Below are 111,808 nucleotides of genomic sequence, written 5' to 3' on the forward strand. Positions count from 1 at the left end.
GGGCGGGCGAACCCGCCGACAGCACGGCCGCCATGGACGCCGCAGAACGGGCGCGCAAGCACATCGACGAGCGCTTCTACGAGTGCAGCCACGAGTTCCACACCTGCCTCGGCGAGATGTACGTGAGCGACCCGCGGTTCACCGCGTCGTACGAGGAGATCGAGCCCGGACTGGCCCGGTACGTACGGGATGCGATCGTCGCGAACGCCGACCGGCACCGCTGATCGGCTCGGGTAGAATCCCGGCCATGGCAGCTAAGACGACCGACGACATCGCCGATGACGAACTGGAGCCGGTGACCGACGAGACCGCACACAAGGCCCGCCGCGTGGTGGCCGCTTACGCCACCGACGCCGACGAATGCCGCATGCTGCTGTCGATGCTCGGAATCGCTCCCGGCGAGTCCGCCTGACGCGGATGACGGCCCCCGGGCACCCTGCGACGGGTGCGGATTTCGTCGTCGTCGCAAATCGTCTTCCGGTCGACAAGAAGGTTCGGCCCGACGGCTCCGTGGTCTGGAAGCGTTCGCCGGGCGGACTCGTGACGGCACTGACCCCCACCCTGGAGACCCGGTCGGGCGCCTGGGTGGGGTGGTCGGGCAGCGCGTCGCAGGACGGGTCCCCCGAGGAGAAGCCCGACGTCGAGGGCATCGACATCCACCCGGTGCCGCTGAGCGCCGCAGAGGTCGAGGACTACTACGAGGGGTTCTCGAACGCCACTCTGTGGCCGCTGTTCCACGATCTACTCGTCAAGCCCGAGTATCGGCATGACTGGTGGGAGGCGTACGTCCGGGTGAACCGCCGGTTCGCGGAGACCGCCGCGAGTGCTGCGGCCCCGAATGCGATGGTCTGGGTTCAGGACTATCAGCTGCTCCTGGTCCCCGCGATGCTGCGCGAGACGCGTCCCGACCTGCGGATCGGGTTCTTCCTGCACATCCCCTTCCCGCCGACCGAGCTGTTCAGCCAGCTCCCCTGGCGCACCGATCTTCTCGAGGGCCTGCTGGGCGCCGATCTGCTCGGCTTCCACCTGCCCGGAGGCGCCGAGAACTTCCTGACACTCGCGCGCCGGCTCCTCGGCACTCGCACCTCGAACGGCCCGATCACCGCGCGGGAGGATTTCGGAGCGGTGGAGTACGACGGCCGCACCGTCAAGGTCGGCTCGTTCCCCATCTCCATCGATTCGGCCGATGTGGCGGCGCAGGCCACGGCCGCCGCCGACCGCGCGGTCGCGATCCGCGCCGAACTCGGTGACCCCGAGGTGCTGCTGCTCGGCGTCGACCGGCTCGATTACACCAAGGGAATCGACGTCCGGCTGGCCTCGCTGGAGCGGCTGTTCGCTTCCGGCCGGCTCGATCCCGCGAAGACGGTGATGGTGCAGCTCGCCAGCCCCAGCCGCGAGCGCGTCGACAGTTACATCGACATGCGCAATCGCATCGAGCAGATGGTCGGTCACCTCAACGGCAAATACGGGACCGTCGCGCGCCCGCCGATCCGCTACCTGCTGCAGCCGGTGGCCCGCGACGAGTTGCTCGCCTATTTCCGCGCGGCCGACGTCATGCTCGTGACCCCGATGCGCGATGGGATGAACCTTGTCGCCAAGGAGTACCTCGCCGCGCGCGCGGATCTCGGCGGCGCCCTCGTCCTGAGCGAGTTCACCGGCGCCGCAGCCGAACTCGGCGAGGCCTACCTGCTGAATCCGTACGACGACCGCGACGTCGACGACGCGATCGAGGCCGCCGTCACCGATGCCGCCGAGGCCCGCCGTGAGCGGATGCGCATCCTCCACGATCAGGTGATGACCAACGACGTGGATCTGTGGGCCACCAGCTTCCTCGACACCCTCGCCGCCGACGCATGACCGAGACGATGCTCGACGACGCCCTTCGGGCCGCGCTCGAAGCGTTCGCCGCCCGTCCGCGGGTGCTCGTCGCCTCCGACTACGACGGGTGCGTCTCACCCATCGTGGCGCGGCCCGAGGACGCCGTCCCCGAACCGCGCTCGATGGCCGCGCTGGAGCAGTGCGCCGCGGCGCCGCGGACCGCGGCGGCACTGGTGTCCGGCCGGGCCCGCGCCGACCTGCGCGCGCTCTCCGGTGCGAGTGAGAACATCACGCTGGTCGGCAGCCACGGCGCCGAGTTCGCCGAAGGCTTCGACGATCCGGTCACCGACGGGCAACGCGAACTGCTGCGGCGGATCGTCGCCGAGTTCCGCGGTCTGAGTGCCCGGTTCCCCGGCACCTCGGTGGAGGTGAAGCCGGTCAGCACCACCCTTCATGTGCGCAACGCCTCCCCCGCCGACGCCGACGCCGCGCTCGCTCTCGCCGAGTCCGGTCCGGCGTCGTGGGACGGGGTGCAGGTGACCCACGGCAAAGCGGTCATCGAACTCGCGGTGATCGAGACCAGTAAAGGACACGCCCTCGACCGCCTGCGCGCAGCGCTCGAGGTGGACGCCGTGCTCTACCTCGGCGACGACGTGACCGACGAGAAGGCCTTCGCGCGCCTCGGTCCGGACGATGTGGGAGTCAAGGTCGGAGACGGCCCGACGGCGGCGCACTTCCGCGTTGCGGATCCGAACGGGGTCGCGACAGTCCTGGAGACCGTGGCCGCTCTGCGCCGCTGACGGTCGTGCGAAGGCTCACTGAGCGACCCTCCAGGCTTGTTGAGCGAGCGCAGCGAGTCGAAACCCCAAACAGGCAGTCTCGATACAGCATGCTCGCTACGCTCACACGCCTACTCGACAACCCTCAAACAGACCACCGAGCGACCCCTCAGGCCCGTTGAGCAAGCGCAGCGAGTCGAAACCCCAAACAGGCAGTCTCGATACGGCAACCCTGAAACAGCTACCGAGCGACCCCCAGGCTCGTTGAGCGAGCGCAGCGAGTCGAAACCCCGCACAGGCGGTCTCGATACGGCATGCTCGCTACGCTCACAGGCCTACTCGACAACCCTGAAACAGACCACCGAGCGACCCATCAGGCCCGTTGAGCGAGCACAGCGAGTCGAAACCCCAGACAGGCAGTCTCGATACGGCCTACTCGACGAGCCGGATGAATTCAGCCGCCGACGACACCCAGTGGATCGGCGTACACCGCGGAGAGCGCCACGGCCACGGCCGCCGCCTCGGGTACGTGCACCCCGAAGCAGGTCGGGACGATCTCCAGCGGTCTCGGCAACAGGCTGGCCGCGTCGAACGCCGCCTGCACCGGAGCCAGCCCGTGCGGATGGGCCGAGAAGGCGTCGCCGGCCACCGTGATCGCATCGGGATTCAACACATCACGCATCATCGCCACCGCCTCGCCGAGCACACGCGCGCGATCGTCGGCGACCACGCCGGCCGACTCGTCCACGTCCAGCCGGGCGGCCGCGGCCTTGACCGCCGCCGTGCCGATCACCGACTGCAACGGCGCCACCGGCTCGACGGCCAGCACCCCCGGTTCCACCCGGAGCCCGGCGATGGTCCCCGCGCCGTGCGCGGGCTGGTGTACTTCGCCGTCGATGATCAGGGCCATGCCGACCGTCTCACGGGCGTAGAAGAACAGGCTCGATCCGCTGCGCTGAACGGTCGACGCCAACAGTAATTCCGCGGCCGCCATCGCCTGAACGTGTTCGGCCACCGACACCGGCACGCCGAGGGCCGCGTGCAGACGCTCCCCCAGCGGCTGCCGATGCCAGCGCAGGATCGTGTGGTCGACGAGGCCGGTGGCGTCGTCGACCACCCCACCGAGCGCTGCGCCCGCCCAGAGGACCCGCCGACCGGAGAAGCGCCCCGCGAGTTCGGCGAGCAGTTCGCACAATCTATCGACGGCCGACGCGGCGTCGGCGTTCGCGAGTTCCTTCGTACGGATCGCGTGACTGTACAGCGTGCGGCCTCCGACGTCGGCGATGACGAGCGCCGTCCGGCGGGCACCGATGTGCATGCCCGCGACGCAGAACCGGTCGGGGTCCAGGGTCAGTGGCAGCTTGGGCCGTCCGACTCCGCTGTGCCCGAGCAGATCGGGTCGCTCGATCACCAGGCCCGCCTCCAGGAGTGCGTTCACCTGCCGGTTGACGGTGGCGGCCGAGAGCCCGGTGTCGGCGACAAGTCGGTCCCGGGTCGCCGGAGCACTGATACGGACAGCGTTGAGAACGGCGGCGGCAGGGCCGGATCCGAAACGAAGTGGCGCGGCCACCACGCCGGCGATGGTCATGCGTCGAACCTATCAGCAGACGAGTTCGGGGCCCGCGGACTCCGGGCATCGCCGGCACCCGCCGCCACTAGACTCGATGCCATGACTAGCTCCGAGAGTTCCAGCAGCAAGGGCAAGATCGCGGTCGTCACGGGGGCGAGTTCGGGTATCGGTGCGGCGACGGCGCGCAGCCTGGCCCGCGATGGCTACACCGTGGTGCTGGGCGCGCGGCGCGTCGACCGCATCGACGCGCTCGCCCAGGAGATCGGCGGCCGCGCCAGGTACCTCGACGTCACCGACGCCGCCTCGGTGGAACGCTTCGCCGCGACGCTCGACCGCGTGGACGTCCTGGTCAACAATGCGGGCGGTGCCAAGGGCCTGGCCCCGGTGGCGGAGGCGGACCTCGAGGACTGGCGCTGGATGTGGGAGACCAACGTGGTCGGCACACTGCGCGTCACCAAGGCCCTGCTTCCGAAGATCGAGGCATCGGGCGACGGTCTCATCATCACGATCACCTCCACCGCGGCACTCGAAGCGTACGACAACGGCGCGGGTTACACCTCTGCGAAGCACGCGCAGGGCGTCCTGCACCGGACACTGCGCCTGGAACTGCTCGGCAAGCCCATCCGGCTGACCGAGATCTGCCCCGGGATGGTCGAGACCGAGTTCTCCCTCGTCCGCTTCGGCGGCGACGCCGCGAAGGCCGAGTCGGTGTACGAGGGGCTGACGCCGATGGTCGCCGAGGACATCGCCGAAATCGTGTCCTTCACCGCGTCCCGGCCGTCGCACGTCGACCTCGACCAGATCGTCGTCCGCCCCCGCGATCAGGCCACCTCGCGCCGCAACATCAAGACCGGGTAGGCACCGGGAGTCGCGGACTACTGGAAGACGACCGTCTTGCGGTCGTGCACCAGAACGCGGTGCTCCAGGTGCCAGCGTACGCCGCGGGCGAGCACGAGCGTCTCGATGTCTCGGCCCTGACGCACCATGTCGGCCGCAGAGTACTCGTGGTTGATCCGGCTGACGTCCTGCTCGATGATCGGGCCGGCGTCGAGATCGGCGGTGACGTAGTGGCAGGTGGCGCCGATCAGCTTCACCCCGCGGTCGAACGCCTGATGATACGGCCGGGCCCCCACGAAGCTCGGCAGGAAACTGTGGTGGATGTTGATGGCCTTGCCGGCCCAGGCTTCGCACAGGTCGGCGGGCAGGATCTGCATGAAGCGCGCGAGCACGATCGCGTCGGGGTCGTAACCGTCGACGATCGCCCGCACGTCCGCGAACGCTTCTTCCTTGCCACCGGCGGGAAAGGGCACGTGGTGGAACGGAACACCGAATCGCGTGGTCATGGTCTCCAGGTCCCGATGATTTCCGACCACCGCACTGACCCGAGCCGGGAACTCGCCGCGCTCGGCACGGGACAGGAGATCGGTGAGACAGTGACTATCCTTGCTGACCAGCAGCACCACTGATTTCTCGGCACCGGTGTCGGACACCTGCCATTCGGCCTCGGGCCCGAACATCGCGGCCACCTCGGCGAAACGGCTGCGGAACTCCTCCACCGGCATCCCGATCGAATCGGCACGGACGGCCTGCCGGGTGAAGAACCAGCCGGTGGTCTGATCCGAGTGGTACGCCGCCTCGGTGATCCACCCGCCAACGCCGGCGAGGAAGCCGGAGAGGGCCGCGACGATGCCGGTGCGGTCGGGGCAGCCGAGGGTCAGGACGAAGCGACGGTCGTCGCCGGAGGAGATCTGCGAGTTGCTCACAGTTCTCAGTGTGCCAAGCTCGATTCCGTGACGAACACCAACCTGACCCGAGCGGATGTCGCAGCGATGGTCGACCACACGCTGCTGAAGCCCGAAGCGACCCGGGCCGATGCGCAGGCCACCATCATCGACGGTCTGGAGCTCAGCGTGTACTCGATCTGCCTGTCACCGTCGATGCTGCCCATCGACACCGGGTCCGCGCGCACCTGCGTCGTGGCGGGATTCCCGTCGGGCAAGCATCACTCGCTGGTGAAGGCATCCGAGGCACGCCTCGCTGTGGATTCCGGTGCGGATGAGATCGACATGGTGATCGACGTCGGCGCCGCGGTCGACGGCCGGTACGACGAGGTCTTCGCGGACGTCCTGACCGTCCGCGAGGCGATCGGCCGCGACCGGGTGCTCAAGGTGATCGTCGAGTCCGCGGTCCTGCTCGACGCGGTCGGCGACGACTGTCTCGTGCAGGTCTGCCGGCGCGCCGTCGAAGCGGGCGCCGACTTCGTCAAGACCTCGACCGGTTTCCATCCGGCGGGCGGTGCGAGCGTCCGCGCGGTCGAGTTGATGCGAGCGACAGTCGGCGACGGCGTCGGTGTCAAAGCCAGCGGCGGCATCCGCACGGCGGCAGCAGCCGCCGATCTCATCGCCGCGGGCGCGAATCGCCTCGGGCTGTCGGGCACCCGCGCGGTGCTGGACGGCTTCGCCGAGTAGGCCGCGGCAGTACGGCTGCCGAGCGGCACGGCTAGATGTACTGACCCGGAACGTTAGGTACAGAGTTCGGCGAGTCGACGTGACATAGGGAAGACCTCCGAGTGAGGTGTGGAGCTGTCTAAGAACCGCTCCTCAACCCGGAGGTCTTCATGTCCCACCGTAATTCACCGCTGTCCCCGACTGGCCGGTTGCGTCTGGCTCGGTGTGTTGTGGACGACCGGTGGCCACTGCGCCGCGCAGCTGACCGGTTCAACGTGTCAGTCACCACGGCCAAGCGATGGGCGGATCGCTACCGCGACCACGGGCCGGCCGGAATGGGTGATCGGTCCAGCCGGCCCCGATCGTGTCCGCATCGCACCAGCCGGCGCCGGGAACGCCGGGTCGTCGGGTTACGCGTCTCCCGCCGCTGGGGGCCAGCCCGGATCGGATACCACCTGGGGTTGAACGTCTCCACGGTGCACCGCATCCTCACCCGCTACGGCTGCCTACGACTGTCGTGGATCGACCCGGCAACCGGGGCGCCGGTACGTGCCCGCAGACGCGAGATTCGCCGGTACGAACACCAAGCGCCCGGAGACTTGATCCACGTCGACATCAAAAAGCTCGGCAGAATCCCCGACGGCGGTGGACATCGCGTACACGGCCGCGCCCAGGGCACCCGCAACTCCAGTGCCCACCGCGAGCCTGGACGAACCCGCAAAGTTGCTGGCCGCCCCAACCTGGGGTACGCGTATCTGCATCACGCCGTCGACGACCACTCCCGCTACGCCTACTCCGAGATCCTCGCTGATGAGAAGAAGGAAACCGCGACCGCGTTCATGACTCGGGCGTTGGCGCACTTCGCCTCGATCGGTGTCACCACCGCGCGAGTGATGACCGACAACGGGTCGTGTTACCGGTCCCGCATATTTCGGGACTTGTTGCACGACAACAAGATCAAGCACAAGTGGACCAGACCGTACCGGCCGCAAACCAACGGCAAGGTCGAACGATTCAACCGGACCCTGCAGGAGGAATGGGCCTACGCCCGTCCCTACCTCAGTGAAACCGAACGCGTCGCGGCCTTCCCCGAGTTCCTTCGCATCTACAATCACGAACGCGGCCACACCGCACTCCGAGGCAACTCACCCGCCGACCGCGTACCCAACCTGTCGGGTCAGTACAGCTAGACCGCGCAGCCTCCGGAACCGCTGGACGCGTTGGTCGACTCCGCGGCCGACTTCAGGTTCACATCGTCGCCGGCGAAGGCGAAGTCGATGCCTGACTTGCCGACGTCGAGCTTGGTGACGTGGATCTGCTTGAACAGCGGACCGAACATCGCCGCGGTGACCTGATCGACGATCGGCTGAGCGAAGTCGGACGGGAGACCGAACATCAGCGCCGTCGCGTCCTTCACCTCGAACGAGACCGCACCGTCCTTCACCACCGGCTTGAGCGTCACGGTGGCGGGGATCGGGATGATCGTGATGTTGACCGTCGTGGAGATCTTGATGGTCCCCGCAGACGGATCGGCGCTGATGGACTCGATGGTCGGGCTGCCGTTCTGGCCCTCCTGGCTCATCGTCTGAATGCGCTCGTAGGGAAGGAACCCGTTGCCCTGCAGCGACTGCACGGTGCCGCCGTCGGTGCTGATCCCCTCGGCCCGGGCGTGCAGTTGCATGGTGGAGTCGCCGCCACCGGTGGTGTCTACCTGGACCCACGGGACGTCGCCGTCGACCACCGACATGAGCATCGGTCGCCGAGACACCGAGACGTCGGTTCCGGTTCCGGTCAGGTTCTCGAAGGAGGTCTGCAGACAGCTGGTGACCTTGTGCCGGACGTAGAGTTCGGATCCGACGCCGGCGATCACCACGAGCAGTACCACGGCGGCCACGATGAGGCCGATCGTCCGGCCGCGTCCGCGCTTGGCCGACGGCGACGACATCACCGGCGCACCGGACGACGGCGGTGGCGGCGGCGGAGCTGCCGCGACCGGCGTGAACGCCCCCGAGTCGAGTGCGTCCATCTGCTTGGTCGGCGGCTTGCCGGACTCCGAGTAGGCGTGCGTGGCCGGGTCCGAGGTGTAGCGGATCGGCCCGGTGATGACTTCCCCGGTCGGGGTGTCGTCGGGAAGAGCGCCGTCGGTGTCCGGGACGCTGTGCTTGCCCGTCGCCGCGGGCTCCTCGGACCCTGTGGACTCGTCGGACCCCGCGGCCTGGGCGGGCTCCCCCGCCGCATCCGACTCCGGAGCGACGTGCTCCCGGGTCTCGGATTCGCCGACGGCGGCCTCGTCGGAGGCTTCGTCGTCGGAGGAATGCGACGAGCGCGGAGAGTCAGTCATGCGGGTTCGTCCGATCCAGGCGGGGAATGTCACGGGCATTGGCCAGCACGGCCAACGCGCTGCGCGCCTTGTCTGTCAGGGCGAGATCGATGTCATGGACACCCATCTGCACCGCGGAGTCATAGTCGGCGATCACGCTACCGAATGGATCTGAGAGTCGGCTATGACCTATCCCGGTGGGAGCCAAGGAGTCTCTGATGGCGGGGTCGGAGGGTTCGGCCTGACCGACGCCCGCGACGTAGGCGGTGGAGTCCAGCGCCCGAGCGCGAGTCAGGATCTCCCACTGCTCGAGTTTGCCGGGTCCCGAACCCCACGACGTGGGGACCACGATCATCTGTGCTCCGCGTCGGGCGAGTTCGGTGAACAGCGCGGGAAACCGGATGTCGTAGCAGGTGGCGACGCCGACCGTGCAGTCACCGACGTCGAAGACGAGCGGCCGGTGTCCCGGCGCCACGGTCCGCGACTCGGCGAAGCCGAAGGCGTCGTACAGGTGGATCTTGTCGTAAGCGAGGGGTGCGCGTCCGGGTCGTGCCACCAGGACCGTGTTGCGGATCCGGCCGTCGGGCGCGGGCGTGAACATCCCCGCCGCCACCGCGACTCCGTGAGCGTCCGCGGCGGCCGCGACCGCCGATGCCCACGGGCCGTCGAGTGACTGCGCCACATCGCGGAGGGAGACTCCGAACCGGCACATGGCCGCTTCTGGAAACACCACCAGGTCGGCTCCGGCCGCGGAGGCGTCCCGCACGCCGTCGAGCACGATCTCCAGATTGGCGTCCGGGCTGTCGGTGGAACTCATCTGGGCCATCGCCAGTCGCATGCAGTCTCCCTCGGGCACGAGAACATCACTTCTGATAAAGCGTAGATCCCTCCGGCCCGCGGCTGCTGCTGATGAGCTTGGCGAAGCAGTGGTCCTTGTCGAGCCCGTTTCCGCGGCACCAGGCCAGTGCGTCGTCCGCGCTCGCGAAGCCCTGGGCCGACACCGTCACCCACCAGCCGCTTTCGGAGAACACCGGCCACTCACTCGAGTCGAGCAGCCGCACCTGCGGGTACCGGGACCGAGACGACTCGAACTCCGCCAGGATGGTCTGGTTGTCCCAAGTACGGCCGTCGGCGTACAGGCCCGGGCGCTTCGCACTGATCTGCGCAGCCCAGCGATCGGCGAGGGCACCGCGGAAATCGGCGGCGTCGGCCGTCGCCTGATCGCGCAGGCGCCCGGCGGCATCGGTCTCCGGATCGGCCACCACCGATGTCACGGTGTGCGTGGGAGGCGCCTGCGTGACGACCGTCGGGGCCGGGTCCGCGGTCTTCTCGTCGGGGGCGTTCACGACCTTCATCCAGACGACGACGGCGGCCACCGCCAGACCTATCACGCAGGCGATCGCCAGACCGAGAAGGACCGCACGGCCCGCCCCGCCGGCCGGTGCCGGTCCGTAGCCGGGCGGCGGATACGGGCCGCTCGGATACTGCGTCGGAGCGTAGAGCGGTCCCGAGGATGCGGGGCCGGCGTAGTGCGGACCCGAGCGGTACGGGTCCTCGAGACCGGGGGTGTCGTAGGTTCTGGTCGGCTCCCGCAGCGGCGGCACCGACGGAGGGTCGGGCACCGGCCGCGACATCGTCTCGGCGTAGTGATCGACGTCGGGCGCAGTCTGTGCGGTGTCATTCCGTGCGGGGTCATTCCGTGCGGGGTCATCCGGCCGGCCATCTGTGGACATGCCGGAAGCGTATCGGCGAACTCCGACATCTTCGGGAAACCCGACCGAACGGACGACAGTCGCAGCGCGTGGCCTCGGGGCTTCCGCCGCGTGCGGAACTCGTCAGGTCAAGCGGGAGCGACGGCGCCCCACGGCACGGTCAGCAGGTTGTCCACGCGACGGCCGCGAGGCACGCGGACGTCAACCCCCGAGTCCCGGAGCATGTCACGCGCGTACCGCAAGCGGTCGCGCGGGCCGAAGACCTCGCGCCCGGCCGCCCGGTCCCAGCACTGATCGGCGGTCTCCAGGAGCCGATGGATCGCCTCACCGTCCACGTTGCGGTGGATCAGTGCCTTCGGCAGCCGTTCGGCCAGCTCCGACGGGCGGCGGGTGTGTGCGGGCGACCACGCGAGAGTCAGTTCGATCGGTCCGTCGCGGTCGAGGAGGATCCAGCAGCATCGGCGGCCGATCTCGTCGCAGGTGCCCTCCACGATCAGGCCGCCCGGGGCCAGCGCGCTCCGCATCTGCGCCCACGCCGCATGCACCTCGTCCTCGCCGTACTGCCTGAGCACGTTGAACGCCCGAACCAGATGCGGCCGCATACCCGCGAGTTCGAAGCCGCCGAGCGCGAAGCGCACCCCGTGACGCGGTTCCACGATCCGGGCGGGGTCGATCTCCAGGCCGACGAGGTCCAGGTCGGGTATCACCCGGCGCAGCCGGATCGCCATCTCCACCGCGGTGTCGGGGCGGCCGCCGTATCCGAGGTCGACGGCCAGCGGCCGCGGAACGTCGCAGGCGGCACGGACACGGGGGTCGGCGGCCATCGCGCGGTCGACGCGACGGAGCCGATTGATGTTCGTGGTACCGCGGGTGATGCGCCCGCTGGGTCGTCCGGCCGCGAGGCCGGCGCCTCTCACGCGAGGTTGTCCTCGACCCAGGTCGACGTGAACTCGGCTTCGCCGCGGAACAGGTCCACCAGATTCACCAGCATCAGCTGTTCGAGCTTGGCGTTGACGAACGGGATGTACACCTTCACCTCGGTCGTCTTGCGGATGGTGCACCCGGTGTCGGTCGGGAACAGTTCCTGACGCCCGGTGAGCGAACCCGGACCGGCCGGGATGGACGCGCTGTAGCTGCCGTCGGTGTTCACCGGATCGAACACGCCGTAGTTCTCCGTGCGCGTGATCATCATGTCCTTGAGCATGACGGTCTGGGCGATGGGCGGCAGCATGTCCCGCGTGATGGTCTGCTGCAGGACCACGCGGATCCCGTCGTCACCGGTCTCGAACTCCTCGACGTTCGAGATCGGGGTCAGCTCGCGGAACTCGACCATGAGATCTTCCCAGTACTTCTTCTGCGACAGTGCCTGGTAGATCTTCTCGGCCGAGTGCGGGTACCGAGCTGAGTAGCTGAGCCGTCGTGCCATGTGGGACAGCGTAACGTCAGATTCAACCCTGCCGAAATTCGACGGATGCGTCACGTTCGGCGTCGAGCAGCAGTCCGACCTGCTCGATGATCGCCTTCTCGATCTTGCCGCCGACGAACGGGATCGAGACATCGGCCTGTCCGGAATACCGCGCGACCGCCGGGTCCCCGCTGATGACGATGTCACCGTGGATCTTCGCCGGAGCACCGGAGACCGCCGCCTCCATCGAGCCGGTGATCTGCTCGCCGGCCAGCCGGAACACGCTGGTCCGCGGGATCTCCAGGTCGCCGGGCCGGACCGCGGTCACGACGGACGGCAGGTTCTCCGCACCGACGCCCTGCTTGCTCACCACTGTCACCTGATCGCCGTCGAGTGCGAACGACTCGATCGAGCCGTGCCCGGCGTTGGTCGCCTGCACCAGGTCCCGCCAGTACTGTTCGGTGCTGATCAGCGACCACAGTGCGGACACGGAGAACGGATAGCTGACCGAATGCTCGAACTTGCTCGACATGGCAGCCAGGTTACCGTTACTGACGTGACCGACCCACAGCAGACCACCCGTGTGCGCGACGCCTCGAGCGTCCTCTTGGCCGACTTCACCACCCTGCGGCTGGGTGGACCCGCACGCGCCGTCGTCCGGTGCGAGACGACCGACTCACTGGTCGCGACGGTCGCCGGTCTCGACGCCCGGCGCGAGCCGGTGTTGCTGATCGGTGGCGGCTCCAACCTCGTGATCGGCGACGACGGTTTCGAGGGCACCGCGGTCGTCATCGCGAGCGCCGGAATCGAGTACGGAGACGAGGACGGACGGCCGTACGTGACGGCTGAGGCCGGAACCGATTGGGACTCCCTGGTCGCCGACACCGTCGCCGCGGGCTTCGGCGGGTTGGAGTGCCTCTCGGGCATCCCCGGCGCCGCAGGCACCACACCGGTTCAGAACGTCGGCGCTTACGGCGTCGAGGTCGCCGACGTTCTGCGGAGCGTGCGATTGCTCGACCGCGCCACCGGAGGCATCCGCTGGGCCGCGCCCGACACACTGGGCCTGGCCTACCGGACGAGCGACTTGAAGGGCCGCCACGATCAGGTGGTGCTGGCCGTCTCGTTCTGGCTCAATCCGGGCGGCGTGTCGGCGCCGATCCGGTACCGCGAACTGGCCCGCACGCTCGGCGTGGACGAGGGCGGCACCGCCGGCGCCCGCGACGTGCGCGACCGGGTGCTCGGGCTCCGCGCCGCGAAGGGCATGGTGCTCGACCCCGCCGATCACGACACCTGGAGCGCGGGATCGTTCTTCACCAACCCGATCGTTCCCGAAGAGCGTGTGGAGGCGATTCTCGAGCGCATCGCGGCGCACGTCGGCGCCGACGTCGCGGTCCCCCGCTATCCGGCGGACGCCGGTGTGAAGCTGTCGGCGGGGTGGCTGATCGAACGCGCCGGTTTCACCAAGGGCTTCCCGGGCGACGGAGCGCCCGTCCGGCTGTCGACCAAGCACACGCTGGCGCTGACCAACCGCGGCGGCGCCGACACGGCGGATCTACTCGAACTCGCCGGGCGGGTGCGGGACGGGGTGCGGGACGTCTTCGGCGTCGAACTGCACCCCGAACCCGTCTTCGTCAACTGCCGGTTGCCGCGCTGACCCCGGAGAGCAGATCGTCGAGCAGTGCGTCGAACTCAGCGGACCGCTCGTAGGGAACCATGTGTCCCGCACCCTCGTACACGTTGTACGAGTACAGGAAACCGCGTCGGCTCAGCACCTTGGCCATCTCCTGGGCGTGTTCCACCGGCGTCAGGAGGTCGGCGCTGCCGACGACCACCGCCGTCGGGACCGTCACCTTGTCGAGTCCGGACAGCACGTCGAGCGAGTACATCGCCGAGCCCCACGCACCGCGCGCCTTCGGCGAGCAGGAAGCGATCATCTCGTCGGTGAAGTCGACGTGGGCCTGGCGGGCGACGGGACCGGTCGTCACATAGTGGGAGAACTTCTCGGTCAACGAGTTGCTCGGCAGGGGCAGCCTAGAGGAGGTGAAGGTCCGCTCCAGCACTCGCTTGCCCGGACCGGCCACGGCCGGCATGTCCTCGGGGATCAGATGCTGTCGCTGCACCACTCCGCGTGCAGCCGTGGAACACAGGACGATGGCCGAGACCCGGTCCTCCATGCCCGCACCGAACTGCTTGGCCCACGACATGATCGTCATGCCGCCCATGCTGTGTCCCACCAGCACCGCGCGCTTGCCCTCGGGGATCATCGCTTCGAGGACCGCCTGCAGGTCCTGACCCAGCATCTCGATGGTCGCCGCGGCCGTTCCCATCTCCGAGAGGCCGTGGCCGCGCTGGTCGTAGGCCACCATCGGGCGGCCGCTGCCGAAGTGGTTGAACTGTGCGTTCCAGAATCCGGTGTTGCAGGTCCAGCCGTGAATCAGCACGACGATCTCGTCGGCGTCCTCGACGTCACCGGAGGCCACCACGTGCAGCAGCGTGCCGTCCGGGGTGCCGACCACCGACGACCGCATGGGGTGCGTCGGCGGAGCGAGCATCGGGTCGGGGCCGTCCTGAACGGGATCGGGGTACTTGAACACCTCGCGGACCATGAATCCGCCGGCGACCGCCAGTTCGGCAGCCGCCACTCCAGCGGCGCCCACCGCGCCGATCGTCGCCCAACGGCGCGCTCGCGTCCATGTGTTCTTCGTCGTCATTCGTCGACCTCCGTCTGGCCGCCGGTCGCCCGGCTGCTCTGCGCAGACTGCTGCTGCGTCGCATCGAAATAGGTACTGGCCTCGCCGATCGCCCGCGAGATCTCCTTGTCGAGAGCCCGGCTGAAGGTGGTCTCGACGATCTCGTGGGCCATCGGCCGAACGGTCTGGATCAGCTCGGCCATCTTCGCCAGCTTCTCCTCGCCGAGGTTCGGCAGATTCTCGTCGAAGTACTTGTCGGTGATGATGGATACGAAGCTCCGAGCGACATCGGTCAGATCCGACTCGACTCGCATCCATCGATCGAGCAGGTCATCGATGTCGATGCCGCCCTTCACCAGCACTTCGGCGCCTTCGAGCAGCTCCGGATTGCGGATTGCGTAGTGGGCGCCGTCCTTCGTGAGCAGTCCCAGCTTCTGACTGAGATTGATCGACCGCTCGTCGGCGCCCAGCGTCTTCTTCAATTCGGTGAAGGTGATGGTGGCGGCCCGCTTGATGTTGCGGAACCTTCCGCCCTTCGGAGCCGCGCGCAGCACGTGCTCCACCTTCATTCCGTAATGCGCGGCGTGCAGGAGTTCGCTGATCGTCGCGAACGTGTAGCCGCGTTCCAGCATGCGTGAGATCAGGTTGAGCCGGACGAGGTGCTCGTCGGAGTACCAGCCGGTGCGCCCACGGATCGTCGGCGGCGGGAGCAGTCCCCGGTCCTGATAGACGCGGATGTTCCGGACGCTGACTCCGGAGACCTGCGCGAGGTCGTTGATGCGGTATTCGCTCACCGGTGGGGTCCCCGCGTCCCTACGCGTTCTTCCGGAACCACGAGCGGCCCAGGATCTCGTCGGTCCGAACCCGGACGTCGACGACGTAGACGAGGACCGCGGTGATCGCGGCGAGGAAGAACATCAGTCCGAAGCCGAGCGATGCCTGCACCAGCCAGATCAGCAGCGTCGACACCGCGAGGACGGCCACCCAGAAGGTCTTCGTCTGCGCGTCGACGGCGGTGAAGGCGTCGGGTCGCGTGATCGCGGCGTGCACCAGGGCCACGGCCGCGGTGACGCCCGCGATGACGGTGATGGCCAGCAGGATGTACTGCTGGGCGTAGATGACGAAACTCGCTGCGCTCACGACTCCACCTTAATCACGCGCCGGCTCGGCCGAATCGGCCCGGAGGACGTCGACCGTGCCGGCCGCGGACGCTCCGTCCGACTGCTCGCTCGCTCCGTTCTCTCGGCGGAACGAATCGTAGATCTCCAGCAGCATCTGCTTCTGCCGCTCGCTGATGGAACTGTCGGCGAGCAGTGCGTCGCGCACCGGGCTCGCCGGCCGCGCCTCCAGGATTCCGGCGCGCACGTAGAGCACTTCCGCGGAGACGCGGAGTCCCTTGGCGATCTGCGAGAGCACGTCGGCCGACGGCTTGCGCAGCCCGCGCTCGATCTGAGAGAGGTACGGGTTGCTGACGCCCGCTCGCTCGGCCAGCTGCCGGAGTGAGACCTTGGCGGACAGCCGCTGACTGCGGATGAACTCGCCGATGTCCTGCGCAGCGGTGGCCATGGCCTCGACGGTTCCCGTCTCGGACTGGCCGTCCTGGTGATCATGCTCGGATGTCATACGAAACTCGTGCCTCCCGGATTCCATTATCCGCACCGGGCGCTAACAAGTGCAAGCGCGTCAGGGGAAAAGCAGAACCGAGACCGTGTAAATGGCCAGGCCGGCCAGCGATCCGACCACCGTGCCGTTGATGCGGATGAATTGCAGATCACGCCCGACCTGCAGTTCGATCTTGCGACTGGTCTCCGCGGCATCCCATCCCCGGACCGTCTCGGTGATCACCGAGATGATCTCCGCCGAGTAGTTGTCGGCCACATGACGGGCCGCCCGCACCGCCCAGCCGTTGAGCTTGGCCTGCAGCGGTTCGTCGTCGCGGATCCGTTCCGCCAACTGCACCACCGCGTCGGAGAGCGAGGTACGCAGCGTCGACTCCGGGTCGTCGAGCATCTGCTCGATGACCGCCTTGCCCGCCTGCCACGCGGTCGACGCCGCTCCGGTCACCTCGTCTCGTCCGAGGAGTTCCTCTTTGAGGTTCTCGAACTTGGCGATCGTCGCCTCGTCCTCCTGCAGTTCCCGGGCGAAGTCCTCGACGAAATCGTGCATGGCGATCCGCAGCTCATGCTGCGGATCGGCGCGGACCTTGTAGGTGAACTCGGTCAGTTCGCGGTAGATCCGGTCGCCGACGAGATGGGTCACGAAGCGCGGTGCCCACGCCGGACCGTCGCGGTCCACCACGCGGTCGATGAGCGGCTGACTGCCCAGCGCCCACTCGTGCGCGCGGTCGCAGGCGAGTTGGATCACCGGTTCGAGACGGCTCTCGGCGACGAGCTGCTCGAGGATGCGCCCGGCGGGCGGTGCCCACAGCGGTTCCGCCGCCCATTTGAGGGCGGCCTGTATGAGGCGTTCGACGTCCTCGTCGCGCAGCATCTCCGAGCAGAGCTTGAAGATCCTCGAGACCTCGTCGTTCACCCGCGGCTTGTTCGCCGGGTCGGCGAACCACGTGGAGACTCTGCGCGGCAGGTCGAGCGAGGCGACACGATCCTCGATCACCTCGCGGGTCATGAAGTTCTCCTGGACGAAGCCGCCGAGCTGGTCGCCGATCTGGTCCTTCTTCCGCGGGATGAGCGCGGTGTGCGGAATCGGCAGTCCGAGCGGCTGACGGAACAGCGCGGTGACCGCGAACCAGTCGGCCAACGCACCGACCATTCCGGCCTCGGATGCGGCGCGGACGAATCCGACCCACGCGGCCACGTCCGCTCCGTCCCGGTGTTCGAGCCAGCGCATGCAGAAGTAGATCACCGCGGCGCCGACCAGCAGGCCGGTCGCCACGATCTTCATCCGCCGCAGGTCGTGGGCTCGTTTCGCGTCCGCCTGCGTCAGTCCCGCGGGCACCGCCGGAGACTTCGGGGTGCGCTGTCGATGGTCCAAGGTTGACGACACTCGTCCAGTGTTCCGTACGAGCTACTAGGGTTTCCAGGTGATGCCGAACCCTCCGATACCCACGAGTGCCGCGCGCGCCGCCGTCAACGCGGCGGCGACGCTGACGCGCGAGCTCGAACAACGCATCCTGACGCCTGCGGTGGAAGCCGTCGCCTCCGACGGCCGTAAGCAGCGCTGGGAGAAGCACAAGCAGGAGCGACGCGCCGAGCTGACCGCGGGCACGGTGGAAGCGATCCGGGCTCTCGGCCCGGAGGTCGGAATGGACGACATCGCCCGCCACATCGGGGTGTCGAAGACCGTGCTCTACCGGTACTTCGCCGACAAGAACGACCTCGCCGCCGCCGTCACGCTCTGGTATGTGGAGACGACCGTGATGCCGCGACTCATCGACGCGCTGTCGGGCGACATCGGCGACTACCGCCTGGTTCAGGCCGTCATCAGCGTGTACGTGGAGACGGTGTCGTCGGATCCCAATGTCTACCGGTTCACGATGGCGCGGCCGTCGGGCAGCCGTCCGGTCGCCGCCGAGGCCGAGAAGATCTTCGCGGGGGCCCTCGAATCGACGCTCGAGGCGCGATTCGCGGCCCGCGGCGCCCAGACTCGCGGCGCCCGCACTTGGGCACGCGCGATGGTCGGGGCCACCACCGTCGCCGTTGAGGAGTGGATCGCCGTCCCGGACCGGACCTCGCAGGATCTGGCCGAGGAACTGACGATGCTCGTCTGGGGCGGCATCGTCGGCGTGGTGGGCGCGGGTGGCGATCCGGCCTGCTTCGCAGCCGATCCCCCACAGCTCCCTCCGGACGAAGGGCATCCGCCCGCCGGGTGACCGGGCGCAGACCGGGAGGCTCTCCGCGACCACGGCTCAGGCCGCCGCGTGTCCCGGCCGGGACTCGCGATCGGGTTGGGCCGCGGCCTCCGGCGGCGGATGCTCGCGGCGATGCGGAACGGGAACTTGTTGATCCTCCCGTGGGTGCAGGTGCCGTGCCTGCCCGGCGTGGTGGACGGGGTTCAGGCGCCAGGGGTGATCGGTGGTGGCCGGTCGCCAGCCCATGCGTCCGGCATCGGGTCCGTCGGGGAGGATGGTGGTCTCCCATTGGCCGCGGTTGGTGCCGACGGCGCGGTTGTGGCGCCCGCACGCGGCGCCGAGAGCATCGATGTCGGTGCGCCCTCCCGGGGTGATCCAGTCCGGTGCATGATGGGCCTGAGTTTGCGCGAAGGGGCGGTCGCAGCCGGGGGCGGTGCAACCGCGGTCGCGGGCGAACAACGCCAACCGCTGCGCTCTACTCGCACACCGCGCACCACGACCCTGGTAGAGGACCTCGCTGGTGTGATTCCGGAAGACCGCCAGATGCGGCACAGCCTCGGCAGCGAGCCGCACGAGTTCACCGATCGGAACACGGCTACCTGTCGCGGTCAACGCGATTCCGGCATGCGCGGCGAGTTCCTGATCGGTGACGGTGATGACCAACTCCGCCGGTATCCGACTCGGTGCACCCAGCCCGCCGCGGGCGAGAACGTAATCACACAACGCCAGCAACGCATCGTGCGTGCGCTGAGCGGCACTGCGCAGATCCCGACCCCGCGCCGCCGCCAAAGCCTCGGCGTCGATGCCGTCGGCGTCAATGGTTCCAGTCGGCGAATCCGGGTCGGCGGGATTGTTCATCCCGGGTGCGGCCCAGGCGGTCAAGATCACCTCGAACTTCGCCCGCAACTCCGGAGTCATCGCGCCGCGGACTCTGCTCATCAACTGCCGATCCTGCGGGAGGATCGTGATTCCGCGTTGGCGTTGCCGGTCGACGTGATCGCTCTCCTGACCATCGGGGTCCAGGTGAGCGAGCAGCCGGTCACCGACCTTGCCCAGATCATCCGGATTCAACCCAGCCGCAGCCTCGGCCAACTCCGCCTCGGCACGGGCTTTGACCTCCGGCGAGATACAGCCGGGCACTTTCGCCAAAACGCCCGAGATCACCAACGCGTGTTCGGCGCCGACAGTCCCGCCCGCCACCGCGGCAGCGGTCGCCGGCTTGCGCGGAGGCAGGGTCTGCCCCTGGAAGTTCGAGAACTCACCGATCGCCTCAGCCATCCGCAACCGCCGACCCGCCTCCCGGGTCCCCAGCCGCAAGCCCTGTGAGAGGTATTGGTACGGATTCAGATAGCCGGCGGTGCGGTGCGCGTTGCGGTCGGAGACCTCCACCAGCAGCGCCGCGGAGATGCCGTCCCAGCGTCGCCGAATCCGTTCGGCAGTCTGTGTGTGGGCCAGCAGTTCCGGTTCGGTCTCCGGCGACAGGGAGGTCTCGGCGAGTTTGACCGCCGCGGCATCGATCAGGGCGAGTAGTTCGGCGGGCCGCCCCGGCAGCGCACCGGTGGCAACGACAGTCGCGATCGAATCGGTGATCGGACCGCTCATCACTGCCACCTCCCCCGAGTGTTTCAGCTGGTCAAACCATGTTTTCTTGACCTACCAGAACTCTACCAACGGGGTATGACAGAACACATTAGGGAATCGATCATATGTGCCAATCTGCCTCAGCCAGTCCCCACCCTCACCGGTCCTCAGCGGCGCCCGACAGCGTCTCCGGCAGGCCCGCCAGCGAGAACAGTTCGGGCTCGAAGAAGGCACCGACGTGCGCCACCCGACCGTCGACGATCGTCAGGACATCGAGTTGGAAACGACGCCAGACGTCGCCGTCGCGCATGAACATCCCGGCCGCCGGCAACCCGTTGCAGGACGTCTTGATCATCCTGATGTCGCCGGCTTCCTTGGCCGGGCACTGGCTGAGGGTGAGCACTCCGATGTTCTCGGCGCCGAGATACCAGCCCGGGAACGGCGGCATCTCCCACACCGCATCGGCGGCGAGCACGTCCACCACGCCGGGGATGTCGTGCCGCTCGAAAGCAGCGCAGAACTCGTCCCACACCTGCCGCTCGTGGTCGGACAGTTCCGCGACGCGCCGACCCTCTAGCCGGGTGCCCTCGCCGACCGCCCTGCGTGCGCGCGACAACGCGCTGTTGGCCGCCGCGACTGTCATGTCGAGTGCTTCGGCGGTCTCGGCCGCACTGAACGCGAGCACGTCGCGCAGAATCAACGCCGCGCGCTGACGCGCCGGAAGCTCCTGCATGGCGGCGACCATCGCCAGCCCCACCGACTCCCGCGCCGTCACCGTCGACGCGGGATCGCCCAGCGCGCCGTCCGGCAGCGGCTGCAGCCACGGGATCTCATGGTTCGGGATCACCGGTTCACGGGGATCGGAGGCCTCGGTGCCCAACCCGCTCGGCAGAGGCCTCCGCGCCCGGCTCTCCAGGGCGTTGAGACAGGTGTTGGTCGCGATCCGATACATCCACGTGCGGACCGACGACCGTCCTTCGAAGCTGTGAAAGGCCTGCCACGCACGCAGATACACGTCCTGCAGCACATCTTCGGCGTCGGTGGCCGATCCCAGCATGTGATAGCAGTGCACGAGAAGCTCGGCGCGCAGGGCACTGGTGGCCGCTTCGAAGTCACGGTCGTCGGTCATCGCCTCGTCAACTCCTCCGCCGCTCCTGAGCGGTCACTGGTGTCCCGGTCGTCACTGCGCCTGCTGCTGCGCGGCGTACGCCTCAGGTCCGGTCTCCACCGCGGCCGGATCCATCCACATGATCTCCCAGCCGTGGCCGTCGAGATCGTAGAACGAGCTTCCGTACATGAACCCGTGGTCTTCCACGTCCCCGGCCGTCGCACCGGCTTCCAGGGCCTTGCTCACGATGCCGTCCACCTCCTCACGGCTCTCCGCGCTCAGGCACAGGATCGCTCCGCTGGTGGTCGTGGCGTCGATGATCTGCTTGGTGGGCACGAAACTCTGGTAGAAGTCGCGGCGCAGCAGCATCGCGACGATGGTCTCGCCCAGCACCATCGCGGCGGCGTTCTCATCGGTGAAGCGGTCGTCGAACGTGTATCCCATCTTCCCGAAGAACTCCCGGGACGCGTCCAGGTCGGCGACGGGCAGGTTCACGAAGATCATCTTGTGCATCGGGGTCTCCTTGCAGTCTGCGGCGTCCCTCTCGGAGGCCGTCATAGAGATAGACAGCCCGGCCCGGCAGAACTGATCGGTCGACGCGAGATCTATTTCCGCGAAGAGCTCACAGATCCCGGATCGCGGGGGCGTCCGGGACGGTCAGCACCTCGATCGGATCGCCCGCGGTGATCGTTCCTCGCTCGACGACGCGCAGGTAGGGCCCCACGCGGCGGGCCTGAGCGAATCGTTTCACCCACCCGCGGCCGTCTTCGCCCATCCATCGTGCGAACGTCTGACAGGGGATCCGCGGCGACGTGACCTCGACGATCACCTTCTCGCCGATACGCCATCGCTCACCGATCCGCGCACCGTTCACATCGATTCCGACCGTCCGCAGGTTCTCCCCGAAGAAGCCGGGCGGAATCTCCCGGCCGAGCTCGGCCGCCCAGTAGTCGGCGTCCTCCTGCGCATAGACGTACAGCGCCTTGTCCGGGCCGCCGTGATGCTTGCGATCGGCCTGCACATCGGCGAACGCCCCGTATTCGCCGATCCGGACCGGCCCGCTGACCGGCCGCTTGTCGATGGCCGTGGTCCCCACACTGCCTGGATCCGGATGCAGGGCTGCTACGACGCAGATCGCGGTGACTTCGGCCATGCGGTCAGCCTACGGCGAGGATCTCCCGGGGATCGAAGGTGACGTTCACACGAGTGATGAGGCCGGCCTCGACATGCGTCCAGTTCACGACCGCGGTCGGAGGCGCCCCGGCCATGCCGAGATCGAACCAGGTGATGACGTCGGTGTCGTCGGCGAGCCGTTTGCGGATCTCGAGGCTGTCGGTCCCGGCCGCCATGCCGTTCAGCCCCTGCAGGAACTCATCGGGTCCGGATGCCGTGCCGAGAACTCCGACGAACTCGCAGTCATCCGCCAGATGAGGCCGCAGGTCGGAGAAGTCCTTGCGCCGCCAGCAGTCGACGTAGAGTTCCGCGATCTGGAGCGGAGTGCGTGCGGGGACGGCAGATGATGTATCAGTCATGTCTTCACTGTCCGCCCGCATACGGGTATACGTCCAACAGCTGGTACTTCTGCGAACTAGAATCACTGATTATGGAGTTGCACCAGCTGCGATATCTCGTCGCGGTCGCCGACCACGGCTCGTTCACCGCCGCCGCCGAGGAGTTGCTGGTCAGCCAATCGGGAGTCAGCGCCCAGGTCGCCAAGCTGGAGAAGGAACTCGGGCATCGCCTTCTCGACCGCTCCGGCCGGACCGTCGTCCCGACCGCGGAAGGCGATGAGATCCTGGTCCACGCGCGCGCAGTCGCGCGGGCGGTCCAGGCGGTCCGGACCACCGCTGACGAGCTCACCGGTCTCGTCCGCGGGCACGTTCGGCTGGGCACCGTGATCGGCTGCACCATCCCCGGCTACCTGCGTGGGTTCGCCGACTTCCGGAGTGCCCACCCCGACGTCTCGGTCACCGTCACCGAGGACAGCTCCGACCGGCTGATCGCCGATCTGGAACTCGGCCGGCTCGACGTCGCGGTGGTGGCGCACGCCGCACCGCTGCCGGCCGCCCTCGGACCTCGCACCCTGATTCGCGAGCCGTTGGCGGCCGTGGTTCCGAACCGTCATCCGTGGGCCGACTACGACCGTGTCCCGCTGTCGGAACTCGCCGACGTCACCGTGCTCTCGCTCCCCGAGGGCACCGGTGTCCGGGCGGCCCTCGCCGAGACCGCCGCAGCCGAGCAGGTGCCCATCGTTCCGGCCGTGGCAGCGCATTCGCCCTCCGCGGTGCTGGCGCTCGCCGAACTCGGCAGCGGCGTCGGACTGCTCACCGCGTCGATGGCCGCCGGCCATCCGGGGGTGGTAGCGATCCCGGTGGCGCGCTCGCGGCAGACGTCGCTCTCGCTGGCCCGCCGACCGGACCCCTCCGCGGCAGCCCGGGCCATGACCGCAGCGCTCGCCCGCCGGCTCACCCCCGCGCAGTGATCTGCGACCCGGCGGTCAGCGGATCGTAGTCGCGAACGACCCTGCGGCCAGAACGGTGCAGCCGAACACGACGATCGCCATCGGCGTCGCGCTGGCCTCCCCACCGATACCGACCAGAGGCGAGACGATCGCACCGACCGTGAACTGAAGGGACCCGAGGACCGCGGAGCCGGTGCCCGCGCGCTCCCGGACCTCGCCGAGTGCCAACGCGGTCGCGTTGCCCGCAGTGAAACCGAAACTCGAGGTGAGGCAGAACATCAGCACGAGCAGCAGCCAGTGGACGCCGGGCACGGCCAGTGCGACGACCAGCATCGCGACGCCCACAGCCGAGAGCACGGCCACTCCCGCGGCGAGCAGGGCGTGCGGGCGGAACCGCCCGAGAAGCCGGTTGTTGGTCCACCCCGCGATACCGATGCCCACCGCGTTCACGGCGAACAGCACCGAGTACATCCCGGGCGAGAATCCCATCACCTCTTGGATCACGAACGGCGAGGCCGAGATGTACGCGAACATCGCACCGAACCCGATGCCGAAGGTCAACGTGTAGCCGAGGTAACGGCGGTTGCCGAGAACCGCCCCGATGCCGCATCCGATCGCCCGCGGCTCGATCGGATGCCTGCGCGGCGCGGGCAGCGTCTCGGGGACGAAGGCGACGACGGCCATGAGCATCACCGCCGCCAGGCCGGCGAGGACGAAGAACACACCGCGCCACCCGATCGGCCCCACCAGCGCTCCGCCGAGCAGCGGCGCGACCACCGGCGCCGCGCTGGTGATGATCATCATCACGCTGAACAGTTTCGCCGAGCGGTCCCCCGAGGTCCGGTCCGCGATCACTGCACGAGCGACCACGACACCGATCCCGCCGGTGACTCCTTGCAGGAAGCGGCAGGCGATGAGGACGATGATCGACGGTGCGAGTGCGCACCCGAGCCCCGCGACGGCCAGCAGAACGGTACCGACGATCAGCGGCCTGCGGCGTCCGAGTCCGTCCGAGAGCGGTCCCACCAGCAATTGCCCCGCCGCCAGCCCGAGCATGAAGGCGGTGAGCGTGAGCTGAACCGACGACGGCGACGCCTGAAGATCGTCCGCCACCCGCGGGAGTCCGGGCAGATACATGTCCGTCGCGAGCGGAGCGATGGCCGACAGCAGGGCGAGGCTGAGCAGCATCGCCAGACCGATGCCGCTGCCGGGAGCGCTCGCACCGTCGAGGCGGGACGTCCGGTCAGACGTATCCGATGCCATGAGTCGAAGTTACCGGCCACGGCCGGCGATGCCGGATCCGCCGCCGCGGGCCGGTAACCTGCGGGCGTGGACTTCTCCCTGCTGCGACGTGCCCCCGACGTCGAAGGCCCCGGTCTCGTCGCAGCCGATGCCGCCGACCGGTTGATCCTGGACGAGGCGGCCGATCTGCTCGCGGCCGCACCGGACGGCACGGTGGCGGTGATCGACGACGCCTACGGCGCCCTCGCACTCGGCGCGGTCGACGCGGGGGCGACCGACGTCCGCAGTCATCAGGACCTGATCACCGGCGAACGCGCTCTGCAGCGCAACGCCGAGGCGATGGGTGCGGGTGCGGACATCCGCAGTCTGCCCTCTGTCGCCGACGCCGTCGCCGACGCCCGGGTGGTGCTGGTACGACTGCCCCGCGGCCTCGACCGGCTCGCCGAGGTGGCTGCGCTGATCGCCGCCCACGCCGACGCGGACGTGACCTTGGTGGCCGGCGGCCGGATCAAGCACATGTCGGTCGCGATGAACGACGTGCTCGGCGAGTTCTTCGATCGCGTCGACGTCAGCCACGCCCGGCAGAAGTCGCGAGTTCTGTTCGCCCGCCGACCGCGCGCCCGGCTCGCCGACGAACGAGCCCGTTCGTGGCCGCAGACCCGGCGGGACGGCGACCTCGGTCTCACCGTCGCGGCCCACGGCGGCGTGTTCGCCGGAGCCCGCGTGGACGTCGGCACTCGATTCCTGCTCTCGGTACTCGACGGCGCACGACCCGATGCGGCCACCGCGGTGGACCTCGCCTGCGGCAACGGCGTGGTCGGCGCCGCGCTCGCGCGGTCGCGGCCCGGACTCACCGTTCTCGCGACCGATCGGTCGGCCGCCGCGGTGGCGAGCGCACGAACGACGGCCGAAGCGAACGGCCTCGCCGACCGCGTCCTCGCGGTTCAGGCCGACGGTCTGGAGACGACCCCGGACGGGACCGAGGAATTCGTGGTGCTGAATCCGCCGTTCCACAGCGACGCCGCTCTCTCGACGGGTATCGCCCACCACCTCTTCGCGGAGGCCGCCCGCGCCCTGCGGTCCGGTGGCGAACTGTGGTGCGTGTGGAACTCGCACCTGCGCTACCGCCGGTCACTCGAACGGATCGTCGGCCCCACCAGGCAGATCGCGCGGAATCCGAAGTTCACCGTCACCGCGTCGGTAGCGCGCTGACCCGCCCGATTCAGCGCGGGAGGATTCCGTCGAGCACGATCGACAGGTACTGGTCGGCGATCTGCTCGACGGTCTTGGCACCCCCCGGCCGGTACCAGCGCACCGCCACCCAGACCGTGTCGCGGATGAACCGATAGACGAGTTCGACGTCGAGGTCTTCGCGGAAGTCACCTTCCTCGACGCCGCGCCGCAGGACCGCCGCCCACAGGGCGCGGAACTCCACATTCCGTTCGGCGATGTAGTCGAACCGCTCCTGCCCGATCAGTTGCCGGGATTCGTTCTGGTAGATCGCCACGGCGGTGTGCTGGGAGTCGATGGCCTCGAAGGACACGATCACGAGCCGACGGATAGTATCTGTCGCGGACAGCCCGGCTTCGGTGATCTCCCGATAGCGTGCGAACAACGCGTCGAGGAAGCTCCGGAGCAACTCGTCGACGATCGACTCCTTGGAGTCGAAATGGTGGTACAAGCTGCCGGACAGGATGCCTGCGGCGTCGGCGATGTCACGGACCGTCGTCGAGCGGAGCCCGCGTTCAGCGAAGAGCTGACCGGCGATCCCGAGCAGTTCATCGCGGCGGGTGGGTCCGGTCGCGGTTGTCTTCGACGCCAACGTGCCTCCTCGTACGACTTCTCCCACCCTAGCAAGTGCTTGCTTGGCTGGGGAACGTCGCCGGGATACGGCCGCGCGCGAACACGCTGCGCGCGCGGCCGCCGGCTCAGCGCTTCTTGTTCGACTTCTTGATCGCGCGACGGTTGAGGAACCGCCACACCTTCATCTGCATCGCGGTCATCCGCGCGTCCCGCTTGGTGAACGGCGGCGTCATGACCTCGGCGAAGGAGATCGGCAGCGACGACACGGTGACGGCGCGGGCATGACTGAACGTGTTGAACCCGAACTCACCGTGGTAGTTGCCCATGCCCGACCGTCCGACGCCGCCGAACGGCAGCCCCTGGGAGAGCATGTGCAGTCCGAAGTCGTTGCCGGAGATGGAACCGCTGCGGGTGTTGTCGGCGACCGTCCGCAGATTCGCGTTGTCGTCCCCGGCCCAGTAGAGGGTCAGCGGGTGACCCGCCGAGTTGATCTTGTCGATCGCCTCCGACAGTTCGCGGTACGGGTAGACGGTCAAGACCGGGCCGAAGACCTCGTCGTCCTCGATCTTCATTCCGGGCTTCACTCCGGTCAGCAGAGTCGGCGGAATCTTGCGCTCCTGTGCGTTCGGCAGTTCCTCGCCGACGGGCAGCACCTGCCGCTTGGTGGCGCCGAGGCTGACCGCGTCGTCGATGAGGCCGACGATCCGCTGGTAGTTCTTCTCGTTGATGGTGGAGGTGTAGTCGCCGTTCCCGACGATCGTCGGGAAGTTCGCCGTCCACCGCGCGATCACCTTGTCGGTGAACTCGCCCACCTTGTCCTCGGGTACGAAGACGTAATCGGGACACAGGCACACCTGGCCGCCGTTGATCATGCGGGCGTCGGCCAGGAAGTGCGCCGCCTTGGTGATGTCGGTGCCGCGGTCGACGATCGCCGGATTCTTGCCGCCGAGCTCAAGAGTGACCGGAACGAGGTTCTTCGCGGCCTCCTGCGCCACCGACGAACCGACCTCCGGCGAACCGGTGAAGAACATGTGGTCGACCTTCAGCTTCGCGAAGTCCGAACCGCCGCCGTGCTTGCTGGTGATGACCGCGAGCTCCTCGATCGAGAAGTAGTCGGGGGCCACCCGGGCGATGACGTCGGTGGTCTTCGCGGTGATCGACGACGGCCTCATGAGGACGCGGTTGCCCGCGGCGAACGCGGACGCGGCGGGCACGATCGTCAGCTGCAGCGGGAAGTTCCACGGCCCCATGATCGCGACGACACCCAGCGGGTCGCGGCGCAGCCGCTGGGTGAATCCGACCATCCCGGCCACCCTCGCCACGTTGGTCTCGCGCATCCACTTCTCGGCACTGCGGCGCTGGTGCGCGAGGTCGATCATGCAGCCGGCCACGTCGGCCGCGATCGAGAGATCTGCGGGCCGGGACCCGAAGTCCTCGGTCAGGGCGGCGGTGATCTCGTCGGCGTGGTCGAGCAGCAATTGGCCCAGGCGATTGATCCGGTCGATGCGCGTCTTCGCATCCGGAATGCCGTCGCGCAGGAATGCGGCCTTCTGGATGTCGACCAGTTCTTCCATGGTGTGCGCCTCGGACGACACCTTGTCTCCCGCACGCACTGCCACATCTGCCGGCTTGGTCATTCCACTCTCCACTCGTGAGTCACTGACGTTCTGTGAGACAAATTCTCGTAGTCATCCCAAGTGTAGCCACCGGGTGGCGAGAATCACAGGGCGGGCGGTCCGGCGCCGGTCAGCGGTACATCCTGGCGAACTCGCCGTCCGCGGCGAGGAGTTCGTCAACTGTCCCGGCCTCTGCGACACGGCCGTCCACGAGCACAGCGACGACGTCGGCGATCGCGAGAGTCGACATGCGGTGGGTCACGACGATGGTCGTGGTGTGTTCACGCAGCGCTGAGACGCCCTCCTGGATCAGGACCTCCGACCGCGGGTCGGCCGAACTCGTCGCCTCGTCGAGGATCAGAATGCGCGGGCGTGCGGCGAGCGCCCGGGCCACCGTCACGAACTGCTTCTCCCCGGAGCTGAGACTCTCGTGGTCTCCCGACACCTCGGTGTCCAGGCCGTTCGGCAGAGCACCGACGAGCCGTTCCATCACCGACGACGTCGGCGTGCCTCCGTCGGCGGAACCAAACGCGATGTTCTCGCGGACCGTCCCGGTGAAGAGCCAGGGCTCCTGTGCCACGACAGCCATCTGCGACCTCACCTGAGACCTGCTCATCGTGGTGATGTCGACGCCATCGATCGTGATCTCCCCGCCGGAGGGCTCGTAGAAGCGCTGCAGCAACGACGTCAGTGTGGTCTTCCCCGACCCGGTGGCACCGACCAGCGCCAGCGTCCGTCCCGGCGGGAGTTCGAGGTCCACCCCGCGCAGAACCGGGCGGCCGGGTTCGTATTCGAACGACACGTTCCGGAAGCGGATGTGCGGCGGCGGTGCGTCGTCGGTGACAGGCGACGGTGCGACGTCGTCGACGGCCGGACCGACCTCATCGACAGCGCCGAGGAACTCGCGGACTCTGGTGAACGACACGATCCCGGACTGGATCCGCGGAAGGTTCGACGCCAGTTCGGAGACCTGATTCGACAATTGCTGGGTGTACATCACGATCGCTTGCAGCGCACCGAGGGTGAGCGCACCGTCGAGCATCTTCAGTGCGCCGAGTACCGCGATGGTGACGAAGACGAGGGCATTGCAGAGCGACATCGCAGGAGACAACGTGCCGCTCCACGTCTGCCCCGACCGAGTGGCGTGTGCGAGTCGGCCGTTCAGTCGGTCGAACTCGCGCACTGGTCGCTCGTACGCGTCGTACACCGTGAGCATCTCCCGCGCGCTGTAGACGTCCTCGATGTGCGAGGTGAGCGACGATGTGGTGGCCCACTGCGTCTGCATGTGCGGACGGGCGCGCCGGATCACGAACACCGACAGTGCGACCATCACCGGAATCACCGCGAGAGCCACGCCCAGGAAGAACAGCGACACCAGTCCGAGCGCCACGATCACCGCGAGGCACGTCAGCACGATCACCGGTACTGCGACGAACGCAGGACCGATCATCGTCGCCAGATTGTCGACGTCGACCGTGGTGGTGTTGACGACGTGACCCCGACACCCGCCGTCGACCGCGCTGAGCGGCAGCCGATGGATCTTCTGCTCCAATTCCGTACGCAGACCCCGGACCGTGTCCTGAACGAACGAGTTGAGGAGCAGTCCGCCGGCCGAACGAGCGACGAGGATGACGATGATCAGGACGATCGACCAGCCCACCCAGTGATCGATGACGTCCCAGTCCATCCGGTGGCCGGGGACGGCTCCGCTGCGCTCGATCAGATTCGCCGTCGCCGTGTCGCCCTCGGCACGGTACTCGGCGACGACCTGCTCGGTAGTGCGGTCGGCAGGCAGTGCGGCTCCGAGAGCGCCGGCGAAGACCGCATTGGTGAGCTTGGCCAGCGCCGCGGGCAGCAGCACGCCGCACAGCGTCCCGATCACGGAGCACAGCAGCGCGAGCAGTAGCTGCCTGCGGCCCCGCCCGCAGACGCGACCGAGTTCCCGCATGAGCATCCCGTAGACGCGGATCGGCCCGGTCATCGTGCCGCCTCCGGCACCCGAGCGTCGGCGTCCGGTACTCGACGCCCCTGGGCCGCGGCGAGTTCGCGATACACCTCGCAGCTGTCGAGGAGTTCTCCGTGAGTGCCGACGCCCACCGTGCGGCCCCGGTCGAGCACCACGATCCGGTCGGCGTCTGCGACCGTCGCGACCTGCTGCGCCGCGATCAGCAGCGTCGTGTCAGGCAGGGCCTCACGCAGGCCACGCAGCACCGCGGCCGCCGTCGGCCGGTCCATCGCGGACAGCGCGTCGTCGAGCAACAGGACACGGGGTGCTCGGACGATCGCGCGGGCGAGAGCCAACCGCTGCCGCTGTCCGCCGGAGAAGTTACGTCCGCCCTGCGCGACAGCGGTGTCGAGTCCGTCGCGGTCGCGTAGCGCGCCCCCGATCCGAGCCGCGTCAAGGGCCCGCCACAATCGGTCATCGGCCGCGTCGCCGTCGGCGAGACGCAGGTTCGACCGCACAGTTCCGGCGACGAGCTGATGATCGCCGCGGATCAGCACCACGTCTCGCCGCAGTGCGGCCAGGGGCAGATCGGTCACCCGGACACCGCCGAGATCGACGTGTCCCAACGTGGCGTCGACGAGCCGCACCACGATCGCCATCAGGGTCGACTTGCCGCTGGAGGTGCCGCCCACCACGCCGGTGATACCGCCCGCCGGACAGTCGACGGTGATCTCGGCCAACGACGACTGGTGCGCCCCGGCGTATCGGACCCCGACCCCGGCGAAGTCGACGGGCACCGCTTCACCGAAGGCCGGCGACTGGGCCGTGCCTCCGGCGTCCGCCTCCGCGGAATCGAGGACTTCGCGGATGCGCCCGCCGCTGGCCTGGGCTCGCGGCCACAGCATGATCACGGGCAGAAACAAGACCAGCCCCGAGACCACCTGCGACAGGTAGCCGGTGAACGCGGTGAGATCACCGATCGTCATCTTCCCGGCACCGATCAGGTCCGCCGACCACATCGTGGTCATGGCGACCGCGATGTTGGTGATCGCGAGCGCCACCGGGAACAGCAGCGCCTGCGCTGCTCCCACCCGGCGCGCCAACCCGGTGAGGTCGTCGTTCGCCTCCCGGAATCGGACGCCGACAGTCCGTTCCCTCCGGAACAGTCGAATCACCCGGACGCCGACGAGCTGTTCGCGGAGCGTGAGATTGACCCGGTCGATCGCGCGCTGCAGTCGCGCCGCCAGCGGTGCGACCACCAGGACGAAGCCTCCGATGACCAGGGCCAGGAAGACCGCGGTGAGCGCGACGACGGGCATCAGCCGCCACGACTGGCGGAACGATCCGACCACCGCGCCCACCGTGATCAGCGGGGCGGTGACCGCCGTCGCCGCGAACGCGAACACCGCCTGCCCCACCGCGTTGGCATCCACCGTGGACCGAGTCAGCAGCGAGTGGGTTCCGAATCCGCGGTACTCCTCGGCGTCCATGCGCGCCGACTTCCGGAACATCCGCGACCGCAGTTCGGCCGAGGCGTCCGCCGCCAGCCGCGAACTCAGCGCCACCGCCACCACCGAGGAGAGGGCTCCGCAGGCCACGATCGCGACCATCAGCAGACCGGTTCGCTCGATGTAGCCGACGTTTCCGGCGATGACGCCCGAATCGACGATCCGTGCGTTGAGCGCCGGCTGGCTGAGCACGGCGATCATCGAGACCAACTGCATGGCGATGATCCCCGCGCACAGCCGTTTATGGTCGGAGATCGCCGACCGGACGAGCGCGACGGCGGCGTGCCCGGAGGTCACGCGCCGATGGCGCGGCCGAGCTGTGGCCAGGACTTGTGGAGCTGGTCCTGCCAGTACGGCCAGGAGTGGGTTCCGCCCAGCGGACGGTCGACGGTGGCCGGGATGTGCAGTTGCTGCAACCGGGCCGCCAGCTCCTCGGTGCAGAACTTGGTCGCGGCCTCGATCCCACCGCCCACCAGCAACCGATCACCGAGCACCTGCGGATCTGGAACCTCAGTGAGGTTGTCGTGGGAGCCGGGCAGGCCGGTCGCCGTGCTCAAGTACAGCGACAGTCCGCGCAGACCGGCCGCGTGGATCAGCGGATCGTTCTTCTTCCACAGGGGACCGTTGTACGGTCCCCACATGTTGCGGGCATCGGCTTCACCGCGCACCTCGGTGACGATCCGGATGAACAGCTGGCCGTGCTGCGAGGAGGTGCTGGCACAGCCGCTGTACGAGCCGACCGCCTTGTACAGCCCCTTGTTCTGGATGGCGAGGTTCAGCACCGAGGTGGCGGACGACGAGATGCCGGCGATCGCGTTCTTTCCCGTGGTCCGGTACCGGCCATCGATGGCGCCGGGCAGTTCCTTCGCCAGAAAGGTCGACCACTTGTTGACGCCGAGTTTCTCGTCGGGCTTGATCCAGTCCGTGTAGTAGGAGAAGGCGCCCTGCATCGGAATGACCACGTAGACGTGCTTGTTCTGGAAGAACTTGACCACGTCGGTGTTCCGCTGCCAGGTGGCGGTGTCCTCGCCGCCCCCTGCTCCGTTGAGCAGATACAGCACCGGTGCGGGCCGCGAGGTGTCCTTCGGAGAGAGCACGGTCAGGGGGATGTCGCGGCCCATCGCCGCCGAGTGAACGCTGATGTTCGACTCCCGCGGACTCGTGACCGCAGACGAGGCACCGGGCGCGGCGTGGGCTACGCCTCCGCTCACAATCGAGCCCGCAAGTGCGACTGCGGCTGCCAGCGCGACCGACATCCGTCGGCGTTCGGTCAACTTCACTGTTTCTCTCCTCCTCGCGACGTGTCGCGTGACTTCCTTCTCACGGCCCCGCGCGGCAGCGACGCCGCGCAGACCTGTCGATCTCATCGGTCCGCCGCGCGCCGGAAGCCTGTCGGTCCCGGTTCGCAGATCAGGCCGTACAGCGTGGTCCCGCCGGGATGCGCGCCGCTCGGTCCGGCGGGAGGGAACTCCGCTGTGGCGAACTGCCTCAGCCGCCATCCCCGGAAGAACGCATCCCGCAGTCGTTCGACACCGGTCCAGACGTAGAACGAGCAACCGTGCAGTGAGCAGTACTCCTCGACGGGCCGCACCAGAGCAGGCAACAGGTCCGCTCCGCGGGAATCCGGTGTCAGTGCGGCGATCGGAATGCTCACCGAGCCCTCCTCGGGCGCGGGCATGAGGTCCATACGCGACAGCTCGACGAGGCGGCGCGCCACGGCGGGATGAGCGGCCAGCCGCTCGGCGTCGGCGCGCAGTTCGACCGGATCCGCCGGATCCCTGCCGTCCGCGGGGTACCAGCCGAGGACTCCGCGGAGTCGTCCGGCGCACTCGTCATCGCGCTCGTCACCGCGGACGCCGACCGCGCATCCCGACCGGACCATCGGCCGGAGCAGGACCGTCGCCAGCAACCTCCGGACTGTCGGGTCGTCGACCGTATCGCCGAGCACCCAGTTGAAGATCGGCACCTCACCGAGCGCGTCCCCGACCAGTGCAGCGGCCTCCGGCAGTGCGTCCGGGGTCAGTACTGTCGCCGCCGGCCGCGCGACTGCGCACGCGGCCGGGCCGTGACTCCGCGTGGGAGTCACGGCCCGGCTGTCCGTGGACATCATGGCGTTACCGCGACTGAGGCCTCAGGCCTTGCCGTTGTCGTTGCTGATGCCGTAGCTGCCACCCTCGTTGGTGGAGCCGGCGTCGGCCAGCACCGCGTTGATGGTCTTCGCGAGGTCGAGCAGCGGGTCGATGTTGCCCATCGTGGTTTCCTTTCAAATGGAGACTTCGTACGTGATGCACGCGATACACGGCGCAGTGGTGCGCTGTGACTCACTTCTAAAGCATCTGTTCGGACGATACTCACGAGTAGGGCTCGGCCGGTAAATCGGACGTGATTAAGACACGATGAATTGTCACAAATCTTGGCTAACACCGGCGTTTCGCCGCCGTGCGCTCGAGACACGCCCGAGAGCGCGGAACATCAAATCCGTGCGCCGTCTCAGCTCAGCCGAGGCGCTCGATGATGGTGACATTGGCGGTACCGCCGCCCTCGCACATGGTCTGCAGTCCGAATCGGCCGCCGGTGCGCTCCAACTCGTTCAGCATGGTGGCGAACAGTTTGGCTCCGGTCGCGCCGAGCGGATGCCCCAGCGCGATCCCGCCGCCGTTCGGATTCACCCGAGCCGGATCGGCTCCGGTCTCCTTGAGCCACGAGAGCACGACGGGCGCGAAGGCCTCGTTGATCTCGACGACGTCGATGTCGTCGATGCTCATTCCGGTCTTCTTCAGCGCGTACTCGGTGGCCGGAATCGGCGCCGAGAGCATCATCACCGGATCGTCGCCGCGCACCGACATGTGGTGGATGCGCGCGCGGGCGGTGAGACCGTACTGCTTCAACGCCTGCTCGGACACCACGAGAGTGGCCGACGCGCCGTCGCAGATCTGCGACGCGACGGCCGCGGTGAGCTGCGACCCCTCGGCCAGGACGTCGAGCGAGGCCATCTTCTCCAGGGAGGTCTCGCGCGGGCACTCGTCGACCACGCAGTCGCCCAGCGGCACGTACTCGTTGTCGAAGCGACCCTCGGCGATGGCCGTCTTGGCGCGCTGATGGCTCGCGAGCGCGAACTCCTCCATCTCCCGCCTGCTGATGTCCCACTTCTTGGCGATCATGTCGGCTCCGACGAACTGACTGATCTCCTGATCGCCGAAGCGCTGCGTCCAGCCCTTCGACTCGGCCGTGGGAGTGGTGAAGCCGAACGGCTGACCGGCGATCATCGCCTGGCTGATCGGGATCGCGCTCATGTTCTGCACACCGCCGGCGATGACGACGTCCTGCGTCCCGCTCATCACGCCCTGTGCGGCGAAGTGGATGGCCTGCTGGCTCGAGCCGCACTGGCGGTCGACGGTGGTGCCGGGGACTCCCAGCGGCAGTCCGGCCGCGAGCCATGCGGTACGTGCGATGTTGCCGGCCTGCGGACCGATGGTGTCGACACAGCCGAAGACCACGTCATCGACCACCTCGGGGTCGATGCCGGTGCGGTCGACGATCGCCTTGATGACATGTGCGCCCATGTCGGCGGGGTGGACGGCGGCGAGTGAGCCGTTGCGCTTGCCGACGGGAGTGCGGACCGCGTCGACGATGTAAGCGGAAGTGGTCATGGGAGAGCTCCTAGAGAATCACGGGGTCGGGTCAGGCACGCTGGCTGGAGACGGACACGATCTCACCGGTCATGTACGTGGTGTAGTCGCTCGCGAGCATCGCGATCACCGACGCGATCTCCCAGACCTCGGCGGCGCGGCCGTAGGCCTCCCGCGCGGCGAGTTCATCGAGGAGATCGTCGCTGGTGACCTTCGCCAGGAAGGGATGCTTGGCGATCGAGGGCGAGACCGCATTGACGCGGACTCCGTAGTCGGCGGCCTCGACGGCCGAACAGCGGGTCAGCGCCATCACGCCGGCCTTGGCCGCGGCGTAGTGGGCCTGACCGCGCTGCGCCCGCCAGCCGAGGACCGAGGCGTTGTTCACGATCACCCCGCCCCGAGGCGACCGGGACTGCGCCGCGTCGTTCTGCGCCGCGTCGCGGAAGTAGCGCAGTGCGGCGCGCGTGGCGCGGAACGTGCTGTTCAGCGTGATGTCGAGGACGCGGTCCCACTGCTCGTCGGTCATATCCGCGACGGGTGTCTCGCCGCCGAGGCCGGCGTTGTTGACCAGGACGTCGATGCGGCCGAGTTGCTCGGCGGCATCGGCGATCAGCGCATCCACCTGTCCGGTGCTCGAGACGTCGCAGACGAAGGAGGCCACCTGCTGCTCGGGGAACTCGGCCGACAGCTTCTCCACCGTCTCGCCGAGGCGGCGCTCATGGAAGTCGGAGACGAGGACGTCGGCGCCTTCGAGCAGGACCCGACGTGCGGTCGAGAACCCGATACCGGTGCCGGCGGCCGCGGTGACGATCACCTTTCTGCCCGTCAGCAGCCCGTGGCCGCCGACTTCCTCGGGCGCGGTCGCCAGCGGCGAGACGGGTCGGGTGTCACTCATGCGCGTGCCTCTCGGGGAAGGCCGAGCACTCGCTCGGCGATGATGTTGCGCTGCACTTCGTTCGAGCCGCCGTAGATGGTGTCGGCGCGGGTGAAGAGCAGAAGTCGTTGCCACTCGTCGAGTTCGACGTTCTCGGGGTCGGTGATGTCGTTCGCGCGACCCTCGGTAGTGGCGGGCGGACCGATCAACGAGGGCGCACCGACCACCGCGACCGCGAGCTCGCCGAGGTCGCGATGCCAGTTGCCCCAGAGCAGCTTGGTCACCGACGCAGCGCCGGCCTCCGACACGATGTCGCCGGCGAGCGTGCGCCGCGCATTGGCCTCCATCACGGTGAGGCCGACCTTGGCCCGGCGCAGCCGCTCGGCGACGGCCGGATCGTCGATCGACCCGTTGGCCCGGGCGACGGCGACGATGTCGTCGAGTTCCCTCCGGAAGCCGACCTGCTGACCCAGTGTGGAGACGCCGCGCTCGAACTGCAGCAGTCCCATCGCGACCTTCCATCCGTCGCCGGGTTCGCCGACGATCAGGTCGGCGCTGGTGCGCGCGTCGTCGAAGAACACCTCGTTGAACTCGGAGGTGCCGGTGATCTGCTGGATCGGCCGGATGGTGACGCCCGGTTGGTCGAGCGGGACGAGCAGAAAGCTCAGTCCCCGGTGTCGCGTCGAGCCCTTCTCCGTGCGGGCGATCACGAACGCCCACTGCGACAGATGCGCCAGCGAGGTCCAGATCTTCTGGCCGTTGACCACCCACTCGCCGGACGCGTCGTCGAGAACCGCGGTGGTCGCGACCCCGGCGAGGTCGCTGCCCGCGCCCGGTTCCGAGTAGCCCTGCGCCCACAGTTCGGTCACGTCGACGATGCCGGGCAGGAAGCGCGCCTGCTGGGCCGGTGTGCCGTACTCGATGAGCGTCGGGCCGAGGAGTTCCTCGCCGAGATGGTTCACCCGCGCCGGAGCGTTGGCTCGCGCATACTCCTGATGGAAGATGATGCGCTGCTCGATGGTCGCGCCGCGGCCACCGTGGCGCACCGGCCAGCCGAGGCACGTCCAGCCCGCCGCTGCGAGATGGCGATCCCACTCCAGCCGCTCGGCGAAGAACTCGTGCTCGCTGCCGGGTCCGCCGCGACCGCGGAGCTCGGCGAAGTCGCCGACGAGATTGGCTTCGAGCCAGTCCCGGACCGCTGCCGCGAAGACTTCCGCGGCGTTCGGCGTCGCCGCTGCCCATTCGCCCAGATCGACGCTGCGATCGGCGAGATTGATCGTCGTCATGACCGCTAGCTTAACCTACCAAGCATTTGCTAGGTTTTGGATATGCTCCCGAATCCGCTCACCACTCCCGCCGCCCTGCATCGCGCCGAGAGGCAGTGGCCCGACGGCGTCGCGATCGTCGACGACCAGTGGGGCGAGCGCGTCTCGCTGACCTGGCCGCAGTTCGCCGACCGCGTCCGGCGGTTCGCGGCGGGCCTCATCGGACTCGGCGTCGAACACGGCGACCGGGTCGCGGTATGGGCGCCCAACAGTCACCACTGGCCGATCGCCGCGCTCGGAATTCAGTACGCCGGCGCCGTTCTGGTCCCGCTGAACACTCGCTACACCACAAGCGAGGCCGGTGACATCATCGACCGTTCCGGCGCGAGCGTCGTCGTCGTCTCCGGTGAGTTCGCCGGCATCGACCGCCTCGGCGAAGTGCTGTCGTCGTCGATCCCCGAAGGTCGCACCGTTATCTCGATCCCGCTCGGCGACGCTGCCGAGAGTCCGGGCGCGGTGCCGTGGGAGTCGCTGCTGGAGTCCGCGACCGACGACCTCGTCCGGCAGGCCCGGGCAAGGGCCGAGGCGGTGCGGGAGGACGACCTCTCCGACATCCTGTTCACCTCCGGAACCACCGGGGCCCCGAAGGGCGTGATGGCCGAGCACCGCCAGACGCTGCACGGATCACATGCCTGGGGCGACAACGGCGGCCTCCGCGACACCGACCGCTACCTGATGGTGAACCCGTACTTCCACACCTTCGGCTACAAGGCGGGGATTCTGCCGTCGATCCTGTTCGGCGCCACGATGTTCCCCCTGGCCGTCTACTCGCCGAGCGCCTCCATGGAGTCAGTCGCACGCGAGCGGATCACGGTGTTCCCCGGCGCCCCGACCATCTTCCAGACGATTCTCGACGACCCGGCCCGTGCGGACTTCGACCTCTCGAGCCTGCGGCTCATCGTGACCGGTGCGACCATCGTTCCCGTGGTCCTGGTGGAGCGACTGCAGTCCGAACTCGGCGTCGACACCGTCATCACCGCGTACGGCCAGACCGAGACGAGCGGATTCATCACCACCTGCCGCCCGGACGACGACGCGCAGACCGTCGCCGAGACCTGCGGCCGCGCCTTCTCGGGCATGGAGGTGACACTGTCGGAGCAGGGCGAGGTGCTCACCCGCGGACTCATGGTGATGCGCGGCTACCTCGACAACCCCGAGGCCACGGCGGAGACCATCGACGCCGACGGCTGGCTGCACACCGGCGACATCGGCACCCTCGACGACCGCGGCAATCTCACCATCACCGACCGCCTCAAGGACATGTACATCTGCGGCGGTTTCAACGTGTACCCCGCGGAGGTTGAACAACTGCTCTCACGGTTCCCCGACGTCACCGAGGCCGCCGTCATCGGTGTCCCCGACGAGCGCCTCGGCGAGGTCGGCAAGGCCTTCCTGACCGTCCGCCCCGGAGCGTCGGTCGAGCCCGAGGCGGTGATCGCCTTCGCTCGCGAGCACCTCGCGAACTTCAAGGTCCCGCGCGTCATCGAGATCGTCGACGCATTCCCCCGCAACGCCGCGGGCAAGATCCTCAAGCGCGAGATGCACTGACCGCTCGCAGCGCGGCCGGTCAGCCGCGCTGCGAGCGCGAGAACTCCGTCTCGCACATCGAGACGCCGAAGTCGTGCATCCCGAGGACGGCGACGCCCATCGCGATCAGTGTCACCACACCGACGATCACCCACGTCCGCGTGCGCTGCGACAGCGAGACCGCAGCCAGGGACCCCACCACGACGACGGCGAGATAGGCCGTCCACGCGATCCACGCCCCGCGCGCCGCGGCATCGGTATGCGAATCCTGCAGAGCCGGCAGACAGCGATCGACCCCGTCGTCCATCAGGATCAGGCCGCCCACCGACGCGATGGCTCCGACCACTGATCCGAACAACGCGGCGATACCGGTCCGAATCCAGACATTCTGCACATGACAACTGTGCCACATCCAAAACCGGTCAACCGGTACGTTTCCATCTTCGGCGAGTGATCACCCCTCACGGCGCAGGACGAAGCGCTGGATCTTTCCGCTCGGCGTCTTGGGGAGCGCGTCGACGAAGTGCACCGTCCGCGGATACGCATGCTTGGAGTACTCGTCGCGGACCAGGTTCTTGAGCTCGGTCGCGAGAGCGTCGCCCGCGGCGTAGCCCTCCGAGAGCACGACGAAGGCCTCGACCACTTCACCGCGGATCCCCTCCGGATCCGGCCGGCCCACCACCGCGACCTCGTTCACCGCGGGATGGCCCGCGAGGACGCTCTCGACGTCGAAGGGGCCGATCCGGTAGCCGGCGGCCAGGATCACGTCGTCGTCGCGCGACGTGAAAGAGAAGTAGCCCTCGTCGTCGACCTTGCCGGTGTCGGCGGTCAGGTACCACTTGCCGTCGGCGGTGAATCGTTCGGCGGTCTTCTCGGGAGCCGCGTCGTAGCCGGAGAACCACAGCAGCGGGCTGGCCTGCACGTCGAGCGCGATCTGCCCTTCGGCGATGCCGCCGGTGAAGCCCGGCATCGCCTGCCCCATCGAGCCCGGCTTGAGCGGCTCGGCCAGTTCCGGATGCCAGTGGTTGCCGATCACCATGCCGAGCTCGGTCTGCCCGTAGTGGTCGCGCACCTCGCAGCCGAGGTTCTCGACTCCCCACGACACGATGTCGGGCGTCAGCGGCTCCCCCGCCGACGACGCCCGTCGCAGGACGATCCCGTCGAGGTCGGCACTCGCACGCATCGCGCGATAGATGGTCGGCGCCGCCGCGAAGTCGGTGACGCCGAACTCGCGGATGACGGCGACGGTCGACTCAGGGGTGAAGCCCTGGTTCAGCAGCAGGCTCGTCCGGCCCGCCACCATGGGCGCCAGCAGCGCGTAGTAGAGGCCGTACGCCCACCCCGGATCGGCGGCGTTCCAGAACACATCGTCGGCGTTCACGTCGAGCGAGTAGTGCAGATACGTCTGGAACGCCGCGAGGCTGAAGAGCGGAACCGGGACACCCTTGGGCTTGCCCGTGGTGCCGGAGGTGTACAACTGCGCCAGCGTGGCGTCGCCGCCGATGGCGACCGACTCGGCCAACGGCTCGGCCGAGACCGATTCGGCGACCAGCTCGTCGACGTCGAGGACCGTCACCGCATCGATCGGATCCACCTTGTCGCGCTGCGAGGCGTCCGTGATCACGAACTGGGCGCCCGAGCCCTCGGTCCGCAGTTCGATGGCCCCGGTCGCGAAGGCGGTGAACAGCGGCACGTGCACTGCGCCGAGCCGCCACAGCCCGAGCAGCGTCACCACCAGCGCACGACGTTTGCCGAGTAGCACCGGCACCCGATCTCCGCGCCGCACGCCCCGCCCGGCCAGCACGGTCGCCATCGCGCGAGACTCGTGGGCGAGCTGGGCCCAGGTCATCGACTCGAAGGTCAGGTCCGGCTCGACGAGCGTGAACGCGACACCCTCCGGATCGTGCCTGTCGCAGAGCAAGTGGGCCGCACTCGCGTCCGGCGCCCGGTACTCCTCGAGCCAGGCCCGGGTCTGCTGCTCTGCATTCATACGACTCTCCACTCGTGTCGACGGCATGATTTGGGACAATCATTCTTGTGACCCGTGACACCGACAACCCTCCGAAGAGGGGTGCGCCCCACGACGAGCTGGCTCGGCAGCTCCGGCGCCCGCTCGAGCGGCTCCGCCGGCACACCGGCGCCAGTCTCGCCTTCGCCGGCCGCGTGGTGCCCGACGCCGCCTCGGGCGACGGGCACGCCGTCGAGCTCAGCTACTTCGACGGCGACGTGGTCGGTCCGCTCCGGGGAGTCCAGCTCGACTACGGTCACGGTCTCGGCGGACGGGTCCTGACGAGGCGCCGGGCCACCGCGGTGCACGACTACGTCCAGTCGCCGCTGATCACGCACACCTATGACGCGATCATCCGCGCCGAACAGCTGTATTCGATGGTCGCCGCACCGATCATCGTGGGCCGCAAGCACATCGGAGTCCTGTATGCGGCGCGTCGGAGCCGGCACGATCAGCTCGACGCCACACTCGACGTCGTCACCGACGAGGCCCGCGCCGTCGAGCAACAACTCACCGTGGCCGAGGTGCTCGGGGCGATCCGCACGGACGACGAGGAGCGTGAGCTGACCGCGTGGCGGAGCCGCGTGCAGGCCTCGTACACCGAACTGCGGACCCTCGCGGCCGACATCGACGACGCCTCGGTGCGCGCGCGGATGCTGGAGATCGCCGCGCAGTTGGCGGGCGAGGCGCCCGCAGAGGAACTGCCCGTCCGTCTCACCGCCCGCGAACAGGACGTGCTCAGTCTCCTCGGCGCGGGGCTCACCAATCCGGCGATCGCCGCGCGGCTCGGCATCGGACTGCACACAGTCAAGGGTCACGTTAAGTCGCTGCTGGTGAAGCTCGACGCGAACTCCCGCTTCGAAGCGGTCGTCAACGCCCGTCGAATCCGTCTCCTCCCCTGACTGCGCCGTGTGAGTGAAATCGCAGTTCACCGCGACTGAAGCGTCATTCGTTCGACCGACCGACGGGCTAACGGTTCGCCGATCCCTCGTGACATTCCGGGTAGCGGTCGACATACACCGACACACGCAGGACGACACCGCGGCCCGGCCGCTGCCGCTGCACCTGCGAGAGGAGTGGTCATGATGCGAAATCCCATTCGCAGCACGACACGGATCGCCGCGGCGGTCGCCATCGCCGCATCCGTAGCGGTCGGAGCCGGAGCGGTCAGCGCCGGTGAGGCCGCGGCCGACGGCTTCCCGAACGGACCGTACTGCAACGGCCCGGCGAAGGTGCTCGCGGAATCGGCATGGTCGCAGGTCGCGATCTGCCCGGTTCAGGGACCCACCGGCTGGGAGTACAGCGGGAAGGGCAAGGTCACCGGGAACACCATCGACCTGTGGGGAGCCACCCAGAACGGCTACGGCTTCCACGCCTGCAACAACGGCTACACCTACCACGTGCACCGCGACCGGTTGCTGATCACCGGCCCGAACGGAGGTGTGGTCTCCAACGAACCGTGGATCAGCTACATGGAGCGCTGACCGCGTGCGTCGGTCGCCGGCCGGTCGGGACGCGATCCCGGCGGCCGGTGACTGCCGCTACTGAATCGGCTTGACGAGCGGGAACAGCACCGTCTCGCGGATTCCGAGGCCGGTCAGCGCCATCAGCAGCCGGTCGATGCCCATGCCGGTGCCCGCAGTGGGCGGCATGCCGTGCTCCATCGCGGCCAGGAACTCCTCGTCGAGGACCATGGCCTCATCGTCGCCGGCCGCGGCCAGCCGCGCCTGGTCGACGAAGCGTTCACGCTGAATCACCGGGTCGACGAGTTCGGAGTAGCCGGTCGCCAGCTCGAAGCCGCGCACGTACAGGTCCCACTTCTCGACCACGCCGGGGACCGTGCGGTGCGAGCGCACCAGCGGCGAGGTCTCCACCGGGAAGTCGCGGACGAAGACCGGCTCGTCGAGCTGAGAGCCCACCAGGTGCTCCCAGAGCTCCTCCACCAGCTTGCCGTGTCCGTAGCCCTTGTCCTTCGGCACCTCGAGCCCGACCCGGTCGGCGATAGCCAGCAGTTCCTCGACGGAGGTCTGGGCGGGGACGATCTCCTCGCCGAGGGCCTCCGACAGCGACGGGTACATCGACAGCGAGGTCCACTCGCCGGAGAGGTCGTACGTGCTGCCGTCGGGCATGGTCGGCGTCAGGGTGCCGAGCGCGCCCATCGCCACCGACTGGACGAGTTCGCGGGTCATCACGGCGGCGTCGTCGTAGGTGCCGTAGGCCTGGTAGGTCTCCAGCATCGCGAACTCCGGCGAGTGCGTGGAATCGGCGCCCTCGTTGCGGAAGTTGCGGTTCACCTCGAAGACGCGTTCGATGCCGCCGACCACGCAGCGCTTGAGGAACAGTTCCGGCGCGATACGCAGGTACAGATCCATGTCGAAGGCGTTGGAGTGGGTCACGAAGGGGCGTGCCGCCGCTCCGCCGTGCAGCGTCTGCAGCATCGGCGTCTCGACCTCGAGGAAGCCGCGGTCGGTCAGGAACTTGCGGAGCTGCGCCATCACCTCGATCCGGGTGCGCGCGATGGCCCGCGCCTCGGGACGGACGATGAGGTCGACGTACCGCTGGCGGACGCGCGACTCCTCGTTCATCTCCTTGTGCGCCACCGGCAGCGGTCGGAGCGCCTTCGATGCCATCTCCCACGAGTCGGCCATGATCGACAGCTCGCCGGTGCGGGAACTGATCACCTCGCCGTGGACGAAGACGATGTCGCCGAGGTCGGTGTCGGCTTTCCACCGCGCGAGCGACTCCTCGCCGACGCCGTTGAAGCTCACCATCGCCTGCAACTGCGTGCCGTCGCCCTCCTGCAGGGTCGCGAAACAGAGCTTGCCCTTGTTGCGGAGGAAGATGATGCGGCCGGCGACGCCCACCTCGACCCCTGTCTCGGTGCCGGCTTCCAAATCCGGGTACTCCGCACGGATCTCGGCGAGGCTGTGCGTGCGCGCGACGGCGACCGGATACGCCTGCCGCCCCTCGTCGAGGATGCGCTCACGCTTCTCCTGACGGACCCGCACCTGCTCGGGGGTCTGGTCGGCGGCTGCGGTCTTGGTGGTCGGCGCGCTGGAAACCTGGTCACTCACGCACCCAAGGTTAAGCGGCCCACCAGGGGCAAGACCAATCAGCGGGTCATTACGGCGTATCGAACAGTCCGAGCACGTCAGCGCCGACGGAACCGTTGATCCCGCGCTCGCGCAGCGCGGCGTGCCCGCCGACCACGAACCGTGCGCCGAGGACGCCGCGCGCCTGCAGATGCCATGCCAGCATCTCGGCGTCGTATCCGTCGTCGCTCACCAGCACCCACCGCGCGTCGACGGTGGCCGTGCGCAGGCGATCGGGCGAGTCCGGGGAGAGCAGATCGAGGGCGTCGTCCACGTCGAGCGCCATCGCGCCCACGAGTGCGCCGGCGGCCGATCGTGCGACGGCGCTGCGAAGGTCGACGGCCACGGCGCCGTCGGCGAGCGTCGCGAGGTACTCCTCGGCCTGCAGGGACAGCGGAGCGTCGGTGTACGAGGTGGTGACGGGTGCAGAGAATGCGAGAGTCATGGAGAGGTGATCCTGTGATCGAACGAGCGGGGGTTGGCGAAATCGGCCGACCGCGTAAGCGCGGTGTCAGCCTCGACAACACTCCTGACAGCTCTTGATCACGACGACGAGTTTGCCACAGCTTCGCGCCGTTGACCAGACTCGGCGCAGTCGTGAGTTAAATTCGCTGCCTGCGCTTATGCCGTATTGCGTTACCTGAATCGGGTAACGCAATACGGCACAGGCTCACTCGAGCCGACAGTCGGCGGAACAGCGGACCACGGTTCCCGGCCAGCCGCGCGCGGCGAGAATCGCGCCGATGCCGGCCGCGGTGCGGCAGGGGCGGTCGACCGTCTGCCCCCATCCGAGCCGGATGGTCCGCTTGCGGCCATAGGCGATCGCGTCCAGGTCGCGCTCGAGGTCGCGGAACCCGCGTCGTCCGACGCCGGTCGGCGTCTGCCGCACCGACGCCGGCAGTCCGTGGGCCCGTTCCACATCGCGTAGATAGCAGTGTTCGAGCACCGAGCACGTGCCGTCGCGGACGTCGAAGAGCACACGCTCGAGGAAATCCCGCCGCTCGTCCGCTGCCTGCTCGCCAGCGCCGCGAGGAGTCGGTTCGCGCCCGGCCGGCCACATCGAGTACCGCGTGCTCGGGCCGCACACGCGGCGGGTGCGTGTGCATCAGCGCCCGCTCCGCCAGGTGACGGCTGTAGTGGACCACCACGCCCGGCCGGCTCGACAGCCGTTGTCGGGCATCCACGACGACATGGATCGGACCCGAGGCGGTCGACGACGAGGCGGCGAGAATCGCCGACTCGCGACTCAGTGCCGCAGGCATCGCCCACAGCACCGCGATCCATTGGCGTTGCCGCTCAGTCGGCGGTCCGGTGTGCGTCACGTAGACACCGGGGCATGCGGCGACCCAGTCCCGGCTCCGCAAGCGTTGCCTGACGAACGCGGACGTGAGTCCGCACTCGAGGACCTGCCGTCGCGCGACCACACCCTCCTGATTCGCCAGCAGATGTGTGAGCGCCACCCGTGGTCGATCCCCCGATTCCCCCATCCGTCGAGTGTGAGCCGGGCCCGGTCGCCACGGACGACGTTCGGGTCGCCTGTGGACAACGGGCGACCCGAAAGCCATGTGCCGTACGCCGTTACCCGATTCGGGTCAGGAAGTACGGCGTAAGGCGAACGCCCGGTCAACTACTTCTGACACGAATTCGTCGCAGACGCATAATCCGAGTGTGCTCCGCATTACAGTGTCTGCCATGCCGTCGAACCGCTTGTCCCGCCGCCAGTTCCTGCGTGCGAGCGCAGCGACCGCCGGAGCCGTCGCCGCGGGCAGTGTCCTGGCCGGACACGTCCACGCCGACCCCGCCTCCGCCGCGAACACCGCGGGTACCACCCTCGCGCAGGTCGCGGCTCCGGGGCGGGCTCGCAAGGGCGGCTACCGGCAGCTGGTCGCGGGCAGAGGCTGGCCGCTGTTCATCCGGCAGGAGCTGGCGGCTGCCAAGCCCGGACGCGAGACGGCCCGGAGCGCCCTCGCCTCGTTCGTCCAGCTCACCGACATCCACATCGCCGACGTGCAGAGCCCCGCGCGGTTCGAGTACGTCCATCCCGTGCAGGCCCCGGCCTTCCGCCCGCACGAGGCGCTCGGCACACAGGGCGCCGTCGCGCTGGTGAAGCGCATCAACGCTCTGGCGCGCGGGCCGTTCACCGGAAGGTCGTTCGACTGCGTCGTCTCCACCGGCGACAACACCGACAACCACGAGATCGTGGAGCTCGGTTGGTTCCAGCACATCCTGTCGGGCGGTTCCATCACCCCGAACACGGGGGCGAAGAACCGATTCGAAGGACTGCAGGCGCTGGGGTCGTCGCTCTACTACCGTCCCGAACTCGACTCGTGGGACATCTACAAGGACCGCGGCTTCATCCAGATCCCCGGCCTGCTTCACGCCGCGATCAAGACGCACTCCAGCCCAGGCCTCGACATGCCGTGGTACGCGGTGTTCGGCAACCACGACGATCAGCTGCTCGGCACCGTGCCGAACAACATCGTCGACTGGCTGTACCACTCGAACGTCAAGTACGACCTCCCCGACACCGATCCCACGGCGGCCGCCATCGGCAGGGCGCTGAGCACCGACCCGGCGGCGCTCGGTCCGCTGCTCGCGAAACTGCGCACCACCGGCCCCGTGATCCCGGTGACGGCCGACGCCGGCCGACGGCCGTTCTCGCCGCGGGAATTCATCCGCAGGCACTTCGACCCCGCGATCAAGGGCGCGGGTCCGCTCGGGCACGGTTTCGCCGATCCCGACGGGCCGTCCTGGTACCGATTCGACATCTCCGAGAACGTCCTCGGACTCGCACTCAACACGACGAACAGTCTCGGCATCGCCGACGGGTCGATCAGCCAGAAGCAGCTCGACTGGATGAACCGCACCATCGCCGCCAACCGCGACAAGCTCGTGATGGTGTTCAGCCATCACACATCCAAGACGATGACCGCGAAGCTGCCCAACCCGGAGACTCCCGGCGAACAGCAGTACGGCGGCGACCACCTCGTCGCGCAGCTCCACCGGCACACCAACGTGATCGCGTGGGTGAACGGCCATACGCACCGGAACGAGATGATCGCCCACCGCGGCGCCACGCCGAAGAACAGCTTCTGGGAGATCAACACCGCCAGCCACATCGACTACCCGCAGCTGGCCCGGATCATCGAGGTCGCCGACAATCGCGACGGCACACTCAGCATCTTCACACCGCTGATCGAAGCCGACAGCCGCTACACCGCCGACCCGTCCGACCTGTCACCTGCGGGGCTGGCCAGCCTCTACCGCGAACTGTCGTACAACGACATCCACCGCGACGACGCGCTGCTCGGCGCCCCGAACGACCGCAACTGCGAGCTCTTGCTGCCGAACCCGCTGCACTGAGCCGGAGGCCGATCAACGTTCCGCAGTTCACAGCGACCGGCCGATCAACTCCTTCATGATCTCGCTGGTTCCGCCGTAGATGGTCTGGACACGGGCGTCGGTATACATGCGGGCGATCGGATACTCCGTCATGTAGCCGTAGCCGCCGAAGAGCTGAAGGCAGCGATCGACGATCTCCTTCTGTTTCTCGGTACCCCACAGCTTGGCGATGGACGCGGTCGCCGGATCGAGGCGACCGGCGATCTGTTCGCCGATGCAGTGGTCCACGAGTGTCTTGCCCGCCAGCACGTCGGCCTTGCATTCGGATAGCACGAAGGTCGTGTTCTGGAAGTCGAGGATCGGCTTGCCGAACGCCGTGCGCTGCTTGGCGTAGGCGACGGTCTCCGCCACAGCGGCCTCTGCGGCCGCGACGGCACCGACACCGATGATCAACCTCTCCCGCTGCAGTTGGCTCATCAGTTGGTAGAACCCCTGCCCTTCGACACCTCCGAGCAGATTGGCCGCCGGCACCCGCATGTCGGTGAACGACAGCTCCCGAGTGTCCTGGCCGTGCTGGCCGATCTTCTTCAACACCCGGCCACGCTCGAATCCTGGGAGATTCGCGGTCTCGGCCACCAGGAGCGAGATCCCCTTCGCGCCCTGCGATGGATCGGTTTTGGCCACGATCACCAGCAGGTCGCAGTGGGTGGCGTTGGAGATGAACGTCTTCGACCCATTGACGACGTAGTGATCGCCGTCCCGGACCGCAATGGTGCGCACGGCCTGCAGATCAGAGCCGGTGCCGGGCTCGGTCATCGCGATGGCGAGGACCGATTCGCCGTCGGCGCACTTCGGCAGCCAACGCTTGCGCTGTTCTTCGGTGGCGTACGAGTCGATGTAGTGGGCGACGATCGTCGAATGGACCGCGAAGGCGAGTGCGGAGTCACCGGCCGCGCACAACTCCTGCTGAACCACCGCCTCGTGGCCGAAGTCACCGCCGGCACCGCCGAAACTTTCGGGGACGTCGAGGCACAGCAGGCCTGCGGCACCGGCCTTGGTCCACAGGTCCCGGTCCACCTGATGCTGTTCGGCGAACCGTTCCTCGTGCGGAGTCACCTCCTTCGCGATGAAGGCGCGCGCGTGCGCGCGGAGCGCAGCGTGGTCATCGCTCTCCCATGCGGCTCGATAGCCGGGAAACAGCTTGGACATGTATGTCACCTTCCGTTGAAGAGAGGGGTGCGCTTGTCGAGGAACGCGTGCTGTCCCTCGTGGCTGTCATCGGATCTCAGCGCGACGTGGAAGTTCCGCCGCTCGTATTCGAGACCCAGTGAGAGGGACGGTCGCAATGCCGCCGACGCCGAGTCCTTGGCGAGCGCAACGGCGAGCGGCGAGTTCCGCGCTATCCGTCGAGCCATCCGGAGTGCGGCGTCGAGCGCTTCCCCTGCGGGCGCGACCGACGCGACGAGACCGGCCGACTCGGCGTCTCGCGCATTCATCGAATCGCCGGTCAGCAGCATTGCCATCGCTTTCGCCTTACCGATCGCCGCGACGAGCCGCTGGGTACCACCGCCACCGGGAATGACGCCCAGCTGCACTTCCGGGACCGCGAAGCGGGCCGACTCGCCCGCCACCACGGTGTCGCACGCCAACGCGAGTTCGCATCCCCCGCCGAATGCCACCCCCTCGACGGCGGCGATCAACGGCTTCTGAAACGAACCCAGCCCGGCCCACAACGCATCGCCCGAAGCTCGTCGCGGCCCGAAGAGGGTCTCCTCGCGAAGCGCGTCGAACGCCCCGATGTCCGCACCTGCGCAGAACACACGGTCGGAGCCGGTCAGAATCACCGAGCGGACCGATTCGTCGAACCGGCACGCTTCGATGTGCGCGGCGAGTTGCTCCATCACCTCTCGGTTGAGTGCGTTGTGGGCCTCCGGACGGTTGATGCTCAGGACCACGATCCCGTCTCTGTCCTCGCGGACCACCCGCTCGCCGGTCATTGCACGTCCCGGTAGACGTCGGCGTACTGGGATCGCATCACCTTCTTGTCGAGCTTGCCGACGCTGGTGCGGGGCAGCGCGTCGACTCGGATCACTGTGTCGGGCAGTTGCCACTTCGCAAACTTTCCCGCGAGCTGCTCATGCACCTCCGCCGGCGAGATATCCTCCCCGTCCGCCGAGACCAGAACAACCACCGGGCGCTCCTGCCACTTCGGGTGTGCCACGCCGATGACAGCTGCCTCCGCCACGCGAGGATGCGCGACTAGGGCGTTCTCCATATCGATCGACGAAATCCATTCGCCGCCGCTCTTCACGACGTCTTTAAGACGATCGACGACCTTCAAGTACCCGTTCGGGTGAATGGTCGCGACGTCGCCGCTGCGCCAGAAGCCGTCGACGAATCGCTCGCCGGGCGCATCGTCGAGATCGTGGTAACGCTCGGTGATCCACGGACCCCGAATCAGCAGTTCGCCCTCCGCGACTCCGTCGTGGGGCAGCTCCGCACCGTCGGGGTCGACGATCCGCAGATCGATGCCGTTGACCGGCAGGCCCTGGCACCGCTTGAGATCCCATCGCTCTTCATGGGTGAGCCCGGTCAGAGTCGGCTTCATCCCCGCGTTCACCGCGACGAAGGGTGTGGTCTCGGTGGCGCCGTAGGCGTGGATGATATCCGCGCCTGTCAGGTCGTAGAACTCGCGCATCATCGTCAGCGGAGGCTCGGTGGCGCCGCACAGCAGACGCGCCCGATGCAGGTCGGGTGCCTCGTCGAGCATCTTGATGTAGTCGAGCATCGGTCCGAAGATCGCCGGAGCACCGTTGGCTACCGTCACCTGCTCGGCGATCATGGCGTCCACCAGATCAGAGGTGTCTTCGGCAACGTACCGGCCCGGCAGGACCACCTTGGCCTGGGCGTAGACGGCGGACTGCGGCAGACCCCAACTCTGTCCGTGGAACATCGGGGTGATGAGCATGACGGTGTCGTCCGACCCCATGCGGAGTGCTGCCGCCTGCGCCATGGTGTGCAGGTAGATGCCGCGGTGCGAATAGTAGACGCCTTTCGGCCTACCCGTCGTTCCCGTGGTGTAGCAGGCACTGTAAGCGGAGGTCTCGTCGATGACGGGCCAGTCGAAACTCACCTCCGCCTGTGCCATCAAGTCCTCGAAGAACACCGCGTTCGGCAGTCCGGGATCGATGTCTGACGACGGTTCGTCGGACATCACCACCCACTTCAGAACCCCGGAAGCGTGGGGCGCCAGTTCGCGTGCCACAGGCAGCAGCGACTCTGCCACCAATACCACCGATGCCCCGCTGTGAGTGGTGACGTACCCGAGATCCTCGGGAGCGAGGCGGAGATTCATCTGCAGCATCACGGCGGCGATACCGGGAATCGCCCAGTACAGCTCGAAGTGCCGCTTACTGTTCCAGTCGAGAATCCCGACCACGTCGGCAGGACCGACTCCGAGTCCGGTCAGGACATGCGCCGCCTGCTGGATCCGGGTGTAGGCATCGGCATAGGTGTAGCGATCCCACCCGCCGTCGGGCGCACGGTAGACGATCTCCTGCTCCGGGAAGGTCCGTACCGCGTGACGCAGCAGGGTGGTCGTGTTGAGCTGGTAGCTGTCGCCGTGCGTAGACGGCAGCCCGCGAATGATGTCGGTCATGTCAGATCCGTTCGATGATGGTGGTGTTGGCGGTGCCGGTGGCTTCGCAAACGGTCTGGAGTCCTATCCGTTTGCCGGTTCTCTCGAGCTCACAGAGCAGATCCGTCAGCATCCGTGCACCGGTGGACCCGAGCGGATGACCGATCGCGATGGATCCACCGTTCACGTTCAGCTTGTCGTCGGGCACACCGAACTCACGCTGGAACATCAGCGGTACGCCGGCGAACGCTTCGTTGACCTCGAAGAGATCGATGTCGTCGACTGCCAGCCCTGAGCGCTCCAGTGCCTTGCGTGAGGACCGGAGAATCGCTGTGAACTGCACGACCGGATCGTCGGCCGCCACGCTGAGCGCTCGAAACCGCGCGCGCGGCGTGAGTCCGTGCTGTTCGGCGAACTCCCGGCTCGCGATCATCAGCGCTGCGGCACCGTCACTGATCTGCGATGAATTCGCCGCCGTAGTCATGCCTTCGTCGGCGAACACCGCGCGCAACGACGCCATCTTCGCCTCATCGGGTTGCTCTCGGATCCCTTCGTCGTGATCGATGACGGTGGATGCCGGATCGGCGGGGTCGGCCTTCAATGCGACCAGCTGCGCCCGGAAGCGCCCGTCGGCCGCTGCCGCGGCGGCACGCCGGTGGCTACGTGCGGAGAACCGGTCCAGGTCGGAACGAGACAGACCCCACCTGGTGTTCAGCAGCTCAGACGAGGGGCCCTGCGCCATCAGCCGACCGTCGTATCGGTCCAGCTCCCTCGGGCTGTACTGCGGTCCGAGGGGTGCACCCGGAATCATCGACGGCGGCAGCGTGACCTGCGACATCGACTCCACACCGCAAGCGATGACCAAATCCTGAACACCGGCTGCCACGGCTTGCGCGGCGAAGCTCACCGCTTGCTGGCCGGATCCGCATTGGCGGTCGACTGTCACGGCCGGAACCGTTTCGGGCAGTCCGGCCGCCAGCACCGCATGCCTGCCGATGTTGCCGGTCTGCTGGTCGAACTGCAGGACACAACCAGCGATCACGTCGTCGATGAGCTCGGGGACCACACCGGTCCGGTCGATCAACTCGGCGATGGCCGCGCCGAGCAGGTCGACCGGATGCCATGCGCTCAGGGCACCGCCGCGTCGGCCGACTGGTGTTCGGACTGCACCCACGATGACGGCTTCGGGATTCGTACTCACTGCTGACTCCTGTCGCTGGGATCGCTCCGCGTCTGCGGAGACTGAAAGACGTCGCGGCAACGGAACCAGGAGTTGAGACACCGTTCACTTCAGCCGCTATACAGTCGTATCGTAACCATCACATTTGTATTGGTCAATGGTGTGCGCGTAGCCGTCAGCGAACGGAAAGAAGGCACTGCAAGACGCCCCCGAATCAACGAAGCAACGCCCGGCCATCGGGCCCGCATCACCCCGAACACGGCGGAGACTTCAGTGCCGCCGGCCGTGTGCCGAGTGACAAGCGGTTCGGACAGTCGTGGGTGCAGACGGCCGCGCCCCGAACACCTTCCCCGAGATCGCTAAGCCCAGAGGTCTTGAGCCCGCGACACCGCGGGCTCGCCGCCGACCTCGGAGAATGCCGTGAGTGCGCGGACCAGTTCATGCCGCTGCTCCGCGGTGAGGCGGCTGATGACCTGCTCGATCTCGGCACGTCGGCGATCAGTGACCTCCCGCACCGTCGCCGCCCCGTGAGAGGTCAGCGTGACGATGAGTTCGCGCCGGGTCTGTTCGCTCGGAGTCCGTTCGACCAGCCCGGCGTGCGAGAGCCGATCGATCATCCGCGAGGCGGTCGACGGCTGGACCGCAAGTCTGTGCGCCAGCGATGAGAGGTTCATCGGGCCACTGTTCGACAGCAGCACCAAGACGCGGAACTGGGCGATGGTGATCGAATCATCCACTTGAGCAATAGATTTCGCCGATAGCGAGACCAGAAGACGCGAGGCGGTCAATACGGCGTCGGCCACGTCGTCGACGCTGATCGAATGTCCGTCCGCGGGGCGTCCTGCTGCTGCCGTCACAAGAGAAAACTACCCTACCCATCGATTAGCCGATGCAACTGTTGCATACTGCAATCGTGCTTGCGTTCACTTCTGGAAGTCCGAACGGCGCGATCATGCCGCGCCGGACGCCGTTCCCGACATGGCTGCGCGAGTCGTCCACCGGCATCGTCCCGGTGGCGGTCTCGGTGGGAGTGGCCGTCGGTGTGGCCGCCGTCGGATTCCGGTGGCTCATCGTCGGCGCCACGATGTTGTTCACCGGTTACACCGACTTCTCGGCGCAGGGCCGGGTCGGGCACAACGGTGTACCGGCGTTGGGCTTCTGGTTCGTCGTGTTGACTCCGGTGATCGCCGGGCTCGTCTACGGGCCGTTGGTGTCGTGGCTGGCGCCGGAGGCGCGCGGCCACGGGGTGCCGGAAGTGATGTTCGCGGTAGCCGAGCGCGGCGGCCACATACCGGCACGGATCCCGATGGTGAAGTCACTGGCGTCGGCCCTGTGCATCGGCGGCGGAGGGTCGGTGGGCCGTGAGGGACCGATCGTCCAGATCGGCGCCGCACTGGGCTCGACGGCGGCGCAACTGCTGAAACTGAACACTCCTCGCATGCGGTTGCTGGTCGCATGCGGCGCATCGGCGGGGATCTCGGCGACGTTCAACGCCCCGCTGGCCGGGCCGTTCTTCGCGATGGAACTGATCCTCCGCGACTTCGCCGCAGAATCATTCGCCGCGGTGGTCCTGGCCAGTGTGACCGCGAGTGTCGTCGGCCGGTCGCTTCTGGGCGACAGTCCGTTTCTGACACTGCCTTCGTTCACTCCGCACGGCGGCGTGGAATATCTTCTGTTCATCGTTGCGGGCGCGGTTCTCGGGCTCGTCGGTGTCGCCTTCTCGAAAGTCCTCTACCTCATCGAAGACGTCTGCGACTGGGCGTGGAGAGGCCCCCAATGGCTCCGCCCCGCCGTCGGCGGGCTCCTGCTCGGCGGCGTGCTGTGGGTGCTTCCGCAGCTCTACGGCGTCGGATACCCCGTGCTGGAGAACGCCATCGCCGGCCGATACACGGTGGCATTGCTGATTGCGCTGATGGTGGGGAAGATGCTGGCGACCAGCCTGACCATCGGTATCGGCGGGTCCGGTGGAGTGTTCGCCCCCACCCTGTTCATCGGGGCCGTCGGCGGCACCGCCGTGGGCGCGGCCGTTCACGGACTGCTGCCATCGATGACCGGCTCGCCGGGGGCCTACGGCTTGATAGGCATGGCCGGCGCATTGGCCGGAGCCACCCGGGCTCCGATCACGGCGGTCGTCATCATCTTCGAGCTCACCGGCGAGTACTCGATCATCCTCCCGCTCATGGCCGCCGTCGCCGTGTCCACAGGTGTCGGCAAGCTCCTCTCGAAAGACACGATCTACACGCGCAAACTGACCCGTCGCGGGGTCGACATCGTCTCAGGGCAGCGTCACCGCCCTCCGACCGTACGGGTCGCGGACGTCGTGAGCTCGCCACCGGCGACGCTGCATGAGACGGCCACGTTGGCAACGGCAGCCGAGGCCCTCCAACGGACAGAGGTCGGCGCGGTACCGGTCGTGGACGACTCCGGCGTCTACCGCGGCATCCTCAGCGCGCAGGCCATAGCGGACGCACTCACTCGCGGATACGGTCCGACCACCGTCCGCGAGATGGTGACGACGTGCCCGACCGTGACGGCCGACGCGCCCCTCGGCCAGGCCATGCCCGTACTGGACGCCGCCCCCGCCATCGGCGTACCGGTGATCTCGGCCGACGGAGCCCGGCTGGCCGGGTGGCTCACGCATAAGGACGTGCTCCATGCCTCATCACCCCCGGCACAACCACCCCCGGCGCAGACATGAGAACGGCGGCGCCTCCCCCGGCCTGGCCCCAGGTGCTGACGGTCTGGACCGCGACCCCCGTGGCCACAGCGCTGATCGCGGTGCTGACCGCGGCATATGTTCTGTGCGTCCTGGTCCGACTGCGCGACGGACGGCCATGGCCGCGATCCTGCCTGCTGTGGTGGTTCGCCGCGGTCGCCACAACGATCGTCGCGCTGAACAGCCCGCTGGCCACGTACTCGGGCAACCTGTTCTGGGCGCACATGATCGTGCATCTGCTGTTGATCACCGTCATTCCGGCGCTGCTGGTCGCCGCGGCACCGATCCGGCTGATCCGCTCGAGTTCGGCGAGAACACGGACGGCCGTCACGTCAGCGGTGTCCAGTACGCCGTTCCAGTTGCTCACTAGGCCGGCTGTGACCGTCCCGCTGTACGCGGCCGTGCTCGTGACCACCCACCTGACCGGATTTCAGCAGGCCATGGCCCAGCACATGTGGATCCATCACGCCGAGACAGTCCTCTACCTCGTCACCGGCTATCTGCTTCTGCTTCCTCTGCTCGGCAACGAGTACGTCGGCCGCCACCTGGTCTTCCCGCTGCGCGCCGCCACGATCATCGCGTGCATGGTCCCCGACGCGATCGTCGGAGTGACATTGATGATGTCGCCGCACATCATCGCCCCCGCGTACAGCCGATCGCGCCCCGACTGGGGACCCACCGCGCTGGCCGACCAGACCGCGGCCGGAGCGATCATGTGGGTCGCGGGAGACGGACTGATGATGATCCTCATCCTGGTCATCGCCCGCGAATGGGTGGCGACGAGGGAGTCGAGCTTCGGCGGCTGGCTCGACGGAGTCCGCGCCCGCGCGACCATCGGCGCGAACACCGCCGCGCTCGACGACGACGCCGCCGCTCTGGACGCCTACAACGCCAGGCTCGCCGCACTGCACCACATGCCACGGCCACACCACCAATCAGAGGAGTCCGTCCATGACGATCGACCACATCGCCGCTGACCGCCCGGCCCGCGGAAACCGGCTGCGGTACGCATGCCTCACGCTGTGCGCATTGCCGCTGCTCGCGGGCTGCTCCAGCGGCGGCACCGAGCAACACGACGCCGCCCCGCCGCCACCGCCCAACGAGGCCGCGATCCTGAACGACGCGTCGCCCCAATCCATCATCGACACCTACCGTCGCGGAGGTCTGCACGTCTCGAACGACCACGACACGACCGCGACCGCCTGCGGCGAGGCCCATTGTCAGGCTGCCGCCACAACGGACCAGGTCACGGTGATGCAGTTCAGCACCACGCGCGAGGCCACCACCTATCACCAGACCCACCCCGACACGTTCCTCGTGGAGAACATCGTCGTCACTCTGCCGTCCGCCACGCCGGCCGACGCCCGCGCTCAGTACGAGCACCTGACCACCATGGCCGTCGAGTAGGCCGATCAGCGCTGCCTCCCCCGCCCTCTGCTATACGTTCGTACCGTACGCATTGCAGATGTAACGACGGCGCGTCGGCATCGTAGAATCTGCGGCGGACGAGGAGGAGACGATGAGCGATCCCAGGGCGGGCGAAGCGGACCTGACTGCGAAGGCCAAGATCCGCAACGCGGCACTCGATCTGTACGCCGAGCACGGCGAGGAGCGGGTGTCGATGCGAGCCGTGGCCGCTGCCGCCGGAGTCACCGTCGGACTGGTCCAACACCATTTCAAGACCAAAGACGGTCTGCGGCGGGCCGTCGAAGAACTGATCGTCGAATACCACCGCGCGGCGATCGCAAGCGTGCCGAACGACGGCACGCCGGCGGAAGTGGCTGCGGCACGAGACGCCGCCGTACGCGCGATGCTCAACGACAATCCGGTCGTCGTCGGCTACATGCGCCGCGTTCTCCTCGACCCGAACAGCCCTACGACGCTGCTGCGCCAACTGACCGAACTCGCACGCGACGAGGTGAGCAAGATGCGCGACGCCGGACTGGCCTCGACGCGGCGCAGCGTCGCGGAACAGACCGTGGCCATGATGGTCCGCAACGTCGGACAACTGTTCCTGCAGCCGATGGTCGACGCGATGTGGGGCCAGCTGGTCGACGGTCCGGCCGACGACGCGAAGCCCGCGCTCACGGTCGACGCCCGAAACTGAGGCGCGTACGCCGGGCGGCGGAGGGTTCAGTCGGCGGGTGCCGGCGGACGCGCGTGCAGATAGGACGCCGAGTGCGTGCGCAGGACCGGCTTCCCCTCCACCGTCAGCTCGGTGTCGACCTCGACCAATGCCCGGTCGCGGTCGTCGAAGGTGACGCCGGTGACGGTGAGTGTCCCGGTCAGCACGTCGCCGGGACGCACGGGCCGGAGAAAGGCGACGTCGCGGATCTCCTTGCCCGCGATCACCGCCCAGTGGTCGTAGACGGCCAGGACACTCAGGCGCTGCATGATCGCGAAACTCTGCACACCGCTGGCGATCAGGCCGCCGTAGGGGCTCGAGGCGGCGATGTCCTCGTCCACATGAAATCCCTGGGGATCCCAGCGCTGCGCGAAGTCGACCAGGTCGTCGGCGGTGAGGGTGTACTCCCCGAGCCGATAGACCCGCCCGACCTCGATGTCGCGACCGTACGCGACGGTCCGGCTGCCGGTCTCAGCGGTCATGCCCGCCCCCTTCCGATGCGGCGGCTGCGCTCGTGGACGCGCCGCAGTCCGTCGAGCGCGAGGTACGGGTGATGTTCGGCGATGGTGCGACACTCGCCCACCATCAGCGGCGCCATGAATCCGGTCGCCACAACGGTCACGTCGGGGCCGTCGAAACCCGGCACGTCGCGCCGGATGCGTTCCACCAGACCGTCGACCTGACCCGCGAAGCCGTAGATGATGCCCGACTGCAACGCCTCGACGGTGTTCTTCCCGATGACGCTGCGCGGCGGCATCAGCTCTACTTTGCGGACGGTGACGGTGTGCTCGCTGAGCGCTTCGACGGAGAGGTCGACGCCCGGGGCGATGACCCCGCCGAGGAACTCGCCCTTGGCCGAGACCGCGTCCACCACGGTCGCGGTGCCGAAGGCGACCACGATGCACGGTCCGCCCGGATAGTTCTCGTGCGCGGCCAGACTGTGGGCCACGCGGTCGGTCCCGACCTCCTTCGGGTTGTCGACCAGCAGCGGCACACCGGTGCGGACCCCCGGTTCGAGCAGCACATGCGGACCGCGCCCGAAGTATCGCGGCAGCATCTCCCGCATCTCACGCAGCAGCGACGGCACGGTCGACAGACCGGCCACGCCCGTCACCTGCTCGATGTCGGGCCCGAGGAGCCCGCGCAGCTGCAAGGCGAACTCGTCGGCAGTCATGTGCGGCTGCGTGTGGATCCGCCAGTCGCGGATCAGTTCCGCGTGGTCGCCGGAACCCGCGAACACCCCGAGATGGATGTTCGTGTTCCCGACGGTGACGGTGAGGAGCACGGGGTCCGCCGGCCTCAGACCGCGGCAGTCGCGAGCCGGCGCGGGTCCTTCAGCCCGGAGCCCTCCGGAACGTCGGCGGGATCGTCGCCCAAGGTGACCGGGCGGTTGTCGGCGTCAACGAAGACCACGTGCGGCGCGTACTCGGCGAGCTCGGCTTCGTTCATGATGCCGTAGGCGATGATGATCACCAGGTCACCGGGATGGACCAGGTGCGCTGCGGCACCATTGATCCCGATGACGCCGCTGCCGCGCTCGCCGGCGATCACATAGGTCTCGAGCCGGTTGCCGTTGTCGATGTCGACGATGCACACCTGCTCGCCCTCCATCAGGTCCGCAGCGTCGAGCAGATCGGCGTCGATGGTCACCGAGCCGACGTAGTGCAGGTCGGCCTGGGTGACGGTCGCGCGATGGATCTTCGACTTCATCATGGTGCGGAACATAGCTGTCCTTACCCTTCTTCTCGCTGCGTGAAGCCGGTGCCGATGGCGACGCCGACGTTGTCGATGAGTCGTGCCGGTCCGACGCGGGCGGCGACCAGAAGTCGGCCGTCACCCTCCTCCGGCGGTTCTTCCAGACCCCGCCCACGCAGTTCGAGGTAGTCGACCTCGATCTGCGGGGCGGTGGCCAAGACTGCGTGTGCCGCGGCGAGGATCGCTTCGCGGCCGCCCTCGGCCGCGTGCGTTCCCGCCAGCAGTGCCGCCGACAGCACGGTCGCGAGTTCGCGCTCCTCTGCCGACAGGTAGCGATTGCGCGACGAGAGAGCGAGGCCGTCGGCCTCGCGCACGGTGGGCACCCCGATGATCTCCACGTCCATGTTCAGGTCGTTGACCATCTGGTTGATCAGCACCAACTGCTGGTAGTCCTTCTCTCCGAAGTACGCGGCGTGCGGTGCGACGATGTTGAGCAGTTTGTTGACGACGGTGAGCATGCCGGCGAAATGCGTGGGTCGCGACGCACCCTCGAGGATCGCCCCCGTCTCGCCGGGCTGCACCGTGGTGCGCGGGCCGGTCGGGTACATCGACGACGCCGTGGGCGCGAAGACGAGTTCCACTCCGAGCGGTTCCAGCAGGGCGCAGTCGGCGTCGAAGGTGCGCGGATACGCGTCGAGGTCCTCGCCGGCACCGAACTGCAGCGGATTGACGAAGATCGAGACGACAACGACGTCGCACCGCAGCTTCGCGGTCTTCACCAGCTGGAGGTGCCCCTCGTGCAGCGCCCCCATCGTCGGCACCAGCGCGACACGCTTGCCCGCGGCGCGCAGCGCCTTCGTGACGCGGTGCAACTCGGCCGGGTCGCGATGCACCGTCGTCCGGCCGGGAGCGTAGAGAGCGGATGCGGTCACGCGTGTTCCTCCAGGAGCTCGTGCAGTTCGCGGCTCGCGCCGCTCTGAACGGCGGCCCGCGCCGAGAGCGCACGGTAGCCGTCCACCAGATGACGGTCGGGCAGTGCCGCCAGCGCGGCGAGATGGCGACGGACCGCCTCGGTGTCGTCACGCGCCACGGGACCGGTGAGCGCGTCGCCGCCCATCTCGAGCACGTTCTCGAGCGAGGCGCGGACCAGCGGCCCGAGCACTCGCTGCGCGATCCCGGAGTCGGGCCCGTCGACGGTGGCGGTGGCGCTCCGCTCCCCCGCCGGCCCGGTGATGGCCGCGGTGAGTGCGGTCAACGCATCGGTGACCAACGCGATCAGATTGTTCGCTCCGTGCGCGAGAGCGGCGTGGTACAGGGTTCGGTCGGCCTCGGCGATGCGGACGGGAGTGCCGCCCATCTCGAGCACCAGCGATGCGGCGATGGCGTCGCCGATCTCGTCGGCAGAGGTGATTCCGAAACACGCCGACGCCAGCCGGGCGGTGTCGTCGGACGTGCCGACGAAGGTCATGGCGGGGTGCAGCGCGACGGTGACCAGACCGAGGCGGGCGAGCGGTTCGAGGATCGCCACTCCGTGCGCCCCCGCGGTGTGCGCGACGATGGTGCCCGGCCGCGGACCGGCGGCGGCGACGGCGTCGACGACGCCGGGCAGTTCCGTGTCCGGAACCGCCAGAATCAGAAGCTGTGAACCGGCGACGACGCCGGGGAGATCGAGCACGCGGGCTCGCGGCAGGCGGAGCACAGCGCGATCGCGCGACTGGGGAGACCGTGCGGTCAGCGAGGCGACATCGTGGCCCGCGGAGGCGAGGGCTTCGCCGAGTGCGGTGCCGACACGACCGGCCGAAATGATTCCGACGCGCAGGCGCGCCGGGGCCATCGGTGAACTCACCGCCGTTCCTCCATTCGTTCCAGTCCCGGCTCGTGATCTCGGAGCCTCGGGTACCAGACGTTCGCCACAACGATAGGCGCGCCACGACGGTCGAGGCTACGCGGTGTGACAACTTTCACCGGATCGGCGCCGGCTGTGAAGTTCAGTCGCGGCGGCGTCGGCCCCCGCGACCGCGGTTCTCCGCCGAACTCGCGCGGAGCTGGCTCAGGAGTTCACTGGCCGGACGTCCCGCCGAGTGCGCACCGTCGTCGCTCGACGGTGCCGCACGGCGGCCCTGCGGCTGCGGTTCCGGCTCGGGTGCGGCGGGCTGCTGCGGCGCCGTCGGCGGGACTGCCGGCGGCTCGTAGGCCTGGGCGCCGTAGGCGACCCGCTCGATGGGTCCGGTCTCGGTCTGCGGCTCGGGTGAGGCCGCGTCGGCCGGATCGTCGGTGACCACCGGGATGATCTCGGTGAGCTCGCCGGGATCGACCTCTTCGACGTCCTGCGGCTCCTCCGGCACATGCCTGCCCGGGTCCGACGGCGGCGCGGTGGTCGCGAAGTCGCGCTCAGCGGCCACGCGATCGTCGGCCGAAGCCGCCGCGTAGCCCGCTCCGGCGAGTCCCGATCCCAGTTCACGCGGGCGCTCCAGGCCGATCGCCGCACGCATGTCGGGCAGCGGGGTGCCGAGCAGTTGTTCGAGGCTCGCGCGCAGTGCGAGCACCTGCGCCTTGAGTTCTTCCAGTTCGACGTTCGACTCGGCCGCGATCTCCTGGCGGATCGCGGTCTCCACATCCGACTCGTACTGGCGGCGCGCCGCGATCTCGCGCTCCAGCTGAAGCTCGTAGACCAGGCGCAGGTCCCGGCTGCGCGACTCGGCGACGTCGGCCTGCCGCCGGTACTTCGTCACCAGCACGGCGCCGATCACCGCGGCCCACAGCGCCGCGATCACGGCCAACGTGGCGGGAACGGAGAAATTATCACCGATCACCATCAGCAGGCTGGCGACCAGCGCCAGCACGACGAACAAACCGATGAGCCATTGTCCGGCCGACGACGGTCGTCTCTTGGCGGCCTCTTCGGATCGTTCCTTAGTGGTCATGAAGGCAAACTTACCGCCCTTGACACGCCGACAGCCGTCACCGGGTGGCCCGTGTCGGAGAATCAGGCCGGTGCGGGCGGACTGTCGGGTGCGGTCTCGGCATTGTCGGCGGACGGGTCGTCCGGCGCTCGGCAGCAGTGTTCCAGCCACAGTGCCGCGGCTACCAGAACCACGCCCCCGACCAGCCCGACGATGGCTCCGACCCGATCGGCGCGCGCCGCTTCCAGGATCCCGTTCTGCAGGAGGAATACCAGGATTCCGGTCCAACCGCCGGTGGCGACGGCGCCGAGGATCGCCGACGCCTTCGCCAGCGCCACGAGACGCGCGGCGTTGATCGGATGCAACTGCCCCTTGGCCGGGCCGACCTCCTTCTCCGCCACCCGTTTGCGGACGACGAAACCGATCACACCTTCGAGCGCCGCGAGCACGTACAACGAGATGCCCGACGGCCACGGCAGGCTCGGGAAGGCCCCGTAGTTGTAGTGGATGAGGATCCAGAGGGCCACTCCGGCGACCACGGCGACCAGCACCAGATCACGGATTCGGGTGAAGCCGAGCTTGTGACGCTCACCGTCGTCGTCACTGTGGGACGGATCGGGTCCGAGGGGGGTCGGCAGCGTCATCCGAGTTCTCCCGCTCGCCGAACCCCCGCGACCTCGGCAGGATCGAGCGCGGAGACCAGATCGGCCACCGCCCGCACACCGTCGGAGGTCCACAGCCGCGCCTGCGGCTCCACCTCCAGCCACGGCACGAGCACGAACGCGCGGTCGGCCGCCCGCGGATGCGGCAGCGTCAACTCCGGGTCGTCGGAGACGACCGTTTCTCCGTCCACGTCCACCGAGACGACGTCCACGTCGAGCGTGCGCGGCCCCCAGCGCACCTCGCGCACCCGCTGCGCGGACTCTTCGAGCCGCCGGCACAGCTCCAGCCACTCCCGCGGGGTGCGGGCGCCCTCCGCCACCACGGTGATGTTCGCGAAATCGTCCTGCTCCACGCCGCCCCACGGCGGAGTCAGGTACAGCCCCGACACGCGGCGCAGGTCGGCACCGAGCGCCTCGACCACACTCCGCAGGTGCGCGTGGCGATCACCGATGTTGGATCCGGCCGACAGAACCGCGCGCGAGGTCACGACGTCCCCTGTCTAGCGGCGGCCACCGATCGAGTCTTCACCGACCGGCGCGTCACGACGGCGACATCGTCGAAGGCCAGGGGAATCGGCGCGCACGGCTTGTGCACCGTCACCTCGCACGCCGATATGCGCCCATCCTTCATGACGGCGTCGGCGATCTCCGCGCCGACGGTCTCGATGAGATCCCGAGGCGGGCCGGCGACGATGTCGTGCGCCAACTGCGCCAGCGCACCGTAGTCGACGGTGTCGGCGAGGTCGTCGCTGGCCGCGGCCGCCTGCAGATCGAGCCAGAGCGTCACGTCGATGACGAACTCCTGACCGTCGCGGCGCTCATGGTCGAAGACCCCGTGGTTGCCGCGCACACGCAGTCCGCGCAATTCGATGCGATCAGCCATGGTCCCTGCCTCTCCGGCCGCCGCCCCGCCAGGCGAGGGCCACTTCGATGGCGTCGCGGCTGGAGGCGACGTCGTGCACCCGGACTCCCCACGCCCCGCCCGCGGCGGACAGCGCCGAGATCGCCGCGGTGGCCACCTCGCGGCCGCTCGGCGGACGGTCGACGCCGTCGCGCCGGAGAAGGGAACCGAGGAAACGTTTGCGGGAGGCGCCGATCAGGACGGGGAAGCCGAGTCCCACCAGCGTCGGCAGCGCGTGCAGCAGCGCCCAGTTGTGATCGGCGGTCTTGGCGAAACCGAGTCCGGGGTCGAGGACGATCTGATCGGGATCGACGCCCGCCGCGACCGCCGCGTCCACCTGGCCCAACAATTCGCCGGAGACCTCCGCGACCACATCGCGGTATCCGCCGGCCTCGTCCACCCGATGCGTGAAGTGGCGATCGTCGCCGGGTGCGTCGTCGGCCGGGCGCCAGTGCATGAGAATCCAGGGCACGCCCGCCTCGGCCAGCACCGCGCCCATGTCCGGGTCGGCGCGACCGCCGGAGACGTCATTGATGATCGCCGCACCGGCTTCGAGCGCATCGGCGGCGACTGCCGCGCGCATCGTGTCGACCGACACCCGCGCACCGGCCGCGACCAGCTCGCGGATGACGGGTACGACGCGGCCCGACTCGGTGGCCGGATCGACGCGAACCGCTCCCGGCCTGGTCGATTCGCCACCGACGTCGATGATGTCCGCGCCCGCCTCGAGCAGAGCCACACCGTGCGCCACGGCCCGGTCTCGCTGCAGATAGCGGCCGCCGTCGGAGAACGAATCGGCGGTCACGTTCAGCACCCCCATGACGAGGGTGCGATCGAGCTCGTCGGTCTCCGAACTCACCGGACGCTGCGGGCTCACCGCGTTATGAGGTCGAGTGCTTCGCCGCGGGAGACCGCACTGGTCTTGAACAGGCCGCGCACGGCCGACGTGGTGGTCCGGGCGCCCGGCTTGCGGATGCCGCGCATCGCCATGCACAGATGCTCCGCTTCGATCACCACGATGACGCCGCGCGGGTTCAGCTTGCGGACCAGGGCGTCGGCGATCTGACTGGTGAGCCGTTCCTGCACCTGAGGGCGCTTGGCATACAGGTCGACAACGCGTGCCAGCTTCGACAACCCCGTCACCTGACCGGTATCGCCCGGGATGTAGCCGACGTGCGCCACACCGTGGAAGGAGACCAGGTGATGCTCGCACGTCGAGTACATCGGGATGTCCTTGACCAGCACCAGCTCCTCGTGGTCTTCGTCGAAGACCGTCGCGAGCACCTCGTCGGGATCGGTGTAGAGGCCCGCGAACATCTCGCGGTAGGCGTTCGCCACACGCGTCGGCGTCCGCTTGAGCCCCTCGCGGTCCGGGTCCTCGCCGACGGCGAGCAGCAGTTCCCGAACCGCGGCCTCGGCGCGGGCCTGATCGAAGACCCGCTCGCCGGCCGCCGCCGGTACGCCCAGCGCGTCGACGGCGTGCTCGTTCAGATCACCGTCGTGATCGATGCTGCTGGTGGTCATCTCCCCCTGCTCTCCGTTCACTGGACTCCGGCGTTCAACTCGCGTCTCCTTCACTGACCGTCGCGCGAATCATCTGCCGGCGGCCAACCGGGTGCCGACCAGTCGCGGGGGGCGCCGTAATCCGGCCGAGTCCCGTGGCCGTGCCCCTGCCCGGGCTGCTGATCGGCGCCGGGCGTCCCGTACTGGCGCGGTCCGTCGTGCGGTGCCCCGTACTGCGGCGCCCCGTAGTGGGGTCCGCCGTTCTGGGTTCCGCCGTTCTGGGGCGTCCCGTTCTGGTGCGGCACGTGCGGTTCCGGCACCCCGGACGGCTGCTGACCGTAGGGCGTGCCGTACTGCGGTGCCTGCGCGTGAGGCGGAGCACCGTACTGCACGGGCTGCCCGAAAGCGGGCGCCGCCGGATCGGCCTGGCGGGCCGGAACCGGTACCGGCTCCTCCACCCTCGGCCACGGCTCGCCGCGCTCAGCCGCCAACTCGCCGGGAGTCTTGATCGGCGGCTTGGTGCTCGGGATCCGCTCACCGAAGATGTCGAACTTGGTGATGCGCGGGCGCTTGCCCACCTCCCCGAGGATCGCCTCGAGATCCTTGCGGACCAGGGTCTCCTTCTCCAGCAGAGCGCCGGCCAGCACGTCCAGGACGTCGCGGTACTGGTTCAGGATCGACCACGCCTCGGTGTGCGCGGCCTCGATCAGATTCCGTACCTCGTCGTCGATCTCCGCGGCGACGCCCACCGAGTAGTCCGGTGTCGACCCCATGCCGCGGCCGAGGAACGGATCGCCCTGCTCCTGGCCGTAGCGGACGGCGCCGAGCTTGGCGCTCATGCCGTACTCGGTGACCATCGCCCGCGCGATCTTGGTGGCCTGGTCGATGTCGGAGCTGGCTCCAGTGGTGGGCTCGTGGAAGACGAGCTCCTCGGCGGCACGACCGCCCATGGCCATCACCAGCCGGGCGATCATCTCCGATCGGGTCATCAGGTCCTTGTCCTGCTCCGGAACTGCCAGGGCGTGTCCGCCGGTGCGTCCGCGGGCCAGGATGGTGACCTTGTAGATCGGATCGAGGTCGGGCATCGCCCACGCGGCGAGCGTGTGACCGCTCTCGTGATAGGCGACGACCTTCTTCTCATGCTCGCTGATGATCCGGCTCTTGCGGCGCGGGCCGCCGATCACGCGGTCGACGGCCTCCTCCAGCGCCTCGCCGGTGATGACCGTCTTGTTCTCGCGCGCCGTCAACAGTGCCGACTCGTTGATGACGTTCGCGAGATCGGCACCGGACATGCCCGGGGTGCGCTTGGCGAGCCCGTCGAGGTCGGCGTCCGGCGCGATCGGCTTGCCCTTCGCGTGCACGGCGAGGATCGCCTTGCGCCCGGCGATGTCCGGGTTGCCGACCGGGATCTGGCGGTCGAAGCGGCCGGGACGCAGCAGCGCCGGGTCGAGGATGTCGGGTCGGTTGGTCGCGGCCATGACGATGACGCCGGAACGGTCACCGAAACCGTCCATCTCGACGAGCAGCTGGTTCAGCGTCTGCTCGCGCTCGTCGTGCCCGCCGCCGAGTCCGGCGCCGCGCTGGCGGCCCACCGCGTCGATCTCGTCGACGAAGATGATGCACGGGCTGTTCTGCTTGGCCTGTTCGAACAGGTCGCGCACACGCGAGGCGCCGACACCGACGAACATCTCCACGAAGTCCGAGCCGGAGATCGTGAAGAAGGGCACGCCGGCCTCGCCGGCGACGGCGCGCGCGAGCAGCGTCTTACCGGTGCCGGGCGGACCGTACAGCAGCACACCCTTCGGGATCTTGGCGCCGAGTGCCTGGTACCGAGCCGGGTTCTGCAGGAAGTCGCGGATCTCGTCGAGTTCCTCGACGGCCTCGTCAGCACCCGCCACATCGGCGAAGGTGGTCTTCGGCATGTCCTTGCTGAGCTGTTTGGCCTTCGACTTCCCGAAGCCCATCACCCCGCCGCGTCCACCCTGCATCCGGCTCATCACGAAGAAGAAGAGCCCGAAGAGGATCACCATCGGCAGGACGAAGATCAGGATCGACTGCCAGATCCCGGAGTCCTTGGTGACATTCGTCTGGTACTCGGACCCGGTGTCGACCACGGCGTTGAAGATCTGGCCGGTGACGCCGGCCGGGTACTGGGTCGAGATCTTGCTGGCCTCGGAGTCTCCGACCTTGATCGGATCCTTCAGTTCGATGCGGAGCCGCTGCTCCCGGTCATCGATCTGGATCGACTTGGTGTTCTTCTTGTCCAGCTGGGCCATTGCGACCGACGTGTCGACATCGGTGTACTCGCGATCGGAATTCCGCATCATGCTGAAGCCCCAGATGGCGAACAGAATGACGGCCACGATGGCCAGATTCCGGAACAGTGTCTTGCGATTCATGCGTGTACGCGTGGGCGCGGGTCGTTGTGTTCGGTGTTCACCACGCCGCCGTGCCCATTTGTCCTTCCCGTCGGCTCGAAATACGAGGCTACCTGTAGAGGGCCGGATCGTCGCCGCCGTACGGCCTGCTCCGTCGAGCCCCGGCCCGGGTTGCCGGCTGAAGACTCAACGTCGCAGGTGGTCCGGTTGTTCCGCCGACCGTGCCGCGGCCACCCGATCAGGACGAGTAGACCGACGGATGGAGCCTGCCGACGTACGGCAGGTCGCGGTAGCGCTCGGCGTAGTCGAGTCCGTATCCGACGACGAACTCGTTGGGGATGTCGAAGCCGACGTCGGCCACGTCGAGCGTGGCCCGCACCGCGTCGGGCTTGCGGAGCAGCGTCACCACCTCGAGCGAACGCGGCGAACGCGTCGCGAGGTTCTTGATGAGCCACGAGAGCGTGAGGCCCGAGTCGATGATGTCTTCGACGATCAGCACGTCACGGTCGGTGATGTCGCGGTCCAGGTCCTTGAGGATGCGCACCACCCCCGACGACGAGGTCGACGAGCCGTAACTCGAGACGGCCATGAACTCGAGCTGCGACGGGATCGGCAGGGCGCGGGCGAAGTCGGTCATGAACATCACGGCGCCCTTGAGGACTCCGATCAGGACCAGATCGTCCGGAGCGTTCCGATACCGGTCGCCCACCGCACGCGCCATCTCCACCGTTCGAGCACGGATCTGTTCCTGGGTGATCAGGACTTCTTCGATGTCGTCGCCATAGCTGTCGTCGCGCTCCACCCCTATAGCTTCGCACGGCCCGCGGCCCCCGCGAGACCGGGTTCTCGATGAGCGAACTGCGGAAGTGAGTGCGGAAGGAGGTCCGGAGCGCGTCCGCAGCGCCGATTCCGTGACACAAGTGACGCGTTTCTCGCGCATTCTGCGCATATCTGGTCCGGATCGCCCTGTTCACGCCCTTCGTAGCGGAACGTTGTCGGCGACCGAGCCTCGTGGCGGCGAGGTCATCGAACCACCTCGAAAGAAGTACGAGCATGTCTGTCCGAAACGCACCGCGGGCGATCATCGCGGTCATCGCTGCCGTCGCCGCAATACTCCCCTTCCTGGCCGCGCCCGCGCACGCGGACCCGAACGACCCGCGGCCGCACGCCCGGGTGCAGTCGAACCGCGACCACGCCATCGTCACAGTCGCCAATGCCTCGGTCAGCCGCGAGGACGACACCCTGGTGCTTCGCGACCGGTCCGGACGGGTGCTCGAACGGTTTCCCCTCACGTTCATCGCACCCGACGACCGGACGTACCCCATCGACGCCGATGTCTCCGGACGCACCGTGCGACTGACCCCGTCCAGGGACCTCGCGCGGTCGTCCCGGACCGACGCGGCGCTTCTGGAGAAGGTCCGCGTCGCCGACGCCAACGGCTACAAGAGCAAGGACGAACGCGACGACGCCGCGTTGTCGCGCCTGAGCCGCGAAGTGACCACCGGCGCCACCGTCTCGACCGTGATCGGCGCCGCCTTGGGCGCAGTTCTCGGCGGTGCGGCCGGCTGCCTGTTCGGTCTCGCGGCGGGGCCGCTCGGGTGCTTCTTCGCCGGAGTGCCGCTCGGCGCGACCGCCGGCGCCGGTCTCGGTGTGATCATCTCGGGCGGTGTCGCCGGGGCGGCCGTGCTCCACTACTTCGACACCGTCAACCGGCCCTTCAAGGACCTCACACCGCCGACGTCCACGTCGCCCTCCAAACACTGATCCGTCAGCACTGACTCGGCGACCGCCGAGCCGACCGCGGCCCGCCCGGCTATCCGGGCGGGCCGCTCGGCGTCGTCCGAAGGAACCCTTTTGGCGCATCCCCCGTCACATGAGTCACAGTGTGTGCCGTTCTGGCACATATTTGTCGGGGAAGTCTTAGTTTTCTCTCAGCTCAGTTGCGATCCGGCGTCGAGACCGTCACTTCCGGTGCCGGGTCACGATCGGGGGTTCCGGGCTCACAGCCAGTCACATGAGAGGGAGTCATGTCTCTTCGCACATCACTACGCAGCGTCTTCATCGCCTTACTCGCGCTCGCCACGGCCCTGCCGTTCCTGGCGTCGCCCGCGCATGCCGCACCGCAGCAGCCACGCGCACAGGTCCAGCGCAACGCCGACGACGTCACCGTCAAAGTCTTCGGGGCAACGGTCGCCGTGGAGGGCGGCAACCTGGTGTTCCGTAACGCGTCCGGCAAAGCGCTCGACGTGGTTCCGCTGACCTACGTCGGCAAGGACGCCCGCACGTACCCGATCGACGCCACGGTCAAGGGCGACGTCGCCACGCTGGTGCCGTCGAAGGACGCGGCGCGGTCGACGACCACGCCGGCGAGCGTCCTGGAAGCGGGTAAGAAGCCGGCTCAGCGGGTCATCTGCGGACCGCAGACCCGCAAGCAGCGCGATAAGGAAGCGCTGGACCAGATGAACTCCGAGCTGTCGACTGCTGTCACCATCGGCGGTATCGCCGGTGCCATCATCGGCGCGGTCCTCGGCCTCATCCTCGGAGCTGGCACTCCGACAATTGCCTTCATCGCGGGCCCCATCGGCGCACTGCTCGGTGCCGGCGGTGCGGTCGCGGGTGCCGCCATCAACGGTACGTTCGCCCGCTACTTCAAGACCATCAACAGCCCGTTCAAGCCGAAGATCTGCAACATCTGACTCACCTCGGTACTCGCTTCACCGTGAGCTCTTGAGCCCGCCTCGTCACGACGAGGCGGGCTCGCTCGTCGCCGCCCACCGCGACCGGCCCCTGTCCGTGCCAGTCCGTGATGAGCGCGTCCACGGCGCGGACCACCCGGTACACGGGGTCGTTCGCCCCCACCGATCGGAGCCACCCGCGGAGCACGCGGGTCCGCAGCGCGGCCGGGGCCGAGCGCAGCGGTTGAACGTCCAGCGCCCGGCCGTAGGCACACTCTTCGAGCAGTTCGGTGGCCGGTGGGTCGAGTGCGTCGGCGTCGTCCTGCAGCTGCGACGCGGTGCGCGCGAGTGACTCGGCGGCACCGCCTCCGATGACCTCGTCGAGCAGAGGCAGCACCTCCTTGCGGATCCGCACCCTGGTGAACCGGGGATCATCGTTGTGCGGATCGTCCCAGATCGGGAGTCGCCACCCGGCGCAGGCCTCGCGGGTGTCCGCACGCCGCACTCCGAGCAGCGGCCGTCCCCAGGGCGCGGACCACTCCCGCATCCCGGCGATCGACCGGGCCCCGGAACCTCGAGCCAGCCCGAGCAGGACGGTCTCGGCCTGGTCGTCGAGCGTGTGGCCCAGCAGTACGGGCCGGGAGTCGCGGGCCTCGCCGAGCGCCGCGTACCGCGCGCGACGCGCGGCCGCCTCGAGTCCCCCCGCACCCTCCACGGTCACCTCGCGCACCTCGGCCGAGGCACCCAGTTCGCGGGCCGTCTCGGCGGCTCGCGCGGCCACGGCGGCCGAGCCGGTCTGCAGCCGATGGTCGATCACCACCGCGTGCACGGTGAGGCCGGCCCGGATCGCGGCGGCCGTCAGAGCGAGTGAGTCCGCACCGCCGGACAGCGCGACGCACACCGCGTCGTCGTCCAGGTGCCGATCGGCGAAACCGCGGACCGCGCCGATCAGCGTCTGCTGCGCTCGCCTGGTCATCGCCGCTAGCCGAGCACCCGCTCGATCCAGTCGTCCGGCGCGTCGATCTCCGACATGAGCGGCATCGTCTCGGGCGACGACCAGACGGTGTTGAACCGGTCCATTCCGACGCGGTCGACCACATGGTCCACGAAAGCCTTGCCCCGCACGTACTGCGCCATCTTCGCGTCCATCCCGATCAGCGCGCGGATGAGCCGCTGCAACGGATTCCGGGGCGCCTTGCGACGCTGGTCGAAGGCCGCGCGGATGGTCGCCACCGTCGGCACCTGCGCGGGACCGACAGCGTCCATGACGTGATCGGCGTGCCCTTCGAGCAGCGTCCCGAGCACCAGCACTCGCTCGAACGCCGCGTACTGTTCGGGCGATTGCAGCAGTTGCATGAGGCCGATCACGCCCTTCTCGCGCGGCTTGCCACTGCGGACCGACTCGGTGATGCGGGTGACGAGTTCGGCTACCGACTCGTCTCCTTCGCCGGTGAGCGCGCCGACGTTGGAGCGCATGTAGTCGGCGAGCCACGGGTTCGCCGAGAATTGCACCCGGTGGGTCACTTCGTGCAGGCACACCCACAACCGGAAGTCGGACGGGTCCACGCGGAGCTGACGTTCCACCGCGATGATGTTCGGAGCCACCAGCATCAGCACGCCCGGTTCCCCGGTCTGCGGATCGAGGCTGAATGGGTCGTACTGACCCAGAATCGCGCTCGAGAGGAAGGCCAGCAGACCTCCGGCCTGCACTCCCGCGATCCGTCCGGTGAAACCGGGCCGGTGCGGGCGGACCTCCGGTTGCCGCGTGGCCGCATCGTCCGGACCGAGCATCGCCGGCATCGAGCGCGCGGCGGCGTCGATCCACCCCGATCGGTCCAGGATCTGCGCGGCGGGGACGGCGAGTCCGTCGGCCAGCCCCGTGACCTCCCGTACCGGGCCCTCCGCACGCACCGCCGCGTCCGACAGTTCGGCGTACGCCTGGTCGGAGGTGTAGCGCGTGATCCGCGGGCCGGGCCGGGCGACTCGCTTGCCCACCGTGGCGGCCAGGCCCCAGTCGATGTTCTCGACCGGCGTGGCGGAGGACTCGTCGGAAGCCGAGTGCTCGGGAACGTTCATTGATCTTCCTTCCGGTCGGTCAGCCGCGGCAGCCGCAGTCGCGGAGCGCCCCGACCACCGCGTCCACGGCCGGACGCGCGTCGGCCGGTGAGGTCCCGCCGGAGATCATCGCGAACGCCAGGACTCTGCCGTCGACCGTCTGCACTGTTCCGGTCAACGAACTGACGCCGGTCAGTGTTCCGGTCTTGCCGCGAACCCATCCCGCCCCGTCGGTCGACGCCGGGAAGAACCGGTCGGCCAGGGTTCCGGTGCCGTGAGCGACGGGCAGCGAGTCGAGCAGCGAGCGCAGCTTCGGCCGACCGTTCCCGGCGGCCGCCGACATCAGTTCGTCGAGCAGCGACGCGGGCACGCGATCGGAGTACGAGAGGCCCGAGGAATCCACCAGCGTCGCATCCCCCACGTCGAAACCGTTGGTGCGGAGGGTCTTCAAGACCGCCTGCGCTCCGCCCGAGATGCTCGGCTCACCGCCGGTCGCCTCCGCCAGCTCGATGCCGAGCGACTCGGCGAGGACGTTGTCGCTGTACCGCATCATGTCGCCGACCCGGACCGTCAACGGTGCCGACTTCACCGAGGCGATCACCGGCGCACCCGACGGGGCCGTGGTCTCGGCGACCGGGCTGTTGAGTCCGAGCGCCTCGGCGAGTGCGCGGCCGGCGGCGAGCGCCGGCTGATCGGTGCGCGGCGAGTACTCGTCGTTCGGCTTTAGTCGGCCGCCGTCGACCATCAGCGACTCGATCGGCGTGATGTCGCCGCCCTCGATGTCCCGACGGTCCCAGGTCTTCTGCATCGTCGGGCCGGTGAACAGCGAGGTGTCGACGGCGATGGACGTGACGTGCCTGCCGCTCCGCTTGATCTGCTCGGCCAGATCGGAGATCCGGCCGGGCGAGGAGTAGAACGACGGCTCGCCCGCGGGCGTCGACGTCAGAGTCGGATCGCCCGCTCCCACCAGGATCGCTTCACCGTTCGCGCCGAAGACCACCTCGGTGCTGACGCGCGAATCGTGCGGCAGGGCCAGCAGCACGGCCGATGCGGTGAGGATCTTGGCGTTGGAGGCGGGCACACGTGGTTCGTCGGCGCCCTGCGACCACAGCACTTTTCCGGTCAGCGGGTCGGACACCTGCCCGGTCAGTTTGCCCAGTGCCGGATCCTTCAAGGGCTTCGCCAGTTGCTTCGCGACCCCCGCGGCCGTCGGGACCGGCGCGTTCGGCGACACCGGAACGATGGCCGGGTCCAGCGATGCCGCAGCCGGACGAGCCGGGGTTCCGGGAGGAACCGGATCGGCCCGGTTCTGGTAGAGCCACCAACCGACGCCCGCGCCTGCCACCAGCACCATCACCAGCACGACGATCAGGATCCAGCGCAGCACTCTGCGCGGCCGCCGGGCGGCGGGACTTGTCGGCTGGGCCACGTATCCTCCGGTCTGCGGTCTGCGTTCGACGGTGTTAACAGTATCCTTGACAGCCGTTGAAGCAATTTCCGGACAGTCCGTCAGCAACGCCAGGAGGCAGCATGGAGTTCGAAGTCACCGTCGAGATCCCCAAGGGTGGCCGCAACAAGTACGAGGTCGATCACGAGACGGGCAAGGTCTACCTCGACCGCTACCTGTACACGCCGATGGGCTACCCGGCCGACTACGGCTACATCGACCACACCCTGGGCGAGGACGGCGATCCGCTGGACGCGATGGTGCTGCTCACGGAGTCGGTGTTCCCGGGTGTCATCGTGAAGGCGCGGATCGTCGGCATGTACACGATGACCGACGAGGCAGGCGGCGACGACAAGCTGCTCGCCGTTCCGGCCGGCGACCCGCGCTGGGACCACATCCAGGACATCGACGATGTCAGTGAGTTCGAGCTCAACGCCATCTCGCACTTCTTCGAGCACTACAAGGATCTCGAGCCGGGCAAGGAAGTGACCCCCGGCGGCTGGGTCGGCAAGGCCGAGGCGGCCAAGGTGGCCCAGGCGGCTGTCGACCGCTACCAGGGCTGAGCCCTCCCCGCACAGACCGAAGAGGAGCAGAGCGCACCCGCGCCCTGCTCCTCTTCCGTCTGCGGCTCGTCCCCCGTTTCGACTCGCTGCGCTCGCTCAACAAGCCTGGGAAAAGCCACCCAGCCCCCAGGCTCATCGAGTAAGCCAGCGAGCGCAGCGAGCACGCGCATCGAGACCCCACACCGTTTCGACTCGCTGCGCTCGCTCAACAAGCCTGGGAAAAGCCACCCAGCCCCCAGGCTCATCGAGTAAGCGAGCGAGCGCAGCGAGCACGCGCATCGAGACAAAGCACCGTTTCGACTCGCTGCGCTCGCTCAACAAGCCTGGTGAGAACACTCGCTCAACAAGCCTGGGAAAAGCCACCCAGCCCCCGGGCTCATCGAGTAAGCCAGCGAGCGCAGCGAGCACGCGCATCGAGAACTCACACAGTTTCGACTCGCTCCGCTCGCTCAACAAACCTGGTGAGAACACTCGCTCAACAAGCCTGAGAAAAGCCACCCAGCCCCCAGGCTCATCGAGTAAGCGAGCGAGCGCAGCGAGCACGCGCATCGAGACAAAGCACCGTTTCGACTCGCTGCGCTCGCTCAACAAGCCTGAGAACACTCGCTCAACAAGCCCGCGAACAGCCACCCAGCCCCAGGCTCATCGAGTAAGCGAGCGAGCGCAGCGAGCACGCGCATCGAGACCCAGCAACACGCAGCGACTCGCTCCGGTCAGTCGGCCGCGACCGGCTTCGGGTCGTCGCTCTTGCTCTCGGGCGACGGCGGACGGCGGAGCGAGACCTCCGACCACGTCACCGTGCCGATGATCGACAGGATCGACAGGATCGAGACCGACAGGAACACCTTGTCCATCGAGTCCGCGAAGCCGCGCTTGATCGGCTCCGACAACTCCTTCGGGAGCTTCTCGATGACGGAGGTGTCCTTCATCGTCGCCCCGGCGCCGCCGCCGGCACCGGGGTCCTCCGCCGCGGTGATCAACGAGTGACCGAAGGCCGCCACCTGCGGATCATGGCTGGTAGCCGCCTGCTGGACGGCCGCGGTGAACTCAGGAGTGCCCGACGCGTCTTTGAGCTGATCGGCGATGTTGGGGCCCATCGTCGAGAACAGCAGCGAGAAGAAGACCGCGACGCCGAGCGTGCCGCCGATCTGCCGGAAGAAGGTCGCGGTGCCGGTCGCCATACCGGTGTCGCGGACCGGCAGGATGCTCTGCATCGCCAGCATGAGCGGCTGCATCAGGTTGCCGAGGCCGAAACCGAGTCCGGCTGCCGCCAGCATCACGAGGTACAGCTGGGTCTGCGTGTCGACGAAGTGCAGCAGGAACGACATCGTCGTGATCAGGATGGAGCCGATGATCGGAAACACCTTGTATCGCCCGGTACGCGAGATCAGCTGGCCGGCCATGATGGAACCGATCATCATGCCGGCCACCATCGGCAGCATCTGCAGACCGGCGACCATCGGGCTCGAGCCACGGAGCACCTGGAAGTACTGGGGCAGCATCGAGATACCGCCGAACATGACCGCACCGACGATGAGGGAGACGAGGATGCCCTGTGCGAAGACCCGGTTCTTGAAGACGCGGAGCGGGATGATCGCCTCGTCGCCCATCTTGTTCTCGATCACAATGAACGCGGCGATACCCGCGGCGCCGATCAGGTAACAGATGACGCTGTTCAGCGACGTCCAGCCCCAGTCACGGCCCTGTTCGGCGACGATCAGCAGCGGCGCGACGGCCACCGCGACAGCGGTAGCGCCCCAGTAGTCGGTGCGGTGTCCGGTCAGCTTCTGCTGCGGGTAGTTCAGCACCTTGTAGACCACCACCAGTGCGATGAGGCCGATCGGCACGTTCACCAGGAACACCCAGCGCCAACCGGAGACGCCCAGGATCGAGTTCGCGCCGGCGAGGAAACCGCCGAGCACCGGGCCGAGCACGCTGGACGTGCCGAAGACCGCCAGGAAGTAACCCTGGTACTTGGCGCGTTCCAGCGGTGCGACGATATCGGCGATCGTGGTGATCGCCAGTGTGAACAGACCGCCCGCGCCGAGACCCTGGAGCGCACGGAAGCCGGCCAGCTCGTACATCGACGTCGACATGCTGCACAGGAGCGACCCGATGATGAAGATCGTGATCGCGAGCAGGAAGAACTGCTTGCGTCCGTAGATGTCCGACAGCTTGCCGTAGAGCGGCGTCACGATCGTCGAGGTCACCAGGTAAGCGGTGGTGACCCACGCCTGCAGGTCGTATCCGTGCAGGTCGTCGGCGATGGTGCGGATCGCCGTCGACACGATCGTCTGGTCGAGCGCGGCGAGGAACATGCCGATCATGAGTCCGCTCATGATCGTGAGGACCTGGCGATGCGTCAGGTTCCGGCCGGGGAAGTCGGCGGCGGCAGTTGGTGAACTCATCAATCAGCTTTCGTGGTGCAGGGGAAGATTCGGGTTTCGACCGCGTCGACGAACCGGCCGAGGAGGCGGACGAATATCTCGAACTCCTCCGCGGACCAGTCCTCCACGGTTTCGCCGACGAGTCGTCGTCTCGACTCGGCGATCTCGCAGACCTTCTCCCGGCCGTCGTAGGTGAGGACCAGCTGCGACGCACGCCCGTCTTCGGGGTGCGCCTCGCGCCGGACGAATCCTTCCTTCACCAACTGCGCGACGTGCCGACTGGTGGTCGAGGGGTCTGTCACCAGCCGATCGGCGAGGTCGCGCGAGCGCATCGGGCCGTTCCGCAGGACGAAGAGCGCTCGGTACGCGGCGGTCTCGAGTGAGCCATTGCGTCCGTTCCAGATTCCGGTGTGCAGCGCCCGATCCCTGAGCCGCGTGTATCGGCTGAGGGCGACGAACATCTCGTCGAGCTGTTCGGGCGTCGCTTTCACTCTCATCCCTCTTCGTTGCAGTCTGCAATCAACTAATTGCGCTCTGCAAGTATGAGAGGTGCCGACTCCCGGCCGCAACTGAGAAATTTCGGCATAAATGGACGTACGTCCCGCGCCCGCGAACCCCACCGCGCCCGCTGTGAAAGCGGACGAGAAATCTACCGCCGCACCAGATCCGACAGCGCGGCCAGCAGACGATCGACATCGTCCGACGACGTCCCGAGACCGAAGCTGGCCCGGACCGCACCGTCGGGGTAGCCCAGCTTCCGCAGCAGCGGATGCGCGCAGAACTTGCCGTCGCGCACGCCGATCCCCCGCGTCACCGACAGATATTCGGCGACACTGCGCGGGGAATGGTTCTCCACGGTGAAGCCGGCGATGCCGACGCGGTCGGCCGCATCGTCGAAGACCCGCAGCGGATGCACGCCGGGCAGCAGCGCCAACCCCTCGTCGAGACGCTGCTGCAACCGGTGCTCGTGATAGCCGATCTCCTCGAAACCGATGTCCTGCAGGGCCTGCGCCGCCGCTGCGAGCGCCACCACCCCCAGCGTGTTGGGAGATCCGGCTTCGTGACGAGCGGCACCGGTGTGCCACGCGACTCCGCCGTCGAGGTCGACGTCGGCGGTGGCGCCGCCGCCGGCCAGGTACGGTTCCGCCGCATCGAGCCAGTCGCCGCGGCCCACCAGCACGCCCGCACCGAACGGCGCGTACAGCTTGTGGCCGGAGAAGACGAGGTAGTCGATGCCCCAGGACGCGATCGAGACGGCGCGGTGCGGGACCAGTTGCGCGGCGTCCACCAGAATGCGCGCGCCGTGCCGATGCGCCGCCGCGGCCAGCCGTCCGATCGGCAGCACCTCGCCGGTCACATTCGACGCACCGGTGATCGCGAGCAACGCGGCGGGCGCGGCAGCGAGTTCTGCTTCGAGCCGCCCCACCGTCTCTTCGACGGTGCGGGCCGCCGGCACCACGCGAGCACGGCCGGTCCGGGTCCAGGGCAGCAGGTTGGCGTGGTGCTCGATGTCGAGCACCACCACGTCGCCGGGGGTGACGTGCGCGGCGAGATTGACGGCGTCGGTGGTGTTGCGCGTGAACACCACCGTGTCGTCGCTTCGACCGCCGACGAACCGCCGGACGGTCTCCCGAGCCTGCTCGTATCGCGCTGTCGTGACCTGAGAGAGATGGCCCGCGCCCCGATGCACGCTCGCATACTCGGTCAACGCGCCGGAGAGCCGTTCCGCGACAGACACGAGAGCCGGGGCCGATGCCGCGTAGTCGAGGTTCGCGTAGACGGTCTCGCCCCCTGCGGTGGTCGGCACCGTGGTGTCGGCACCGACCACCGGCGCGAGGGGACGAATGGGTGCCGGGCACACGGCCCGGTCGAGGATTGCGGTCATGACACGACTCCAGTAGATCTCCGCACTTGCCGGACGTCGGTCGACGCCGGCCGGGTCGTCACCTGGAGCACCCCACCGCGGTGGAGGGTTGCCGACCGGCCAGCCAGGGCTTCGCACCGGTTCTCGTGACCCGCCGTCAAGGATGCCGGTACGCGTCATTCGCGGAAAGCATTAAAACCACGGCGGGTGTAATCACCGGCGGATCCGCAGTTAGCGTGGTTTCAACATCCCTGTTCAGAAAGGCCTCCCGTGGTTCATCCGTCCGACCCGCAGTATCCGAGCGGCGCTCCCGGCCGGCCCCTGCCACAACCGCCCCTGACACAACCGCCACAGCCGTCGCCGTACGGGCCGCCCCACCGGTACGGACCCGCGCAGCCGCCGTACGCACCGAACCCCTTCCCGCCCGGCCCGTGGCCGCAGCAGCCGCCGGTGAAGGGTCCGAAGCCGATGTTCTTCGGCATCGTGGCGGTGACCGCACTGGTGGTCGCCGGACTGACGACGCTGCTGATCCTCGCCCCCTGGGACTCCGACCGCGACACCGGTGCGGCGCCGGAGACCACGCGGACGTTCGCGCTCAAGGGCGGGACGTCCGTGGAGGTCCGGGTGCCCGCCGGCTGGACCGCCGTCACCGACACCAACGACGGCGCGCCCGTCGTGGTGCTGCGGGCCGCCGACGACGACCGGGTGCTGTCGCAGATGTCCGACGACCTCACCTCGCTCGGCGAATCCGGCTCGGGGACCCCGGTACACACGGTGGTGGTGTTCGCCGACAGTTGCTCCGGAACCGCCTCCGTCGGCGAGTGGAAGACCAAGAGCCGTGACGACTCCGCGAACGGCCACACCGAGCAGTGGCTGTACGCGACCTCGAGCGTCGACGGTCGCACCTGCGTCAACATGTCGGGTGCCGACGCGGGCGCCGACCCCGTCTCCGCCGGATCCGCGGGCCGCGACCTCCTCAAGCGGTTGATCAGGGAGAAGCGCATCACAGCGACGAAGTCCGTCTAGCCTCTCGCGGGTAACCTGGCCAGGTGCCTGCCGGTCTGTCGTTTCTGCTGTCGAACACCGATCTCAACGCCCGCGGATTCGGAGTGCGCGCCGCGTTCGGCTCCGTGGCGCAGGCGCGAGAGGCCCTCGCCGCCGGCACCGTCGACTTCGTCGGCGGCGCCCTCGGCTTCGACACCGGCGGTCCCGCATCACTGATCGCCCCCGAACGGGTCGACTTCTCCCCCGCAGCCACTCCCGCCACGGTCGACGGCTCGGTGGTCGCGGAGGTCTCGGTGACCCCGGACTCGGTGCACCGCGAGCGAGTCGTCCGCGCACTCGACGCCATCGCGTCGGGCGCCGCCGAGAAGGTGGTCGTGGCTCGCAGTCTGGACGCGTCGCTCACCCGGGCCGTCGAGCCGGTCGAACTGATCGGCCGATTCACGGCCACTGCCGGCGGGTCGACGGTGTTCGCCGCCGATCTGAGCGCGGCGCCGGGACACGACGGCAACTGGCTGATCGGCGCGAGTCCGGAACTCCTGCTCCGCAAACGCGGTTCCATCCTCCAATGCGTTCCCTATGCGGGATCGGCCCCGAAGTTCGACGCCGCAGGCCGTCCCGTTCCGAACGCCGCCGAGGAACTCAGCCGTTCGGCGAAGGACTTGCGCGAGCACGCGTACGTCGTCGACTATCTGCGCGACCTGCTCCAACCGCTGTGCAGCCGTATCGCCATCCCCGACCGGCCGCAGACCATCTCCACCAACCACGTCTGGCATCTGGCGACGCCGATCACCGGAGAGCTGGCCGATCCGACGATCACGGCGCTGGAACTGGCGGCGCTGCTCTCCCCCACACCCGCCGTCTGCGGGACACCGACCGAAGCCGCGGCGCGGATCATCGAGGAGGTCGAAGGACCGCGGGAGTTCTACGCCGGAACCGTCGGCTGGTGCGACGCCGCCGGCGACGGGGAATGGGTGGTCTCGATCCGGTGTCTCGAGCTCGACTCGTCACGCACGAAGGTCAGCGCCTGGGCCGGAGGCGGCATCGTCGCCGGCTCCGACCCCGACGCCGAGGTGGCCGAGACCACGGCGAAGTTCCAGACGGTGCTCAGTGCACTGGCCGACGCGGACCGCCCGGTGCGTGCCGACGCCTGAGCTCAGCCCAGCGCCGCGTCCAGATCGCGCAGCAGATCGTCCGCGCTCTCCAGACCCACCGACAGCCGGACCATCGAGTCGGTGAGACCGATCGCCGCACGGCCGTCGGGCCCCATCGCCCGGTGGGTGGTGGTGGCCGGATGCGTGATGAGGCTCTTGGCGTCACCGAGGTTGTTGGAGATGTCGATGATCTGCAGTCCGTTGAGCACTTCGAAGGCCCGCTCCTTGCCGGAAAGACCCGGCCGGTCGGCGAGTTCGAACGTGATGACCGTTCCCCCGCCGGACATCTGCGAGCGCGCCAGCTCGTACTGCGGGTGCGACGACAGGAAGGGATAGATCGCCTTGGCCACCCGGGGATCGGCGTCGAGGAATTCGGCGACTCGCAGCGCGGTGGCGACCGACTGGTCGAGCCGCAGCTTCATCGTCTCGAGGCCCTTGAGCATCACCCACGCGTTGAACGGACTGAGAGCCGGACCGGTGTGACGCATCAGTTCCCGCACCGGGCCGTCGATGAACTCCTGCGTGCCGAGCACCGCACCGCCCATCACCCGGCCCTGGCCGTCGATGTGCTTGGTCCCCGAATACACGATGACGTCGGCGCCCATGTCCAGACCGCGTTGCAGCAGCGGGGTCGCGAATACGTTGTCGAGCACCACCGTCGCGCCGGCCGCGTGCGCCATCTCCGACACCTTGCGGACATCGACCAGCGTCTGCATCGGATTCGACGGCGTCTCGAAGAACACCGCGTCCGTCGGCTCGGCGAGGGCCCGCTCCCACTGGTCGAGGTCTTCTCCGTCGACGAAGACCGTCTCGACGCCCCAGGACGGGAGGATCTCGTTGCAGATCACGAAGCAGGAACCGAAGAGGCTGCGCGCCGCGACGAGGCGGCTGCCCTTCTTCAGCAGCGCACCCAGTGCCACGAAGACCGCGGCCATGCCGCTCGCCGTGGCGAAGCAGGCCTGCGTCCCCTCGATCTGGCGGAGCCGCTCCTGGAACATCGCGACGGTCGGATTCCCGTAGCGGGTGTAGACGAAACGCTGTTCTTCGCCGGTGAAGGCGCGTTCGGCCGCCTCGGCCGACTCGTAGACGTATCCGCTGTTGAGGTAGAGCGCTTCGGAGGTCTCGAAGAAGCCGGAGCGAAGGATCCCACCGCGCACGGCGACGGTCTCTGGAGAAACCCAGTCGGGCAGCTCTCGGCTCATTTCACAGACTCCTTCATGACTGTCGCCAGGGCAGCGACGCGGCGCGCCAACCGGCCCCGCCACGGTGCCCGTCGGCGTCGATCGGGCCTTCGAACCCGTCGAGAATGTTGTACGCCTGCCCGAATCCGGCGGCGACCGCGGCCTCCGCGGCACCGATGGACCGATGGCCCGAGCGGCACAGGAACAGCAGTTCGTCGTCCGGCTCCACGCCGGCCTCGCGCAGTTGGTCGACGAAGCGCGGATTGGGCGCACCGTTCGGGTAGTCGATCCACTCGACGAACAGCGTGCGCTTGCCGAGCGATTCGGTGTCCGGCACTCCGACGAAGTTCCATTCCGCTTGCGTGCGGCAGTCGATGAGGACTGCCTTCGGATTCTCCGCGAGCCGCTGCCATGCCTGCTCACACGTCACGTCGCCGCTGTAAGTCATCGGTTGCACACCTTCCACTCACCGTTCTCCCGGATCAGCCGCAGCGAGGTCGTCTGCTCGTCGTCCGCGGTGTTCTCGCGGTTCCAATGGGCTTTCACGGTGGCGCTGTCGCCGGTGACTTCCACGTCCATGTTCGGCACGACGATCTTGCCCTTGGCCTCGTTCTCGGCGCGGTTCTGCTCCGCGAACTGGACCGACTTCGGGAAGTCGGCGGCGTCCACATCGGCCTGACAGAACGAGCCGACGTACTGGTCGTAGTTGAGCGTGCCCATCGCGCTGTACATGTCGTTGACCGTGTGCTGCACCTGAGCGGAGTCGCTGAGCCGTTCCTCCGGCGGATTCACCAGGGCGGCGATCAGGACCCACGCCAGCAGCACCACCACGAGCGCACCGGCCAGAATCATCGGGAGCGCCGCTTTCCACGACCGCGGCTGGTCGTCCTCCGGGAGGTCGTGAGACGCCGGCTGGTCTTCGTTCATGACAGCCGAGTGTATCGGCCCATGTCCAGGGACTTTCAACCGTGCCGTCCGGCGACGGGCCACCTTCACCGGGCGCGATTCGTCAATAGTTTTCGGCACCCGATCTTCGACTGAGGTATACCTCACATCGAAATTTTGGCGGCGACCTCACAAGACATAACGTAGAGGTATCCCTGTCCAACCAGCTGAGGAAGCACCTGGAAATGAGTGACAACAGCCGCCCGTTGCGGGTCGCGATCGTCGGTGCCGGGCCGGCCGGCATCTACTGCGCCGATGCACTGATGAAGTCCGACACCGCGTCCGAGCGCGGCGTGAGCATCGATCTCTACGAGCGCATGCCCGCCCCGTTCGGTCTCATCCGGTACGGCGTCGCACCCGATCACCCGCGCATCAAGGGCATCATCACCGCTCTGCACAAGGTGCTCGACAAGCCCCAGGTCCGCCTGCTCGGCAACATCGACTACGGCACCGACATCACCCTCGCCGACCTGCGCAAGCACTACGACGCCGTCGTCTTCTCCACGGGCGCCACCGACGACCGCGCTCTGCAGATCCCGGGCGTCGACCTCGAGCGCAGCTACGGCGCCGGCGAGTTCGTGGCCTGGTACGACGGCCACCCGGACTTCTCCCGCGAATGGCCGCTGGAGGAGGAGAAGGTCGCCGTGATCGGTGTCGGGAACGTGGCCCTCGACGTGGCCCGCGTTCTTGCCAAGACGGGCGACGAGCTGCTCCCGACCGAGATCCCGGACAACGTCTACCAGGGGCTCAAGGCCAACAAGGCGGTGGAGGTGCACGTCTTCGGACGCCGCGGCCCCGCCCAGGCCAAGTTCACTCCGCTGGAGCTCAAGGAACTCGACCACTCGCCGAACATCGAGGTCATCGTCGATCCCGAGGACATCGAGTACGACGAGGGATCCGCCGTCGCGCGCCGCTCCAGCAAGATCACCGACCAGGTCGCGACGATCATCGAGAACTACGCGATCCGCGAGCCCAAGCAGGGTGCGATCCACAAGCTCTTCCTGCACTTCTTCGAGAACCCGACGGAGATCCTCGGCGAGGACGGCAAGGTGGTCGGACTCCGCACCGAGCGCACCGAGCTCGACGGAACCGGCAACGTCAAGGGCACCGGCAAGACCCGCGATTGGGACGTCACCGCCGTCTACCGGGCGGTCGGCTATCTGTCGGACAATCTGCCGGAGATCCCGTTCGACGACCAGGCGGGCGTGATCCCCAACGAGGCCGGCCGGATCTTCGACGACGGCAAGCACCTCACCGGCCTGTACACCACCGGCTGGATCAAGCGCGGTCCGGTCGGCCTCATCGGCCACACCAAGGGCGACGCGAACGAGACCGTCGAGTGCATCCTCGAGGACATGCGCAACGGGGTCCTCAACGAGGTCGAGGACGCCTCCGAGGCCTCCGTCGTGGATCTGCTCGAATCGCGCGGAATCCCGTTCACCACCTGGGACGGCTGGTACCGGCTCGACGAGCACGAGCGCAAGCTCGGCGAAGCGCAGGGCCGCGACCGCGTCAAGGTGGTCGAGCGCGAGGACATGCTCGCCGCCTCCGAACCCCACAAGGTGAACCGGGGCTGACGGCCGCGCTGCCCAGCCCCAGGCTGGTTGAGCGAGCGCAACCCCCAGGCTGGTTGAGCGAGCGCAACCCCCCAGGCTGGTTGAGCGAGCGCAACCCCCCAGGCTGGTTGAGCGAGCGCAGCGAGTCGAAACCACCGTCACCCACCACACCCGAAAACCGAAGGGAGGGCGACCGATCCCGGTCGCCCTCCCTTCGCGTCTGCGACGTCAGTTCACCGCCGTCGCCGGTCTCTACGAGCCGTTGCCGACGGTGGTGGACTTGTCCTTCGGCTGCGCTCGACGCACGTTCTGCCAGAACCCGACGTTGTTCATCGGGTTCTCGACTTGCTGCCCGATGGTGTAGCCGGAGATCGACGCGGGCCAGCAGCCCTTCCATGTGGTGTCGAAGGCGACGAAGGTCTTGCCCGGCTTCAGCTCACCGAGCTTGTTGGTGATCTTGCCGTCCTTGTCCTTCGTCTGCGGAACCCACTTGCTGGCACCGCCGAACTCGGTCACCGTCACACCGGTCATGGTCGAGCCGCCGATGTTCGTGACGCCCATCCAGCGATGCATCTGCCAGACGGGACCGTCGGACCAATTCGGACCCCACAGTTTGAAGGTGCAGGAGATCCCGCCGATGATCTGGAGGTCGCCGGGGGTGCCGGCGTGCGCCTGCGGAACCGCAGCCAGAGAACCCGCGCCGATCGCGCCGGCGGCAGCTACCGCCGCCGCCATCCGTGTCAGGGACTTCTTCATGTCAAGAGCCTTTCGTGTCGTCGGTCGGTAGGTCGACTGGTCCCACCCTTACTCGTGTATCGGGGCTCGCACAGACCTTTGTTACCCAATCGTTCAGGAGACGCACAGGATTGAAACCATCGGCAGACCTGCCCCGGGCCGGGTTCGGCGCCATGACTTAGGTAAGGTATGCCTTTGTGAAAAAGGTGATCGGGGCCGTCGTTCTGGTGGTCGCCATAGGCATCGCGTTCGTCGCATCGATCGCGATCGGCACACGCGACGTGCCGCCGGGTGAGGTCCTGAACGCACTGCTGCACGGATCGAGCAGTCCCGACGGGCTCGGAGTTTTGGTCCACAGCAGGCTGATCCGCACGGTGCTCGGTCTCGTGGTGGGACTGGCGATCGGCGCGGCCGGCGCACTCGCGCAAGGGCATACGCGCAATCCGCTCGCCGACCCCGGTCTGCTCGGGATCAACGCGGGCGCTGCCTGCGCGGTGGTCACCGGGGTTTTCGTCTTCGGTACCTCCGGCCCTCTGGCCAACACCGTCCTGGCGCTGGCGGGCGCGTTCGTCGCCGCGGCGGCGGTGTTCGGGCTGTCGACGGTCACCGGATCGTCGCCGCTGACACTCGTGCTGGCCGGAGCCGGGCTCAGCGCGTGTCTCACGGCGGTGTCCTCCGCACTCGTCCTCTCGGACGGCGCCACCCTCGACACCTGGCGGTTCTGGAACGTCGGAGCCGTCTCGGGCCGCGGCGCCGACGTGCTGTGGACCACGCTGCCCTTCATCGTGGTGGGACTGGTTCTCGCCTTCGCGGGCGGATGGTTCCTCAACCTGATGAGCCTCGGCGACGACATGGCGACGGCATTGGGCGGTCGCGTCGGTCTCATCCGGGTCACCGGCATCATCGGCATCGCGCTCCTCGCCGGGGCCGCGACCGCCGCGTGCGGGCCGATCGTGTTCCTCGGGCTGATCGTTCCCCATATCGCTCGCGCGTTCACCGGGCCCGACTACCGCTGGATCGTCCCCTACTCGGCACTCGCCGGCGCACTTCTGATCCTGGTCTGCGATGTCATCGGCCGGGTCATCGCCCGGCCGGGCGAGGCACAGGTGAGCGTGGTGCTGGCGTTGATCGGCGGGCCGATGCTCATGATCATGGTCCGACGCAGGAGGCTCCCGACCGTATGACCGCCACCGTTCGCCCGCCCATCACCATCGGCGTCGGCAGCGCCCGATGGGTCGTCCGCCGCAGACTCGCGGCCTGCTCCCTCGCCGGCGCCCTGCTCGCGCTGGTCCTCTTCCTGATCGGGCTGTCGGTGGGGTTCACCACGCCCGTCGACGTGGCGCGCATCCTGCTCGGCGGCGGCCGCGTCGCCGAGAACATCGTCATCTTCGACGACATGCTGCCGCGTGTGCTCGTGGCGGCGCTGGCCGGCTTCGGCCTCGGTCTCGCCGGTTGCCTCACACAGGTGATCACCCGCAACCCGCTCGCCGTCCCGGACATGCTGGGCATCACCACCGGCGCGAGTGCCGGTGCCGTACTTGCCCTGACCTCGGCGAGCACCGGATTCGGCGGCTTCTTCGCGAACCTCGGCGTGCCGCTGGCGGCGCTGATCGGCGGCCTCGCGACCGCGGCGCTGATGTACGTGCTGGCCTGGACCAAGGGCCAGGTGGTCACCAGCACACTGCGCCTCATCCTCATCGGTGTCGGAATGACCTGGATGATGCAGGCCGCGGTCGGATACCTGATGTCACGTGCGGACCTGCACGACGCCGCGAGCGCGCAGACGTGGATCATCGGCTCGCTGGCGAATACCGGCTGGAGTTCGGTGCCGCCGGTGGCGGTGGCCGCGGCCATCGGAATCATCTGGACCGCGATCATCGCGCGCACGCTCGCCGTCAGCGGCCTCGGGCCCGACGTGGCCCGTGCGCTCGGCGTACGTCTCGGCGTCGTCACCTACGGAACGCTGCTCACCGCCGTGGTGGTCGCGTCGCTCGCGGTGTCGGCGGCCGGGCCCATCGCCTTCGTGGGCCTGGCCGCGCCGCAGATCGCCGTCCGCCTGGCCCGCAGTTCTCAACCCACGCCGGTGTTCTCGGGCGTGGTCGGGGCGTGCATCGTCCTGGCCGCCGACATCGTGTGCCGCACGGTCCTGCCCGACGGTCTGCCGGTGGGCGTGGTCACCGCGGCGGTCGGCGGACCGTTCCTCGTCTTCATGATCGTGCAGGCGGCACGCAAGTCCTCGGTGTAGCGGATCGTCGGTGCCGGCGGATCAGCTCATACCCGGCGGGATCCGCCCGGGTCGAGGGGGCGGGGGTCCGGCCGGTCGCTGGCCACCGGGCCCCACCGGTCCGCGCGGTCCCGGCTGCGCCATCGGTCCAGGACGCTGCGGAGGTCCCTGAGGCATCGGAGGTCGGGGCATCGGGGGCGCCTCGCGCCGAATCGGGCGCTCCGGAACCCGGATCGCCTGAGTTCCCGCCTCCATCGCCTCGGTATCGGTCTCGTCGGCCGGCGACGGCGCGGTCTGCGGAATCGGCTTGATCTCGGTCGGCGTCTCCGCGTCGTGGTCCGCGCGCAGAGGCGTCACCAGTCCCGCTGCGCGCGTGGCCTTCTCGCGCGCGATCTCAATCGTGGGTGCGGTCGCCACCGCCACCCCCATCCGCCGGCGCGCGTAGCTCTCGGGCTTACCGAACAGGCGCAGATCCACGTCGGGATCGGCGAGGGCGTCGGCGACGCCTGCGAATCCGATGGCCGTGTCCTCGTGCTCGCCGTAAATCACCGCCGAGGCGCCGGGCGCACGGGCGATCGTGTTCACCGGCATTCCGAGGACGGCTCGAGCGTGGAGTTCGAACTCCGACAGGCGCTGCGTGGCCATGGTGACCAGACCGGTGTCGTGCGGGCGCGGGCTCACCTCCGAGAAGTAGACCTCGTCGCCTTTGATGAAGAGTTCGACGCCGAACACTCCCCTGCCGGTGGCGACCCCGTCGCCCATCGCGGTCGCGATCCGGGCCGCGATCGAACGCGCTATGTCGTAGGCGGCCGGGCTCATCGGCTGCGGCTGCCAACTCTCGACGTAGTCTCCGTCCACCTGGCGGTGGCCGATCGGATCGCAGAAGTACGTGGCCAGTCGCCCGGTGGCCGGGTCGACGGCGCGGACCGTGAGAAGGGTGATCTCGTAGTCGAATTCGACGAACCCCTCGACGATCACGCGGTCGTTGTTGACTCGGGCTCCGGTCCGGGCCGCCTCCCACGCCGCGTCGACGTCCTCGGGGCCGCGAAGGACCGACTGCCCCTTGCCCGACGACGACATCACCGGCTTCACCACACACGGGAATCCGATGCTCCCGGCCGCCGCGCGCATCTCCTCGAGCGATCCCGCGAAAAGGTACGGGGACGTCGGCAGGCCGAGTTCTTCGTCGGCCAGCCGCCGGATGCGCTCGCGATTGAGAGTTGCGGAGACGGCCTTCGCGCTCGGGATCACTTCGGCGATCGACTCGGCTTCCACTCGCTCCAGGGCTTCGGTTGCGATGGCCTCGATCTCCGGGAGCACGTAGTGCGGGCGATGTTTGTCGATCACCGCGCGCACTTGGTCCGGATCCATCATGTCGATCACCTCGGCGTGGTGCGCCACCTGGTGCGCCGGGGCGTCGGCGTAGCGATCAACGGCGATCACTTCGACGCCGAACCGCTGCAGCGCGATCGTGACCTCCTTGCCGAGTTCGCCCGAGCCGAGCAGCAACACCTTCACCGCGGTCGGACTCAGCGGAGTTCCGATCACCTTTGCAACCATGCCCCGGATTCTACGGGTGCACAGCTCCGGAGACGGTCGGCGCTCGCTCGGCCGAATGACCTCGTGAGCGGGCGCTGCACCGAACGCACACGTTCTACGCTGGGGGCATGACCGATTGGCGTGCACCTCGTGCGGCCGCCGGGGTCAAGGAGCACTGGAGCCTGCTGGTGGCAGCGCAGCAGGATCGGCTCGTAATACCGAACGACTGCAACCCAGATCATCGTGCCGTCGGAGGAACTTCATTCACTGCTGCCGAGTTCCGCTGAGGCCACCGCACTTCCGTGCTCCCGGCCGGGTGTGTCCGGTCAGGCGGCCAGGAGTGTGTCGAGGTAGTTCTCGATCCGGGATTCGCTGGGTTCGGGCGGCGGCTGGGGTTGGTGGTCCGGGAGGAGTTCGGCGTGGTGGATTTGGTTGATCCGCCATCCGGGCGGTCTTGTCCCGTCCCTGGTGTTGCCGCTGGGTCGCCAGACGACGCGGCCGGCGTGGGGTCCGTCGATCAGGATGGTGGTCTGCCATTGCCCGGGGCGGGGGCCGACGGAGCGGTTGTGACGCCCGCATGCGGCGCCGAGGTGGTCGATGTCGGTGGGTCCGCCGTCGGCCCAGTCCGGGAAATGATGGGCCTGCGTCCGGGTGAACGGGGCTGCGCAGCCGGGGGCGGTGCAGCCGCGGTCGCGGGCGAAGAGCATCAACCGCTGCGCCCGCGACGCCAGCCGGCGTCCCCGTCCGAGGTAGAGGGCTTGTCCGGTGTGGGCGGAGAAGACGGCCAGGTGCGGGGTTGCGGCGGCGGCGACCTCGATCAACTCCGCCACCGGCACCCGAGTCCCGGTCGCGGTCAACGCGATCCCGGCCCGCTCGGCCAACTCGTGGTCGGTGACAGTGATGACCAGATCACCCGACCGCCGACCACCCCCAACACCAGTGCGGGAGGCGCGCAGCAGCGCTTGCAGACCATCGTGGGTGCGCTGCCCGGGCGTGCGAGTATCACGCTCCACCGCGGCCGCCAGAGCGGCCGGGTCGGCCGATTCCACGGTCCCGGACGGGGAGTCCGGGTCGTCGGGATTGTTCATCCCCGGCGCGGCCCAGGACGGCAGTGCGGCTTCCATTTCCGCGCGCAACGCCGGGGTGAGGTAGCCGCGGACTTTGCTCATCAGCCGCAGATCCTGGGGCAGGATCGTGAAGCCGCGCAGGCGTTTGCGGTCGCGTTCGTCGGTGACGGTTCCGTCCGGATCCAGGTGCGCGAGCAATCGGATGCCGGCGGTGCGGACACCGGCCGGACTCAACTCACGCGCGACCCACGCCAACTGCACCTCGGCCCGTGCCCGGGTCTGCGCGTCGATCGCGGTGGGAATCTTGTCCATGACGGCGTCGATCTCCCGGACGTGGTCGGCACCGATCGCACCCTCGCCCACCGCGACCGCAGTCGCCGGCAGTATCGGTTCGCGGGTCTGGCCTTGCAGGTCGGTGAATCGTCCGATGCCGGCGGCGCTGACGCGTCGGCGTCGGGCGGCACCGTCACCGAGCCGCAACCCCTGCGCCAAATACTGATGCACCGACAGGTATCCGGCTTTGCGGTAGGCGCTGCGGTCGGAGACCTCCACCAGCACTGCGGCGTCGACACCGTCGAGACGACGATGCGTGCGCTCGAGGGTCTCGACGGTTTCCAACAGGGCGTCTTCGGTCACCGCGGACAGCGGCAGCGACGCGAACTTGGTCGCCGCAGCCTCCAACAGGCGGGCGAGGGCGGCCGGATCGTCCGGCAGCACTTCTGACGTGACCATCGAACCCACCCCCTCCACCTGCACAGTGTCCGAGAACACTTCTGCTGTGCTTCTATGTTCGAATCATACCGCCGCCCTCTGACAAAACCTCTGGCACAGCCCGCCGAAGCGCCTCGGCGAATCTCACCGCCGACGCCGGCGTCAATCGTGCGTAGCTGACGACGACCCCGTCCACCGACTGCTTGTCTGCCAACGGGTAGTCGGAGACGGCGCGCACCAGCCATCCCGATCGTTCCAGTCGATCACGCACCTGGGCTCCCGGAACGCGGTCGATCACGATCGTCGCGTGCAGCCCGGCGTCGACGCCGATGATCGGCATCTCCGGACAGCGCTCAATCACCGCCGCCGACAACGCATTTCGTCGATCACGATAGGTGCGGGCGACCTTCGCCAGATGCGTCGCGAGGTGGCCGCGGGAGATGAACTCCGCGAGGGTGCCCGCCACCGGCTCCGCCACCGACCACGCACGCTCGGCGTACCTCCGCCCTACGGCGTCGGACAGCACGCCCGGCGGCACCGTCCACGCGACCGCCAACCCGACGGTGAGCGTCTTCGACGCTGTGCCCACATACCCCACGAATTCGCGCGCACCGGGAAGTGCCTGCAGAGCGGGCAGCGGCGGAACGTCGTACCGGAACTCGCCGTCGTAGTCGTCCTCGATGATCACCGAGCCGGTCCGGCGCGCCCACTCCACCAATCGCGCGCGTCGATCCACCGACATCCGGTGGCCGAGCGGATACTGGTGCGCAGGCGTCGTGTACACCAGGCAGCGATCGTCCGGCAGCCGGCCGACACACACGCCGTCCGCGTCCACCTCCACCGGTTCCACCGAGAAACCGACGCGCGCGAGTTCCCGCTGCGCCTCCGCGTATCCGGGCGCTTCGACGAAGGCGCGCCGAATCCCCGAGTCCCACGCCGCCTCGCCGAGCAGTGCGAACCCACATGACGATCCGGGAGTCAGCAGGATCTCTTCGGCGTGCACCCCTCGATGCCTGCGCAGGTGCTCCCCCAGTGCGGCCGTCAGAGCCGTCGTCCCGGCCGTCGACGGCTCGGGCGTCCACGTCGCCGCCCGCACGCAGCTGCGCCACCGACGCGCGTCGATCAGCGAACCGTCCGGCACCCCGGGCCGCAGATCTCCGATGATCCGCGGAACCGCACCCTCCCCACGCACGACGACGGGCGCCGATTCCTCCGTCACATGCGATCTCGCGCCGAGCCGTACCGCCGCGCGCGCACCGGCACGCACCCGTGTGCCCGCACCGGGGATCCCGTCGAGGAAGCCGGCCGCGATCAGTTCGTCGTAGCAACCGGTCACCACCGATCGCGAGCAGCTCAGTTGCCGGGCCAGCACTCGGGTGGACGGCAGCCAGTCGCCCTCGGCGAGCCGGCCGTCGACGATTGCGGCGAGGAGTTCATCCACCAATCGTCTGCTCCGCACCGGCGTGGGCAGACTGATCGGCAGATGGACGTCCCGGGGAGTCCGCGCCACGACGTCACCTCGCCTTCCGGCGACCGACCTCTGACATCCGAGGCCCGACCACCATCGATACTGGTCTCCAGAATTGCTCGATTCTGGATCTTCTCTCAAGTCCAGTATGGCTCTGTACTGGAGTCATGGAGAACTTGACCCGCAAGCGCGACCGCCAGAGCACCGACCGCGACAGCCTCGACCGTCTCCTCGACCAGCAGTGGTGGGGAGTGCTGTCCACGGCCTTCGGTGAGGGAGGCACCGCCGCCGTACGCAGCGTGCCCACCCTGCATGTGCGCGACGGCGACCGCATCCTCCTGCACGGATCCACCGGTGCCGGAGTGATGGGATCACGCCGCCCCGCCGATCAGCGCTCGGCCTTCTGCGTCACCGCGATGGACGCCCTCGTCCTCGCGAACTCGACATTCGACTCCACCGTGCATTTCCGCTCGGCGGTGGTCTACGGCCGACTGGAGAACGCACGGGCCGACGACCGCGCCGAACTGCTGACCCGGTTCACCGACCTACTCACACCCGGCCGGAACGACGAGGTACGTCCGATGACGAAACGGGAGATCGCGGCCACCAATGTGACGGTTCTGCGGATCGAGGAGGGCGAGTGGGTCTACAAGGCGAATGCCGGCGAGGGCGTCGTCCGCCCCGACGACGAGGTCACCGCGTGGTGCGGCGTGATTCCGTTCACCAGCGGCTACGGGGTGCCGCGCGCGGCCGACTGGTCCTCCGACCGTCCGCTGCCGGAGTCGGTGCGCCGGCTGGTCGGAGTGTAGATCCGTGTCTGAGCCGACCGTCCGCGCAGGACGAGCGCGGTGCGCGGCGACCATAGACGCGCCTCGTCGTCCCCTGCCGCCGCCACCGCCCGCTCCGACGCGAACGGCAGGTGCGGAGCCTCTTTGGCGGCCTCCGACAGTCGTGCGCCCTCGTTCACCGGGTCGCCGATCACCGTGAACTCGAACCGCTGAATCGCGCCGACGTTCCCGGCCACCACGGTCCCGAAGCTCACCCCGATACCCGCCTTCAACTCCGGCACGTTGCGGGCGAGACGATCGGCGATCTCGCGCGACGCGGCCAGCGCCGCGCCCGCGGGATCGTCGATTTCCAGGGGCGCGCCGAAGATCGCCAGGACCGCGTCTCCCTCGAACTTGTTCACAAGGCCCCGGTGCGTCTCCACCGCCTCGACGACCTGCTGAAAGAAGCGGTTCAGCACCGCTACCACCTCGGTCGGTGTGTGCTCGGTGGCCAGTGTCGTCGAGCCGATAACGTCGACGAAGATCACCGCGACGGTCCGCTCGGCGCCGCCGAGCTCCGGATCGCTTCGCAGCGCCTGCGCCGCCACGTCGCGGCCGACGTGACGTCCGAAGATGTCGCGCACTCGCTCCTGCTCGCGCAGTCCCGCGACCATGCTGTTGAACCCGAACTGCAGTTCCCCCAGTTCGGAGGCGTCGTAGACGACGAGGTCGACGGCCGGGCTGACGTCTCCGCCGCGGACTTTGCTCATTCCGGCCTGAACGTTGCGGATCGGTCCGGTCACATCCCAGGAGAACAGGAACATCGCGAGCAGGCCGACTGCGGCAGCCACCGCCACCAGCACCGTCACCGAGACGAACACGCCGACCAACGACGAGCGACCGCTGGTGGCCGCGAACAGCACCACCATGAACACGCCGCTCAGCGGGACGCCGGTGCCGATGAGCCAGGCACTGAGGGCTCGCGACCGGACGGAGCTGCCGCGCACGGAGAAACCCGCCTGCATGAGCTTGGCGTACACCGGCCGCAGCAGCACGTCGACGAAGATGTTGACGATGGCGATCACGACGATGCCGCTCATCAGAACGATGAGCACCACTTTCGGGATGAGGATCGGGTCGACCACGCCGTACCAGATACCCAGCATCACCGCGGCACCCACCCACAGGAGTGCCTGGAGCGCAGTCAGCCGACGGCGCGCCCACGCGGTGCGCCGCGCGTCGTCCCGAGTCGGCACTTGGTCGCGCATCGACCACTTGAGTGACCGGACCGTCATCACCGTGCCGACCAGCACGCCCAGTGCCAGCGAACACACGATATACACCGGCAGGGCCAGGAAGTTGACCCATACGAGATCGCCGCGCAGGAACGAGGGGTCGGGGATACCGACCAGCGCGAGCGAGATCGCCACCACGATCCCGATCAACTGCGCCCCGACGATGGTCGTCGTCAGGAGCAGCTGGATCCGGATGCGCTGCCTGCGCGGCCCCTCATCGACCGCACCGAGCAGCGTCGACCCGTAGTCGCGACTGAGCCCGCGCGGCTCGTTCATCGAGGTCGCCGGTCAGACGAGCTGATGCCGGACGATCGTCTCGTCACGCCCGGGGCCGACGCCGATGCACGAGATGCGCGCACCCGACAACTCCTCGAGCCGGTGGATGTAGTTCTGCGCATTCTGGGGCAGTTCGTCGAAGGTACGGCAGCCGGAGATGTCCTCCCACCAACCGGGCATCGTCTCGTAGATCGGCTTGGCGTGATGGATGCCGGTCTGTGTCATCGGCCAGTCCTCCACCCGCTCGCCGTCGACCTCGTAGGCCACGCAGATCGGGACCTCTTCCAGACTCGACAGCACGTCGAGCTTGGTGAGGAAGTAGTCGGTGATGCCGTTGACGCGGGTCGCATACCGCGCGATGACGGCGTCGAACCAACCGCAGCGACGGGCACGTCCGGTGGTCACGCCGACCTCGCCGCCGGTCTTGGCCAGGTACTCGCCCCACTCGTCGAAGAGCTCCGTGGGGAACGGGCCCTCACCGACGCGCGTGGTGTACGCCTTCAGAATGCCCAGGACCGTCGTGATCTTGGTGGGCCCGATGCCCGCGCCCACCGACGCGCCGCCGGCGGTCGGATTGGACGACGTCACGTACGGGTAGGTGCCGTGGTCCACGTCGAGCAGCGTGCCCTGCGAACCTTCGAGCAACACGGTCTCACCGCGTTCGAGCGCCTGGTTCAGCAACAGCTGGGTATCGGCGATCCGGTGCTTGAACCCCTCGGCCAGCTCCAGCGTCTCGTCCACCACCTGCTGCGGGTCGAGACCCTTGCGGTTGTAGATCTTGGTGAGGATCTGATTCTTGATCTCGAGCGCGGCCTCGACCTTCTGCGCGAGGATCTTCTCGTCGAGCACGTCGGCCACGCGGACGCCCACGCGGGCGATCTTGTCCTGATAGCAGGGCCCGATGCCGCGACCGGTGGTACCGATCTTGCTGTTGCCCAGGAAGCGCTCGGTGACCTTGTCGATGGCGACGTGGTACGGCATCAGCAGATGCGCGTCGGCCGACAGCATCAGCGAAGTCGTGTCGACGCCGCGGTCCTCCAGCCCCTTGAGCTCGGTGAGCAGAACGCTCGGGTCGACGACGACGCCGTTGCCGATGACGTTCTTGACACCGGGCGTCAGAATCCCCGACGGAATCAAGTGCAGCGCGAACTGCTCGCCGTTCGGCAGGACCACAGTGTGTCCCGCGTTGTTTCCGCCCTGGTAGCGCACCACCCACTGCAGCTTCCCGCCCAGCAGATCCGTCGCTTTACCCTTGCCTTCGTCGCCCCACTGGGCGCCGATCAGCACAATCGCAGCCATATCAGGTGCTCCTCCTAACGTGCCCACCCTACTGGGTCGCGGTCGAAATGTTGGTCCCCGCTGCCGTATAGCCTGGGTAGGTGCCCTCTCTGCTGATCACGGTCAGCCCCGGCGACGAAGTACCGTCCGCCCTGACCCGCCGCCTCGCCGGCCTGCTCGACGACCCGTCGGCCGGCTCCGCCGCCACCGCTTCCGCCGGCGCCGCCCCCCGGATCGTGGTGGCCCCCACCGACTCCGATGCGATGGCGCCGGACGCGTTCTTAGCGCGGGTCGTCGCCGCCCTGATGAAGCTCGAACGTCTCGACGTCGAGGTGGCCTACGTCGCACCGCACGTCACCGCCGCTACCGGGAACTACGGTCTACCGCACGGCGATGCCGCGATGCGTCTCGCCGAAACCGGTACGGCGCAGCAGCTTCCACTCATCCGAGACGATGCCGCGACAGTCCTCGTCGGACGGGCACGACATCTGGGGGCAGCGGGCGAGAAGCTGCACGGCGAGTGCATCGCCGACTCGGCGACGATCTTCGACGGCACCGTCCGCGCGGTGGAGATCGAGCCACTGACCGTCGAACCCGGAGTCCGCGGCCGCCGCGCCCGGGCGCTGCCCGGCGGATGGAAGAGCGGCCGGGCGGTTCAGACCGGAGGCACCAACCTCGTGGTCGAGCGCGAAGGCGAACTGACCGACCGCGTCGTGAAGCGATCCACCTTCTATCGGCATCACATCGACTGGAGACTGGTGCGACCGTGACCACCCCGACCACCGCGGCCCTCAAGTCCGTTCGACCCGGACCGGTGTTCCTCGGGCTGTGCGCGGCCTTCGCCGTCGGCGTGTACCTGCTGCTGCGGTCCGGCGCGGAACGCAGCGCCCTCGGCATGTTCGGCGCCCTGCTCTTCGTGCTGAGCGGATGGGTGATCTCGTTGTCTCTGCACGAGTTCGCGCACGCGTTCACCGCCTTCCGCTACGGCGATCGGTCGGCCGAAGTCCGCGGGTATCTGACTCTCGATCCGCGCAAGTACACCCACGCGGGGCTGTCGATCGCCCTGCCGCTGCTGATCGTCGCGCTCGGCGGCATCGGCTTCCCCGGCGGAGCGGTCTACCTCAACACCGCGGCCTTCACCCCCGCGCAGCGCACCAAGGTGTCGCTGGCCGGCCCGGCGACCAACCTGGTCCTCGGACTGGCGCTTCTGGCGGCACTCGCGTCGACCACTCCCACCACCGCGAACCTGAACCTCTGGGCCGCCACCGCCGCACTGGCATTCCTGCAGTTGTCGGCGACGCTGCTCAACATCCTGCCCGTGCCCGGGTTCGACGGTTACGGCGCGCTCGAACCGCATCTGCCTGCGAACGTCCGTCAGGCGGCGGAGAAGATCGCACCCTTCGGCTTCCTGATCCTGTTCCTGCTGCTGTTCATCCCGCAGCTGAACTCCGCGTTCTTCGGCCTCGTCTACCACGCGTTCGAGGCCTTCGGAATCAGCCCGGCGTTCGTCTCGTACGGGATCCGCTTGTTCGCGTTCTGGCTGTAGGCGCTGCTCCGCACTTCGGGTCGAGACGTTCAGTCCGCTCTCACCAGGTGAGACTTTCGCATTGGGAGCGGTCGCCGGGACGTTCCACCTGGACTGTGGCGTGCTCGAGGCCGCGTTCGGCGAAGACCCGCTGCGCGGCAGTGAGCGCGGCACAGTGATCTCCGGTGCTGCTCAGATGCACCGTCGCCACGTCCATGCCGGTCGTCACCGACCACACGTGCAGGTCGTGCACGTCCTGCACCTCGGGCAGGGCGGCGAGGTCGGCACGCAATTCGTCCAGGTCGACGTGGGACGGCGCCTGCTGGTTCAGGATCTTGAGTGCGTCGAGCGCGAGCTTCACCGCGCGCGGCACCACCCACAGTGCGATGAAGACCGCGACGATCAGGTCCGCATATCCCCAGCCGGTGGTCATCGCGACCACACCGGCGATGAGCACCCCGACGCTGCCAACCGCGTCGGCGAGCACTTCCAGGTAGGCCCCGCGAATCGCGAGCGACGTGCCCGAGTCGGCCCGCAACAGGTACATGACGATCACGTTGGCGGCCAGCCCCAGCAGCGCCACCACGATCATCGGTCCGCCGGGCACCTCCGGATTCGTCCCGAGTCGGACGACGGCCTCGTACAGCACGTAGACGCCGACGCCCAGCAGCAGCACTGCGTTGAGGACGGCGGTGAACACCTCCGCGCGGTACCACCCGAAGCTGCGGCCGTCGGTCACCCGGCCGTGGCGGGCGAGCAACAGTGCCACCAGCCCCATCGTCAGTGCCACCAGATCGGTCGCCATGTGCCCGGCGTCGGCGACGAGGGCGAGCGAGCCGAACAGCAGGCCGGTGACCAGTTCGACGACGAAGAACGTGCCGATCAGGCCCAGCGACACCGCCAGCGGCCAGATCCGCCGATGCCCCGCGTCCGGTCGTGCCAGGTCTGCCGCGGTCGGGCCGTGACTGTGGCCGTGTTCGTGATCAGTACCCATGACCTCAATATATGCGAACTTTCGCATATATGACAAGAGTGCTGCGTCTGGTGATCTCGAGTACTCATTTGTTCAGGTGCAACTGCGCGATGGCGGACGAACGCTTGAGTCCGGCGACCATCAACAGATCCACCAGAAGCGAGCGCAACTCCACCAGCAGCGCGGCCTCCGAGAGGTCCTCGACGTGGTCGGCCAGCGACGTGCGCGCTCTGCGCACCACCGAGCGCACCTCGCGCGCGGCGTCTGCCGGATCCGGCGGCTGACCGGGCTCGGCGAGCATCATCGCGCGCAGGGTCTCGAACAGTCCGCCGATGTCCTCGATGATGTCGATCATCGGCTCTTCCACCGCCACCCCGCGCTGCGTCAGCCCCAGCGCCCGCCGCGTGACCACGCGGAAGTTGCGGACAGCGTTGTCGATCGGATCGGCGGTCGCGGCGATCTTGCGCAAACGGTCGCGCGAAGCCCAGTACAGCGGTGAGAGGGTCCCGACCTCACGCCCGGCCAGAATGTCGGCCCGGAGGCCGTCGACGGCGGGCTGGGTGCCACGGGCCGCCGCAAGGACCCGATAGACCGCGTCCTCGTCCCGCGCGCGGAGCGCCTCGGCGAGGTCGTGGCTCAGATCGCGCAGAGTGTTCAGAATGCCCGCGGCGTCGAGGCGCGCCCGCCGAGCCGGATTCACCGGCACCAGCGCCCCCACGAGCAGGCCGATGCAGCCGCCCACCAGCGCGTCGACCGCACGCTGATAGCTCGCCGCACCGCCGGGCGGCAGCAGTGTTGCGATGAGCACCGCCGACGACGCCGCCTGGGTCGGGAGCATCGGGCCGCCGTCGACGAACACCGCGAGGGCCATCGCCGCCGCGACCACAACCGTGATCTGCCACGCACCGGATCCGATCTGGGTCACCACCAGGTCGCCGACGAGGATCCCGATGGAGACCCCGACGATCAGCTCCGCCGAACGACGCCAGCGGCGGGCCAGCGACAGCCCGAGGGACACCACCGCCGCGATCGGCGCGAAGAACGGCCGAGCGTGGTGAAGTAGGTCGAAGGCCACGAACCAGGCCAGCCCCGCGGCGATGGCGCACTGCGCGATCGGCACCAGCGACAGCCACAGTCTGCGCACCCGAACGCGCAGGACCGACGGCAGTCGCTGCACGCCCTGCGACCCCAGGTCGCGGAACGACGCCTTGGACTCCGGTTCTTCAGCGGCCTCGTGCACTCACACCACGACCGTCGGTGTCAGTCCAGCCCCAGTTCGGCGATCGCGCGGGGATCGCTGTCGTTCAACAGGTCGAGGCACCGCAGGTACTCGTCCTCCTCGCCGACGGCTTGCGCGGCACGTGCCAGCGCCCCCACACAGCGCAGGAAGCCACGGTTCTCCTCATGGCTCCACGGGACGGGACCGAAACCCTTCCAGCCGTTGCGCCGCAGCTGATCGAGGCCGCGGTGGTAACCGGTGCGAGCGTAGGCGTATGCGGCCACGACCCGTGCGATGTCCGGTTCGGGGCCGTCCAACGCGCCGTCGAGCGCCGCCTCGGCCAGATGGGCCCAGGCGATCGAGGCCGACGGGTGCGCGGCGGCGACGGCCGCGGGATCGGTTCCGTTCAGCAGAGCCGACTCCGCTTCGTCGTCTCCCGGCAGCAGGGTGGGCGGGGGTCCGAGGAGATCTCCAAATGACGTCACGTAATCATTCAATCACCTGAGTGGGACGCTCCGGAGAAGCTCGAGACCGACAGGTCCGATATCCTGACGCTGCGCGTCTAGCAGTACTGTCCCCGACGAACATTGGAAATTGAGCAGATGTCTGATTCGGACAAAGACACTTCGGCTGCCATCGACAAGGTGGTCGGTGCTTTCCGTGCCCAGCGCGAGCAGGGCAAAGCGGATACGAAGGAAACAGACACGAAGGAAACAGACGCACAGATGACTGCAGAGCCGACCCCGGTCAAGAAGCTCGAGGACGCCCCGGCTCCTCAGGGCGGCGGCAATTCCGAGACGCCCACCAAGGCCTTCAAGATTCCGACTCAGGCCGCCACGCAGGCAGCGACGCCGCATGCGGAGGGCGCACTCGTCGAAGAGACCGTTGTCGGAGACGCGCTCTCGGCCGGCGACGCGGCCACCGGTGACGCGGTGGACGCCGGCACCGACGCGAAGGTCGATCTGGTGAAGGCCGATCTGGTGGAGCAGTCCATCGACCTGCCCGCCGACGATCAGTCCGCGACGCCGACGGCCACCGATGACGAGGCGCCCTCCGACACGGATGCAGCCTCGGCCCCGACCGTCGAGGTCGCCGCCCCGGCCGATCAGCCCGTCGAGGTGCCGGCATCGGAGGCGCCGACCACCGAGATGGCGGTGCCCGCGGCTGTCGCAGCCGGAGCCGCAGCAGCCGGTGCCGCCGCCGCACCTGCGGGTCGGCCCGCACAGGCCAAGCCCGCGCCGCAGGTGGTCGCGCCGGCCGAAACGCAGCGCAAGCGCAGCCGTGGCAAGCTGATCGGCCTCCTCGTCGCCGCGGTCATCGTCATCGCGGCGATCGCGGTCGGCCTCTGGTATGCGCTGGTCGGCAGCTCACCGGAGCACAAGGTGGCCGACGCCGCCAAGGACTACCGGAGCGCGATGACCTCGGGTGACCTCGGCAAGCTGCGCGAGGTGACCTGCGGCGCCGATTACGCGTACTACTCCAAGGTCTCCGACGCCGACTTCCAGAAGGCCTTCGAAGCCCAGAAGAACCGCAATGAGCTGATGACCTTCGACGACGTCAAGGCCGTCCAGATCAACGGTGACACCGCACGCGTCGGCGTCGACATGTACCCGAGCAACGATCCTTCGAAGACCGCGCCCGCGCAGATCACGCTTCACCAGATCGACGGTGAATGGAAGGTCTGCCTGAAGCCGTAACGCCCGCGGTCCCGCACTTCACGAGACGGTCCCCCGGAGCATCGCTCCGGGGGACCGTCTCATCTCGTATCGGGCGCGTGCGGCCCGGCCGGTCAGCGGCCGATCGACTTGCCGGACGACCCGAGGTCGTTGCACGCCTCGACCACGCGCTCGGCCATCGAGGCCTCTGCCTTCTTCAGGTAGCTGCGCGGGTCGTAGACCTTCTTGTTGCCGACCTCACCGTCCACCTTGAGCACACCGTCGTAGTTGGTCATCATGTGACCGGCCACCGGGCGGGTGAACGCGTACTGGGTGTCGGTGTCGACGTTCATCTTGATGACGCCGTAGCCGACGGCCTCCTCGATCTCGCTCTTGAGCGAGCCGGAGCCGCCGTGGAAGACGAAGTCGAAGGGCTTGGCCGACGCGTCGAGACCGAGCTTGGCGACCGCGGCGTCCTGGCCCTCCTTGAGGACCTCGGGGCGCAGCTTCACATTGCCCGGCTTGTAGACGCCGTGGACGTTGCCGAACGTGGCGGCGAGCAGGTACTTACCGTTCTCGCCGGTACCGAGCGCGTCGACGGTCTTCTCGAAGTCCTCGACCGAGGTGTAGAGCTTGTCGTTGATGGCGTTCTCGACGCCGTCCTCTTCGCCGCCGACGACGCCGATCTCCACCTCGAGGATGATGTTCGCCTCCTTGGTCTTGGCGAGCAGTTCCTTCGCGATCTCAAGGTTCTCGTCGATCGGAATGGCCGAGCCGTCCCACATATGCGACTGGAACAGCGGGTTCTGCCCCTTCGCGACACGCTCGCGGGAGATCTCGATCAGCGGTCGGACGAAGCCGTCGAGCTTGTCCTTGGGGCAGTGGTCGGTGTGCAGCGCGATGGTGACGTCGTACTTCTCGGCGACGACGTGGGCGAACTCGGCGAGGGCGACGGCACCGGTGACCATGTCCTTGACACCCAGACCCGAACCGAACTCAGCACCGCCGGTCGAGAACTGGATGATGCCGTCGCTGCCGGCATCGGCGAATCCCTTGATGGCCGCGTTGACGGTCTCCGACGAGGTGCAGTTGATGGCAGGGAACGCGTAACCGTCCGCCTTGGCCTTGGCCAGCATCTCGGCGTACTTCTCGGGGGTTGCGATAGGCATTCTCACGTCCTAAGAGAGCCAGTGGATGTTTTCCACTCGATTGTTAGCTGTCCGATCCAGTATGACGGTTGCCTCGCCGGGCCGGGCCGGTCCCCTGCCAAGGACATCGTTAAGGGTTCTCGAAGCGACTGCCGGTAGGATCGGGGCCTGTGATCGACACTCTGCTTGCCGAGACCACGACGAACGTGGCACTGATGCCCGGCTTCATGGATCCGTTCAATCTGATCGGGTACTTCGGAGCGGCCGCATTCTGGGGTCTGCTCCTCGTCATCTTCATCGAGTCGGGCGTCCTGTTCCCGGTGCTTCCGGGCGACTCGCTGCTGTTCGTCGCTGGTCTGATCGCCGCGGGCGAGGCGGGCGAGAACGCAGCCAAGGTCGCCGACTCGGGCCTCACCCTGTGGCCTCTGCTGATCGGCGTCCCGATCGCGGGCATCCTGGGTGGCCAGGTGGGTTACTGGATCGGCCGCTACGCGGGGACGTCGATGTTCAAGCCGGATGCGCGCTTCCTCAAGCAGCGCTACCTCGACGAGGCGCACGAGTTCTTCGAGAAGCACGGACCCATCACCATCTTCCTGGCGCGTTTCGTACCCATCGTGCGCACGTTGGCCCCGATCGTCGCCGGCGCCGCGCGGATGAAGTTCGCCGTCTTCACGATCTACAACGTGGTGGGCGCGATCGTCTGGGGCGCGGGCATCGTCCTGCTCGGCTACTGGCTGGGCCAGTTCGAGATCATCCAGAAGCTCATCGAGCCCATCTTCATCGTGATCGTGCTGATCTCGGTGCTGCCGATGGTCTTCGAGTGGCTGCGCCGTCGCCGGATCCAGAAGAGCGAGAGCACGGTCGAACTCGACTGATCTCGGCCGAGCCGCGAATCCTGTCGAGTTGGTACCCGTGGCGGGTACCAACTCGACAGGATTCGCAGTGGAACCGAATGGCACTCCGCCGCGTCTAATCAGATGTGGGGGATACAGGGGACGTCGCGGCCTACTTGGCGGCGCACGACGGCGTCATCACGGCAACGCAGGCGATCGAGCTGGGGCTGACCCGCAGGCAGATCCAGGGCAGGATCGAGCGCGGCGAGTGGTCCGCCCTGGCGCGGGGCGTCTACCGATCGGCGGCGAACGACTTCACTGAGGCCGCGATGGTCCGCGCAGCGGTTCTCGCGCACCGCGGCGTCGCCGACCGGACCACCGCCGCGTGGTGGCACGGCATGGTGGATCAGTTGCCGACGCATCTCACCCTCTCGTGCCGGTCGCAGGCGCCTTCCCTCGAGTGGCCGGTCGGCGTCCGTGCCGTGCGCCGCGTGTACCGTCCCGAATCGCTCACCCGGGTCCGCGGGCTGTCCCTGACACACAAGCCGCTGACCGCACTGATGACCGCTGTCGAACTCGCCGAGGGCACCGCATTCCTCGACCGCATGCTGCAGACCCGGCAGGTCCGGCTCGCCGACCTGGAGCGCGCGCTCACCGACCACGCCGGTCTGGTCGGGATCCGCGAAGCCCGCGGGCTCGTCCGCATCGCGGGGTCCGACAGCGAGTCCGAGGCCGAGCGACTCTTCGCACGTTTACTCAGGCAGTGGCGACTCGACGGGTGGGTGCAGCAGTTCCCGACCGGCGGGTGGCGACTCGACTTCGCCTGGCCCGACCACCGGCTGGCCGTCGAGATCTCCGGCTGGAGTTTTCACCGCGATCCGCGGCGCCACGGAAACGACCTCGCCAAGGCGAACCACCTTCAGTCACTCGGGTGGCGCGAACTGCAGTTCAACTGGCACATGATCAACGACCGCCCGTCCGACTGCATCCAGCAGGTGATCGACGCGCTGAACCACCCCGTCTGAAGCGCGGATGAACGGCGAACCGGAAGCCGATCACCACGCCTGATCGAGGTCGGCGTGCTGGGCGATCCACGCGTGCATGACGATGCCCGCGGCGACGCCCGCGTTGATGCTGCGGGTGGACCCGAACTGCGCGACGGAGACCGTGAGATCGGCGCTGTCCTGCGTCTCGTCGCTGACGCCGGGTCCCTCCTGGCCGAACACCAGCACGCACCGCCGCGGGAGTTCGGTGCGTTCCAGCGCCGCCGCGCCGGGTGTGTTGTCGACAGCGACCACCGTCAAATGCTCCGCGCGAGCCCACTCCATGAGGTCGGCGACGGTGGAGTGGTGCCGGAGATGCTGGTAGCGGTCGGTGACCATGGCACCGCGCCGATTCCAGCGGCGGCGCCCGACGATGTGCACCTCGGCCGCGAGGAAGGCGTTCGCGGTCCGCACCACCGTGCCGATGTTGGCGTCGTGCCCCCAGTTCTCAATGGCGATGTGGAACTCGTGGCGACGCGTGTCGAGGTCCGCGACGATCGCCTCGCGGGTCCAATAGCGGTAGGCGTCGACGACGTTGCGCCGATCCCCCTCCGCGAGGAGCGTGCGGTCGTAGCGGGGGTCACCGGGCAGCGGTCCCTCGCATTCCTCGAGCCACGGGCCGACACCGACGGCCGGGCCGACCCCGGTGACCCACTCGGTGGGCCCGACGGCGTCGTCGGGCCGGTCAGGCAAGGCCGAGGTCGGCAAGCCCGAGGAGCGACCGGTACGGCACACCGAGCGCGGTGATGACATCGTCTGCGCCGGTCGCACGATCCACCACGGTCGCGACCCCGACCACCTCGGCACCGGCCTCGCGGGCGGCCTCGACAGCCTGCGACGGCGACGCACCGGTGGTCGACGTGTCTTCGACCACCAGCACGCGACGCCCCGCGATGTCCGGGCCCTCGATCCGTCGCTGCATGCCGTGCGTCTTGGCGGCCTTGCGCACCACGAACGCGTCGACGGCCCGACCGTCGGCGTGCATGATCGACGTCGCGACCGGGTCCGCGCCGAGCGTGAGTCCGCCGACGGAGGCGTAGTCCCAGTCCGCGGTCAGCTCTCGCATCAGCTGACCGATCAGCCGTGAGGCCTCCGAGTGCAGCGTCGCGCGGCGCAGGTCGACGTAGTAGTCGGCTTCCTTGCCCGACGACAGCGTGACCTTGCCGTGCACGACGGCCAGTTCGGTCACCAGTTCGGCGAGGCGGGCGCGCGCGGCGCCGTCGACGGCGGGGGTGGCATCGGATGCCGACATGGGTCACCAGCTCCTAAGAGGGCTTCAAGAGGTCAGGGGTCCGGGCGTGCCGGATCAGCGTTCGCGCGGGTCGTTCAGCGGCGGAAGGTCCGGCGGAGCGAAACGCTCCCGGGACGTGCGGGGATCGGCGACCGGTCGCGGCGCAGGCCGCCGGATCGGCTCGATCCGCGAAGTGCCCGCGGAGTCGGGCGGGCGCGGTGTCGCGTCCAGCCGGGACGGGCGCGGCTCCGGCCGCGGGGCCGGCTGTGATGCCGATGCCTCCATGCGGCGACGACGCTCCTTGTCGCGCAGAGACTCGGTCTTCTCGTCGGCCAGTTCCTCGTTGGTGGGACCGTGCGGATCGCGCGGGTCGGGCGCGTCCTGCGGCACCACGGCGGGCGGCAGTACGCGCAGCAGATCCGCGAAGCGGCGAACGGCGTCGAGTGCGACGTCGAGACGCTCGTCCTCCACTGTCACCGGCATCGCGCCGAGCGCCCAGTTGCCCTCGTTCCACAGGATCTCGACGTAGGCCGGGGTGTCGGTGGCGAGTGTCACCATGCGGCGGTCGCAGATCCGGCGTGCGGCGTCGAGATTGCTCGCGAACATGACGCGCGATCCCATCGCGCCGAGCAGATCCACATCGTCTTCCGCGGGCGCGAGCACATCCTCGTAGCGCAGGTCAACGGTCACCGCCGACGCGGCCGGACGACGCACCGCGACGATGGTCGACGTGTCTTCGAGGTCGAAGACCACGGCTTCGGCACCCTCGTAGACGCCGTAGGCGACATCGCGCACCCGGACGTGCTCCGGCACGTCCATCGCGGCACGATGGAACACGGTGCGAAGCTTGCTGTCGGTCTCGCGGAACTTGAAGGAATGCGTCTCGCCCCACACAGCACGCTGGTGGTGAACCTGTTGCGACCGGTTCCGGTCCAGCCACAACAGGGCGCCCGCACCCAACAGCGCGAGCACCGCAATCACGAAATACACAATGGCCATCGGGCATAGCCTACTATCGAGGGCTCCCTGTGCGCCCGACGACTCGAAGCTGAAGGAGAAAGGCCGACGATGAGGACTGTCAGTCAAGACGTCGTCGACGCTCTGGCAGCCGCTGTCGACGCCGCCGAGGTCGAGGCGCTGACGTGTGCGCTGATCGCCGAGGCGAGCGTCAACCCAGGTGGCAGCGAGGAGTCGACCGTCGCGGTTCTGGCCGATGCGTGCCGCGAAGCGGGGTTCGACGTCGAGGTCTCCGAAGCCGCGCCCGGCCGGCCGAATCTGATCGCGACGGTCAACGGCGACGCCGCCGGCCCGGGTCTGATGTTCCTGGGGCACTCCGACGTCGTTCCGCCCGGGCCCGGCTGGACGGGCGATCCGTTCGTGCCACGTCGTGACGGCGATCTGATCGTCGGACGCGGCGCCACCGACATGAAGGGCGGCATCGCCGCCGTTGTGGCGGCGATGAAGGTCGTCGCGCGTGCCGTCGACGACGGCGTCGAGGTCTCCGGACCGGTCCGCCTGGTGGTGACCGTCGACGAGGAGGAACACGGGGTCGGGGTGAGGCATCTGGTCGCCGATCCGCCTTCCGGCGAGTACCTCGGATGCATCGTCGCCGAGCCCACCCGGCTCGAGGTGGTTCGCGGTTGCCGTGGCGCGTCGTACTTCGATGTGGCCGTGACCGGCCGCGCGGCGCACTCCGGCCGCCCCAGCGACGGCGCGAGCGCGATCCTCGCCGCGGCGAGGGTGATCGAGCTGATCGACGCCGACCAGCGCCGCATGGCCGCGGACCCGGATCCGCTGCTCGGCTACGGAACGTGGAACGTCGGGACCATCGACGGCGGACAGGGCATCTCAGTGGTGGCCCCGACCTGCGCGATGGGCGTCGACCGTCGGCTGATGCCCGGCGAAGACGTCGATGAGATCGGCAGGCGCCTGTCGGAGGAGATCCGCGCCGCGGGCATCGAGTCCGACGGTGTCGCCGTCTCGGTGACTCCGACGATGTACCTGCCCGGCTTCGCCACCCCGGCCGACGATCCGATCGTCGATGCCACCGCGCAGGCCGTCGCCGACTCCGGGGCGCCCACCCGTGTCGGCGGCTGGACCGCCGCGTGCGACGGCGGCTGGATCAGCACCGCCCTCGGCATCCCCACCGTCGTGATGGGGCCCGGCGACATCAACGGGCAGGCGCATCAGCCCGACGAATCGGTGTCGTTGTCCGAACTCGTCACGGCCGCACAGGCGTATGTGCGGGTCACGCTGTCGTTGCTGGCGCGGGTCGGGTGAGGGTTTCGACTCGCTTCGCTCGCTCAACAAGCCTGGAGAAAGCTCGCTCAACCGGCCTGGAGAAAGCTCGCTCAACCGGCCTGGGGAAAGCTCGCTCAACCGGCCTGGGGAAAGCTCGCTCAACAAGCCTGGGGCACCCTCGCACAACAAGCCTGGAGAACGCTCGCTCAACCAGCCTGGAGAACGCTCGCCCAACCGGCCTGGGGCACGCTCGCACGACAGGCCCTTCGGGGATCTACAGCACGTCGCGGACGCGGATCCCGACCGTCGCCGAAGCGCCCCGGCGCAACGACGATCCCCAGATGGTCAGCCGGCCGATGAGCCCGTACTTGCGGATGATCGCGTCGACGGCTCGCTGCCGGTCTACGATCTCGCCGAGCCCGGCCACCTGAGGTCCGCTGGTGCTGCGCCCGCTCGCGTTGCACGCCTGGACCAGCACGTTGTTGTTGCGGCGCAGCCGCTTCACCTTCCACGAATCGCCGACCGTCCACAGCAACATGTCGTCACCGTCGGGCGCCGCCCACAGCGGCGATGCCACGGGAGTGCCGTCCTTCTTGTAGGTGGTCAGCATGACGTACTTGGCGGCGGCGACTTGGGCGACGGTGGCGGTCATGGCACGAGGGTACTGCCGATCTCCGGCCGTCACCGGACGAAGCGATACCCCATTCCCGCCTCGGTGATGAGGTGCTGCGGATGCGACGGATCGGCCTCCAGCTTGCGCCGCAGCGCAGCCAGGTAGACGCGGAGATAGTTGGTCTGGTTCACGTATGTGGGCCCCCACACGGTGGTGAGGATCTCCCGCTGGCTCACCAGATTCGGTTCGCTGCGCACGAGCAGTTCGAGCACACCCCATTCGGTGGGTGTGAGCCGCACGGGCTCACCGTCGCGCAGGACCCGCTTGCCCATGAGATCGACTTCCAGCGCGCCGGCGCGCACCACCGGGCTCTCGGCCGGTGCTCCGGCGACGCTGCCCCGCCTGATCGCCGCGCGCAGACGGGCGAGGAACTCCTCCATGCCGAAGGGTTTGGTCACGTAGTCGTCCGCACCCGCGTCCAGAGCCTGCACCTTGTCGGCGGCGTCGGTGCGCGCCGACAGCACGATCACCGGCACCGACGTCCACCCGCGCAGGCCGGCGAGGACGGTGAACCCATCCATGTCGGGCAGCCCGAGGTCGAGGACCACCACGTCGGGGGTCCGCTTGCTCGCCGCCTCCAGCGCCTGTGCGCCGGTAGCCGCCGTGGTCACGTCGAAGCCCCTGGCGCGCAAGTTGATTCGCAAGGCTCGAAGCAACTGCGGCTCGTCGTCCACCACGAGGACGTGCCCGTGTTCGGCCATCACGCGCCTCCCTCCGGGTCGTCGGCCGGGTCGTGCTCCGCGGGTAGTTCCACGACCATCGTCGTCCCGCCGCCGGGAGTCTGCGCCACCGCCAGCGTTCCTCCGACCGCCGACACGAACCCGCTCGCCACCGACAATCCGAGCCCGACACCCGACGTCTGCCGGTTCTGGTCGCCGTACTGGTGGAACGGAGTGAAGACGCGCGACCGCTCCTCCGCCGGGATACCGGGACCGTGATCGATCACCCGGATTCGGCACCGGCGCTCGTCGGAGTCGTCGGCCGGCACCGACTCGGTGCGGATCTCGATCGCGTCGCCGCCGTGGCGCAGCGCGTTGTCGATCAGATTGGCCAGCGCCCGCTCCAGGAGTCCGGCGTCGGTGACCGCCCAGTCGCATCCGATGTCGACCGTGATCTCCGGAGTCCCCGGCGCCCGACGCGACACGGCGGCGCCCGCGCGGTGGATCACCTCCGGCAAGTAGGTGCGGGTGCGCCGGGGACGGACCACTCCCGCGGCCAGCCGCGACGAGTCGAGCAGGTTGCCCACCAGCGAGGCCAGCTGATCGACGGACTCCTCGATCGTCGCGAGCAGTTCGGCGGTGTCCTCCTCGCTGAACACCACCTCCGGGCTGCGCAGACTCGACGCCGCCGCCTTCGCCGCCGCGAGCGGCGTCCGCAGATCGTGGCTCACCGCGGCCAGCAGCGCGCGCCGCAGCTCATCGGTGCGCGCCAACTCGTCAGCCTCCGCGGCCTCGGCCTCGAGCCGGTCCCGCTCGACCGCCGCGGCCACCTGGCTGGCGACGGCCGCGAGTACCCGCTGGTCGGCGGCTCCCACTTCGGGTCCGCGCAGCAGCAGCTGGTACTCGCCGCCGGCGGCCGGACAGACGGTGTCGGCTTCAGCCGCGGTCAGCGGCGGGTTCTCCCCCACCGAATGCGCGACCGTCTCGGTGCGGTCGTCCTTCCGCGCGACCGCGACCGCGGTCTGCTGGTACGTCTCGCGGACCCGCTGCAGCAGCCCGGAGACCCCCGCCCCGTCGAGGACCGCGCTGGAGAAGAGCGCCAGCAGCTCGGCGTCACGACCTGCGCGCTGTGCCTGCCTGCGTCGGACCGTCGCCGAATCCACCAGTGCCGCAATCGCGACCGCGATGATTAGCATCACCGCGAGGGTGATGATGTTGTCCGGTTCGGCGATGGTGAACGTGAAGGTGGGCGCGGCGAAGAAGTAGTTCAGCAGCAGGCCCGACATCACCGCCGACAGCGCCGCGGGCACCACTCCGCCGAGCAGCGCGACCGCGAGGATCACCACGAAGAACAGTGCGCTCTGACTGGTGAAGCCAAGGTATTCGTTCGTCAGCGCGAGCACCCCGGTGAGTGCGAGCGGCGCGAGCACCGCGAGAATCCAGCTGCCGGGCCGGTGGAATCGCGTGTCGCGGATGTCGAGACGATTCCGCACCGCAGCCTTCTCGTGCGTCACCATGTGGACGTCGATGCGCCCGCTGTCACGCACCACGGCCGCGCCGACGCCCTCGTCGAACAGCCGCCGCCACCGCGACCGCCTCGACGTGCCGAGGACCAACTGCGTCGCGTTCATCGCGCGCGCGAACTCCAGGAGCGTCTCCGGGACGTCGTCACCGACCACCGAATACAGGCGCGCGCCGATGCCCGCCGCCACCTGCCGCAGGCCGCCGACGTCGGCGGCTCCCCGATTCGTCAGACCGTCGCCGCGCACCACGTGCACCACCAGCAACTCGGCGCTCGACCGCGACGCGATCCGCCCGGCCCGGCGGATCAGCCCGGCCGATTCCGGTCCGCCGGTGACCGCCACCACCACCCGTTCGCGCGCCTCCCAGGTCTCGGTGATGGCGTTGGCCGCACGGTAGGCGGCGAGCTTGTCGTCGACGCGATCGGCGAGCCACAGCAGAGCCAGCTCGCGAAGCGCCGTCAGATTGCCCTGCCGGAAGAAGTTGGCGAGGGCGCCGTCGATCCGCCCGGCGTCGTACACCTTGCCCTGGGCGAGTCGCTGCCGCAGCGCACGCGGCTCGATGTCGACGAGCTCGATCTGGTCGGCGCCGCGGACCACCGCGTCGGGCACCGTCTCGCGCTGGGTGACGCCGGTGATGCGGGCGACGACGTCGTTGAGGCTTTCGAAATGCTGGATGTTGACGGTGGACAGCACGTCTATTCCCGCGTCCCGGAGTTCCTCGATGTCCTGCCACCGCTTCTCGTTGCGCATGCCCGGCGCATTGGAATGCGCGAGTTCGTCGACCAGTACCAGTTCCGGCTCACGCGCGAGCACCGCGTCGAGATCCATTTCGAGCAGCACGGTTCCGCGATACTCGACGGGCACGCGATCGATCACTTCCAGCCCGTCCAGCAGTGCCGCCGTCGCCGCTCGCCCGTGGGTTTCGACCACCCCGACCACCACGTCGACGCCCTCGTCGGCGAGTGTGCGAGCCCGCGCCAGCATCTCGTACGTCTTGCCGACGCCCGGGGCACAGCCGAGGAATACCTCGAGCTGGCCCCGTGGTTCCTCAGCTGATGGCATGTCGCCGATGCTATCGGCAGGCGGTGCCATGCGGCTCTGTCCCGGCCCGCGTCTCGCGCGCGCTCTGCAGGTCGCGGTTCACCTGTTGGACGTTGACCCGCTCCCGCCCGAGGAAACCCAGCTGGCGGCCCCGGGTGTGGTCGGCGATGATCTCGCGGACCTCCTCCGGCGCCAGACCCGACGCCCGGGCGATCCGCGGCACCTGCAGAGCGGCGTACTCCAGGCTGATGTCGGGGTCGAGTCCCGAGCCCGAGGCGGTGACGGCGTCGGCGGGCACCTGTGACGGCTTCACGCCCTCGCGCTCGGCGATCGCCGCGCGGCGGGCGTCGATGATCTTGACCAGTTCGGGGCTGTTCGGGCCGAGGTTGCTCGCCCCCGACGCCGCCGGATCGCCCGGCGCCATCGGGTCGTCGACGCCGCCGGCGACCCGGTTGTGCAGGAACGGGTCGGGCTGTCCGGGCGCGGGCCGCTGGTCGACGCCGAGCAGGTCGGAGGCTCGGCAACCGTGCACGTCGGACTGGAAC

112 protein-coding genes and 1 riboswitch (2 of these 113 cut by a window edge) are annotated in these 111,808 nt (G+C 68.4%); of the genes, 35 read left to right on the forward strand and 77 right to left on the reverse strand.

Annotation, left to right across the window (positions count from 1 at the left end; all coding sequences use genetic code 11):
* The 4 genes in view from ACZ5QD_RS11460 to otsB are tightly spaced (at most 23 nt apart) and all read left to right on the forward strand, a layout consistent with a single transcriptional unit that may run on beyond the window.
* Positions 1–224, forward strand: partial view of a MerR family transcriptional regulator gene (locus ACZ5QD_RS11460; protein WP_464366758.1) — the end only. Its footprint begins 568 nt before the window's first position; 224 of the gene's 792 nt are visible here — the last part of the coding sequence; the start codon falls outside the window, past its left edge; the stop codon is at positions 222–224.
* Between the two features lie 23 nt (positions 225–247).
* Positions 248–412: a hypothetical protein gene (locus ACZ5QD_RS11465; RefSeq protein ID WP_006897333.1), complete on the forward strand. Its 165-nt coding sequence runs from the start codon at positions 248–250 to the stop codon at positions 410–412.
* A 5-nt stretch (positions 413–417) separates the two neighbouring features.
* On the forward strand, positions 418–1,857 hold the full coding sequence (locus ACZ5QD_RS11470; protein WP_464366759.1) for an alpha,alpha-trehalose-phosphate synthase (UDP-forming): 1,440 nt from the start codon (positions 418–420) through the stop codon (positions 1,855–1,857).
* Complete coding sequence (gene otsB / locus ACZ5QD_RS11475; protein WP_006897335.1) at positions 1,854–2,618, forward strand: trehalose-phosphatase; 765 nt, start codon at positions 1,854–1,856, stop codon at positions 2,616–2,618. Before ACZ5QD_RS11470 ends, otsB begins: the two co-directional genes overlap by 4 nt.
* Positions 2,619–3,051: 433 nt before the next feature.
* Here otsB and ACZ5QD_RS11480 read toward each other — a convergent pair whose 3' ends face one another.
* On the reverse strand, positions 3,052–4,185 hold the full coding sequence (locus ACZ5QD_RS11480; protein WP_006897336.1) for an ROK family transcriptional regulator: 1,134 nt from the start codon (positions 4,183–4,185) through the stop codon (positions 3,052–3,054).
* 81 nt (positions 4,186–4,266) lie between these two features.
* Between ACZ5QD_RS11480 and ACZ5QD_RS11485 the strand changes: the two genes are divergently transcribed.
* On the forward strand, positions 4,267–5,025 hold the full coding sequence (locus ACZ5QD_RS11485; protein WP_006897337.1) for an SDR family oxidoreductase: 759 nt from the start codon (positions 4,267–4,269) through the stop codon (positions 5,023–5,025).
* A 17-nt stretch (positions 5,026–5,042) separates the two neighbouring features.
* On the opposite strand, the gene purU is transcribed toward ACZ5QD_RS11485, so the two are convergent.
* A complete protein-coding gene (gene purU / locus ACZ5QD_RS11490; protein ID WP_006897338.1) occupies positions 5,043–5,930 on the reverse strand; it encodes a formyltetrahydrofolate deformylase in 888 nt (295 codons plus the stop codon).
* A gap of 27 nt (positions 5,931–5,957) precedes the next feature.
* Here purU and deoC point away from each other — a divergent pair, with 27 nt between their 5' ends.
* Together deoC and ACZ5QD_RS11500 are read left to right on the forward strand one after the other, a co-directional pair.
* Complete coding sequence (deoC, locus tag ACZ5QD_RS11495; protein WP_062366030.1) at positions 5,958–6,635, forward strand: deoxyribose-phosphate aldolase; 678 nt, start codon at positions 5,958–5,960, stop codon at positions 6,633–6,635.
* 149 nt (positions 6,636–6,784) lie between these two features.
* A complete protein-coding gene (locus ACZ5QD_RS11500; RefSeq protein ID WP_168699674.1) occupies positions 6,785–7,804 on the forward strand; it encodes an IS481 family transposase in 1,020 nt (339 codons plus the stop codon).
* On the opposite strand, the gene ACZ5QD_RS11505 is transcribed toward ACZ5QD_RS11500, so the two are convergent.
* The 6 genes from ACZ5QD_RS11505 to ACZ5QD_RS11530 all read right to left on the reverse strand — a co-directional run bounded on the left by ACZ5QD_RS11505 (position 7,801) and on the right by ACZ5QD_RS11530 (position 12,583).
* Positions 7,801–8,955, reverse strand: coding sequence for an LmeA family phospholipid-binding protein (locus ACZ5QD_RS11505; protein ID WP_464366760.1), 1,155 nt, complete (start codon positions 8,953–8,955; stop codon positions 7,801–7,803). The two genes, ACZ5QD_RS11500 and ACZ5QD_RS11505, sit on opposite strands and share 4 nt — an antisense overlap.
* On the reverse strand, positions 8,948–9,772 hold the full coding sequence (locus ACZ5QD_RS11510; protein WP_039867769.1) for a carbon-nitrogen hydrolase family protein: 825 nt from the start codon (positions 9,770–9,772) through the stop codon (positions 8,948–8,950). Before ACZ5QD_RS11510 ends, ACZ5QD_RS11505 begins: the two co-directional genes overlap by 8 nt.
* Positions 9,773–9,797: 25 nt before the next feature.
* Positions 9,798–10,667 carry a hypothetical protein gene (locus ACZ5QD_RS11515; RefSeq protein WP_375003596.1) on the reverse strand — a complete coding sequence of 290 codons (870 nt, stop codon included), beginning with the start codon at positions 10,665–10,667 and terminating at the stop codon, positions 9,798–9,800.
* A gap of 107 nt (positions 10,668–10,774) precedes the next feature.
* Positions 10,775–11,563: a class I SAM-dependent methyltransferase gene (locus tag ACZ5QD_RS11520; protein ID WP_464366761.1), complete on the reverse strand. Its 789-nt coding sequence runs from the start codon at positions 11,561–11,563 to the stop codon at positions 10,775–10,777.
* Positions 11,560–12,072: a DUF2505 domain-containing protein gene (locus ACZ5QD_RS11525; RefSeq protein WP_006897344.1), complete on the reverse strand. Its 513-nt coding sequence runs from the start codon at positions 12,070–12,072 to the stop codon at positions 11,560–11,562. The genes ACZ5QD_RS11520 and ACZ5QD_RS11525 overlap by 4 nt, the downstream gene beginning before the upstream one ends.
* 22 nt (positions 12,073–12,094) lie before the next feature.
* Positions 12,095–12,583 carry a DUF2505 domain-containing protein gene (locus tag ACZ5QD_RS11530; protein ID WP_006897345.1) on the reverse strand — a complete coding sequence of 163 codons (489 nt, stop codon included), beginning with the start codon at positions 12,581–12,583 and terminating at the stop codon, positions 12,095–12,097.
* A 24-nt stretch (positions 12,584–12,607) separates the two neighbouring features.
* Here ACZ5QD_RS11530 and ACZ5QD_RS11535 point away from each other — a divergent pair, with 24 nt between their 5' ends.
* Entirely contained in the window at positions 12,608–13,705 is a 1,098-nt protein-coding gene (locus ACZ5QD_RS11535) for a UDP-N-acetylmuramate dehydrogenase (protein ID WP_464366762.1), read from the forward strand.
* Here the strand turns inward: ACZ5QD_RS11535 and ACZ5QD_RS11540 are convergent.
* From ACZ5QD_RS11540 to ACZ5QD_RS11560, 5 genes are read right to left on the reverse strand one after another with little or no spacing between them, the layout of a single operon-like run.
* Positions 13,683–14,762: an alpha/beta fold hydrolase gene (locus ACZ5QD_RS11540; protein WP_222111006.1), complete on the reverse strand. Its 1,080-nt coding sequence runs from the start codon at positions 14,760–14,762 to the stop codon at positions 13,683–13,685. The genes ACZ5QD_RS11535 and ACZ5QD_RS11540 overlap by 23 nt on opposite strands.
* Positions 14,759–15,535, reverse strand: coding sequence for a MerR family transcriptional regulator (locus ACZ5QD_RS11545; RefSeq protein ID WP_006897348.1), 777 nt, complete (start codon positions 15,533–15,535; stop codon positions 14,759–14,761). Before ACZ5QD_RS11545 ends, ACZ5QD_RS11540 begins: the two co-directional genes overlap by 4 nt.
* A 19-nt stretch (positions 15,536–15,554) precedes the next feature.
* Positions 15,555–15,881, reverse strand: a complete 327-nt coding sequence (locus ACZ5QD_RS11550) for a DUF2516 family protein (protein WP_006897349.1) — start codon at positions 15,879–15,881, stop codon at positions 15,555–15,557.
* 9 nt (positions 15,882–15,890) lie between these two features.
* Entirely contained in the window at positions 15,891–16,364 is a 474-nt protein-coding gene (locus ACZ5QD_RS11555) for a helix-turn-helix domain-containing protein (RefSeq protein ID WP_006897350.1), read from the reverse strand.
* A gap of 60 nt (positions 16,365–16,424) precedes the next feature.
* A complete protein-coding gene (locus ACZ5QD_RS11560; RefSeq protein WP_260868403.1) occupies positions 16,425–17,642 on the reverse strand; it encodes a DUF445 domain-containing protein in 1,218 nt (405 codons plus the stop codon).
* Between the two features lie 142 nt (positions 17,643–17,784).
* On the opposite strand from ACZ5QD_RS11560, the gene ACZ5QD_RS11565 reads away from it, so the two are divergent.
* Positions 17,785–18,570, forward strand: a complete 786-nt coding sequence (locus ACZ5QD_RS11565) for a TetR/AcrR family transcriptional regulator (protein ID WP_006897352.1) — start codon at positions 17,785–17,787, stop codon at positions 18,568–18,570.
* A 36-nt stretch (positions 18,571–18,606) separates the two neighbouring features.
* On the opposite strand, the gene ACZ5QD_RS11570 is transcribed toward ACZ5QD_RS11565, so the two are convergent.
* From ACZ5QD_RS11570 to ACZ5QD_RS11590, 5 genes are all read right to left on the reverse strand, one after another.
* Positions 18,607–20,151, reverse strand: a complete 1,545-nt coding sequence (locus ACZ5QD_RS11570; protein WP_464366763.1) for an HNH endonuclease signature motif containing protein — start codon at positions 20,149–20,151, stop codon at positions 18,607–18,609.
* Positions 20,152–20,287: 136 nt separating this feature from the next.
* Positions 20,288–21,259 (reverse strand): sigma-70 family RNA polymerase sigma factor, encoded by a 972-nt coding sequence (locus ACZ5QD_RS11575; protein WP_062366042.1) that lies wholly within the window; start codon positions 21,257–21,259, stop codon positions 20,288–20,290.
* Positions 21,260–21,310: 51 nt separating this feature from the next.
* Positions 21,311–21,751: a VOC family protein gene (locus ACZ5QD_RS11580; RefSeq protein WP_006896212.1), complete on the reverse strand. Its 441-nt coding sequence runs from the start codon at positions 21,749–21,751 to the stop codon at positions 21,311–21,313.
* A 109-nt stretch (positions 21,752–21,860) separates the two neighbouring features.
* Complete coding sequence (locus ACZ5QD_RS11585; RefSeq protein WP_006896211.1) at positions 21,861–22,391, reverse strand: MOSC domain-containing protein; 531 nt, start codon at positions 22,389–22,391, stop codon at positions 21,861–21,863.
* A 4-nt stretch (positions 22,392–22,395) separates the two neighbouring features.
* On the reverse strand, positions 22,396–22,770 hold the full coding sequence (locus ACZ5QD_RS11590; protein ID WP_278125010.1) for a nuclear transport factor 2 family protein: 375 nt from the start codon (positions 22,768–22,770) through the stop codon (positions 22,396–22,398).
* Positions 22,771–22,841: 71 nt separating this feature from the next.
* Here ACZ5QD_RS11590 and ACZ5QD_RS11595 point away from each other — a divergent pair, with 71 nt between their 5' ends.
* The gene (locus ACZ5QD_RS11595; RefSeq protein WP_412475316.1) at positions 22,842–23,720 is read left to right on the forward strand and encodes a LysR family transcriptional regulator; all 879 of its coding nucleotides are present in this window, start codon (positions 22,842–22,844) and stop codon (positions 23,718–23,720) included.
* A gap of 15 nt (positions 23,721–23,735) precedes the next feature.
* Here the strand turns inward: ACZ5QD_RS11595 and ACZ5QD_RS11600 are convergent, their stop codons facing one another.
* Complete coding sequence (locus ACZ5QD_RS11600; RefSeq protein WP_375003586.1) at positions 23,736–24,962, reverse strand: multidrug effflux MFS transporter; 1,227 nt, start codon at positions 24,960–24,962, stop codon at positions 23,736–23,738.
* Positions 24,963–25,028: 66 nt separating this feature from the next.
* On the opposite strand from ACZ5QD_RS11600, the gene ACZ5QD_RS11605 reads away from it, so the two are divergent.
* Positions 25,029–26,153, forward strand: a complete 1,125-nt coding sequence (locus ACZ5QD_RS11605; protein WP_464366764.1) for a class I SAM-dependent methyltransferase — start codon at positions 25,029–25,031, stop codon at positions 26,151–26,153.
* Between the two features lie 10 nt (positions 26,154–26,163).
* Here ACZ5QD_RS11605 and ACZ5QD_RS11610 read toward each other — a convergent pair whose 3' ends face one another.
* The 9 genes from ACZ5QD_RS11610 to ACZ5QD_RS11650 form a co-directional block, all read right to left on the reverse strand.
* Positions 26,164–26,763 (reverse strand): TetR/AcrR family transcriptional regulator, encoded by a 600-nt coding sequence (locus ACZ5QD_RS11610; protein ID WP_346076347.1) that lies wholly within the window; start codon positions 26,761–26,763, stop codon positions 26,164–26,166.
* Between the two features lie 106 nt (positions 26,764–26,869).
* Entirely contained in the window at positions 26,870–28,381 is a 1,512-nt protein-coding gene (locus tag ACZ5QD_RS11615) for an aldehyde dehydrogenase family protein (protein WP_346076349.1), read from the reverse strand.
* A gap of 109 nt (positions 28,382–28,490) precedes the next feature.
* Positions 28,491–30,341 (reverse strand): ABC transporter ATP-binding protein, encoded by a 1,851-nt coding sequence (locus tag ACZ5QD_RS11620; protein ID WP_464366765.1) that lies wholly within the window; start codon positions 30,339–30,341, stop codon positions 28,491–28,493.
* A complete protein-coding gene (locus tag ACZ5QD_RS11625; protein ID WP_278125019.1) occupies positions 30,338–32,110 on the reverse strand; it encodes an ABC transporter ATP-binding protein in 1,773 nt (590 codons plus the stop codon). Before ACZ5QD_RS11625 ends, ACZ5QD_RS11620 begins: the two co-directional genes overlap by 4 nt.
* Entirely contained in the window at positions 32,107–33,087 is a 981-nt protein-coding gene (locus tag ACZ5QD_RS11630) for an alpha/beta hydrolase (RefSeq protein WP_278127456.1), read from the reverse strand. Before ACZ5QD_RS11630 ends, ACZ5QD_RS11625 begins: the two co-directional genes overlap by 4 nt.
* Positions 33,088–33,176: 89 nt before the next feature.
* Positions 33,177–33,899, reverse strand: a complete 723-nt coding sequence (locus ACZ5QD_RS11635) for a hypothetical protein (protein ID WP_411815638.1) — start codon at positions 33,897–33,899, stop codon at positions 33,177–33,179.
* A gap of 409 nt (positions 33,900–34,308) precedes the next feature.
* Positions 34,309–35,463: an acetyl-CoA C-acetyltransferase gene (locus ACZ5QD_RS11640; RefSeq protein ID WP_006896204.1), complete on the reverse strand. Its 1,155-nt coding sequence runs from the start codon at positions 35,461–35,463 to the stop codon at positions 34,309–34,311.
* A 31-nt stretch (positions 35,464–35,494) separates the two neighbouring features.
* Positions 35,495–36,337: an SDR family oxidoreductase gene (locus tag ACZ5QD_RS11645; protein WP_278125025.1), complete on the reverse strand. Its 843-nt coding sequence runs from the start codon at positions 36,335–36,337 to the stop codon at positions 35,495–35,497.
* Complete coding sequence (locus tag ACZ5QD_RS11650) at positions 36,334–37,602, reverse strand: acyl-CoA dehydrogenase family protein (protein ID WP_222111779.1); 1,269 nt, start codon at positions 37,600–37,602, stop codon at positions 36,334–36,336. Before ACZ5QD_RS11650 ends, ACZ5QD_RS11645 begins: the two co-directional genes overlap by 4 nt.
* Positions 37,603–37,644: 42 nt before the next feature.
* On the opposite strand from ACZ5QD_RS11650, the gene ACZ5QD_RS11655 reads away from it, so the two are divergent.
* Positions 37,645–39,189, forward strand: coding sequence for a FadD3 family acyl-CoA ligase (locus ACZ5QD_RS11655; RefSeq protein WP_006896201.1), 1,545 nt, complete (start codon positions 37,645–37,647; stop codon positions 39,187–39,189).
* A gap of 19 nt (positions 39,190–39,208) precedes the next feature.
* On the opposite strand, the gene ACZ5QD_RS11660 is transcribed toward ACZ5QD_RS11655, so the two are convergent.
* Together ACZ5QD_RS11660 and ACZ5QD_RS11665 are read right to left on the reverse strand one after the other, a co-directional pair.
* The gene (locus ACZ5QD_RS11660; RefSeq protein ID WP_231650100.1) at positions 39,209–39,562 is read right to left on the reverse strand and encodes a hypothetical protein; all 354 of its coding nucleotides are present in this window, start codon (positions 39,560–39,562) and stop codon (positions 39,209–39,211) included.
* A gap of 60 nt (positions 39,563–39,622) precedes the next feature.
* Entirely contained in the window at positions 39,623–41,158 is a 1,536-nt protein-coding gene (locus tag ACZ5QD_RS11665; RefSeq protein ID WP_464366766.1) for an AMP-binding protein, read from the reverse strand.
* 47 nt (positions 41,159–41,205) lie between these two features.
* Here ACZ5QD_RS11665 and ACZ5QD_RS11670 point away from each other — a divergent pair, with 47 nt between their 5' ends.
* Together ACZ5QD_RS11670 and ACZ5QD_RS11675 are read left to right on the forward strand one after the other, a co-directional pair.
* On the forward strand, positions 41,206–42,078 hold the full coding sequence (locus tag ACZ5QD_RS11670) for a LuxR C-terminal-related transcriptional regulator (RefSeq protein ID WP_222111783.1): 873 nt from the start codon (positions 41,206–41,208) through the stop codon (positions 42,076–42,078).
* 183 nt (positions 42,079–42,261) lie between these two features.
* Positions 42,262–42,660, forward strand: a complete 399-nt coding sequence (locus tag ACZ5QD_RS11675; RefSeq protein WP_464366767.1) for a hypothetical protein — start codon at positions 42,262–42,264, stop codon at positions 42,658–42,660.
* Positions 42,661–42,717: 57 nt separating this feature from the next.
* On the opposite strand, the gene lysS is transcribed toward ACZ5QD_RS11675, so the two are convergent.
* From lysS to ACZ5QD_RS11690, 3 genes are all read right to left on the reverse strand, one after another.
* Positions 42,718–44,250 carry a lysine--tRNA ligase gene (gene lysS, locus ACZ5QD_RS11680; RefSeq protein WP_006896196.1) on the reverse strand — a complete coding sequence of 511 codons (1,533 nt, stop codon included), beginning with the start codon at positions 44,248–44,250 and terminating at the stop codon, positions 42,718–42,720.
* A gap of 49 nt (positions 44,251–44,299) precedes the next feature.
* Positions 44,300–44,713 carry a hypothetical protein gene (locus ACZ5QD_RS11685; protein WP_006896195.1) on the reverse strand — a complete coding sequence of 138 codons (414 nt, stop codon included), beginning with the start codon at positions 44,711–44,713 and terminating at the stop codon, positions 44,300–44,302.
* A 225-nt stretch (positions 44,714–44,938) separates the two neighbouring features.
* Positions 44,939–45,355, reverse strand: coding sequence for a hypothetical protein (locus ACZ5QD_RS11690; protein ID WP_464366768.1), 417 nt, complete (start codon positions 45,353–45,355; stop codon positions 44,939–44,941).
* 605 nt (positions 45,356–45,960) lie between these two features.
* On the opposite strand from ACZ5QD_RS11690, the gene ACZ5QD_RS11695 reads away from it, so the two are divergent.
* A complete protein-coding gene (locus ACZ5QD_RS11695) occupies positions 45,961–47,631 on the forward strand; it encodes a TIGR03767 family metallophosphoesterase (RefSeq protein WP_464366769.1) in 1,671 nt (556 codons plus the stop codon).
* A 27-nt stretch (positions 47,632–47,658) separates the two neighbouring features.
* On the opposite strand, the gene ACZ5QD_RS11700 is transcribed toward ACZ5QD_RS11695, so the two are convergent.
* The 5 genes from ACZ5QD_RS11700 to ACZ5QD_RS11720 form a co-directional block, all read right to left on the reverse strand.
* Positions 47,659–48,819, reverse strand: a complete 1,161-nt coding sequence (locus tag ACZ5QD_RS11700; RefSeq protein ID WP_045537737.1) for an acyl-CoA dehydrogenase family protein — start codon at positions 48,817–48,819, stop codon at positions 47,659–47,661.
* Between the two features lie 5 nt (positions 48,820–48,824).
* Positions 48,825–49,607: an enoyl-CoA hydratase/isomerase family protein gene (locus tag ACZ5QD_RS11705; protein ID WP_045537718.1), complete on the reverse strand. Its 783-nt coding sequence runs from the start codon at positions 49,605–49,607 to the stop codon at positions 48,825–48,827.
* Positions 49,604–51,268: a long-chain-fatty-acid--CoA ligase gene (locus tag ACZ5QD_RS11710; protein ID WP_062366050.1), complete on the reverse strand. Its 1,665-nt coding sequence runs from the start codon at positions 51,266–51,268 to the stop codon at positions 49,604–49,606. The genes ACZ5QD_RS11705 and ACZ5QD_RS11710 overlap by 4 nt, the downstream gene beginning before the upstream one ends.
* 1 nt (position 51,269) lies before the next feature.
* Positions 51,270–52,448 carry a thiolase family protein gene (locus ACZ5QD_RS11715; RefSeq protein WP_045537714.1) on the reverse strand — a complete coding sequence of 393 codons (1,179 nt, stop codon included), beginning with the start codon at positions 52,446–52,448 and terminating at the stop codon, positions 51,270–51,272.
* A gap of 338 nt (positions 52,449–52,786) precedes the next feature.
* Positions 52,787–53,284, reverse strand: a complete 498-nt coding sequence (locus ACZ5QD_RS11720) for a MarR family transcriptional regulator (protein ID WP_006896191.1) — start codon at positions 53,282–53,284, stop codon at positions 52,787–52,789.
* 56 nt (positions 53,285–53,340) lie between these two features.
* Between ACZ5QD_RS11720 and ACZ5QD_RS11725 the strand changes: the two genes are divergently transcribed.
* The 4 genes from ACZ5QD_RS11725 (at position 53,341) to ACZ5QD_RS11740 (ending at position 57,250) form a co-directional block, all read left to right on the forward strand.
* A complete protein-coding gene (locus tag ACZ5QD_RS11725; protein WP_231875650.1) occupies positions 53,341–55,125 on the forward strand; it encodes a chloride channel protein in 1,785 nt (594 codons plus the stop codon).
* Positions 55,122–56,120 (forward strand): cytochrome c oxidase assembly protein, encoded by a 999-nt coding sequence (locus tag ACZ5QD_RS11730; protein WP_278125039.1) that lies wholly within the window; start codon positions 55,122–55,124, stop codon positions 56,118–56,120. Before ACZ5QD_RS11725 ends, ACZ5QD_RS11730 begins: the two co-directional genes overlap by 4 nt.
* Positions 56,095–56,550, forward strand: a complete 456-nt coding sequence (locus ACZ5QD_RS11735; protein ID WP_052692388.1) for a CocE/NonD family hydrolase — start codon at positions 56,095–56,097, stop codon at positions 56,548–56,550. Before ACZ5QD_RS11730 ends, ACZ5QD_RS11735 begins: the two co-directional genes overlap by 26 nt.
* A 112-nt stretch (positions 56,551–56,662) precedes the next feature.
* Complete coding sequence (locus ACZ5QD_RS11740) at positions 56,663–57,250, forward strand: TetR/AcrR family transcriptional regulator (protein ID WP_006896183.1); 588 nt, start codon at positions 56,663–56,665, stop codon at positions 57,248–57,250.
* A 26-nt stretch (positions 57,251–57,276) separates the two neighbouring features.
* On the opposite strand, the gene ACZ5QD_RS11745 is transcribed toward ACZ5QD_RS11740, so the two are convergent.
* The 13 genes from ACZ5QD_RS11745 to hpt form a co-directional block, all read right to left on the reverse strand.
* Entirely contained in the window at positions 57,277–57,750 is a 474-nt protein-coding gene (locus ACZ5QD_RS11745; RefSeq protein WP_006896182.1) for a MaoC/PaaZ C-terminal domain-containing protein, read from the reverse strand.
* Positions 57,747–58,553 carry a type III pantothenate kinase gene (locus ACZ5QD_RS11750; protein WP_006896181.1) on the reverse strand — a complete coding sequence of 269 codons (807 nt, stop codon included), beginning with the start codon at positions 58,551–58,553 and terminating at the stop codon, positions 57,747–57,749. Before ACZ5QD_RS11750 ends, ACZ5QD_RS11745 begins: the two co-directional genes overlap by 4 nt.
* 14 nt (positions 58,554–58,567) lie before the next feature.
* Positions 58,568–58,993 (reverse strand): aspartate 1-decarboxylase, encoded by a 426-nt coding sequence (panD, locus tag ACZ5QD_RS11755; protein ID WP_006896180.1) that lies wholly within the window; start codon positions 58,991–58,993, stop codon positions 58,568–58,570.
* An 8-nt stretch (positions 58,994–59,001) separates the two neighbouring features.
* Entirely contained in the window at positions 59,002–59,895 is an 894-nt protein-coding gene (panC, locus tag ACZ5QD_RS11760; RefSeq protein WP_006896179.1) for a pantoate--beta-alanine ligase, read from the reverse strand.
* Complete coding sequence (locus tag ACZ5QD_RS11765; protein WP_006896178.1) at positions 59,892–60,809, reverse strand: Rossmann-like and DUF2520 domain-containing protein; 918 nt, start codon at positions 60,807–60,809, stop codon at positions 59,892–59,894. The genes panC and ACZ5QD_RS11765 overlap by 4 nt, the downstream gene beginning before the upstream one ends.
* A gap of 142 nt (positions 60,810–60,951) precedes the next feature.
* Positions 60,952–61,887, reverse strand: coding sequence for a DUF6779 domain-containing protein (locus tag ACZ5QD_RS11770; protein WP_006896177.1), 936 nt, complete (start codon positions 61,885–61,887; stop codon positions 60,952–60,954).
* A gap of 62 nt (positions 61,888–61,949) precedes the next feature.
* Complete coding sequence (locus ACZ5QD_RS11775; protein WP_006896176.1) at positions 61,950–62,510, reverse strand: DUF3180 domain-containing protein; 561 nt, start codon at positions 62,508–62,510, stop codon at positions 61,950–61,952.
* The gene (folK, locus tag ACZ5QD_RS11780) at positions 62,507–63,016 is read right to left on the reverse strand and encodes a 2-amino-4-hydroxy-6-hydroxymethyldihydropteridine diphosphokinase (RefSeq protein WP_006896175.1); all 510 of its coding nucleotides are present in this window, start codon (positions 63,014–63,016) and stop codon (positions 62,507–62,509) included. Before folK ends, ACZ5QD_RS11775 begins: the two co-directional genes overlap by 4 nt.
* Positions 63,013–63,411, reverse strand: a complete 399-nt coding sequence (gene folB / locus ACZ5QD_RS11785) for a dihydroneopterin aldolase (protein WP_006896174.1) — start codon at positions 63,409–63,411, stop codon at positions 63,013–63,015. The genes folK and folB overlap by 4 nt, the downstream gene beginning before the upstream one ends.
* Positions 63,404–64,249: a dihydropteroate synthase gene (folP, locus tag ACZ5QD_RS11790; RefSeq protein WP_006896173.1), complete on the reverse strand. Its 846-nt coding sequence runs from the start codon at positions 64,247–64,249 to the stop codon at positions 63,404–63,406. The genes folB and folP overlap by 8 nt, the downstream gene beginning before the upstream one ends.
* 53 nt (positions 64,250–64,302) lie before the next feature.
* A complete protein-coding gene (folE, locus tag ACZ5QD_RS11795) occupies positions 64,303–64,953 on the reverse strand; it encodes a GTP cyclohydrolase I FolE (RefSeq protein ID WP_006896172.1) in 651 nt (216 codons plus the stop codon).
* Between the two features lie 50 nt (positions 64,954–65,003).
* Positions 65,004–67,331 carry an ATP-dependent zinc metalloprotease FtsH gene (gene ftsH / locus ACZ5QD_RS11800; protein ID WP_006896171.1) on the reverse strand — a complete coding sequence of 776 codons (2,328 nt, stop codon included), beginning with the start codon at positions 67,329–67,331 and terminating at the stop codon, positions 65,004–65,006.
* A gap of 217 nt (positions 67,332–67,548) precedes the next feature.
* Entirely contained in the window at positions 67,549–68,112 is a 564-nt protein-coding gene (hpt, locus tag ACZ5QD_RS11805) for a hypoxanthine phosphoribosyltransferase (RefSeq protein WP_006896170.1), read from the reverse strand.
* A gap of 251 nt (positions 68,113–68,363) precedes the next feature.
* Between hpt and ACZ5QD_RS11810 the strand changes: the two genes are divergently transcribed.
* Entirely contained in the window at positions 68,364–69,074 is a 711-nt protein-coding gene (locus tag ACZ5QD_RS11810; RefSeq protein WP_006896169.1) for a DUF456 domain-containing protein, read from the forward strand.
* Positions 69,075–69,337: 263 nt separating this feature from the next.
* Complete coding sequence (locus ACZ5QD_RS11815) at positions 69,338–70,006, forward strand: hypothetical protein (RefSeq protein ID WP_006896168.1); 669 nt, start codon at positions 69,338–69,340, stop codon at positions 70,004–70,006.
* A gap of 1 nt (position 70,007) precedes the next feature.
* Here the strand turns inward: ACZ5QD_RS11815 and tilS are convergent, their stop codons facing one another.
* Genes tilS through dacB form a run of 3 tightly spaced genes read right to left on the reverse strand, consistent with a single transcriptional unit; the run spans position 70,008 to position 73,427 of the window.
* Positions 70,008–70,961 carry a tRNA lysidine(34) synthetase TilS gene (tilS, locus tag ACZ5QD_RS11820; RefSeq protein WP_006896167.1) on the reverse strand — a complete coding sequence of 318 codons (954 nt, stop codon included), beginning with the start codon at positions 70,959–70,961 and terminating at the stop codon, positions 70,008–70,010.
* A 5-nt stretch (positions 70,962–70,966) separates the two neighbouring features.
* A complete protein-coding gene (locus ACZ5QD_RS11825; RefSeq protein WP_006896166.1) occupies positions 70,967–72,061 on the reverse strand; it encodes a zinc-dependent metalloprotease in 1,095 nt (364 codons plus the stop codon).
* 19 nt (positions 72,062–72,080) lie between these two features.
* Complete coding sequence (gene dacB, locus ACZ5QD_RS11830; RefSeq protein ID WP_006896165.1) at positions 72,081–73,427, reverse strand: D-alanyl-D-alanine carboxypeptidase/D-alanyl-D-alanine endopeptidase; 1,347 nt, start codon at positions 73,425–73,427, stop codon at positions 72,081–72,083.
* Between the two features lie 143 nt (positions 73,428–73,570).
* Here dacB and ACZ5QD_RS11835 point away from each other — a divergent pair, with 143 nt between their 5' ends.
* On the forward strand, positions 73,571–74,050 hold the full coding sequence (locus tag ACZ5QD_RS11835; RefSeq protein ID WP_006896164.1) for an inorganic diphosphatase: 480 nt from the start codon (positions 73,571–73,573) through the stop codon (positions 74,048–74,050).
* Positions 74,051–74,763: 713 nt separating this feature from the next.
* Here ACZ5QD_RS11835 and ACZ5QD_RS11840 read toward each other — a convergent pair.
* The 3 genes from ACZ5QD_RS11840 to ACZ5QD_RS11850 form a co-directional block, all read right to left on the reverse strand.
* Entirely contained in the window at positions 74,764–76,458 is a 1,695-nt protein-coding gene (locus tag ACZ5QD_RS11840) for an MDR family MFS transporter (RefSeq protein ID WP_006896161.1), read from the reverse strand.
* Entirely contained in the window at positions 76,458–76,934 is a 477-nt protein-coding gene (locus tag ACZ5QD_RS11845; protein WP_039867302.1) for a MarR family winged helix-turn-helix transcriptional regulator, read from the reverse strand. The genes ACZ5QD_RS11840 and ACZ5QD_RS11845 overlap by 1 nt, the downstream gene beginning before the upstream one ends.
* A 152-nt stretch (positions 76,935–77,086) precedes the next feature.
* The gene (locus ACZ5QD_RS11850; RefSeq protein WP_006896158.1) at positions 77,087–78,322 is read right to left on the reverse strand and encodes an aminotransferase class V-fold PLP-dependent enzyme; all 1,236 of its coding nucleotides are present in this window, start codon (positions 78,320–78,322) and stop codon (positions 77,087–77,089) included.
* Between the two features lie 17 nt (positions 78,323–78,339).
* Positions 78,340–78,453, reverse strand: a riboswitch (SAM riboswitch).
* Between the two features lie 298 nt (positions 78,454–78,751).
* Here ACZ5QD_RS11850 and ACZ5QD_RS11855 point away from each other — a divergent pair.
* Together ACZ5QD_RS11855 and ACZ5QD_RS11860 are read left to right on the forward strand one after the other, a co-directional pair.
* On the forward strand, positions 78,752–79,327 hold the full coding sequence (locus ACZ5QD_RS11855; protein WP_231650172.1) for a hypothetical protein: 576 nt from the start codon (positions 78,752–78,754) through the stop codon (positions 79,325–79,327).
* A 23-nt stretch (positions 79,328–79,350) separates the two neighbouring features.
* Positions 79,351–80,457 (forward strand): isochorismate synthase, encoded by a 1,107-nt coding sequence (locus ACZ5QD_RS11860; protein WP_006896156.1) that lies wholly within the window; start codon positions 79,351–79,353, stop codon positions 80,455–80,457.
* A gap of 2 nt (positions 80,458–80,459) precedes the next feature.
* On the opposite strand, the gene ACZ5QD_RS11865 is transcribed toward ACZ5QD_RS11860, so the two are convergent.
* Genes ACZ5QD_RS11865 through ACZ5QD_RS11875 form a run of 3 tightly spaced genes read right to left on the reverse strand, consistent with a single transcriptional unit; the run spans position 80,460 to position 82,565 of the window.
* Positions 80,460–81,659: an O-succinylhomoserine sulfhydrylase gene (locus ACZ5QD_RS11865; protein ID WP_045538261.1), complete on the reverse strand. Its 1,200-nt coding sequence runs from the start codon at positions 81,657–81,659 to the stop codon at positions 80,460–80,462.
* 13 nt (positions 81,660–81,672) lie between these two features.
* Positions 81,673–82,086 (reverse strand): rhodanese-like domain-containing protein, encoded by a 414-nt coding sequence (locus tag ACZ5QD_RS11870; RefSeq protein WP_006896154.1) that lies wholly within the window; start codon positions 82,084–82,086, stop codon positions 81,673–81,675.
* Positions 82,083–82,565, reverse strand: coding sequence for an Rv0361 family membrane protein (locus ACZ5QD_RS11875; protein WP_045538260.1), 483 nt, complete (start codon positions 82,563–82,565; stop codon positions 82,083–82,085). Before ACZ5QD_RS11875 ends, ACZ5QD_RS11870 begins: the two co-directional genes overlap by 4 nt.
* 203 nt (positions 82,566–82,768) lie before the next feature.
* Here ACZ5QD_RS11875 and ACZ5QD_RS11880 point away from each other — a divergent pair, with 203 nt between their 5' ends.
* Positions 82,769–84,160 carry an FAD-dependent oxidoreductase gene (locus ACZ5QD_RS11880; RefSeq protein WP_006896152.1) on the forward strand — a complete coding sequence of 464 codons (1,392 nt, stop codon included), beginning with the start codon at positions 82,769–82,771 and terminating at the stop codon, positions 84,158–84,160.
* A 231-nt stretch (positions 84,161–84,391) separates the two neighbouring features.
* On the opposite strand, the gene ACZ5QD_RS11885 is transcribed toward ACZ5QD_RS11880, so the two are convergent.
* On the reverse strand, positions 84,392–84,895 hold the full coding sequence (locus tag ACZ5QD_RS11885; protein ID WP_006896151.1) for a hypothetical protein: 504 nt from the start codon (positions 84,893–84,895) through the stop codon (positions 84,392–84,394).
* Between the two features lie 176 nt (positions 84,896–85,071).
* Between ACZ5QD_RS11885 and ACZ5QD_RS11890 the strand changes: the two genes are divergently transcribed.
* Positions 85,072–86,058, forward strand: a complete 987-nt coding sequence (locus ACZ5QD_RS11890; protein ID WP_006896150.1) for a FecCD family ABC transporter permease — start codon at positions 85,072–85,074, stop codon at positions 86,056–86,058.
* The gene (locus ACZ5QD_RS11895) at positions 86,055–87,119 is read left to right on the forward strand and encodes a FecCD family ABC transporter permease (protein WP_464366770.1); all 1,065 of its coding nucleotides are present in this window, start codon (positions 86,055–86,057) and stop codon (positions 87,117–87,119) included. Before ACZ5QD_RS11890 ends, ACZ5QD_RS11895 begins: the two co-directional genes overlap by 4 nt.
* A 21-nt stretch (positions 87,120–87,140) precedes the next feature.
* Here the strand turns inward: ACZ5QD_RS11895 and purT are convergent, their stop codons facing one another.
* Positions 87,141–88,658: a formate-dependent phosphoribosylglycinamide formyltransferase gene (gene purT / locus ACZ5QD_RS11900; RefSeq protein WP_464366771.1), complete on the reverse strand. Its 1,518-nt coding sequence runs from the start codon at positions 88,656–88,658 to the stop codon at positions 87,141–87,143.
* Between the two features lie 107 nt (positions 88,659–88,765).
* On the opposite strand from purT, the gene ACZ5QD_RS11905 reads away from it, so the two are divergent.
* Positions 88,766–88,924, forward strand: a complete 159-nt coding sequence (locus ACZ5QD_RS11905; protein WP_156479387.1) for a hypothetical protein — start codon at positions 88,766–88,768, stop codon at positions 88,922–88,924.
* Between the two features lie 39 nt (positions 88,925–88,963).
* On the opposite strand, the gene ACZ5QD_RS11910 is transcribed toward ACZ5QD_RS11905, so the two are convergent.
* Complete coding sequence (locus tag ACZ5QD_RS11910) at positions 88,964–90,436, reverse strand: HNH endonuclease signature motif containing protein (RefSeq protein ID WP_464366772.1); 1,473 nt, start codon at positions 90,434–90,436, stop codon at positions 88,964–88,966.
* 52 nt (positions 90,437–90,488) lie between these two features.
* Positions 90,489–91,925 carry an aminotransferase-like domain-containing protein gene (locus tag ACZ5QD_RS11915; protein WP_006896146.1) on the reverse strand — a complete coding sequence of 479 codons (1,437 nt, stop codon included), beginning with the start codon at positions 91,923–91,925 and terminating at the stop codon, positions 90,489–90,491.
* Positions 91,926–92,050: 125 nt separating this feature from the next.
* Here ACZ5QD_RS11915 and ACZ5QD_RS11920 point away from each other — a divergent pair, with 125 nt between their 5' ends.
* Positions 92,051–92,692, forward strand: coding sequence for a pyridoxamine 5'-phosphate oxidase family protein (locus ACZ5QD_RS11920; RefSeq protein ID WP_464366773.1), 642 nt, complete (start codon positions 92,051–92,053; stop codon positions 92,690–92,692).
* On the opposite strand, the gene ACZ5QD_RS11925 is transcribed toward ACZ5QD_RS11920, so the two are convergent.
* Both ACZ5QD_RS11925 and ACZ5QD_RS11930 read right to left on the reverse strand, forming a co-directional pair.
* A complete protein-coding gene (locus ACZ5QD_RS11925) occupies positions 92,614–94,221 on the reverse strand; it encodes an adenylate/guanylate cyclase domain-containing protein (RefSeq protein WP_045538257.1) in 1,608 nt (535 codons plus the stop codon). The genes ACZ5QD_RS11920 and ACZ5QD_RS11925 overlap by 79 nt on opposite strands.
* Before the next feature lie 12 nt (positions 94,222–94,233).
* Positions 94,234–95,520, reverse strand: coding sequence for an adenylosuccinate synthase (locus ACZ5QD_RS11930; RefSeq protein WP_006896143.1), 1,287 nt, complete (start codon positions 95,518–95,520; stop codon positions 94,234–94,236).
* 89 nt (positions 95,521–95,609) lie between these two features.
* Here ACZ5QD_RS11930 and ACZ5QD_RS11935 point away from each other — a divergent pair, with 89 nt between their 5' ends.
* Positions 95,610–96,269 (forward strand): hypothetical protein, encoded by a 660-nt coding sequence (locus ACZ5QD_RS11935; protein ID WP_375004082.1) that lies wholly within the window; start codon positions 95,610–95,612, stop codon positions 96,267–96,269.
* On the forward strand, positions 96,266–97,045 hold the full coding sequence (locus ACZ5QD_RS11940; protein ID WP_006896141.1) for a site-2 protease family protein: 780 nt from the start codon (positions 96,266–96,268) through the stop codon (positions 97,043–97,045). The genes ACZ5QD_RS11935 and ACZ5QD_RS11940 overlap by 4 nt, the downstream gene beginning before the upstream one ends.
* A 40-nt stretch (positions 97,046–97,085) precedes the next feature.
* Here ACZ5QD_RS11940 and ACZ5QD_RS11945 read toward each other — a convergent pair whose 3' ends face one another.
* The 3 genes from ACZ5QD_RS11945 to ACZ5QD_RS11955 form a co-directional block, all read right to left on the reverse strand.
* A complete protein-coding gene (locus tag ACZ5QD_RS11945; protein ID WP_346076407.1) occupies positions 97,086–98,018 on the reverse strand; it encodes a cation diffusion facilitator family transporter in 933 nt (310 codons plus the stop codon).
* A gap of 64 nt (positions 98,019–98,082) precedes the next feature.
* Positions 98,083–99,237: an FUSC family protein gene (locus tag ACZ5QD_RS11950; RefSeq protein ID WP_464366774.1), complete on the reverse strand. Its 1,155-nt coding sequence runs from the start codon at positions 99,235–99,237 to the stop codon at positions 98,083–98,085.
* Between the two features lie 20 nt (positions 99,238–99,257).
* Positions 99,258–99,701 carry a DUF3151 domain-containing protein gene (locus ACZ5QD_RS11955; RefSeq protein ID WP_006896138.1) on the reverse strand — a complete coding sequence of 148 codons (444 nt, stop codon included), beginning with the start codon at positions 99,699–99,701 and terminating at the stop codon, positions 99,258–99,260.
* 240 nt (positions 99,702–99,941) lie between these two features.
* Between ACZ5QD_RS11955 and ACZ5QD_RS11960 the strand changes: the two genes are divergently transcribed.
* Positions 99,942–100,913 (forward strand): Rv0361 family membrane protein, encoded by a 972-nt coding sequence (locus ACZ5QD_RS11960; protein ID WP_464366775.1) that lies wholly within the window; start codon positions 99,942–99,944, stop codon positions 100,911–100,913.
* Positions 100,914–101,005: 92 nt separating this feature from the next.
* On the opposite strand, the gene fbaA is transcribed toward ACZ5QD_RS11960, so the two are convergent.
* A complete protein-coding gene (fbaA, locus tag ACZ5QD_RS11965; protein ID WP_062366561.1) occupies positions 101,006–102,040 on the reverse strand; it encodes a class II fructose-bisphosphate aldolase in 1,035 nt (344 codons plus the stop codon).
* Positions 102,041–102,189: 149 nt separating this feature from the next.
* On the opposite strand from fbaA, the gene ACZ5QD_RS11970 reads away from it, so the two are divergent.
* Positions 102,190–102,894 carry a DedA family protein gene (locus tag ACZ5QD_RS11970; RefSeq protein WP_464366776.1) on the forward strand — a complete coding sequence of 235 codons (705 nt, stop codon included), beginning with the start codon at positions 102,190–102,192 and terminating at the stop codon, positions 102,892–102,894.
* Positions 102,895–102,998: 104 nt separating this feature from the next.
* Positions 102,999–103,877 carry a DUF559 domain-containing protein gene (locus tag ACZ5QD_RS11975; RefSeq protein ID WP_375003542.1) on the forward strand — a complete coding sequence of 293 codons (879 nt, stop codon included), beginning with the start codon at positions 102,999–103,001 and terminating at the stop codon, positions 103,875–103,877.
* 30 nt (positions 103,878–103,907) lie between these two features.
* On the opposite strand, the gene ACZ5QD_RS11980 is transcribed toward ACZ5QD_RS11975, so the two are convergent.
* The 3 genes from ACZ5QD_RS11980 to ACZ5QD_RS11990 are packed head-to-tail and all read right to left on the reverse strand — an operon-like array spanning position 103,908 to position 106,125.
* Positions 103,908–104,588, reverse strand: coding sequence for a TrmH family RNA methyltransferase (locus tag ACZ5QD_RS11980; RefSeq protein ID WP_222111068.1), 681 nt, complete (start codon positions 104,586–104,588; stop codon positions 103,908–103,910).
* On the reverse strand, positions 104,581–105,147 hold the full coding sequence (pyrE, locus tag ACZ5QD_RS11985) for an orotate phosphoribosyltransferase (protein WP_006896132.1): 567 nt from the start codon (positions 105,145–105,147) through the stop codon (positions 104,581–104,583). Before pyrE ends, ACZ5QD_RS11980 begins: the two co-directional genes overlap by 8 nt.
* 54 nt (positions 105,148–105,201) lie before the next feature.
* The gene (locus ACZ5QD_RS11990; RefSeq protein WP_006896129.1) at positions 105,202–106,125 is read right to left on the reverse strand and encodes a hypothetical protein; all 924 of its coding nucleotides are present in this window, start codon (positions 106,123–106,125) and stop codon (positions 105,202–105,204) included.
* A 69-nt stretch (positions 106,126–106,194) separates the two neighbouring features.
* Between ACZ5QD_RS11990 and ACZ5QD_RS11995 the strand changes: the two genes are divergently transcribed.
* A complete protein-coding gene (locus tag ACZ5QD_RS11995; protein WP_062366530.1) occupies positions 106,195–107,406 on the forward strand; it encodes a M20 family metallopeptidase in 1,212 nt (403 codons plus the stop codon).
* A 235-nt stretch (positions 107,407–107,641) separates the two neighbouring features.
* Here ACZ5QD_RS11995 and ACZ5QD_RS12000 read toward each other — a convergent pair whose 3' ends face one another.
* The 4 genes in view from ACZ5QD_RS12000 to ACZ5QD_RS12015 are tightly spaced (at most 29 nt apart) and all read right to left on the reverse strand, a layout consistent with a single transcriptional unit that may run on beyond the window.
* Complete coding sequence (locus ACZ5QD_RS12000; RefSeq protein WP_006896127.1) at positions 107,642–108,019, reverse strand: PPOX class F420-dependent oxidoreductase; 378 nt, start codon at positions 108,017–108,019, stop codon at positions 107,642–107,644.
* Positions 108,020–108,048: 29 nt separating this feature from the next.
* A complete protein-coding gene (locus tag ACZ5QD_RS12005; protein WP_006896126.1) occupies positions 108,049–108,741 on the reverse strand; it encodes a response regulator in 693 nt (230 codons plus the stop codon).
* Complete coding sequence (locus ACZ5QD_RS12010) at positions 108,741–111,284, reverse strand: ATP-binding protein (protein ID WP_464366777.1); 2,544 nt, start codon at positions 111,282–111,284, stop codon at positions 108,741–108,743. The genes ACZ5QD_RS12005 and ACZ5QD_RS12010 overlap by 1 nt, the downstream gene beginning before the upstream one ends.
* A gap of 10 nt (positions 111,285–111,294) precedes the next feature.
* A protein-coding gene (locus ACZ5QD_RS12015; protein WP_006896124.1) for a potassium-transporting ATPase subunit C crosses the window boundary here: on the reverse strand, positions 111,295–111,808 show its 3' portion. 143 nt of this gene lie beyond the right edge of the window; only the last 514 of its 657 coding nucleotides appear in the window; the start codon falls outside the window, past its right edge; it ends in the stop codon at positions 111,295–111,297.

Source organism: Gordonia sp. J1A, from assembly GCF_055393515.1.

Coding starts and splice junctions, on each gene's coding strand:
- ACZ5QD_RS11465 (WP_006897333.1), top strand. CDS start 248: ATGGCAGCTAAGACGACCGACGACATCGCCGATGACGAACTGGAGCCG.
- ACZ5QD_RS11470 (WP_464366759.1), top strand. CDS start 418: ATGACGGCCCCCGGGCACCCTGCGACGGGTGCGGATTTCGTCGTCGTC.
- otsB (WP_006897335.1), top strand. CDS start 1,854: ATGACCGAGACGATGCTCGACGACGCCCTTCGGGCCGCGCTCGAAGCG.
- ACZ5QD_RS11480 (WP_006897336.1), bottom strand. CDS start 4,185: ATGACCATCGCCGGCGTGGTGGCCGCGCCACTTCGTTTCGGATCCGGC.
- ACZ5QD_RS11485 (WP_006897337.1), top strand. CDS start 4,267: ATGACTAGCTCCGAGAGTTCCAGCAGCAAGGGCAAGATCGCGGTCGTC.
- ACZ5QD_RS11500 (WP_168699674.1), top strand. CDS start 6,785: ATGTCCCACCGTAATTCACCGCTGTCCCCGACTGGCCGGTTGCGTCTG.
- ACZ5QD_RS11505 (WP_464366760.1), bottom strand. CDS start 8,955: ATGACTGACTCTCCGCGCTCGTCGCATTCCTCCGACGACGAAGCCTCC.
- ACZ5QD_RS11510 (WP_039867769.1), bottom strand. CDS start 9,772: ATGCGACTGGCGATGGCCCAGATGAGTTCCACCGACAGCCCGGACGCC.
- ACZ5QD_RS11515 (WP_375003596.1), bottom strand. CDS start 10,667: ATGTCCACAGATGGCCGGCCGGATGACCCCGCACGGAATGACCCCGCA.
- ACZ5QD_RS11525 (WP_006897344.1), bottom strand. CDS start 12,072: ATGGCACGACGGCTCAGCTACTCAGCTCGGTACCCGCACTCGGCCGAG.
- ACZ5QD_RS11530 (WP_006897345.1), bottom strand. CDS start 12,583: ATGTCGAGCAAGTTCGAGCATTCGGTCAGCTATCCGTTCTCCGTGTCC.
- ACZ5QD_RS11540 (WP_222111006.1), bottom strand. CDS start 14,762: ATGACGACGAAGAACACATGGACGCGAGCGCGCCGTTGGGCGACGATC.
- ACZ5QD_RS11555 (WP_006897350.1), bottom strand. CDS start 16,364: ATGACATCCGAGCATGATCACCAGGACGGCCAGTCCGAGACGGGAACC.
- ACZ5QD_RS11560 (WP_260868403.1), bottom strand. CDS start 17,642: ATGAAGATCGTGGCGACCGGCCTGCTGGTCGGCGCCGCGGTGATCTAC.
- ACZ5QD_RS11565 (WP_006897352.1), top strand. CDS start 17,785: ATGCCGAACCCTCCGATACCCACGAGTGCCGCGCGCGCCGCCGTCAAC.
- ACZ5QD_RS11570 (WP_464366763.1), bottom strand. CDS start 20,151: ATGAGCGGTCCGATCACCGATTCGATCGCGACTGTCGTTGCCACCGGT.
- ACZ5QD_RS11575 (WP_062366042.1), bottom strand. CDS start 21,259: ATGACCGACGACCGTGACTTCGAAGCGGCCACCAGTGCCCTGCGCGCC.
- ACZ5QD_RS11580 (WP_006896212.1), bottom strand. CDS start 21,751: ATGCACAAGATGATCTTCGTGAACCTGCCCGTCGCCGACCTGGACGCG.
- ACZ5QD_RS11585 (WP_006896211.1), bottom strand. CDS start 22,391: ATGGCCGAAGTCACCGCGATCTGCGTCGTAGCAGCCCTGCATCCGGAT.
- ACZ5QD_RS11590 (WP_278125010.1), bottom strand. CDS start 22,770: ATGACTGATACATCATCTGCCGTCCCCGCACGCACTCCGCTCCAGATC.
- ACZ5QD_RS11595 (WP_412475316.1), top strand. CDS start 22,842: ATGGAGTTGCACCAGCTGCGATATCTCGTCGCGGTCGCCGACCACGGC.
- ACZ5QD_RS11600 (WP_375003586.1), bottom strand. CDS start 24,962: ATGGCATCGGATACGTCTGACCGGACGTCCCGCCTCGACGGTGCGAGC.
- ACZ5QD_RS11615 (WP_346076349.1), bottom strand. CDS start 28,381: ATGACCAAGCCGGCAGATGTGGCAGTGCGTGCGGGAGACAAGGTGTCG.
- ACZ5QD_RS11620 (WP_464366765.1), bottom strand. CDS start 30,341: ATGACCGGGCCGATCCGCGTCTACGGGATGCTCATGCGGGAACTCGGT.
- ACZ5QD_RS11640 (WP_006896204.1), bottom strand. CDS start 35,463: ATGACCACTTCCGCTTACATCGTCGACGCGGTCCGCACTCCCGTCGGC.
- ACZ5QD_RS11645 (WP_278125025.1), bottom strand. CDS start 36,337: ATGAGTGACACCCGACCCGTCTCGCCGCTGGCGACCGCGCCCGAGGAA.
- ACZ5QD_RS11650 (WP_222111779.1), bottom strand. CDS start 37,602: ATGACGACGATCAATCTCGCCGATCGCAGCGTCGATCTGGGCGAATGG.
- ACZ5QD_RS11655 (WP_006896201.1), top strand. CDS start 37,645: ATGCTCCCGAATCCGCTCACCACTCCCGCCGCCCTGCATCGCGCCGAG.
- ACZ5QD_RS11665 (WP_464366766.1), bottom strand. CDS start 41,158: ATGAATGCAGAGCAGCAGACCCGGGCCTGGCTCGAGGAGTACCGGGCG.
- ACZ5QD_RS11675 (WP_464366767.1), top strand. CDS start 42,262: ATGCGAAATCCCATTCGCAGCACGACACGGATCGCCGCGGCGGTCGCC.
- ACZ5QD_RS11685 (WP_006896195.1), bottom strand. CDS start 44,713: ATGACTCTCGCATTCTCTGCACCCGTCACCACCTCGTACACCGACGCT.
- ACZ5QD_RS11695 (WP_464366769.1), top strand. CDS start 45,961: ATGCCGTCGAACCGCTTGTCCCGCCGCCAGTTCCTGCGTGCGAGCGCA.
- ACZ5QD_RS11700 (WP_045537737.1), bottom strand. CDS start 48,819: ATGTCCAAGCTGTTTCCCGGCTATCGAGCCGCATGGGAGAGCGATGAC.
- ACZ5QD_RS11705 (WP_045537718.1), bottom strand. CDS start 49,607: ATGACCGGCGAGCGGGTGGTCCGCGAGGACAGAGACGGGATCGTGGTC.
- ACZ5QD_RS11710 (WP_062366050.1), bottom strand. CDS start 51,268: ATGACCGACATCATTCGCGGGCTGCCGTCTACGCACGGCGACAGCTAC.
- ACZ5QD_RS11730 (WP_278125039.1), top strand. CDS start 55,122: ATGAGAACGGCGGCGCCTCCCCCGGCCTGGCCCCAGGTGCTGACGGTC.
- ACZ5QD_RS11735 (WP_052692388.1), top strand. CDS start 56,095: ATGACGATCGACCACATCGCCGCTGACCGCCCGGCCCGCGGAAACCGG.
- ACZ5QD_RS11740 (WP_006896183.1), top strand. CDS start 56,663: ATGAGCGATCCCAGGGCGGGCGAAGCGGACCTGACTGCGAAGGCCAAG.
- ACZ5QD_RS11745 (WP_006896182.1), bottom strand. CDS start 57,750: ATGACCGCTGAGACCGGCAGCCGGACCGTCGCGTACGGTCGCGACATC.
- panD (WP_006896180.1), bottom strand. CDS start 58,993: ATGTTCCGCACCATGATGAAGTCGAAGATCCATCGCGCGACCGTCACC.
- ACZ5QD_RS11770 (WP_006896177.1), bottom strand. CDS start 61,887: ATGACCACTAAGGAACGATCCGAAGAGGCCGCCAAGAGACGACCGTCG.
- ACZ5QD_RS11775 (WP_006896176.1), bottom strand. CDS start 62,510: ATGACGCTGCCGACCCCCCTCGGACCCGATCCGTCCCACAGTGACGAC.
- folB (WP_006896174.1), bottom strand. CDS start 63,411: ATGGCTGATCGCATCGAATTGCGCGGACTGCGTGTGCGCGGCAACCAC.
- folP (WP_006896173.1), bottom strand. CDS start 64,249: ATGGGGGTGCTGAACGTGACCGCCGATTCGTTCTCCGACGGCGGCCGC.
- folE (WP_006896172.1), bottom strand. CDS start 64,953: ATGACCACCAGCAGCATCGATCACGACGGTGATCTGAACGAGCACGCC.
- ftsH (WP_006896171.1), bottom strand. CDS start 67,331: ATGAATCGCAAGACACTGTTCCGGAATCTGGCCATCGTGGCCGTCATT.
- ACZ5QD_RS11810 (WP_006896169.1), top strand. CDS start 68,364: ATGTCTGTCCGAAACGCACCGCGGGCGATCATCGCGGTCATCGCTGCC.
- ACZ5QD_RS11815 (WP_006896168.1), top strand. CDS start 69,338: ATGTCTCTTCGCACATCACTACGCAGCGTCTTCATCGCCTTACTCGCG.
- tilS (WP_006896167.1), bottom strand. CDS start 70,961: ATGACCAGGCGAGCGCAGCAGACGCTGATCGGCGCGGTCCGCGGTTTC.
- ACZ5QD_RS11825 (WP_006896166.1), bottom strand. CDS start 72,061: ATGAACGTTCCCGAGCACTCGGCTTCCGACGAGTCCTCCGCCACGCCG.
- ACZ5QD_RS11835 (WP_006896164.1), top strand. CDS start 73,571: ATGGAGTTCGAAGTCACCGTCGAGATCCCCAAGGGTGGCCGCAACAAG.
- ACZ5QD_RS11840 (WP_006896161.1), bottom strand. CDS start 76,458: ATGAGTTCACCAACTGCCGCCGCCGACTTCCCCGGCCGGAACCTGACG.
- ACZ5QD_RS11845 (WP_039867302.1), bottom strand. CDS start 76,934: ATGAGAGTGAAAGCGACGCCCGAACAGCTCGACGAGATGTTCGTCGCC.
- ACZ5QD_RS11850 (WP_006896158.1), bottom strand. CDS start 78,322: ATGACCGCAATCCTCGACCGGGCCGTGTGCCCGGCACCCATTCGTCCC.
- ACZ5QD_RS11865 (WP_045538261.1), bottom strand. CDS start 81,659: ATGAGCCGAGAGCTGCCCGACTGGGTTTCTCCAGAGACCGTCGCCGTG.
- ACZ5QD_RS11870 (WP_006896154.1), bottom strand. CDS start 82,086: ATGACTTACAGCGGCGACGTGACGTGTGAGCAGGCATGGCAGCGGCTC.
- ACZ5QD_RS11875 (WP_045538260.1), bottom strand. CDS start 82,565: ATGAACGAAGACCAGCCGGCGTCTCACGACCTCCCGGAGGACGACCAG.
- ACZ5QD_RS11880 (WP_006896152.1), top strand. CDS start 82,769: ATGAGTGACAACAGCCGCCCGTTGCGGGTCGCGATCGTCGGTGCCGGG.
- ACZ5QD_RS11885 (WP_006896151.1), bottom strand. CDS start 84,895: ATGAAGAAGTCCCTGACACGGATGGCGGCGGCGGTAGCTGCCGCCGGC.
- ACZ5QD_RS11895 (WP_464366770.1), top strand. CDS start 86,055: ATGACCGCCACCGTTCGCCCGCCCATCACCATCGGCGTCGGCAGCGCC.
- purT (WP_464366771.1), bottom strand. CDS start 88,658: ATGGTTGCAAAGGTGATCGGAACTCCGCTGAGTCCGACCGCGGTGAAG.
- ACZ5QD_RS11905 (WP_156479387.1), top strand. CDS start 88,766: ATGACCGATTGGCGTGCACCTCGTGCGGCCGCCGGGGTCAAGGAGCAC.
- ACZ5QD_RS11910 (WP_464366772.1), bottom strand. CDS start 90,436: ATGGTCACGTCAGAAGTGCTGCCGGACGATCCGGCCGCCCTCGCCCGC.
- ACZ5QD_RS11920 (WP_464366773.1), top strand. CDS start 92,051: ATGGAGAACTTGACCCGCAAGCGCGACCGCCAGAGCACCGACCGCGAC.
- ACZ5QD_RS11925 (WP_045538257.1), bottom strand. CDS start 94,221: ATGAACGAGCCGCGCGGGCTCAGTCGCGACTACGGGTCGACGCTGCTC.
- ACZ5QD_RS11930 (WP_006896143.1), bottom strand. CDS start 95,520: ATGGCTGCGATTGTGCTGATCGGCGCCCAGTGGGGCGACGAAGGCAAG.
- ACZ5QD_RS11945 (WP_346076407.1), bottom strand. CDS start 98,018: ATGGGTACTGATCACGAACACGGCCACAGTCACGGCCCGACCGCGGCA.
- ACZ5QD_RS11960 (WP_464366775.1), top strand. CDS start 99,942: ATGACTGCAGAGCCGACCCCGGTCAAGAAGCTCGAGGACGCCCCGGCT.
- fbaA (WP_062366561.1), bottom strand. CDS start 102,040: ATGCCTATCGCAACCCCCGAGAAGTACGCCGAGATGCTGGCCAAGGCC.
- pyrE (WP_006896132.1), bottom strand. CDS start 105,147: ATGTCGGCATCCGATGCCACCCCCGCCGTCGACGGCGCCGCGCGCGCC.
- ACZ5QD_RS11990 (WP_006896129.1), bottom strand. CDS start 106,125: ATGGCCATTGTGTATTTCGTGATTGCGGTGCTCGCGCTGTTGGGTGCG.
- ACZ5QD_RS11995 (WP_062366530.1), top strand. CDS start 106,195: ATGAGGACTGTCAGTCAAGACGTCGTCGACGCTCTGGCAGCCGCTGTC.
- ACZ5QD_RS12000 (WP_006896127.1), bottom strand. CDS start 108,019: ATGACCGCCACCGTCGCCCAAGTCGCCGCCGCCAAGTACGTCATGCTG.
- ACZ5QD_RS12005 (WP_006896126.1), bottom strand. CDS start 108,741: ATGGCCGAACACGGGCACGTCCTCGTGGTGGACGACGAGCCGCAGTTG.
- ACZ5QD_RS12010 (WP_464366777.1), bottom strand. CDS start 111,284: ATGCCATCAGCTGAGGAACCACGGGGCCAGCTCGAGGTATTCCTCGGC.